The following is a 114654-nucleotide window of genomic DNA, read 5'->3' as shown; positions in this document are numbered from 1 at the left end:
CGTGACGCCGTCGTCTACCAGGTCTACCCGCGCTCGTTCGCCGACGGAGACGGCGACGGCACCGGCGACCTTCCGGGCATCGCGGCGCGTGTGCCGTCACTGGCGGAGCTGGGCGTCGACGCCGTCTGGCTGTCACCGTTCTACCCGTCGCCGCAGCGTGACGGCGGGTACGACGTCAGCGACTACTGCGCCGTCGACCCGATGTTCGGGACGCTCGCCGACTTCGACGCCGTGGTCGAGGCCGCGCACGCCCACGGCGTACGCGTGATCGTCGACCTCGTCCCCAACCACTGCTCGAGCGACCACGCGATGTTCCAGGCGGCGCTGGCCGCCGCGCCCGGCAGCCGCGAGCGCGGGCACTTCCACTTCCGCGACGGCCGCGGCGAGTCCGGCGAGCTGCCGCCGAACGACTGGCAGTCGCACTTCGGCGGGCCGGCGTGGACCCGGGTGACCGAGGCCGACGGCCGCCCCGGCCAGTGGTACCTCCACCTGTTCGACCCGTCGCAGCCCGACTTCAACTGGGACGACGACGGCGTCCGTGCGTACTTCGACGACGTCCTCGACTTCTGGCTCGCCCGTGGTGTCGACGGGTTCCGCGTCGACGTCGCGCACGCGCTCGTCAAGGCGCCCGGGCTGCCCGACTGGGGTGGCCGCGCGGACGGTGCGAGCAGCCCCGGCTTCCCTGGCGAGGACGCACCGATGTTCGACCAGCCCGGGGTGCACGCGGTGTACGAGCGGTGGCGGGAGCGACTCGAGTCCTGGGGCCCCGACCGGATCCTGTGCGCCGAGGCGAACGTCGCACCCCTCGCGCGCGCCGCGAAGTGGGTCCGCCCCCGCGAGATGCACCAGGCCTTCAACTTCGCGTACCTCCACGCGCCGTGGGAGGCGGACCGGCTCCGCAGCGTGATCGACGAGTCCCTCGCGGCGTTCGGCGGCGTCGGCGCCCCCAGCACCTGGGTGCTCTCGAACCACGACGTCACCCGTCACGCGACCCGCTTCGCCCTGCTCGACGGCGTTCACGTCGACCTCGGACACGGCATCCGGGCCGGTACGCCGCTGGATCCCGCACTCGGGGAGCGTCGGGCCCGCGCAGCCGCTGCTCTCATGACGGCCCTGCCCGGCGCGGTCTACGTCTACCAGGGGGAGGAGCTCGGGCTTCCCGAGGTCCTCGACATTCCCGACGACGCACGCCGCGACCCGTACTTCCTGCGCAGCGCGGGCGCGGTCGTCGGCCGGGACGGCTGCCGGGTGCCGATCCCGTGGGAGGCCGACGCGCCGGCGTACGGGTTCAACGACAGCGGCCTGTCGTGGCTCCCACAGCCCGAGACCTGGCGTCGCTACGCCCGTGACGTCCAGCGTGCCGATGCCACGTCGACGCTGTCGCTGTACACGCACGCGCTCGCGACGAGAAAGACCCTCGCGCTCGGCTCGGGTTCGCTAGTTTGGGTCCGCACCGACGAGCCTGCGGTGCTGGCCTTCGTCAACGGAGAGGTGCTCGTGGTCGCCAACCTGTCGGACCACCCGGTCGCCGTCGGCGCCGAGCCGGTGCTGCTCGAGAGCGTCCCGTCCGCGGTGCACGACGGGCAGCTCGCCCCTGACGCGGTCGCGTGGTTCCACGTGCCGTCGCACCCGGCCTGAGGAGGTCCGACGCTCGTGGCCAGCGTGACCATCAAGGACGTCGCCGAGCGCGCGGGGCTGTCGGTCGCGACGGTCTCGCGGGCGCTCAGCGGCCGAGGTCACGTCTCCGACGCGGCACGTACGCAGAGCGAGCAGGCGGCTCGCGACCTGGGCTACGTCGCGTCCTACAACGCCGCGAGCCTGGCGTCGGGGCGCAGCAAGAACATCGGCATGGTCGTCCCGTGGGTCAACCGCTGGTTCTTCAGCACCGTGATCGAGACCGCGTCGACCGTGCTCGCGGCCGAGGGCTACGACCTGACGCTCTACTACCTCGGTGGCGGCAAGCGCGAGCGTGACCTCGTGCTCAGCGACTTCCTGCTCCGCAAGCGCATCGACGGCATGCTCGCGGTCGCGCTCGAGCTCGACGACGCCGAGCGCGCCGACCTGCTCCGGGTCGGCACCCCCATCGTCTGCATCGGCGGTGTGATCCCGGGGGTGTCGACGGTCAGCATCGACGACTTCGCTGCCGCGCGGCTGGCGACCGAGCACCTCGTGGCGCTCGGCCACCGCCGGATCGCGCACATCGGGTGGGAGGGAGCCGGTGACTTCGCACTGGCGACCACGCGCCAGGGCGGCTACGCCGACGCCGTACGCGCCGCCGGCATCGAGATCGTCCCCGCCCTCATCGCCCTCGGCGGTTTCACCACCCAGGACGGGTACGCCGCCGCCAAGCGGCTGCTCGCCGACCCGAGGCTGCGCCCCACCGCGATCTCCGCCGCGTCCGACGAGCTGGCGATCGGCGCGATCACCGCTGCGCGTGACCTCGGCCTCGACGTACCCCGCGACGTGTCCGTGGTCGGGATCGACGGTCACGACCTCGGAGACGTGTTCGGGCTGACCACTGTCGACCAGCACGTCCGCAAGCAGGCGACACGCGCGGCGACGCTCCTGCTGCGCCAGCTCGGCCAGGAGCCCGACACCCGCGAACCCGTCCACGCCGAGGTGACCGTCGAGCTGCTCGTCCGGTCGAGCACCATGGCTCCGCGCCCGCAGCGGTCCGTGACGGGGTAGCCTGCCCGCGTGGCACTGTCCTCTCGGCGGTCGCGCTGGGGCGCTCTGCTCTCCGCGTTGGCGCACCCCGTCCGCATCCTTCCCGCGACGTTCGTCGTGGGAAGCATCGTCGGCACGCTGATCCTGCTGCTGCCGGGGATGCGGTCCGAGGAGGCCGAGGGCGGAGCGGTTCTCCCGGCGGCCTTCACGTCGGTGTCCGCCGTGACCGTCACCGGTCTCTCCGTCGTCGACATCTCCGCCTACTGGACGCCGCTCGGCCAGGTGGTCGTGCTCGTGCTGGTCCAGATCGGCGGCTTCGGGTTCGTGACCCTCGCGACGATCCTCGGCGTCGTCGTCGGCGGCCGCATCGGGCTGCGGTCGCGCCTCGCGACGCAGATGGACCTCCACCTCGTGAACCTCGGCGAGGTCGTGCCGCTGCTCCGCCGCATCCTCATCACCATGCTCGGGTTCGAGGCCGCGCTCGCCGTCGTCCTCATGTTCGGGTTCGAGTCGCGCCACGGCGAGGGGTGGGGCCAGGCCGCGTGGCACGGCATCTTCTACTCGGTGATGGCGTTCAACAACGCCGGTTTCGCGCTCGCCCCCGACAGCCTCGTCCAGTACGCCGGCGACGCCGCGCTGATCATCCCGATCTCGATCGCGGTGTTCGTCGGCGCGATGGGCTTCCCCGTGCTCGCCGAGCTCTCACGCGGCTGGCGGCGTCCCGAGCGCTGGTCGATCCACACCAAGCTGACGGTCTGGGGATCGTTCCTGCTCCTCGGCGTCGGCACCGTGCTCTTCGCGGTCATCGAGTGGTCGAACCCGCTGACCCTCGGACCGCAGTCGGTCGCGGAGAAGCTCGTGACCTCCTTCGAGGGCGGGGTCATGCCCCGGTCCGGCGGGTTCAACTCGGTGGACTACGCGGACGCGCACCCGGAGACGAACCTCATTGCGACGATCATGATGTTCATCGGCGGTGGCTCGGCGAGCACCGCCGGCGGCATCAAGATCACGACCTTCCTCCTCCTCGGCTTCGTGATCCTCGCCGAGGTCCGCGGCGACCCGGACGTGACCATCGGCTCGCGCCGCATCGGGGCGAGCACGCTGCGCCAGGCGCTGACCGTCGCCCTGCTGGCGGTGATGCTGGTGGTCGTGTCGACGTTGACGCTGCTCGTCGTCGCGCCCGTCAGCGTCGAGCAGGCGTTGTTCGAGTGCACGTCGGCGTTCGGCACCACCGGTCTGTCCATGGGCATCACCGGGGACCTCCCGGCCGCCGGGCAGGCGGTGCTCATGATCCTGATGCTGATCGGGCGCGTCGGCACCGTCGCGACCGCGTCTGCGCTCGCCCTGCGGGCCCAGCCCCGCCGTTTCCACCTTCCTGAAGAGCGACCGATCATCGGCTAGGAGCTGACCAGTGCCCAAGAACACCCCGCCGCCGGACGCGCCGGTCCTCATCATCGGCCTGGGCCGATTCGGGTCCGCGGTCGCCGCGTCGCTGACCCGCATGGGACACGAGGTCCTCGCGATCGACGAGAGCATGGAGCTCGTCCAGAAGTGGGCGACCGAGTTCACCCACACCGTGCAGGCCGACTCGACCGACGAGGAGGCGCTGCGCCAGATCGGCGCCGACCAGTTCGACCGCGCCGTCGTCGGCATCGGAACCGACATCGAGGCGAGCGTCCTCACCGTCCTCACGCTCACCGAGCTCGGCGTGCGCGAGGTGTGGGCGAAGGCGATCAACCGCAAGCACGGCCAGATCCTCGAGCGGGTCGGGGCGAGCCACGTCGTGTACCCCGAGTCGGCGATGGGAGAGCGTGTCGCGCACATGGTCTCGGGGTCGATGATCGACTTCATCGAGTTCGACGACGGTTTCGCGATCGCACGCACGGCCGCGCCTGCCAGCGCGATCGGACGCACGCTGGCGGAGTCGGCGCTGCGCAGCCAGTACGGCATCACCGTCGTCGGCGTGAAGCGGCCCGGAGCAGACTTCACCTACGCGCGACCGGAGACGTTCCTCGGTGAGTTCGACGAGCTGATCGTGTCGGGCCCGACGAACAAGGTCGAGAAGTTCGCCGGCCTCGCCTGACCTCGCCGGGTCACGTCCTGGCGCCGGCGGTCACTGCCTGGCGCCGACCCGCGTCCACGCGCCCCACGCGCTCCGGACCATGTCGTCCAGCGAGTGCCGCATCTGCCAGCCGAGGTCGCGCCCGGCGAGCTCGCCGGACGCCACGATGCGGGCCGGGTCACCAGGTCGGCGCGGTCCGATCTCGGCGGTGAAGTCGACGCCGGTGACGTGGGCGATCGTGTCCATGATCTGGCGGACCGACACGCCCTCTCCGCTGCCGAGGTTGTAGACGTCCTCGAGCACGCCGCCGCCGGCCAGCGACCTCGCGGCGACGACGTGGCTGTGCGCCAGGTCGGCGACGTGCACGTAGTCGCGGACGCAGGTGCCGTCCGGCGTCGGGTAGTCGTCGCCGTTGATCTGCGGCACGCCTCCCGACGTCAAGGTCTGGAAGACCTTGGGGAACAGGTTGTGCGGGCTGGAGTCGTACAGGTCGTCGTAGCCGGAGCCCACCACGTTGAAGTAGCGCAGGGACGTCTGCCGGAGCCCGGTCGCTCGCGCCTGCGCCCGCAGGACCCACTCGTCGACGAGCTTGCTCTCGCCGTACGGCGACTCCGGCGCGGTCGGTGTCGTCTCCGTGACCAGGTCGGTGTCGGGGGTCCCGTAGACCGCGGCCGAGGACGAGAACACGACCGACTCCACGCCGGTGTCGGCCATGGCCTCGAGCAGGTGGATCGTCCCGGTGACGTTCTGCTCGTACGTGTGGAGCGGGCGCCGCACGGAGACACCGGCGTACTTGTAGCCGGCCACGTGCACGACCCCGACCACCGCGCGCTCGCGCAGCGTGCGGCGGACGAGGTCGGTGTCGGTGACGTTGCCCTCGACGAAGGGCACCTCTGCGTCGACGAACTCCCGGTGGCCCGACTCCAGCGAGTCGAGGACGACGACGTCCATGCCGGCGTCGGCGAAGGCTCGCACGACGTGGGATCCGATGTAGCCGGCGCCGCCGGTCACGAGCCAGGTCATGCCCGCGAGCCTAGCCGACGGTCACCTGCAGGATCTTGTCGTCACCGCCGCGCGGGTCACCCCGTCCGTCGGTGTTGCTGGTGGTGACCCAGAGCGTGCCGTCGGGCGCTGGCACGACGTTGCGGATGCGTCCGAGGTCCTCGTCCGCGAGCCGTCTCCGGGGGCGTCGGGCAGCGTCGCCCGCCAGCGGCACGGCCCACACGCACTGACCGCGGAGCGCGGCGACGTACGCCGTGCCGTACGCGATGCCCACACCTGCCGGCGACGCGTCGTCGGTGCTCCACCACGCCTTCGGCCCGATGATCCCGCGCGCCTCGGTCGGCCCCTCCGTCTGCGGCCACCCGTAGTTGCCGCCACGCTCGATCAGGTTGAGCTCGTCGGTGCTCTGGTCCCCGAACTCCGACGCCCACAGCCGGCCGTCGCTGTCGAACGCGAGCCCCTCGACGTTGCGGTGGCCGTACGACCACACGCGGTTGTCGAAGGGGTTGCCCCGGGCAGCCTTGCCGTCGAGCGTCATCCGCAGGATCTTGCCGGCGACGGAGTCGACGTCCTGAGCGCGCTCACGGACGCCGGCGTCCCCGGTGCTCGCGTACAGCAGGCCGTCCGGGCCGATCACCAGGCGTCCGCCGTTGTGGTTCATCGCGCGGGGGATCCCGTCGAGCAGGACGCGGGGACGGCCGAGTCGGCGACCGTCGAACGACATCGCGACGATGCGGTTGTCTTCGGCAGACGTGAAGCAGGCGATGACCGTGCGCTCGTCCGGCGTGGTGACGATCCCCATCAGGCCGCCCTCGCCGCTGTCGGTGTCGACGCCCGGCACCTCGCCCACGGTGCGTACGCCCCCGGTGCCGACCGCGAGGACGCGCGCGGTGTCGCGCTCGGTGACCAGTGCGCTGCCGTCGGCGAGGAACGCGATCCCCCACGGGACGGTGAGCCCCTCGGCGACCGTGCCGGTGATGCGGAGGGCGGTCGGGTCGGCAGGTGCGGTCGGCGACGGGGACGGCGTGGTCGCGCTCGGCGACGCGGAGGGCTCCGTCGTGGGCCTGGTCGTCGGGGTGGCGTCAGGGTCGTCGTCGCCGGTGCAGCCGGTCGCCAGGCCGACACCTGCAGCGGTGAGAGCGACGAGGATCTCGCGTCGAGTCAGCGTCATGGCCGCCAGTATCGTCCGTCAGCGGCTGTGGGGCTTCGGGAGTAGTGTGCCGAGCGGGACAGCCGCAGATCGATCGCTGGGGGGCAGATGGACACCACCGTACTGCTGGCGGCCGACGACACGTTTCGTCTGGACACCAACTTCTCCGACTACCTGATCATCGCGATCTACTTCGTCTTCGTGCTGGGCATCGGCGTCATCGCGAAGCGTCAGGTCTCGAGCAGCATCGACTTCTTCCTCTCCGGCAGGTCGCTCCCGGCCTGGGTCACGGGCCTCGCGTTCATCTCCGCGAACCTGGGCGCGGTCGAGATCATGGGCATGTCGGCCAACGGCGCGCAGTACGGCATGCCGACGATGCACTACTTCTGGATCGGCGCCGTCCCCGCGATGCTCTTCCTCGGCATCGTGATGATGCCCTTCTACTACGGCTCCAAGGTCCGGAGCGTGCCCGAGTTCATGCGCATGCGGTTCGGGACCGGCGCGCACCTCGTCAACGCGTTGAGCTTCGCGATCGCGCAGCTGCTGATCGCCGGCGTCAACCTCTACCTGCTCGCGACGATCGTGAACGTGATCCTCGGTTGGCCGCTGTGGGTGTCGCTGATCGCCGCGGCGGTCGTCGTCCTCACGTACACGACCCTCGGTGGTCTGTCCGCGGCGATCTACAACGAGGTCCTCCAGTTCTTCGTGATCGTGGCCGCGCTGCTGCCGCTCACGCTCGTCGCGCTCCACAAGGTGGGCGGCATCGACGGCCTGACCGACAAGATCACGGACTCCCCGGGCGGAGCCGAGCAGCTGTCGTCGTGGCCGGGCACCAACCTCACGGGCATCGAGGACCCGTTCTGGTCGGTGGTCGGCATCGTGTTCGGGCTGGGCTTCGTGCTCTCGTTCGGCTACTGGACGACGAACTTCGTCGAGGTGCAGCGTGCGATGGCCTCGAAGTCGATGTCCGCAGCCCGCAGCGCCCCGATCATCGGCACGTTCCCCAAGATGTTCATCCCCTTCATCGTGGTCGTCCCGGGCATGATCTGCGCGGTCCTGATCCCGGAGATGATCGATCTCAAGGCCGGGGACGACAGCTCAGGCGTCCAGTACAACGACGCGATCCTGCTCCTCATGCGCGACCTCCTGCCCAACGGCATGCTCGGACTCGCGATCGCAGGCCTGATCGCGTCGTTCATGGCAGGCATGGCAGCGAACATCTCGGCGTTCAACACCGTCTTCAGCATCGACCTGTGGCAGCAGTACGTGAAGAAGGACAGGCCGGACGGCTACTACACGCAGGTCGGTCGCTACGCGACCATCGGTGCGACCGTGATCGCCATCTTCACCGCGATCATCGCCTCCGGGTACTCCAACCTCATGGACTACCTCCAGACCCTCTTCGGGTTCTTCAACGCTCCGCTCTTCGCGACCTTCATCCTCGGCATGTTCTGGAAGCGGATGACGTCGACCGCCGGTTGGGTGGGGCTCGTCTCCGGCACCGGGGCGGCCGTCACCGTCGCGCTGCTCAGCGAGGACGCCTTCGGCAGTGCGAGCCTCGGAGTCATCCCGCTGTCCGGCCAGGGCGCGAGCTTCGTGGCGGCGAGCGCGGCGTTCGTGGTCGACATCGCGGTGAGCATCGTGGTGAGCCTGATGACGCAGCCGAAGCCGGCCACGCAGCTGCGCGGGTTCGTCTACTCGCTCACCCCGAAGGACCAGCTGCGCGACCCGCTCGCGCACCTGCTTCCCTGGTACCAGCGGCCCACCGTGCTCGCGTCGATCTCGCTGGTCCTCGTGATCGCCCTGAACATCATCTTCTGGTGAGAGGAGTACGCCCGTGGCTGACGGCAAGCGTCGCTTCCAGATCTCGTCCGCATTCGACATCCGGACGATCATCGGTGCGCTGATGGGGATCTACGGGGTCATCCTGACGCTCCTCGGCATCTTCAACGCCACCGACGAGGAGCTGGCGAAGGCCGACGGGTTCAACGTCAACCTCGTCAACGGGCTGATCCTGCTCGGCGTCTCGATCGCGTTCATCCTCTGGGCCTTCCTCCGCCCGCTCGTGGTGGAGGAGGTCCCGCCGGAGGCGTTCGACGATCACAAGGCCGGGCCGGAGTAGTCCGAGCCGCTCCTGCTCGACCGCTGGGGGGCCAGGCCCTCCATCACGCTCGCGCTAGCATGGGCGCATGTACGGCGAGCACCTTATCGAGCCGCGCTGACCCGTCCGGTCAGCGCGGCAGCCCCTCTGCACGAGGGGCTGTTCTGTGTACGGAGCCGTACGAACGATCTTTCGGAGGAGACCCAGGTGAGCACCCAGCACGCGGAAGCGGCGTCGTACGACGTCCGCGCCATCCAGGACAAGTGGCGCGCAGTGTGGGACGAGCTCCGGCCCTTCGACGCCGACGGCAGCGACCCGAGTCGTGAGCGGCGCTACGCGCTGACGATGTTCCCGTACCCGTCGGGCGACCTTCACATGGGTCACGGCGAGGTCTTCGCGCTGCACGACGTGCTCGCCCGCTACTGGCGTCTGAAGGGCTACGACGTCCTCAACCCGATCGGCTGGGACTCCTTCGGCCTGCCCGCCGAGAACGCCGCGATCAAGCGCAACGAGAACCCGGCGACCTTCACGTACGACAACATCGAGACGCAGGCCGAGTCGATCCGGCGCTACGGCGTGAGCTTCGACTGGACGCGCCGCCTGCACACCTCCGACCCGGAGTACTACCGCTGGACACAGTGGCTGTTCCTCAAGATGTTCGAGCGTGGACTGGCCTACCGGAAGGCGTCGTACGCCAACTGGTGCCCGAACGACCAGACCGTCCTCGCCAACGAGCAGGTGGTGCAGGGCGTGTGCGAGCGTTGCGGCGCCGTGGTCACCAAGCGCGAGCTGACGCAGTGGTACTTCAAGATCACCGACTACGCGCAGCGCCTGCTCGACGACATGGAGCAGCTCGAGGGCGCCTGGCCCGAGCGTGTGCTCACCATGCAGCGCAACTGGATCGGCCGCTCTGAGGGCGCCTGGGTCGACTTCGCCGTCGCCGGCCGCGACGAGCCGATCAGGGTGTTCACCACGCGCCCGGACACGTTGTACGGCGCGACGTTCATGGTCGTCGCCCCGGACGCGAAGCTGGCCGCCGAGCTCGTCAGCGACGAGCAGCGCGGTGACTTCGACGCGTACCTCGAACGCACGAAGCAGGCCACGGAGATCGAGCGCCAGTCGACGGAGCGGCCCAAGACCGGGGTGTTCCTGGGCGTGCACGCGACGAACCCGTTGACGGGCGAGTCGATGCCGGTGTGGGCCGCCGACTACGTGCTGGCCGACTACGGATCCGGCGCTGTCATGGCCGTGCCTGCCCACGACCAGCGCGACCTCGACTTCGCGCGCACGTACGACCTCCCGGTGCGCCGTGTCGTCGACGTGCCGGGGGAGGAGAACCCGGAGGAGACCGGGGTCGCGACCAGCGGGGACGGAGCGTACGTCAACTCGCCCGCGCTCGAGGGCATCGCCGACAAGGTCGAGGGCATCGCGTCGATCATCGAGAAGCTCAGCGCGGACGGCGTCGGCGAGGGGACCATCAACTTCCGGCTGCGCGACTGGCTGTTGAGCCGGCAGCGCTATTGGGGCTGCCCGATCCCGATCGTTCACTGCCCGGACTGCGGCGAGGTCGCGGTGCCGGACGACCAGCTGCCCGTCGAGCTCCCGTACCTGACCGGGGCCGACCTGGCGCCCAAGGGCACGTCACCGCTGGCTGCGGCGACCGACTGGGTGCGTACGACCTGCCCGTCCTGCGGCGGCGACGCGTCGCGCGACACCGACACGATGGACACGTTCGTCGACTCGTCGTGGTACTTCCTCCGGTACTGCTCGCCTGGCTACACGGGCGGCGCGTTCGATCCGGCCGAGGTGAAGCACTGGATGCCGGTCGACATGTACGTCGGCGGTGTGGAGCACGCGATCCTGCACCTCCTCTACAGCCGGTTCTTCACGAAGGCGCTGCACGACATGGGGCTGGTCAGCTTCGTGGAGCCGTTCACCGCGCTGATGAACCAGGGCCAGGTGATCAACCAGGGCAAGGCGATGAGCAAGTCGCTCGGCAACGGCATCGACCTCGGTCAGCAGATCGAGGAGTTCGGTGTCGACTCCGTGCGGCTGACGCTCGTCTTCGCCGGGCCGCCCGAGGACGACATCGACTGGGCGGACGTGTCGCCTGCCGGTGCCTCGAAGTTCCTCCAGCGCGCCTGGCGCATCTCCCACGAGGTCGCGAGCGAGCCCGGCGTCGACGCCGCGTCCGGTGACGTCGCGCTGCGCCGGGTCACGCACAAGACGGTGGCGGAGTGCGAGCACCTGTACGACTCGAAGCGCTTCAACGTCGTCGTGGCCCGCGTCATGGAGCTGGTGAACGCGACCCGCAAGGCGATCGACTCCGGTGCGGGTGCGGCCGACCCGGCGGTCCGGGAGGCGTCCGAGGTGACGGCGATGCTGCTGAGCACGGTTGCTCCGTACGTCGCCGAGGAGATGTGGGCGGAGCTCGGTCACGCGCCGTCGGTCTCTCAGCAGGCGTGGCCGACGGTCGATCCGGCGCTGCTGGTCGACGACACGGTGACCTGCGTCGTCCAGGTCAAGGGCAAGGTCCGCGGCAAGCTCGAGGTCCCGCCGTCGATCTCCGACGAGGAGCTCGAGGCGCTCGCGCTGGCCGAGCCGAACGTCGCCCGGCACCTCGAGGGCGCGGAGATCCGCAAGGTGATCATCCGCGCCCCGAAGCTCGTCAACATCGTCGTCTGATCACGCTGTCGCGCCGGTCACCACCAGGCTGATGCCGGTGGTGGCCAGCCCGGCGGCGAGGAGCACGGCGCCGGCGTAGACGAGCACGATCAGCCTGCCTGGCCGCTGCGGGTCGCTGCCGAGCACGGAGAGGAAGAACCCCGCCGGCATGACGATGGCGGCCACGAGGACTCCGAGCGGGCCGATCATGGCCCACGGCTCGTCGACGCCTGCCGAGCTGGTCAGCAGCAGGGTGACGAGCCCGAGGATGACGAGCACCCCGGCGTGCGCGTGCCCGGCGCGGAAGAACGAGGTCTGGAGAGCGTTCGCCGGCTGGCGACCTCCGACGACGCGGAGCATGAACGCGCCGCCGGTCTCGATCGTGATCACCGTGAGGACGACGACGCCTGCGGTGATGGTGGTTGCTGCGTCCATGGGCGGCCCTTCTGCAATTGGAGAGTGCGACTATCCAATATTAGATAGTGCTACTCTCCAATGGCAAGAGAGGAACAGCTATGCGGATTTCTGAGCTCGCTGCGGCGTCCGGCGTCGCGGTGCCCACGATCAAGTACTACCTGCGCGAGGGCCTGCTCCCGCCCGGCCGCGCGACCAGCGCCACGCAGGCGTCGTACGACGAGAGCCACCTCCAGCGCCTGCGACTCGTGCGCTCGCTCGTCGAGGTCGGCGGGCTCCCGCTCGCGAAGGTCCGCGCGGTCCTCGACGTCCTGGCCGACCCCGCACCCGCCCCCTACACCGCCGTCAGCGATGCGCTCGCCGCGCTGCCGCCGTACGTCGTGGAGACTCCGCCGTTCGTCCGCGCGACGTCGGCCCTCGACGAGATCGGGCTCGCATACGACCCGACCTCGTCCGCGATCGCCCAGCTCGAGGCCGCGCTCGCCGGGCTGGAGGCCGCCGGGCGCCCGCTCGACGCTGCGGCGCTCGGGCGCTATGCCGCGCAGATCATGGTGATCGCTCGGCGGGAGGTCGACGCCGTCGAGGCGCAGCGCGACCCGGAGGTCCCGGCGGAGCTGGCCGACGTCGTCGAGGACATCGTGCTCGGGACGATCCTGGTCGAGCCGGTCATCCTGGCGCTACGCCGCCTCATCCACGCCGCACTGTTCCGTGAGCGTCACCAAGGCGACTCCGCCGCCGGCGATCAGAAGCCCGCGGCGAGCCGGTAGTACGCCTGGTTCCAGCGCAGCTCCTGGCGCAGCGCACGCGTCGTGGTCGACGCGTCGATGTGGACGATCTCGGTGCGCAGCATCTCGGCGAGGTCGTCGAACTCCTCGAACCCGACGGCCGTCGTCAGCACCGTGTGGTGCGGCCCGCCGGTCATCAGCCACGCCTCGGCGGCCGTCGTCAGAGAGGGGTGGGCCTCCCAGACCGCACAGGCCACCGGCAGGCGGGGCAGCGGCTCGTCAGGCTCCACGAGGGTGACGTCGTTGGCGCTCAGCCGGAACCGGTCGCCCTGGTCGGACAGTCCGACGACGATCCCCTCGCCGGGATCGGCGACGAACCGCATGCGCACCGGATCTTCCCTGTTGCCCATCGACAGCGGGTGGACCTCGACGGTGGGCTGGTGCGCGGTGAGGCTCGGGCAGACCTCCAGCATGTGGGCTCCGAGGGACTTCATGTTCCCGGGCGCAAGGTGGTACGTGTAGTCCTCCATGAACGAGGTACCGCCGGGGCGACCGACGGCCATCGTCTTCGTCGCGCGGACGAGCGCCGAGGTCTTCCAGTCGCCCTCGCCGCCGAAGCCGTAGCCGTCGGCCATGAGCCGTTGGACGGCGAGACCGGGAAGCTGCCGAAGCCCCCCGAGGTCCTCGAAGCTCGTCGTGAACGCCCCGAAGCCCCCCTCCTCGAGGAACGCCCGGAGGCCGGCCTCGAGGCGGGCCGCGTACCGAAGTGCGTCGCGCCGGTCCCCGCCCTCGCGCAGGGTGGGGGAGAGGGCGTACAGGTCGTCGTACTCCGCGACGAGCTTCGCGACGTCCTCGTCGGTCACCTCGTCGACCACGGCCACGAGGTCGTTCACGCCGTAGGTGTTGACCGAGACCCCGAAGCGCAGCTCGGCCTCGACCTTGTCGCCCTCGGTGACGGCGACGTCCCGCATGTTGTCGCCGAAGCGTGCCAGCCGCAGCGTACGCAGGTCCGCGTACGCTGACGCGGCACGCGCCCACGTCGCGACCCGGCTCCCGACCGTCGGGTCCGTGACGTGGCCCGCGACGGTCTTGCGCGGTATGCCGAGCCGGGTCTGCAGGAACCCGAACTCGCGGTCGCCGTGGGCGGCCTGGTTGAGGTTCATGAAGTCCATGTCGAGGGTCGCCCACGGGATCTCGACGTGGTGCTGGGTGTGCAGGTGGAGGAGCGGCTTCGCGAGCGCGTCCAGCCCGGAGATCCACATCTTCGCGGGCGAGAACGTGTGCATCCACGCGACGACGCCAGCGCACGAGTCGTCGGCGTTGGCCTCGAGGATCAGCCGGCGGATCGCGTCCGACGAGGTCAGGACGGGCTTCCACACGACCGGCAGCGCCAGGTCCTCGGTGCGGTCGAGGACGCCGGCGATGTCGCGCGACTGCTCAGCGACCTGGCGCAGGGTGTCTTCCCCGTACAGATTCTGGCTCCCGGTCAGGAACCAGAGGACACGGTCGGTCATCGAAGCTCTCTCTCCCCGGCCTGCTGGCCGTAGATGTTTTTGTAGCGCGCGTACAGGCGATCGACGTCCTCGGGTGCGATCGGCACGGGCTCGCCGATCTGGCGGCTGATGTGAACGGTGCGAGCGACGTCCTCGCACATCACCGCGGCCTTCACCGCGGCCTTCGCGCTGGCTCCGACCGCGAAGACGCCGTGGTTGCGCATGAGGACCGCGTCCGAGCGGCTCTGCGCGAGCGTCTCGACGATGCCGCGCCCGATCGAGTCGTCACCGATCAGCGCGAAGGGACCGACGGGGATCTCCCCGCCGAACTCGTCGGCGATCATCGTCAGCGTGCACGGGATCGGCTCGCCGCGGGCCGCCCACGCCGTCGCGTAGGTGGAGTGGGTGTGGACGATGCCGTTGACGTCCGGCCGGTGCCGGTAGACGTAGGCGTGGGCCGCGGTGTCGCTCGACGGCGACAGGTCCCCGTCGAGGAGGTTGCCGTGGAGGTCGGTCACGACGATCGCCGCGGGAGTCAGGGCGTCGTACGCGACTCCGCTCGGCTTGATCACGAGCGCGTCCTCGCCGGGAACACGTGCCGACACGTTCCCGGCCGTCCACACCACGAGCCCGTACCGGGTCAGCTCGGCGTGCAGGTCGCACACCTCGCGTCGCAGGCGCTCGATGGTGCGGCGCACCTCGTCCACCGCGGTCATCGAGCCTCCTCGCGGTTCCGGGACGCCTCGTCGCGCAACGCGCGCAACCGGTGCATCACCTCGTTGCCACCCCGACCGAAGTGGTCGTGCAGCGCCACGTACTCGGCGTACAGCCGGTCGTACGTGAGCGCACGCTCTTCGTCGGGGACGTAGACCGCCTTGCGCACCGACCCCATCGCCTTCGCGGCAGCGCGTATGTCCGCGTACGCGCCGGCCGCGACGGCGGCATGGAGTGCGGCACCCAAGGCGGGGCCTTGTGCCGAACCGACCACGGACAGCGGCAGCCGGGTCACGTCGGAGTAGATCTGCATGAGGAGGTCGTTGCGGGCGAGTCCGCCGGCGACGACGAGCTCGTCGACGGGTACGCCGCTGTCGACGAACGCCTCGATGATCGTGCGGGTCCCGAACGCGGTCGCCTCGATCAACGCGCGGTAGACGTCCTCGGGGCGTGTCGCGAGGGTCTGACCCAGCACGACGCCGGAGAGTCCGTGGTCCACCAGCACCGAGCGGTTGCCGTTGTGCCAGTCGAGTGCGACGAGTCCGTGCTCGCCGACAGCCTGGTCTGCCGCGAGCGTGGTGAGGTGCTCGTGCACGGTACGCCCGGCTGCCGCCGCGTCGGTGTGGACGTACGGGGGTGCGCCGTGCTCGACGAACCAGGCGAAGATGTCGCCGACCCCGCTCTGACCCGCCTCGTACCCCCACCGCCCCGCAACGATGCCGCCGTCGACGACACCGCACATGCCTGGCACCTCCCGCAGCACCGACGAGCTCATCACGTGGCACGTCGAGGTGCCCATGATCGCGACCATCTGCCCGTCGTCGACGGCCTGCGCGGCCGGTGCGGTGACGTGCGCGTCGATGTTGCCGACCGCGACGGGGATGCCCTCCGGGAGACCGGTCCAGGCTGCGGCCTCGGCAGTCAGCGTCCCGGCGCACTCGCCGAGCTGGGCGACCGGCTGTGCGATGTGAGCGTTAACAAAGTCGCCGAACGAGGGATGGAGGGCGGTGAGGAAGTCCGCGTCCGGATAGCGGCCGTCCTGATAGACGGCCTTGTAGCCGGTCGCGCTCGCGTTGCGCACGTACGTCCCGCACAGCTGCCACACGATCCAGTCCGAGGCCTCGACCCACCGGTCCATGGCGGCGTAGAGCTCCGGATCCTCCTCGAACAGCTGCAGTCCCTTGGCGAGCTCCCACTCCGAGGAGAGGAGACCGCCGTAGCGGCGGAGCCAGGGCTCGCCGCGCTCTGCGGCCAGTGCGTTGATGCGGTCAGCCTGGCCCTGGGCTGCGTGGTGCTTCCAGAGCTTCACGTAGGCGTGAGGTCGGTCGGAGTAGGCAGGCAGCTCGCACAGCGGGGTGCCGTCGGCGGTCGTCGGAATCATCGTGCACGCGGTGAAGTCCGTCCCGATCCCGATCACGTCCGACGGGGCGATGCCGGCCCGGCGGATCGCCTCGGGGACCGCGGTGCGCAGGACGTCCACGTAGTCCGACGGCACCTGCAGCGCCCAGTCGGCCGGCAGCCGTCGCCCGGGCTGACCGGGCAGCGTGTCGGTGACGACACCGTGGGCGTACGCCGACTCCGCGCTCGCGATCTCCGTCCCGTCCTCGACGGCGACGACGAGCGCGCGGCCCGACAGCGTCCCGAAGTCGACACCGACGACGTACGACGTGCTGGTCATGCCGTTGCCTCCGGCCGGAAGGGACGCGCCGTGCTGGCGCGCAGGATGACGTCGGGTGAGACGAGGCGCTCGAGGTGCGGCTCGACCCCCTTGATCCCGGCATCGAGGAACGCGATGGCCCTTCTGCCGACCTCGACGAAGTCCTGCCGGACCGTCGTGAGCGGCGGCTGCAGGTACTCGGCCTCCGGCGTGTCGTCGAAGCCCACCACGCTGACGTGGCGCGGCGCTGGCCTGCCGCCCTCGTGGTACGCGCGGAGGAGACCGATCGCCATCTGGTCGTTGGCGACGAAGACGGCTGTGGTGTCGGTGTCCGCGACGAGGGTCCGGCCCGCCGCGTATCCGCTGCGTGCCGACCAGTCGCCGTGCAGGAGCGTGCCGGGCGCCAGACCGGAGTCTGCCAGGGCGTCCCGCCATCCGGTCTCGCGCGCATCGGCCTCGGTCCAGCTGCGTGGTCCACGCACGTGGGCGATCCGCGTGTGGCCGAGCTCGACCAGATGTGCCGTCGCGGCGTACGCACCGGCCTGCTGGTCGACGCCGACGACGTTCGTCGCCTTGGAGAGATCGCCCTCGACCACCACGAACGGCACACCGAAGTCCTGATGGCTCACCAGCTCGAGGGCCTCGACCTGTCCGGCGATCATGACGATGCCCTCGACGGCCTGCCGGAGCAGGTGGTCGATGGCGTCGGTCAAGGTCGAGGCGGTCACGGTCGCCAGGCTCACCGAACCCGCGAACCACCCCGCGCTGCGCGCCGCGTCCTCGATCGTGCGGTGGATGCTGTTGGGGCCGTACAGCCCGCTCCCCGTGCTGATGATCCCGATCGTGGAGGAGCGCCGCGTGACCAGGGCACGCGCGGCGGTGTTCGGCCGGTAGCCGAGCTCACGGATCGCAGACTCGACCCGCTCGCGGGTCGAGGGACGGATGTTCGGCGAGCCGTTGATGACGCGCGAGACGGTCTGGTGAGAGACGCCCGCTGCCCGAGCGACGTCAGCCATCACAGGCGGGGACTGGCGATCGGTGCTCACGAGACCTCCCGGCGGGTGAAGAAGCGTTGCAGGACGACGAAGACGAGCAGCAGCACGCCGATCGAGATCTTCGTCCACCATGAGCTCAGTGTCCCGTCGAACGAGATGAACGTCTGGATGGTGCCGAGCACCAGGACACCGAGGAGCGACCCGATCACGAGCCCGTACCCGCCGGTCAGAAGCGTGCCCCCGATCACCACCGCGGCGATCGCGTCGAGCTCCATGCCGACCGCGTGGAGGCTGTAGCCGGACAGCATGTAGAGGGCGAACAGGAGGCCACCGAGCGACGAGCAGAACCCGCTGATCGCGTAGACGCCCACCTTGACGCGGGCGACCGCGAGGCCCATGAGCATCGCCGAGCTCTCGCTGCCGCCGACCGCGTAGACCGTACGGCCGAAGCGGGTCATGTGCAGGACCCACGCCGCGATCGCCACGACGAGGAGGGAGATCAGCACGGTCGGCGTCACGTACAGCTCTCCAGGAAGCGTGATCGACGCCGCCGAGAGCGACTGGAAGGTCTCGTCCTTGATCGGGATCGACTCGACACTGATCAGGTAGCAGAGCCCGCGCGCGAGGAACATCCCGGCCAGCGTCGCGATGAACGGCTGCACCTCGAAGTAGTGGATGACGAGCCCCATCGCGAGACCGAGCGTCGTCCCCGTGACCAGCACCGCCAGGACCGCCATGGTCGGCGGCCACCCGGCCCGCAGCGTCGAGGCCGCGATCATCGTCGAGAGGGCGACGACTGATCCGACCGAGAGGTCGATGCCTCCGGTGAGGATGACGAACGTCATGCCGACGGCGAGCACGATCAGGAACGCGTTGTCGACGAAGAGGTTGAGGACGACCTGCGGCGAGGCGAACCCCTCGTACCGGATCGACCCGACCCCGAACATCCCGACGAGCAGGGCGAACGTCGCCAGCACGGGAAGCACCTGCGACGGCGGGGAGTAGCCCTTCAGGCGGTCGACGAAGGAGCGTCCCGACACGTCGGACGCGGTGGCGGTGGTCATGCTCGACCTGCCTTCACGAGGGAGGAACGGTTGCTGCGGCGCCAGACGGCGGCACGCGCCTTGGGCGACTGGAGGAGACACACGGCGATGACGACGACGGCCTTGAAGAGGTAGTTCGTCTCCGAGGGGATCCCGATCGTCGGGATGGTCGTCGACAGCGTCTGGATGAACAGTGCGGCGACCAGTGTCCCCATCAGCGAGAACCGCCCGCCGGCAAGAGAGGTGCCGCCGATCACGACGGCGAGGATCGCGTCCAGCTCGATCCAGAGCCCGGCGTTGTTCGCATCCGCGGCGCTCGTGTTCGCTGCGATCATCAGGCCGGCCAGCCCGGCGCAGAACGCCGAGAACACGTACACGGTCCAGATGATCGTCCGCGATCGGACACCGGCGAGCCGGCTCGCCTCGGGGTTGATCCCCACCGCCTCGACCAGCATGCCGAGCGCGGTACGGCGTGTGATGAGCCCGGTGATCGCGAGCACGGCCAGCGAGACGAGGATCGCGATCGGCAGGGTGAGGAAGTAGCCGGCGCCGAGAGCCTTGAAGAACGCGTTGTTCACGGTCGTGATCTGGCCCCCGGTCACCAGCATGGCGAGGCCTCGCCCGGCCGTCATGAGGACGAGCGTCGCGATGATCGGCTGGATGCCGAGCACGGACACGAGGAATCCGTTCCACAGCCCGAGGAGGATGCAGACCGCGAGGGCGAGCGTGATCGCCGTGATCGCGGTCCCCGCCGACGCCGGGTCGGGGGAACCGGCGATGTGGACGCACGCGACCGCGCCCGCGATCGCCGCGATCGCTCCGACGGAGAGGTCGATGCCCCGGGTGGCGATCACCAGCGTCATGCCGAGCGCGACGAGGAGGACGGGGGCACCGTTGCGGGCGATGTCGACGAGACTCCCGTAGAGGTGACCGTCCTGCATCCGGACCTGGAGGAACGTCGGGGTGGCGATCGCGTTGACGGCCAGCAGCAGGACGAGCGCGAGCACCGGCCAGAAGAGCCGGTGTCGGGTGAGGTCACGCACGAGCCACCTCCTCGTCGCGGGCGATGATCGCCATCAGGTCGGCCGTGGTCGTCTGGACGTTGGGGATCTCGTCGACCTTGTGACGGTCGCGCATCACCACCAGCCGGTCGCTCAGCCGCAGCACCTCCTCCAGCTCGGCGGAGATGAACACGACCCCCATCCCGTCTCGGGCGAGGTCGTCGACGACCTGCTGGATCTGTGCTTTCGCGCCCACGTCGATGCCTCGGGTCGGCTCGTCGAGGATGAGGAGGTCCGGCTGCATGATCAGCCAACGGGCCAGCAGAACCTTCTGCTGGTTGCCGCCGCTGAGGTTGCGCATCAGCGCGTCGGGGTTGGCGGGTCGGATGTCGAGCGCCTCGACGTACTTCGTGACGAGCTGGTCGCGCGTACGAGGCGGCACCGGCCGCAGCCACCCACGGGCCGCCTGCAGCCCCAGGAGCATGTTCTCGGCCACGGTGAGGTCGCCGATCACCCCCTCGGACCGCCTGTTCTCGCTGGAGAAACCGATCCGCTGGTCGACCGCCTTGCGCGGCGACCGTAGGTGGACGCGGCGCCCGCGCAGCTCGACCGTCCCGCTGTCCGACGCGTCCGCGCCGAAGAGCAGCCGTGCCAGCTCCGTCCGGCCGGAGCCGAGCAGGCCGGCGATGCCGATCACCTCGCCGTCGTACACGTCGAGGTCGACAGGCGCGAGGGCACCCTTGCGGCCCAGCCCGACCGCTCGCAGGACCGGCGTACGACGCTCGTCCGGCTGACGCGACGGCTCACGATCCAGTCGCTCCAGGACCTCCAGCTCACGACCGAGCATCTCCTCCACGAGCTCGAGGCGCGTCACGTCACGTGTGAGGTGCTCGCCCACGAGACGACCGTTGCGCAGGACCGTCATCCGGTCGGAGATCGCGAAGACCTGGTCGAGGAAGTGTGAGACGAAGAGGATCGCGACGCCCTGGGAGCGCAACGAGCGGACAACCTCGAAGAGCTTGTCCACCTCCTCGCTGTCGAGGCTCGCTGTTGGCTCGTCGAGAACGAGCACCCGGGCCTCGATGTCGACCGCGCGGCCGATCGCGACGAGCTGCTGGACAGCGATCGGGTGGTCGCCCAGGCGTGAGCGCGGGGCGATGTCGAGTCCGAGCCGGGCGAGGACCTCGCGCGTGCGCCGGTTCATGCGCCGGTGGTCGATACGTCCCAGCCGACGCGGCTCCCGTCCCAGCATCATGTTCTCGGCCACGCTGAGGTTCGTGCAGAGGTTGACCTCCTGGTAGACCGTGCTGACCCCGGCAGCCTGGGCCGTCGCGGTGCCGGCGAACTGCTGCTCCGTGCCACCGACGCGGATCGTTCCGGCGTCGATGGTGTAGACCCCCGTCAAGGCCTTGATCAAGGTCGACTTCCCTGCGCCGTTCTCGCCCATGAGTGCGTGGACCTCGCCCGGGAACATCCGAAAGCTCACGTCGTCGAGCGCAGTGACGCCTGGAAACGTGATCGTGATCCCGGTCATCTCGACGACCGGCTCGATATCGCTCGGGGCATCGCCGGGTCGCGGCCCCGAGGAGGGGTGCGCGTCGGCTGACATGTGGGTCATCTCGAGTCCTCTGGTCTCGTGGGTCGATGGCGGCGGTCGAGGTGCGGTGGTGACGGGACCTGGTCCAGGTCAGCTCCCGTCACCACACCGCGGGTCGGCCCGTCGGGGGCGGGCTGTCAGTACTGGCGGTCGGGAAGAGCAGCCTTGGCCTGCTCCTGGTCGAAGGTCGTCTCCTCGGTGACGACGCGCTCGGGCACCTCTTCACCGGCGACGACCTTCTCGGCGAGGTCCATCAGCTGCGGGCCGAGCAAGGGGTTGCACTCGACGATGAAGTTGATCTTGCCCTCCGCCAGTGCCGTCATCCCGTCCTTCACGGCGTCGACGGTGATGATCTTGATGTCTGTCCCCGGCTTCTTCCCGGCGGCCTCGATGGCCTCGATGGCGCCGAGTCCCATGTCGTCGTTGTGGGCGTAGACGACGTCGATGTCGGGCTGGGACTTCAGGAAGGACTCCATGACCTTCTTCCCGCCGTCGCGCGTGAAGTCACCGGTCTGCGACGCCGTGACCTCGATCCTCGGGTCGGCCGCGATCTTCTCCTTGAAGCCCTCGGCCCGGTCGATCGCCGGCGCGGCGCCGGTCGTGCCCTCGAGCTGGACGACGTTGATCGTCCCGTTCTTGTCGGTGTCGGCATCGTCGGCGTTCTCGACGAGCCAGTCGCCGGCCTTCTCGCCCTCGAGGACGAAGTCCGAGCCGAGGAACGTCTCGTAGAGCGACGTGTCGTCGGAGTCGACCGAGCGGTCAGTGAGGATCACGGGGATCTTCGCCCGCTTGGCCTCCTGCAGGACAGTGTCCCAGCCTGTCTCCACCACCGGGCTGAAGGCGATCACGTCGACCTTCTGCTGGATGTAGGAGCGGATGGCCTTGATCTGGTTCTCCTGCTTCTGCTGGGCGTCGGAGAACTTGAGGGTCACGCCCTCCTCCTCAGCCGTCTCCTTGATGGACTGGGTATTGGCTGTCCGCCAACCGCTCTCTGCACCCACCTGGGCGAAGCCCATGGTGATGCTGTCGTCGTCAGACGCGTCGCTGCTGCCGCCGCTCCCGCACGCGGCGAGGCTCCCGACGAGCACGGCGCCGACGGCGGCTGCGCTCACTCTCCTGATCATGAGGTTCCTCCGTCTACGGAGCCCGGCACCGGCTCTGGTGCGGGCTGAGGGGCACAGGCGGACAACTGCTCCCCGGTCGTTCTCGCTGTGACGGGCGCCACAGTGATTGGTCAGATTGTTAACGCTCACAATTGGCGCGTCAAGATGCCTGGCACATTTTCTCGTCGGCTGCGCGAGGTGAGAGACACGGTCTTGCAGGTCGTCAAGCTGCGGGGTCTGTAGCGGTCGATCACCAGCATCTCTGCAGGTCAGAGGGGTGAGGAGCGGGACACGCCCGGATGTCGGGGCGCAGTCGACGGCCGATCGTACGGGTGAGCGGCCGCTCTCTCGACGCCGAATCGTGATCTGGCGGTCCCGTCGAAAGCCTGACCGTTTTCGGCCATTTCTGTGAGCGATCACATCCGCTTGCGATCATTGGACGCCCCCGCTGATCCTGCGGAGGCGATCGAGCGGAGCGCCAGCATCGCCGGCGCCGGTGCACGAGGTCAGCCCGCCGAGTCGACTCCGACTACTCTCGCCCCATGACGATCGCCATCGTGACCGACTCCACGGCGTCGCTGCCTCCGGAGCTGGCAGCGTCCCGGGACATCACCGTCGTGCCGCTCGAGGTCGTCATCAACAACCGCTCGTACACCGAGGGCGTCGACGTCACCTCCGCAGACCTCGCTCGCGCACTGCGGAGCGGCCGAGCCGTCAGCACGTCGCGACCGGCCCCTGAGCGGTTCTCGCGCGTGTACGCGGACCTCGCCGACCGTGGCGCCGACGCCATCGTCTCCGTCCACCTGAGCTCACGCGTCTCGGCGACGTTCGAGTCCGCGCAGATGGCGGCCCAGGAGGCCCCGGTGCCGGTGCTCTGCATCGACAGCCGCCAGGTCGGGATGGCCACCGGGTACGCCGCCCTGAGCGCCGCCGACCACCGTGACGCCGGCGCGTCGGCGGAGGACGCCGCGAAGGCCGCCCAGGTCCGGGCGGAACGGGCGACAACCTACTTCTACGTGGCGACGCTCGACCACCTGCGGCGCGGCGGCCGCATCGGCACGGCGTCGGCCCTCCTCGGCTCGGCGCTGTCGGTGAAGCCGATCCTCGGCGTCGAGGACGGGAGGGTCGTCCCGGTCGAGAAGGTACGCACCTCGGCGCGCGCCATCGGTCGCCTGGAGGAGCTGACGGCCCAGGCCGTGTCGGCCCACCCGGACGGCGTCGACGTCGCCGTCCAGCACCTCGATGCCGAGGACCAGGCTCGCGCGCTCGCCGAGCGGCTGCGCGACACCCTCGGCCTCGGTGTCGTCGACGTGATGGAGGTCGGCGCCGTCATCGGGGCCCACGTCGGCCCGGGCCTCCTCGCGGCCACGGTGTCCGGGCGCCTTCCCGCCGCCCCCTGACGACGACCGGGTCGCTGTCCCCAGGGCGACCCGTCGCGAGCTTGTCCACAGGCAGGTCGGCGAGGCGAGCGGGGCTGCGCCCGCTCGCCGTAGCGTTCCGGCGTGGACAGACGCGGAGCCGAACGGACCAGCGAGGCAGCCCTGCGACGTCTCGACCTGCTCGCCCGCGAGATCGAGCGCGAGAGGGCGATGGCCGCAGACCGCGTCCTCGCAGGCAGGCCGCGCCCTGACCACCCGTACGACGAGTCGGCCGACGACCTGGACCTGGCTGACGACGACCTGGCGGACTTGGAACTGGCTGGCCATGACCCGGCTGGCCAAGACCCGGCTGGCCAAGACCCGGCGGAGCAGGACACGGCGGAGCTCGACGAGGACGATCCTCGTGCGCTGCTCTGGCCCGAGGGTCTCCTGCCTCCGTCGGCCCTGCCCGATCGTGGTGGCTTGCAACGACGACGTACGCCGCGGCAGCCGCAGGCAGTCGAGCCTGACGCGTCGGGCGGTGTCGGCCGGTGGGGCCGTCACCGGTCGGGCTCGGCGGGTGGCGCGCCGCCTCCGCCCGGTGGTGCTCTCCCGCGTCGGCTGGCCGTCCTCGGTGAGGGCGTCACGTCGCGTCATGTCGTCGCCGTCCTGGTGATCGTTCTGGCAGCGTCGGTCGGTGTGGGGTGGTGGACCCTTCGTGCGCAACCTCGATCGGTCGTCGCCGAGCCGATGCCCTCGGCGGCGGTCGCCGGCGAGGGGACCGTCGAGAGCCCGGGCCAGCATGCGGCAACGGCCACGGCCGCTCCGGGCGCCCCGGGTGCTCCGGCGACGCAGGTGGTCGTCGACGTCGCCGGCAAGGTCCGCCGCCCGGGCATCGTCGCCCTTCCTCACGGCTCCCGGGTCGTCGACGCGCTCGACGCGGCGGGCGGTGCAAGGCGGGGCGTCGACCTCACGCCACTGAATCTCGCGCGGGTGCTCGTCGACGGTGAGCAGATCGTCGTCGGGCTCCCCGCGGTCAGCGGACTCCCCGCAGCCTCGCAGCCATCGGCCGGCGGCGGCGCCAGCGCGGCGCCGGCTGCAGCAGTCTCGCTCAACACCGCGACGATGGAGCAGCTCGACACCCTTCCCGGAGTGGGGCCGGTCACCGCGCAGGCGATCCTGGACTGGCGCACGGAGCACGGCCGGTTCACCTCCGTCGACGAGCTGCTCGAGGTCCGCGGCATCGGCGACGCGACGCTCGCTCGGCTGCGTGACCTCGTCACGCTCTGACCCGCTCGCGCGGCTGCGGCCAGCGGTGTCACGCACTGCGGCTTCTCCGGAGACGCGTCGGCAGCGCACCCACGACGGGCAGCAGAGCGACGGCGGACGGCAGAGCGACGACGGACGGCAGAGCGACGACGGACGGCAGAGCGACGGCGGGCGGCAGACCGCTGACCGCCGATCGAGCGAGCGTCCCGCCGACCTGCGGATGATCGGGCCGGCGGTCGCGGCGTGGACAGGTGCGGTCGTCGCGACCCGCTGGCAGACGTCCGCCGCACTCCTGCTCACGGCCGGTCTCGTCGTCGCAGGGATCATCGGCCACCGCGTCGTCCCCCCACTGCGCCGCCGTACCCCCTGGACGGTGCTGGTCCTCGTCCTGCTCGTCGCTGCTGTCGTGCTCGGGACGGTGAGGGCGTCGTCGCACCGGCACGGCCTCGTGGCCGACCTCGCGGCCGACGGGGCGACCGTCCACGCCCGAGCCGTCCTCACGAGTGACCCCCGCGAGATCGACGGCACGTTCGGGAGCGCGACGGTCTTCACGGCCACGCTCCGCTCGGTGGAGGCACGTGGAGCGCTCGCGACGGTTCGCGCCCCCGTCCTCGTGTGGCTGCGCGGGGAACATCCCGCGGGCGCCGTGGGCGAGACCGTCGACATCGTCGGCCGGTTGTCTCCGTCCGAGGACTCCGCGCACGCGGCGACGGTGTCGGCGTCGTCGGTCCGGGCGCGCGACGGCGGTGATCCCGCGTGGTGGTGGGACGGTGCGAGCCACGTGCGCGCAGCGGTGTCGGCATCGGTGGCGGAGAGGTCCGCCGACGTCGCCGCGCTGGTCCCCGCTCTGGTGCACGGCGACGACCACGATCTGAGCGACGAGCTCACCGAGGCGTTTCGGACGAGTGGTCTCACCCACCTCCTGGCGGTCTCCGGCACGAACCTGACCCTGCTCGTCGGCGCCCTGCTCGCGCTCGCACGACCCCTGGGCGCCGGTCCGCGCGCACGGGTCGCCCTGGCCGTGCTGGCGACAGCCGGCTTCGTCCTGCTCGCGCGGCCGGAGCCGTCGGTCGTCCGCGCTGCGGTGATGGGGCTCGTCGGTGTCGCCGGGCTGAGCACGGGTGGGCGGGCCCGAGGGGCTCGATGCCTCGCCTGGGCTGTCGTCGCCGTCGTCCTCGTCGACCCGTGGCTCGCGACGTCGGCGGGATTCCTCCTGTCGACGGTGGCGACGGGAGGGATCCTGCTGCTCGCACCGGTGTGGCGCGACGCCCTCGCGCGGTGGATGCCGCGGTGGGCGGCGGAGGCGGTCGCCGTCCCCGCCGCCGCCCAGCTCGCGTGCACTGCTCCGGTCGTGGCTCTGTCCGGCGAGGTGTCGCTCGTCGCCGTGGTCGCCAACCTGCTGGTCGCCCCCGCGGTCGGCCCCGCCACCGTGCTCGGGCTGGCCGGAGGGCTGCTCGGACTTGCCTGGCCACCGCTGGGTTCGGTCACCGGTCTCGCGACCTCCGTGCCCGCAGGGTGGATCGTGCTCGTCGGACGCCGCGCGGCGGATCTTCCGGGCGCGGCCGCCACTGTGGGCGACAGTACGGCGGTCGTCGCCGCTGCCGTCGTGGTGACCGTCGTCGTCGCGGTGACGGGGCACCGCCTGCTCCGTAGACCGGTCGCGACGTGCGTGCTCGCGGGTGCAGCCGTCGTACTGGTCGTCGCGCCGCTCAGCCCAGGTTGGCCACCGACAGGTTGGGTCATGGTGGCCTGCGACGTCGGTCAGGGCGATGCGACCGTGCTGCGGGCGGGGCCCGGGGCAGCGGTGGTGGTCGACGCAGGGCCGAATCCGGGCGCCGTGGACCGGTGCCTGCGCGACCTCGGGATCCGTGCGGTCCCCGTCCTCGTGCTGACCCACGCGCACGCCGACCACGTCGACGGCATCGGGGGAGTGGTCCGTGGCCGCGAGGTGTCGTGGATCGGTGCAGGCCCCAGCCGGCCGGCGCTCACGGGCAGGTCCGTGCGCGGCCTGACCGCCGGAGACCGGTGGGAGGTCGGTGATGTCACGCTCACCGTTCTCGCGCCGCTCGGTCCAGCGCCCGCCGTCCCCCCGAGCGACGAGTCCGCCAACGACGCCAGCGTCGTCCTCCTGGCCGAGGTGCGCGGCCGCCGCATCCTCCTCACCGGAGACGTCGAGCCGCCGGCGCAGCGGGCGCTGCACGCGGCGTACCCGTCGTTGCGTGTCGACGTGCTCAAGGTCCCGCACCACGGCAGTGCACACCAGGACGCCGCCTGGCTGACCGGGCTCGGGGCACGGTGGGCGACGGTGAGTGCGGGCGCGGACAACACGTACGGGCATCCTGCGGCGCGGACCCTCGAGCTCCTGGAGGCGGCAGGAGCGACCGTCCTTCGGACGGACCCGGGGCGTGACGTGGCCGTCGTGGTGCGCGACGGCCGGCTCGGCGGGGTGGTTCGGTGACCTGTCGCCGCGGCGTGGGATGCTGACCGCGATGGCGTCCTTGTTCAGCACCGTGCTCCTGATCACCGGTGGGGTCGAGTTCCTCACCGATCGCGCGATGCGTCGTGCCCTGGCCCAGATCCGTGACGAGGATCCCGAGGTCGCGGTCTCCGACGTCGAGGCGGCTTCGGTCGGTGCCGGCGAGCTGACGGCGCTCACGAGCCCGTCCCTCTTCTCGTCGCACAGTGCCGTCGTGGTGCGCGGCATCGAGGGTCTCGACCCGACCGCGGCCGACGAGCTCCTCTCCTACGCTGCCGCGCCGGCTGCCGACGTCGCCCTGGTGCTCACCCACGGGGGCGGGCAGAAGGGGAAGGGCGTCCTCGACAAGCTGCGCAAGCTCGCCGCTGTCCAGGAGGTCACCAGCACCGCGCCCAAGCCGTGGGAGGTCTCACGCTGGGTCGCCACCGAGGTGCGTCAGCTCGGCGCCTCGATCTCCGAGGAGGGCGCCGGCTACCTCGTCTCAGCGGTCGGCCACGACCTCCGCTCCCTCGCCGCGGCCGCGGACCAGCTCGTCGACGCGGCGACCGGCGCCGACGGCTCGCGTGCCCCGATCTCGCTCGATCTCGTCCGCCAGTACTTCGGCGGTCGCGCCGAGGTGAAGGGGTTCGACATCGCCGACGCGGCGATCGACGGTCACACCGCGCTCGCGCTCGAGCAGCTGCGGTGGGCGCTCAACAACAACGTCGCGCCGGTCCTCATCACGTCCGCGTTCGCCTCCGGGCTGCGGTCGTTGGCCCGTTACGGAGTCGCGTCGAGCAAGGGTCTGCGTGAGGCGGAGCTCGCCCGGGAGGTCGGCGCTCCGCCGTTCCGGCTCAAGCGGCTGCGGGCTCAGCTCCGGGGCTGGGACAGTACCGGCATCTCGGTCGCGATCGGCGCCGTCGCGCGTGCCGACCTCGACGTCAAGGGCGCGGCCGACCCCGAGTACGCCCTCGAGCGCATGGTGCTGACCGTCACTGGCGCCCGCACCGAGTAGCCGCTCACGACGCAACAACGGCACCTCCCGTCGGGAGGTGCCGTTGTGATGCGGAAGTCAGGCGCTCAGAGAGCGGCAGCCTTCTTCGCGATGGACGACTTGCGGTTCGCTGCCTGGTTCTTGTGGATGACGCCCTTGGACGCCGCCTTGTCCAGCTTGCGGTTCGCTGCCTTCGCGAACTCCTTGGCGTCGTCGTTGTTGCCGGCGTCGACGGCCTCGGTGAAGCGGCGAACGGCGGTCTTCAGCTCGGAACGCACAGCCTTGTTGCGCTCGCGGGCAATCTCGTTCTGCCGGTTGCGCTTGATCTGCGACTTGATGTTTGCCACGGGGCAAGCCTCGTTGTTCTGTCGAAGTGGATTGGGTGCGCGCGCGGACACGAGCACGCGACCACCCACTGTATCAGCGCCCGCTCAGACAGCCAAAACGGCCTGGAGACGGGGGAAGAGCCTGTGATTGTGCTGCGAGCAGGCGGGGTCAGACCGCGCGGACGGGCACGATCCGGTAGCCGAGCGGGACCAGGGAGATCGGGACCATCTTGAAGTTGGCCAGCCCGAGCGGGATGCCGATGATCGTGATGCAGAGAGCGACGCCGCTGACCAGGTGCGCCAGCGCCAGCCACCACCCGGCGAGCACGATCCAGATCACGTTGCCGATCATCGACATGACACCCGCGGTCGGGTGCGGCTCGATCGTGCGGCCGAACGGCCAGAGCGCGTACGACGCGATCCGGAACGACGCGATGCCCCACGGGATGCCGATGATCGTGATGCACAGAAGGATCCCGGCGAGCGCGTAGCCGATCGCGAGCCAGATCCCGCTGAGCACCAGCCAGATGATGTTGAGGATCACGTTCACGCCGCCATGCTAGGCCCGGCAGGCCGCGGCGGCCTGCGACCGCCGTACGCGTTCGGGATGCTGGGCCCGCCATGGGAGGATGGGAGGCACCATGGCCAAGACCTCACCCGCCTCGTCGGCGCCCGCGCCGGGCACGACCGATCCGGCGATCCTCCGCAACTTCTGCATCATCGCCCACATCGACCACGGCAAGTCGACGCTGGCCGACCGGATGCTGCAGCACACCGGGGTCGTCGACGACCGTTCGATGCGCGCCCAGTACCTCGACCGCATGGACATCGAGCGCGAGCGCGGCATCACGATCAAGAGCCAGGCGGTGCGCCTCCCGTTCACGAAGTCGACCGGCGACGACGCCGGCACGACGTACGTCCTCAACCTCATCGACACGCCCGGCCACGTCGACTTCACCTACGAGGTGAGCCGCAGCCTGGCCGCGTGCGAGGGCGCGATCCTGCTGGTCGACGCCGCGCAGGGCATCGAGGCGCAGACGCTGGCCAACCTCTATCTCGCGCTCGACGCCGAGCTCCACGTGATCCCGGTGCTCAACAAGATCGACCTGCCGAGCGCCCAGGTGGAGAAGTTCGCCGAGGAGCTCGCACACCTGGTCGGCTGCGAGCCCGACGAGGTCCTGCGGGTGTCGGCCAAGACCGGTGTCGGCGTGGAGGACGTGCTCAACGCGGTCGTGGACCAGATCCCGGCCCCCGTCGGCGACCCCGACGTGTCGCCGCGCGCGATGATCTTCGACTCCGTGTACGACACGTACCGCGGCGTCGTCACGTACGTCCGGGTGGTCGACGGCTCGCTCTCGCACCGCGACAAGATCAAGATGCTCTCGACCGGCGCGGTGCACGAGATGCTCGAGGTCGGGGTGATCTCGCCGGAGCCGACGAAGGCCGACCGGATCGGCGTCGGCGAGGTGGGCTACCTCATCACCGGCGTGAAGGAGGTCCGCCAGTCCCGGGTCGGCGACACCGTCACGTCGGCGAACAAGCCCGCGACCCAGCCGCTGGGCGGCTACCGCCACCCGAACCCGATGGTGTTCGCCGGGCTCTTCCCGATGGACGGCGACGACTACCCGACGTTGCGCGACGCGCTCGACAAGCTCCAGCTGAACGACGCCGCGTTGCAGTACGAGCCAGAGACCTCCGACGCTCTCGGTTTCGGGTTCCGCATCGGATTCCTCGGACTCCTGCACATGGAGATCGTGCGCGAGCGCCTCGAGCGCGAGTTCAACCTCGACCTGATCTCGACGACGCCGAACGTCGTCTACCGCGTCCTCATGGAGGACGGCAGCGAGCACCGCGTCACGAACCCCAGCGAGTACCCGACCGGCAAGATCAACGAGGTGTACGAGCCGGTGGTGCGGGCGACGGTGCTCACGCCGACCGACTACATCGGGCCGGTCATGGAGCTGTGCCAGACGCGCCGCGGCACGCTGCTCGGCATGGACTACCTGTCGTCCGACCGGGTGGAGATCCGCTACACGATCCCGCTCGCCGAGATCGTGTTCGACTTCTTCGACAACCTCAAGAGCCGCACCAAGGGCTACGCGTCGCTGGACTACGAGACCACCGGTGAGCAGGCGGCCGACCTCGTCAAGGTCGACATCCTCCTCCAGGGCGACCCCGTCGACGCGTTCAGCGCGATCGTGCACCGTGACAACGCCTACAGCTACGGCGTCGCGCTGGCCCAGAAGCTCAAGGAGCTCATCCCGCGCCAGCAGTTCGAGGTCCCGATCCAGGCCGCGATCGGTGCTCGGGTCATCGCCCGGGAGACCATCCGCGCGATCCGCAAGGACGTGCTCGCCAAGTGCTACGGCGGCGACATCAGCCGTAAGCGCAAGCTGCTCGAGAAGCAGAAGGAAGGCAAGAAGCGGATGAAGATGGTCGGCCGTGTCGAGGTGCCGCAGGAGGCGTTCGTCGCCGCGCTGTCGACCGGCGACTCGGGGGACAAGGGCAAGAAGTAGGGCGGTCCCGTGAGGTCGGCTACGCGTGCAGACGTCGAGGCGATCCGCGAGATCGAGCGCCTGGCGGACGAGCGGTTCCGCGACCTGGGCCTCGGCTTCGTCGCCGACGGCGAGCCGACGTCGTACGAGGTTGTTGCCGCGGCGGTCGATCGCGGTACGGCGTGGGTCGAGGTGGACGGCGTCGGTACGCCGATCGCCTTCGCGACCGTCGACGTCCTGGATGGCTGCGCGCACCTCGAGCAGCTCTCGGTGATCCCGGCGCACGGGCGGCGGGGGGTCGGTACGGCGCTGGTCGGCGCTGTCGAGGAGTGGGCACTCTGCCGGGGACTGGGCGTCGTCACGCTGACGACGTTCGCCGACGTGCCGTGGAATGCGCCGTACTACCGGCGCCTGGGCTTCGAGGTGGTGCCCGAGACGCGCTGGACCCCCGGGGTGCGTGAGCGCATTGCCGAGGAGACGGCGTTCTTCGACCCGTGGCGGCGTGTCGTGATGGCGAAAGCCCTGGTCTGACGCGCTGCGCGCCGGCTGCCGGCCGGCGATTACGCTTCGCGGCATGGGTGCGTACGTCGAGTCGGTCAACACCGGGCGGATCCGTGAGGTCCCGTGGGGCTCGCTGCGACGCAGCGCGATCGACAAGCGCCCCGTCGAGGGCGCGGTCGCGGTGACGCCGTACGGGTTGGCGGGCGACGAGATCGCCGACCTCAGGCACCACGGCGGTCTTGACCAGGCGGTCTACGCCTACGCTGCCGAGGACCTGGAGGCCTGGGCGAGCGAGCTCGGCCGCGAGCTCCGTCACGGGCAGTTCGGCGAGAACCTCACGACGCGCGGCGTCGACGTCACCGGCTCGAGGATCGGTGAGCGCTGGCGGGTCGGTACGACGCTGCTGGAGGTCTGCTCGGTGCGGACCCCGTGCCGGGTGTTCGCCGGCTTCCTCGACGAGCAGCGTTGGGCCAGGCGGTTCACCGAGCGTGGCGTCCCCGGCGCCTACCTCCGCGTCGTCGAGCCGGGGGACCTCTCTGCTGGGGACGCGATCGACGTCGTCGACGTCCCGGCCCACGACGTGACCGTCGGGATGGTGTTCCGCGCGCTGACGACCGAGCGGACGTTGCTCCCGCGTCTGCTGGAGGCGCCCGCAGTCGCTGCGGAGGCCCGTGAGAAGGCCGAGCGGTACGTCGCTGCAGAGGCCTAGGACGTCACTTTCGAGCCCGATCGGGTTGCGTGCTACAACCGTTTCCTGAAGCCCGGAATCTCTAGGGGTACTGATCGGTAACGATTGTCTGCAGGGGTGTGCCGGTGGTCACAACCATCGCGTACGATTCCGCTAATCCGTGATCCCTGTCACGACCAGAAATCCCCCAGCGATGAGGTGCACCACTGATGGCCAACGCCCCGACGCCCGAGCAGCTGCAGACGATCGAGTCTCGTGCCAAGAACGTCGGCGAGATGTTCTTCGCCCGGGTCCGCGAGACCCCCAACCGTGAGGCCTACCGTTACCCCGTCGGCGAGAACTGGCGCTCGCTCACCTGGGGCGAGACCGGTTCGGTCGTCTCCCGCATCGCCGCCGGCCTGATCTCGCTCGGCATAGAGCCCGAGGAGCGGGTCGCGATCGCGTCCGGCACCCGATACGAGTGGATCCTCGCCGACCTCGGCATCATGGCGGCCAGCGGTGCGACCACCACGGTCTACCCGACGACGGTCACCGACGACGTCGCCTACATCCTGGCCGACTCGGCCAGCCGTGTCGTGTTCGCTGAGGACGCCACGCAGCTCGCGAAGCTGCAGGAGAAGCGCAGCGAGCTTCCCGAGGTCATCAAGGTGGTGCTCTTCGACGGCGAGGACGACAGCGACTGGGTCATCACGCTCGCCGAGCTCGAGCAGCTGGGCGAGAAGGTCCTCGCCGAGCAGCCGACCATCATCGAGGACCGCGTCGCCGCGACGCCGCCCGAGCAGCTGGCGACGCTGATCTACACCTCTGGCACGACCGGCCGTCCCAAGGGCGTCCGCCTGACGCACGACTCCTGGACGTACGAGGGCGCCGCCGTCGCCGCCGGCGGCTACATCACGATCGACGACCTCCAGTACCTCTGGCTCCCGATGGCGCACTCGTTCGGCAAGGTGCTGCTCTCGACCCAGCTCCAGGTCGGCTTCGCGACCGCGGTGGACGGCACCATCCCCAAGATCGTCGACAACCTCGCCGTGGTGAAGCCGACCTTCATGGGTGCCGCCCCGCGCATCTTCGAGAAGGCGTACGGCCGCATCGTCGGGATGATGGAGGAGGAGGGCGGCGTCAAGCTCAAGCTCTTCACCTGGGCGACGAAGGTCGCCGGCCAGGTCAAGGCGCTCGAGCGCGAGGGCAAGAAGGTCCCGGCGGGCCTCGCCTTCCAGTACAAGCTCGGCGACAAGATCGTCCTCTCCAAGGTGCGCGAGCGCTTCGGCGGACGCGTGCGCTTCTTCATCTCCGGCGCCTCGGCGCTGTCGCAGGAGGTCGCCGAGTGGTTCGAGGCCGCCGGCATCCTCATCCTCGAGGGCTACGGCCTGACCGAGAGCGCAGCCGGCTCGTTCGTCAACCACCCCGACGAGTACAAGCTGGGCACGGTCGGCCTGCCGATGCCGGGCACCGAGGTCAAGATCGCCGAGGACGGCGAGATCCTGATCAAGGGTCCTGGCGTCATGCAGGGCTACCACAACCTCGAGAGCGAGTCCGCCTCCACGATCACCGAGGACGGGTGGCTCGCCACCGGTGACATCGGTCAGATCGACGAGGACGGCTACCTCAAGATCACCGACCGCAAGAAGGACCTCTTCAAGACGTCCGGCGGCAAGTACGTCGCTCCGTCGCACGTCGAGGGCATCTTCAAGGGCGTCTGCCCGCTGGCGAGCCAGATGATCGTCCACGGCAACAACCGCAACTTCGTGACGGCGCTCATCACGATCGATCCCGACGCTGCTGCGCTGTTCGCCGAGGGCCACGGCCTGAGCGGCAAGTCGTACGCCGAGATCGTCACGTCGCCGGAGATGCAGAAGGCGATCGCCGGCTACGTGGACGAGCTCAACTCCAAGCTCAACCGCTGGGAGACCGTCAAGAAGTGGAAGGTGCTCGACCGCGACCTGTCGGTCGAGGAGGGCGAGATCACCCCGAGCCTCAAGCTCAAGCGCAAGTTCGTCGAAGGCAAGTACGCCGCGATCCTCGACGAGTTCTACGCCGGAGCCTGACCAGCCGTACGCACGAAGGGGTCGCATCCCGTCCGGGATGCGGCCCCTTCGCACGTCTCCGAGGGCCGTGCCCGCGCGGCTGGGCGTGGGTCGACGTTTGCCACGCCCGCACCGCAATGACCCGCCACGCACCGCATATTTGCGGTGCTTGAACCCCATTTGCGGTGCAAGCGTGGCAAACGCGAGGGGCGCCGGGCGCCTGCGTGGCTAGGGCAGGAGGCGGCGTACGACGGCGTCAGCGAGCAGGCGGCCCTGCACGGTGAGGACGACGGCTCCGGCATCGACCGGCGCCGACTCGACGAGCCCTTCCGTGACGAGCCCGGGAACGGCGGCGCGCCCCGCTGCGTCCAGGCGGGTGAGCGGCATCCCGTCCCGCAGCCGTGACTCGAGCAGCACCTGCTCGACCCGGCGCGTCTCGGTGTCGAGGATCTCGCGGCCGTGCCCGGGGGAGCGGCCTTCGGCGAGCCGCGACGCGTACGCCGCGGGGTGCTTCACATTCCACCAGCGCGTCCCGGCGACGTGGCTGTGCGCTCCTGGCCCGAAACCCCACCAGTCGGCTCCGGTCCAGTAGAGCTCGTTGTGGCGGCAGCGCGCGGCGTCGTCGCGGGCCCAGTTCGACAGCTCGTACCAGCCGAGCCCGGCCGCGCCGAGCCGCGCGTCGGCCGCGGCGTACATGTCGGCCATCAGGTCGTCGTCCGGGGCGGCGATCTCGCCGCGTGAGACCCGGCGAGCCAGCGCCGTACCGTCCTCGACGATCAGGGCGTAGGCGCTGACGTGGTCGGGGCCGAGCGCGAGCGCCGTGTCCAGCGAGCGCTCCCAGTCCGCCAGCGACTCGCCCGGCGTCCCGTAGATCAGGTCGACGCTCACCTGCACGAAGCCCGCCTCGCGCGCCCAGCGGACCACGTCCGGCAGCCGGGCGGGATCGTGCGTGCGATCGAGCGTCGCGAGCACCTCCGGCACGGCTGACTGCATGCCGTACGAGATCCGGGTGAACCCGCGCGAGCGAAGGACGGCGAGCGACTCGGGTGTCACGCTGTCCGGGTTGGCCTCGGTCGTGGCCTCGTACCCGGCAGCGAGCCCGAAGGTCTTGCCGATCCCGTCGAGGATGCGGCCGAGGTCGTCGGACGCGAGCAGGGTCGGGGTGCCGCCGCCGACGAACACGGTCTCCACCTGCGGCAGGGGGCGGTCGGCTCGCTCGAGCACGCGAGCTGCCAGCGCGATCTCGGTCAGCACCGTGTCGGCGTACGACTCGTGCGAGGCGCCGGGGCCCAGCTCGGAGGACGTGTAGGTGTTGAAGTCGCAGTAGCCGCACCGGGTGACGCAGAACGGGACGTGGACGTACGCCCCGAAGGGCGCGTCACCGAGTGCGTCCAGGGAGGCGGTGGGGAGCGAGCCGTCGGTGGGCACGGGATCCCCGTCGGGCAGCGTGGACGGCATGCGTCCAGTGTCGCAGGGGCGTTCCAACGGCTCTTGCGAGCAGGGCTGCTCCGTCCTATAGTGCTATTCAAGTAGCACATTAGGAGTATCCATGATCGAGTTCCATCTCGACTCCCGGTCGGGCGTCTCCGCGTACCTGCAGCTGGTGCAGCAGGTACGCCGCGCGCTCCGCCTCGGACTGCTCTCCGAGGGCGACCAGCTCCCGACGGTCAAGGACGTCGCGCGTCAGCTCGCGATCAACCCCAACACCGTGCTGAAGGCCTATCGCGACCTCGAGCGTGACGGCCTCGTCGCCCCGCGCCCGGGAGTCGGCACCTTCGTCACCCGGACCCTCACCGACAACACGCTGGCGGCGCACGGCCCGCTGCGTACCGACCTCCAGCGCTGGCTGTCCAAGGCTCGGCGCGCCGGCCTCGACGACGAGAGCATCGAGGCGCTGTTCATGACCACCTTTCGTGCCGCCTCCGAGGAGGACATCGCATGACCACAGCACTGAGAACGCATGAGCTCGGCAAGCGGTACGGCCGAAGTCGTCACTGGGCCCTGAAGGACTGCACGCTCGACCTCCCGACCGGCCGTGTCGTGGGTCTCGTCGGCCCGAACGGCGCCGGCAAGAGCACGTTGCTCGGCCTCGCCGCCGGCATGCTCGTCCCCACCGCGGGCCGCATCGACGTGCTGGGCGAGGCGCCGAGCTCCGGCAGCGAGCACCTGGCGCGCGTCGGCTTCGTGAGTCAGGACGCGCCGACCTATCGCGGGATGAGCGTCGCCGACCACCTCCGGCTCGGCGCGCACCTCAACCCCCGGTGGGACGACGCGCTGGTCCGCGAGCGGATCGACCGGCTCGGCATCGATCCGAGCCGCCGCACCGGCAGCCTGTCAGGAGGCCAGCGCGCCCAGATCGCGCTCACGATGGCCATCGGCAAGCGGCCGGAGCTGCTGATCCTCGACGAACCGGTCGCCGCGCTCGATCCGCTGGCACGGCGCGAGTTCATGCAGGACCTGATGGAAGCCGTCGCCGAGCAGGACCTCACCGTCGTCCTGTCCTCCCACCTCGTCTCCGACCTCGAGCGGGCCTGCGACTACCTCGTGGTGCTGGTCGACTCGCAGGTCCGGGTCGCGGGCGACCTCGAGGAGCTGCTGGCGTCGCACCGTCGCATGACAGGTGCGCGCCGCCCGTCCGACGTGGGGCCGGCAGGCCACCACGTCGTGACGGCGAGCCACACCGACAGACAGAGCACCTTCGTCGTCCGCACCGGCGGACCCCTGGTCGACCCGTCCTGGGACGCGACCCCGCTCGGGCTCGAGGATCTCGTGCTCGCCTACCTGCGCGGCGACGCCTCGTACGAGCGTCCGCGCCCGACCGTCGAGGTGGTCCGATGATCTGGCTCACGTGGCGCCAGCTGCGCCTTCAGGCAGTCCCGGTCGCGGCGGCCGTCGCCCTGCTGCTCGTGGCGCTGGCCGTCACCGGCCCGTCGCTGGTGGATGCGGCGGAGGACGGCGCGAGATCGTTCCTCACCGGACTGAGCGCCGACACGTTCAAGGTCACGCTCTACTACGCGGGCATCGCGACGGCGTACGCCCTGCCGCTCGTGGTGGGCGCGTTCTGGGGAGCCCCGATGGTGGCGCGCGAGCTCGAGGCGCGGACGCACCGGCTCGTGTGGAGCCAGTCGGTCACTCGGACGCGCTGGCTCGCGTTCAAGCTCCTCGGCGCGGCCGCTGTCACCGCGACGGTGGCGGGCCTGCTGTCGTGGGCGCTGACGTGGTGGGCCGGCCCCATCGAGCGTGCGATCGCGGCCGGCGAGGGGACGGGACCCTTCATGGTGTCGCGTATCGAGCCGGCGCTCTTCGGCGCTCGGGGCACCGTTCCTGTCGCGTACGCGCTGCTGGCGCTCGCGTTCGGCGTGCTGGCCGGTCTCGTGATCCGGCGTACGGTCGCGGCGATGGCGGTGACCCTCGTGCTCGTCGTCGCCACCCAGCTGCTCGTCGTGAGCATGGTGCGCTCCCAGCTCGCCGAGCCCGAGACCATCACGACGCCCATCACCGAGGAGAATCTCGTGGGGCTGATGATCAGCGGCGACGCGGACACCATCGAGAACGTGATGCAGATCCAGGTCGACACGGCCGAGACGGGTGAGTGGGAGCTGTCCAACCTCACGCTCGACGCCGACGGAGAACGGATGCGGACGCTGCCCGCCTGGGTGGCCGACTGCGGTGGGCCGCCGCCGGGGGAGAGAGCTCAGGCAGGGGCGCGGGAGGCGTGCTTCGAGCGGCTGGCGGACGAGGGCTACGAGCAGCAGGTCACCTTCCACCCCACCAGCAGCTTCTGGACGTTGCAGTGGCGGGAGTCGGCGTTGCTCCTCGTGCTGGCGCTCGGGCTCGGAGGCCTCTGCTTCTGGCGGATCCGCGGGGATGCCCCGTAGGTCGTGATCGGCGTCTCGACCAGCGGGCTCAGCGCGTGACGAAGTCGATCAGCTCCTCGACCCGTCCGAGCAGCGCCGGCTCGAGGTCGGCGTACGAGCGGACGGAGCCGAGGATGCGCTTCCACGCGTGGGCGATGTCGGCCTGGTTGCGGTGCGGCCAGCCGAGCGCCTGGCAGATGCCGTGCTTCCACGACATGCTGCGGGGGATCACCGGCCACTCAGCGAGGCCGAGGCGTTCCGGCTTCACGCCCTGCCAGATGTCGACGTACGGGTGTCCGACGACGAGGACGTGCTCCTTGTACGGGCCTCGCAGGACCGATGCCGCGATCCGTGACTCCTTGGAGCCGGGGACGAGGTGGTCCACCAGCACGCCCAGATCGCGCCCCGGACCGGGCTTGAACTGCGCCACCACCGACGGCAGGTCGTCCACGCCTTCGAGGTACTCGACGGCAACCCCCTCGACCCGCAGGTCGTCGCCCCACACCTTCTCGACGAGCTCGGCGTCGTGGCGGCCCTCGACGTAGATCCGGCTGGCTCGGGCGACCCGCGCCGGCGCGTCGGGGACGGCGACCGAACCTGACGCGGTGTGCGTCGGGCGGGCGGGAGCGGCACGGCGTACGGGTGCGTTGAGGACCACCGGCTTGCCCTCCAGGAGGAAGCCGGGGCCGAGCAGGAACGTACGGCGCTTGCCGCGGCGGTCCTCGAGGTCGACCGTCCCGAGATCCCGGTCTGTGCGGATGATCGCGCCGCAGAAGTCGGTCTCGACCTCCTCGACGACCATGCCGATCTCGGCCTCCACCTCGGTGGAGCGCCCGCGCTTCGGCACGCGCCAGTCGCCGGACAGGACGTCGGATCCATATCGGTCATGAGCCACGAGCAGCAAACTAGCGGGTGAGACACCTCGGGGCGGCGGCCACACGCCGCTGGAGCGGCTGGCTAGACTGGCACTCAGGGCGCGTGAGTGCCAGAGGACCACGTTGGCGAGGAGGGACCGTGGCAGAGGTCGTGCTCGACGAGCGCAAGCTGGCCGTGCTGCGCGCCATCGTCGAGGACTACGTCGCGACGCAGGAGCCGGTCGGTTCCCGCGCGCTGGTCGACCGTCACTCGCTCGGCGTCTCGCCGGCGACGGTGCGCAACGACATGGCGATCCTCGAGGAGCACGGGTTCATCGCCCAGCCGCACACCAGCGCCGGCAGGATCCCGACGGACAAGGGCTACCGGCTGTTCGTCGACCGGCTGGCGTCCGTGCGCCGCCTGAGCACGCCCGAGCGTCGCGCCATCGAGTCCTTCCTCGACGGTGCCGTCGACGTCGACGACGTCGTGCAGCGCAGCGTGCGCCTGCTGTCACAGCTCACCCACCAGGTCGCGCTCGTCCAGTACCCCACCCTGACCCGCTCCACGGTCCGCCACGTCGAGCTGGTGCCGATGGAGCGTGGCCGCATCCTCGTGGTGCTCATCACCTCCTCGGGACGCGTCGACCAGCGCATCGTGGAGCTCCCCGAGGAGCCGACCGACCTGCTGCTCGCCGAGCTGCGTGGCAAGGTCATCGGCGCCGCGGTCGGACAACGCCTGCCGGACGCGTCCGCCGGCGTCGCCGATCTCATCACCACGTTCCGCCCCGAGGAGCAGCCGATCGCCACCGCGGTCGTCGCCACCTTGACCCGGGCATTCTCCGACGAGCGCGCGGACGAGCGCGTCGCCGTCGGTGGCGCTGCCAACCTCGCACGCTTCGGTGCCGACTTCGACACGTCGATCAAGCCGGTTCTCGAGGCGCTCGAGGAGCACGTGGTGCTGCTCAAGCTCCTCGGCGAGGCGACCTCGCCGAGCATGCTGACCGTCCGCATCGGCGCGGAGGTCCCGTACGAGGAGCTCTCGGCGACCTCGCTCGTCGCCACCCCCTACGGCAGCAGCGCCGAGCCGCTCGCCACCCTCGGGGTCGTCGGCCCCACCCGCATGGACTACCCCGGCACGATGGCGGCGGTTCGCGCCGTCGCCCGTTACGTCGGCCAGACCCTCAGCGACTGAGAGACAGACAAGGACGCATGAGTACGAGGAACCGCAGCGGAGGTACGCCGAAGTACGAGGTGTGCCGCAGCGAGGTCCCGCAGTGCGCATGCAAAGGAAGCGGAGAATGAGCCAGGACTACTACGAGATTCTCGGTGTCAGCCGTGACGCGAGCCCCGAGGAGATCAAGAAGGCGTACCGCAAGCTGGCGCGCGCGCTGCACCCGGACGTCAACCCCGATCCCGAGGCGCAGGAGCGGTTCAAGACCGTCACCGTCGCGTACGAGGTGCTCTCGGACCCCGAGAAGCGATCGTTCTACGACCGTGGCGGCGACCCGCTGAGCAACGCGGGCGGCGGTGGGTTCGGTGCCGGCTTCTCGTTCAGCGACATCATGGACGCGTTCTTCGGCCAGCAGACGCAGCGCGGCCCCCGCGGCCGTACGCGCCGGGGCAACGACGCGCTCATCCGCATCAGCGTCACGCTCGCCGAGGCGGCGTTCGGCACGACGCGCGAGCTCAAGGTCGACACCGCGGTCGTCTGCGCGACGTGCCACGGCAACGGGTCCGCCGACGGCGCCGAGCCGGTGACCTGCCAGACGTGCCGCGGCCGCGGTGAGGTCCAGCACGTCCAGCGCTCGTTCCTCGGTGACATCCGCACGGCACGCCAGTGCCCGACCTGCCAGGGCTTCGGCAGCGTCATCGTCAACCCGTGCGAGGAGTGTGCGGGTGACGGCCGCGTCCGCAGTCGCCGCACGCTGACCATCAAGGTCCCCGGCGGCGTCGACACCGGCACCCGCATCCAGCTCACGGGCGAGGGCGAGGTCGGCCCTGGCGGTGGCCCGGCCGCCGACCTGTACGTCGAGGTCGAGGTCGAGCCCCACGACGTCTACACCCGCTCGGACGACGACCTGTACTGCGACGTGCGGGTCCCGATGACCGCCGCGGCGCTCGGCACCCAGATCGACCTGCCGACGCTCGAGGCCGACACCGGTGTCGACGCGGCCGACGCGACGATCGCCTTCGACATCGCACCGGGCACGCAGTCCGGCGAGACGGTCACGATCCGTGGTCGCGGCGTCCCGCACCTGCGCGGCGTCGGTCGTGGAGACCTCCTCGTACGCGTCGTCGTGGAGACTCCGACCAAGCTCGACGAGCGCCAGCGCGAGCTGCTCGGCCAGCTGGCGACCGAGCGCGGTGAGGAACGGGTCGAGGCGGAGTTCGCGGCCCCGCACCGCGGGGTCTTCGGCCGTATCCGGGACGCTTTCCGCTGATCGTGGCGACCGAGGGACGCGTACGACGGGGGTGGGCGCTGAATCACGCTCGCACCGTGTCCCTGGTCCCGCCTACGATGGAGGGGTCCGTACGACGTGAAGGAGAACTGCCTCCTCGGGGGCGCCGATGAGTACACCTGAACCGCTGCAGCACACCGTGACGATCCCGGCGAGCATCCCGATGGTCTCGTTGCTCGGTCCCGCGGACGAGTTCCTCCGCCTGGTCGAGTCGAGTTTCGACGCCGACATCCATGTCCGGGGCAACCAGGTCACGATCCGCGCGACGGCCGCAGAGTCGGCCCTGGTCGAGCGTCTCCTCGAGGAGCTCGTCACGATGATCCGCACGGGTCAAGGTCTGACGACCGAGACCATCGAGCGGAGCATCACCATCCTGCGGACCGAGACCGAGGAGCGCCCGGCCGATGTGCTGAGCCTCAACATCCTGTCCAACCGCGGCCGGACGATCCGCCCGAAGACGCTGAACCAGAAGCGCTACGTCGACGCGATCGACAAGCACACCATCGTCTTCGGCATCGGTCCCGCCGGCACCGGCAAGACGTACCTCGCGATGGCCAAGGCCGTGCAGGCCCTGCAGGCCAAGGACGTCACCCGGATCATCCTGACGCGTCCGGCGGTCGAGGCCGGCGAGAACCTCGGCTTCCTGCCCGGCACGCTGAGCGAGAAGATCGACCCCTACCTGCGCCCGCTGTACGACGCGCTGCACGACATGCTCGACCCCGAGACGATCCCCAAGCTGCTCGCGGCGGGGACGATCGAGGTCGCGCCGCTGGCCTACATGCGTGGCCGCACGCTCAACGACGCGTTCATCATCCTCGACGAGGCCCAGAACACCTCGCCCGAGCAGATGAAGATGTTCCTCACCCGGCTCGGGTTCGGCTCCAAGATGGTCGTCACGGGCGACATCACCCAGATCGACCTCCCGGGCGGTCAACGCAGCGGCCTCCGCGTCGTACGCGAGATCCTCGACGGGGTGCGCGACATCTCGTTCCCGCAGCTGACGTCGGCCGACGTCGTCCGGCACAAGCTGGTCGGGCGGATCGTGGCCGCGTACGACGAGTACGAGGGCGAGGGCGAGGGGCATGAACGTCGACGTTCTCGATGAGTCGAGCTACCTCGACCCCGACGGGGCCGCCGTCGACGTGGCGCGGTTGACCCGCCTGGCCCAGTTCGTCATGGAGGAGATGCGGCTGGCTCCGGCGACGGAGATGACGATGATCGTCGTCGACCCGCCCACGATGACCGAGTACAACGAGAAGTGGATGGACAAGAAGGGCCCCACCGACGTCCTGTCCTTCCCGATGGACGAGCTCCGTCCCGGCACCGACGAGCTCGAGGCCGAGGAGGGCTACCTCGGCGACATGGTGCTCTGCCCGGAGGTCGCGCAGAAGGACGCCGAGTCCGAGGGTCTGGTCCTGCGTGACCACCTCGAGCTGCTGACGACGCACGGCATCCTCCACCTGCTCGGCTACGACCACGCCGAGCCGGAGGAGCACCAGGAGATGTTCGCCCTGCAGGACGAGCTGCTGCGCCGGTGGCGCGACGGCGGCTCCGACCGACACGCCTCGGCGGGGGCTGGGTCCCGATGACCGTCGACGTGTGGCTCACCGGGACGGCGATCGTCCTGGTCTTCCTCGCGGGTCTGCTCGCCAGTGCTGACGCCGCACTCTCGACGTTCTCGAAGGCGCGCGCCGACGAGCTGGTCGCCGAGGGGCGCTCGGGTGCGACGAAGGTGGCGGCGATCGTCCGCGATCCCGCCCCGTACATCAACACCGCTCTCCTGCTGCGCATCCTGTCCGAGACCGGCGCGGTCGTGATGGTCGCCGTGGTCTTCGTGCACGCCTTCGCCGGACAGTGGCTGCAGGTCGTGCTCGCGACGCTCGTCATGACCGTCGTCTCGTTCGTCGCGATCGGCGTCGGCCCTCGCACGCTCGGCCGCCAGAACTCCGAGCGCGTCGCGCTGGTGTCCGCAGCACCGCTGGCGGCGATCACCCGCATCCTCGGCCCGGTGCCGCGCCTGCTCATCCTCATCGGCAACGCGCTGACTCCGGGCAGAGGCTTCCGCGAGGGGCCGTTCTCGTCGGAGGCCGAGCTGCGCGAGATGGTGGACCTCGCTGAGCAGAGCGCTCTGATCGAGTCGGGCGAGCGCCAGATGATCCACTCCGTGTTCGAGCTCGGCGACACCGTCGTGCGCGAGGTGATGGTCCCGCGCACCGACGTCGTGTTCGTCGAGCGCACCAAAAAGCTGCGGCAGGCGATGTCTCTTGCGCTGCGCAGCGGCTACTCCCGCATTCCTGTGACGGGCGACAGCCTCGACGACGTCGTCGGCATGGCGTACCTCAAGGACATCACCAAGCGCGTCTTCGACAACCGGGAGTCCGAGGCGACCGAGCGGGTCGAGTCCGTCATGCGTCCCTGCCTCTACGTTCCCGACTCGAAGCCCGCAGCGGACCTGCTCCGTGAGATGCAGGCCCACCGCACCCACGTCGCGATCGTCGTCGACGAGTACGGCGGCACCGCCGGCATGGTCACGATCGAGGACATCCTCGAGGAGATCGTCGGCGAGATCACCGACGAGTACGACGCCCCGCCGGACGACGTCGAGCACCTGGCCAACGGCTCCGTGCGCATCAGCGCCCGCTACGACGTCGACGACCTGCAGGAGCTCTTCGGGGTTCCGATCGAGGACGACGACGTCGACTCCGTCGGCGGGCTGATGGCCAAGCACCTCGGCAAGGTCCCGATCGCGGGGAGCGAGCTGTCGCTCGACGGCCTGCGCTTCGTCGCGGAGGCGCCGATCGGCCGTCGCAACCGCATCGGCAGCGTGCTGGTCAGCCGCGAGCACCTCGACGGCGGCTCGGAGCACTCGGTCGGCGCGTCGGCGTCGCACTGATGACCGCCGATACCCTGGACCGCATGGCACCCGAACCCATCAGCGTCGACGACCCCGAGGACCGCAAGATCCTGACCCTGGCCCGCGCCACGCGCGCCCGCACCCGTGCGGCCGAAGGCGCCTCGGTCCGCGACCGCGACGGCCGGACCTACGCCGCGGCGACGGTGGAGCTCCCGACGCTGCGGCTGTCCGCACTGAGCCTGGCGGTCGCGATGGCGGTGTCGTCGGGTGCGACCGGGCTCGAGGCGGCTGCCGTGAGCACCGAGGCCGACGCCGTCAGCGAGGACGACCGGCAGGTCATCCGTGACTTCTCCGGCGCCGGAGTTCCGGTGCTCCTCGCCGACACGCACGGCGTCGCGGTTGCGCGGGTGGAGGCGTGAGCGGCTTCAGGTCGGGCTTCGCCTGCTTCGTCGGTCGGCCGAACGCCGGCAAGTCGACGCTGACGAACGCCCTGGTCGGGGAGAAGGTCGCGATCACGTCGTCGCGGCCCCAGACCACGCGCCACGCGATCCGTGGCCTCGTGCACACCCCCGACGCCCAGCTGATCCTGATCGACACGCCTGGGCTCCACCGTCCGCGGACGTTGCTCGGTGAGCGTCTGAACGACCTCGTCCGCAGCACGTGGGCGGAGGTCGACGTCGTCGGCGTGTGCCTCCCGGCGGACCAGAAGATCGGCCCCGGCGACCGCTATCTCATCGGCGAGCTCGCGAAGATCCGGCGGATGCCGATGATCGCGCTCGCCACGAAGACCGACAAGGTCGCTCCAGACCGGCTCGTCGAGCATCTCGCCGAGATCGCGGCCACCGGCGACGAGCTCGGGGTCGAGTGGAAGCACGTCGTCCCGGTGTCGGCGAAGTCCGGTTATCAGGTCGAGCACCTGCGCGACCTGCTGATCGCCGAGCTGCCGGAGGGGGTCGCGCTCTACCCCGACGGCCAGCTGACCGACGAGCCGGAGGAGACGCTGGTCGCCGAGGTGATCCGCGAGGCGTCGCTCGAGGGCGTGCGCGACGAGCTGCCGCACTCGATCGCCGTGGTGATCGAGGAGATGGTTCCTCGCGAGGACCGCCCCGAGGACAAGCCGCTCGTCGATGTCCGCGCGGTGATCTTCGTGGAGCGCGACAGCCAGAAGGGCATCGTGATCGGCAAGGGCGGGTCACGGCTCCGTCAGATCGGGTCGGACTCGCGCGGCCAGATCGAGCGGATCCTCGGCACGCCGGTCTTCCTCGACCTGCGGGTCAAGGTGGCCAAGGACTGGCAGCGCGATCCCAAGCAGCTGCGCCGCCTCGGCTTCTAGCGGGCCACTCGCCAGGAAGCGACGCGGGGCTACTTCTTGGTCTTGGCGAAGCACACGCCCCAGCGCTCGCCGCGCTGCCAGGACGCCTTGCTCGGCGAGATGTAGCCGTACTCGAAGGATCCACGGGTGTCGAGATAGCGGCGGACGCTGGTGGTGCAGCGGTCGCGCATCGTCGACTGAGCGCGCTTCGTGCCGGGGTACTTCGCGGTGACGGCGCCGAGGCGGACGCTGTCGACCCCGCGCCACCGGTGCTTCGTCGAGCAGACGACGGTGCCGACCGCGACGCGGATGTCGCCGCGGACGCACTGCATGTAGCGCCCGGACTGCTTGCTCGAGAGCGCGCCCTTCGTCTTGCCGGGAAGCGCAGCGAGGTTGCTGGCGTTCGCCGAGAGCACGAGGTCGCAACGCATCCACGCGGCTCCGGCCGCGGTCTGCGCGGCGCTCGGGACGCCGACGATGAAGCCGAACTGCGAGCGCTCGTAGGTGGGCCGGTCCTTGCCGAGGTAGCCGATCGCGGCCTTCTCGCAGATCGGGCGAGCGGTCCTGAGGATGCGGGTCGTGTTGTAGTCGGCGACCGCCGCCTTCAACGGCCCCGGCATCGTGCGTACGAGGTAGGTCAGCGCGGTCGCCCCCGCGCAGGCGACGGGAGCGGTGTCGTCGTCGCTGACGCGCAGCGTGGCGTCGACCGTGCCGGGCTTGCGGCACTCCCCGACCTTGGGGAGCGTGACGACCGGCGTCGGTGTCGCAGACGGCGTCGGCGCGGACTCGCTCGGTGGGAGCGTACGGATCGGGGGCGTCGCCTCGGTCGGGGAGGGGTCTGCGACGCCGACGAGGTCGGACGCGGACCCGCAGGCTGCGACGAGGACCAGCGCTCCGGCACCGAGCGAGGCGAGCACGAGGTTGCGAGCGCGGGTGCGAAGGCGACGCGGAGCCGTCACTGGGCGTCCTCCCGGGGTTCGGTGGCACAGACGGCTGCCAGTGTACGGGGCAGCCTGGTCGTCGCGAGCGGCGTGCGTCACTCGCGCGTACGGGTCCAGCAGAGGCCGAAGCGGTCGCCCGCCGCCCAGCCGGCACGGCTCGGCGGGAGCCAGCCGACGGCGATGTCGCCGGTGCTGTTGCCGGTGAAGGCTCGCGCAGGTTGCTCGCAGCGGCCGAGGACGTCTCGGCGTACGGCGGCTCCCGGGTAGGCGTCACCCGCAGTGCCCAGGCGGCGCGCCGCCACAGCCCGCCAGGTGTGGGGGAGCGAGCAGACGCGACCGCCCTCGCCGGCCGCGATGCCGGCCTGGTCGGTGCGAGCGCAGCGGCCGTACCGGTCGAGCGAGGCATCGTTCTTGAGCAGCCCGCGCGCCTGCTCCGGCAGGTTGAGCAACGCGGTGTCTCTGCGTGTGACCGCGACGTCGCACCGGAGCCAGCGTGCGCCCGCCGCGAGGTCGTCCTCGTCGGGGACGAACCACGCGTGCCGGGCTCGCGACAGCGCGAGGCGTGCCGGTGTCGCCCGCAGCCACGGTGCCAGGCCGGTGCGACAGCGGCGGTCCGCGGCTGCCGCGACGGCGGACCCGTCGAGCGGGTCGAGGTCGGCAGGCAGGGTTGCCATCAGGTACGTCTGGGTGGTGTGCGGTTGGGTGCACGGCACGGCCGCGACGTCGAGCTGAGCCTCGTCGAGCTGCTGCAGCGTGAGGCGGTAGCAGGCGTCGACGACGGGACGCGGCGCTGGCGTGGGGGTGGGGGAGGGCGTCGTCTCGGCGCTCGTCTCGCCCGTGGAGTCCGCGTCCTCAGACGCTCCGTCACCGGTGCAGGCGGCAAGGCTCATCGTCAGGACTGCCGTGAGCGCGCCGACGGTGCGGCCGAGGACGTGGTGCCGAGTCTCCACGCCTCCACCCTAGGAGTCGTGGGGACCTGCGCAATCAGACCTGGGTGGTCAGGCCGAGAGGAGCGCCGCGAGCGTCGCTCCGAGCTCGTACGCGGCAGCGCGCTGGGGTTCCTCGACGTCGCCGAGGATCTCCAGGACGGGTGCTGCCTGTGCCCATCCGAGGGCGCCGACGATGGACTGCACAGCGCGTACGGCGCCGGCCGTGTCGTAACGGCCGTGGACCCACAGCGCGTACGGCTTGCGTCGTGCGGGTCCGTCGGCCCCCGATGCTGCCGAGCCGTCGTCGCTGAGTGCACCCCCCGCCTCGAGGAAGATCGTGTCGAAGAAGTGCTTGAGCGCGCCCGACATGTAGCCGAAGTTGGCCGGCGTGCCCAAGACGTAGCCGTCCGCTGCCAGCACGTCAGCCGCCGTCGCCTCGAGCGCGGGGCGCACGACGACGTCGACACCGTCGATCTCAGGATCGCGGGCCCCAGCGGTCACGGCATCGGCGAGAGCCCGGACCGACGGGGTCGGCGCGTGGTGGACGAGGAGCAACGTGGACACCTGGTGAGACTAGCGGGGTCGTGGGTTATGCTCGTCGCAACCATGTACTACGCGCGCCTCCTCCTTCGGTGCCGCGGCGAGGGTTCGCTCTAGGTCGGACCCCCTCGTCGCGGCGTTCGTCATGGCCGGCCGTCCGCCGCACAGCGGCGCACCTCTTGAGCGACGAGCCCTTCACCGAGCGAGGACCCACCATGGCCACCTTCTTCCACACGCCCAGCCCTCAGCAGCCCAGCGGCATGCCGTACGAGCGCTACCCCGCCTTCCCGCCGATCGACCTGCCTGACCGCACCTGGCCGTCGAAGACGATCACCGAGGCCCCGCGCTGGCTGTCGACCGATCTCCGCGACGGCAACCAGGCACTGATCGACCCGATGACCCCGGCCCGCAAACGCCGCATGTTCGACATGCTCGTCCGGATGGGCTACAAGGAGATCGAGGTCGGCTTCCCGAGCGCGAGCGAGACCGACTTCGCGTTCGTCCGCCACCTGATCGAGGATGACCTGATCCCCGACGACGTCACGATCTCGGTCCTGACGCAGGCCCGCGAGGATCTCATCGACCGCACCGCGCAGTCGCTGGTCGGCGCGAAGACCGCCACCATCCACCTCTACAACGCCGTCGCACCGCTGTTCCGCCGCGTCGTCTTCGGGGTCGACCGTGACGAGTGCCGCGCGATCGCCGTACGCGGCACCGAGCTGGTCATGAAGTACGCCGACGAGTACCTGCAGGACACCGACTTCGGCTACCAGTACTCGCCGGAGATCTTCACCGGCGCCGAGCTCGAGTTCTCGGTCGACGTCTGCGAGGCCGTCATGGACGTCTGGCAGCCGCAGGCCGGTCGGGAGATCATCCTCAACCTGCCGGCGACCGTCGAGATGGCGACGCCCAACACCTACGCCGACCAGATCGAGTGGTTCAGCCGCACCATCTCACGTCGCGAGCACGTCGCGATCTCGCTGCACCCGCACAACGACCGTGGCACCGCCGTCGCCGCGACCGAGCTGGCGATGATGGCCGGTGCTGACCGCGTCGAGGGCTGCCTGTTCGGGCACGGCGAGCGCACCGGCAACGTCGACCTGGTGACGCTGGGCATGAACCTGTTCAGCCAGGGCATCGACCCGCAGATCGACTTCTCCGACATCGACGAGGTCCGTCGCACCGTCGAGTACTGCACCGGCCTGCCCGTCCACCCGCGCCACCCGTACGCCGGCGACCTGGTCTACACCGCCTTCTCGGGGTCGCACCAGGACGCGATCAAGAAGGGCCTGGAGGACCTCGACCGGCAGGCCGTCGAGCGCGGGATCCCCGTGTCGGAGATGCCGTGGGAGGCGCCGTACCTGCCGATCGACCCGCACGACGTCGGTCGTTCGTACGAGGCCGTGATCCGCGTGAACAGCCAGTCCGGCAAGGGCGGCGTCGCGTACATCATGAAGTCCGAGCACAAGCTGGACCTGCCCCGTCGGCTCCAGATCGAGTTCAGCCGGGTCGTCCAGTCGATGACCGAGGGCGAGGCCGGCGAGATGTCGGTCGACCAGATCTGGTCGGCGTTCTCCGCCGAGTACCTCGAGCGGACCACCCCGTACGCCCTGGAGGCGTTCCGGTCGTCGACCGACCACGACGGACTCGACGAGCTCGTGGTCGACGTCCGGGTCGGTGACACCGTCCAGTCGATCAAGGGCGAGGGCAACGGTCCGGTGGCGGCCTTCGTGGATGCGATCGGGTCGGTCAACGGGGACATCCGTGTCCTCGACTACGCCGAGCACGCGCTGTCGTCCGGTGGCGACGCCGTCGCCGCGGCGTACGTCGAGTGCGAGATCGGCGACCAGATCGTCTGGGGCGTCGGTGTCGATCCGAGCATCGTCACCGCGTCGCTGAAGGCGGTCGTCTCCGCCGCGAACCGCGCGGCGGCCGCGGGCGCCTGACGCCCCGCGCCGGTCGTACGCCCGCCCGCGCCTACGAACGCGCTGGTCGGCGAGATCGACCGGGCGTACGGCCGGTGTCACGACTCTGCCTCGTGCCTGCGGGACCCACAGGCAACGTGGGCAGTGCGAGCGTCGCCGCGAGTCCTCCCACAAGGATGACCGCGGCGACGCCGGTCGTGATCTTGCTGGCGGTGACCATCGAGTCCTGGGCTGCTGCAGCGGCCTCGGCGGTCTCTGGCTCGCTCGCGAGCTCGGGGATCACCGCGCCGGCGCTGTCCCGCACGAGCGACACGATCTGCTCCTGCTCCTGTGCCGGCAGGTCAGTCGCTGCGAGCTCGTCCGCGGTACGGGTGGCGAGCGTCGAGATGAGCAATCCGCCGAGGACGGCGATGCCGAGGGCCGAGCCGAGCTGACGCACGGTCGTGAGGATCCCCGACGCCTGGCCGCTCGCGGCGACCGGGATCTCGGCGAGGATCACGCTGGTCAGCTGTGCGGTCGCCATGCCGACCCCGGCGCCGTACACGAACAGCAGGGCGGCGATCGCGGTACCGCTGACCGTGAGGCTGATGACCAGGGCGACGCCCGCGACGGCGACGACCTCGAGCAGCAGACCGATCCGGACGACGGCCCGCTGGCCGATCCGCGCGGTCAGCTGGGGGGTGGCGCCGGAGACGAGGAATGTGCCGACGGCGAGCCAGAGGACGAGGAAGCCGGTGCCGAGCGGGGTGTAGCCCAGGGCGCCCTGGAGCAGCAGGGGGAGCGTGAAGATGAGGCCGATCTCGCCCAGAGCGACGATCAGGGCTGCCACCGACCCGTAGCGCAGCGAGCGGAACCGCATGAGGGTGAGATCGATCAGCGTGACCTTGCCTGCGCGCCCCCGACGGGCTTCGACGACGACGAAGGCGACGACGAGCACGGTGCCGATGCCGATCGCGAACGGGACGGGGGAGAGGGCACCGGACTCCTGACGCCACCATCCGTAGTACTGGCCCTCGATCAGGCCGAACACGACCCCGCCGAGCCCGAGGGTGGAGAGCGCGAGTCCAAGCAGGTCAGTGCCGCGCTGGAGGTCCGGATCCTTCGTCTCGTCGAGCACCTTGACGATGCCGAGGAGTGCGAGGAGGCCGAACGGGAGGTTGATCCAGAACGCCCAGCGCCAGCTTGCGTCGGTCGCGAGCCAGCCGCCCACGAGCGGCCCGACGGCGACCATGCCGCCGACGGTCGAGCCCCAGACGGCGAACGCGATCCCGCGGGCACGGCCCTGGAACGTCGCGTTGAGAGTGGAGAGGGTGCTGGGGACGATCATCGCGGCACCGAGCCCCTGCACGAATCGGGCGGCGATGAGCATCTCCTGGCTCTGCGCCGCACCGGCGGCGAGACTCGCGACCATGAAGAGGACGAGGCCGAGCGCGTACACCCGGCGGCGGCCGTACTGGTCGCCGAAGCGACCCGCGGCGAGGAGCACCGACGCCAGCATCAGAAGGTAGATCGCGTTCATCCACTGCGCGCCGGCGGCGGTCAGGCCGAGATCGTCGATGATCACGGGGATGGCGACGTTGACGATCGTCATGTCCATGACGACCAGCGAGACGCCGACCGAGACGGTCAGCATCGCGAGCCACTGGCGTCGGGTGATCGGCGCGTCCGCGGTCGCGGCGTCTGTGGTCGCGGGGTCGCCCGGTGCGGGGGTCTCGCTCATCGTGCTCCTCGGCTCCACCGTGGCGGTGGAGCCGCCCGGCACCGCAGAGCGTAACAGTGTTCCGGAGAGCGGGAAGCGAGCCCTGTCAGCCCGCTATGCGCGTACGGCGGCGATCTCGGCGACGTCGTCCGGAGTCGTCCGGCAGCACCCGCCGACGAGGACTGCGCCGGCGTCGCGCCAGCGCCGTACCCACGTCGCCCACGACCCGCGTGCCGACGAGCCGGTCCAGCGGCGCTGCTCGGCGTCCCAGACCTCGCCGGAGTTCGGGTAGACGACGACCGGGAGGTCGGTGACGGCGGCGATGTCGTCGACCAGCGGGGCGACGTGCTCGAGGGGTGTGCAGTTGATGCCGATCGCGGCGACGTCATGGTCCGCCACCATCCGCGCCACCTCGGCGACCGGCGTGCCGTCGCTGATGTGGTGGTCGTCGCGTCCGGTGAACGTGATCCACCCGGGCACGTCAGCACCGGCGAGGAGCTCGGCGAGCGCCCGCGCCTCGACCGCCGACGGCACGGTCTCGCAGGCGAGCAGGTCCGGGCCGGCCCCGACGAGCAGGCGCATCCGGTCCGCGTGGAAGGCACGCAGCGCCGCCACGTCGAGACCGTAGTCGCCGCGGTACTCCGAGCCGTCGGCCAGCGCGGCGCCGTACGGGCCGACCGACGCGGCGACCAGCGGGCGGCGCCCCGGGTGCTCCGCGACGAAGGCGTCGCGCACGTCACGGGCCAGCGTGACCGAGGAGGTGATGAGACGTTCTGCGTCCGCGACCGGGATGCCGAGCCGGCCGAACCCCCCGACCGTGGCCTGGTAGCTCGCCGTGATGAGCACGTCGGCCCCGGCGTCGAGGTAGTCGCGGTGCACGCGGGCGATCATGCCCGGGTCGTCCCGAAGCAGGGCTGCCGACCAGAGCGCACTCGTGATGTCGGCGCCATGGCGTTCGAGCTCGGTGGCGAGCGCCCCGTCGACGACCACGAGGTCGTCGAGGGGGAGCGGGAGCTGGTGAGTCACGCTCCCAGCGTAGGTCGCCCTCGCTCAGCCGAGGAGTGCTGCCATCTCGTCGATCTCGGACTGCTGTGCGTCGACCACGGCCTCTGCCAGCGCGACCGCCTCGGGGTTCGCGCCGTCGGCGATCTGGTTCTTCGCCATCGTGACCGCCCCTTCGTGGTGGACGATCATCTGGCGGAGGAACTCCTCGTCGAACGACGCGCCGCTCAGACCCTCGAGGCGCTCGAGGTCCTCGGGCGACATCATCCCCTCCATGTCGCCGTGGTCGGCGTGCGCGTCGTCCGCGGGAACCTCCTCGCCCCACTCCTCGAGCCATCCGGTCATGGTCGCGATCTCGGGATCCTGGGCTGCGGCGATGCGCGCCGCGAGGTCCTCGACCTCGGCTCCGGCACGGGTCGGCGCGAGCGCTGCCATCTCGAGCGCCTGCCGGTGGTGGGGGATCATCTGCTGCGCGAACGTCACGTCTGCGGCGTTGTGGTCGCCGGCCGCGTCCGGGCTCTGCGTCTGGTCGGAGCTCTGCGACGCCCCGTGGCCGTCGTGGCCGCCGCCAGCGGACCCGGACCCGGAGTCGTCAGCCCCGCAGGCGGAGACACCGAGGCCGAAGGCGACGGCAGTGACGAGGGCTGCGGCACGTCGTCGTGCGGTGTGGTTGAAGCTGCTCGCGGTAATCATCCTCGCACCATACCCATAGGGGGTATAGGTATCAAGACCCGTACGTGTACGGCGCGGCCCGCACCCCGTACGACGAACGGCACGGCAGAATGGTGCCCGTGGCGCTCTACCGCGACGAGGCCGTCGTCCTCCGGACCCAGAAGCTGGGCGAGGCGGACCGCATCGTCACGCTCCTGACCCGCCACCACGGCCGCGTCCGTGCAGTCGCCAAGGGCGTACGCCGTACGAGCTCCCGCTTCGGGTCGCGCGTCGAGCCCTTCATGCACGTCGACCTCCAGCTCGCCGAGGGCCGCACGCTCGACGTGATCACCCAGGTCGAGACCCTCGACGCGTACGCCGGCCGGCTCGGCAACGACTACGGCGCCTACACCTGCGGCACGTCGATGCTCGAGTCCGCCGATCGGCTCGTCGGCGAGGACGGTCACCCGGCCGCCCAGCAGTACCTGCTGCTCGTCGGCGCGCTGCGTGCCCTCGCCGACCGCAGGCACCCGAGCGGCCTCATCCTCGACTCGTTCCTGCTCCGGTCGCTGGCCATCGCCGGGTACGCCCCCAGCTTCGACACGTGCGCCCGGTGCGGGCTTGCCGGCCCGCACCGCGCCTTCAACCCCGGCGCGGGCGGGATGCTGTGCGCCGACTGCAGGCTGCCCGGCTCCGACAACCCCGCGCCCGAGACCGTACGCCTCCTTGCCGCGCTGCTCAGCGGGCTCTGGCCGCAGGCGGAGGCGTCCGGCGACCGCGCGCGGCGCGAGGCGAGCGGGCTCGTCGCCGCCTACCTCCAGTGGCACCTCGAGCGCGGTCTGCGGTCGCTGGACTACGTCGACCGCTGACGCGCGCTCAGACCAGGCCGTCGGTGAGGTCGTACGGGATCCCGAACCGGTGCGCCGTGACGCTCACGGCCTGCTCGTGCAGGAACGGCAGCAGCTCGATGCGCCCTGACTCGGTGACCGGCTGGGACCACACCGCGACGTCCGGCCGTCCGCCGAGCGCCGATGCGAGCGCGCTCGCCTCCGCTGCGGGGTCCGCCGCGACGAGGCGGACCCGACCGCCGGCCGACGCGTCGACGTGTCCGAGCCATGCCGCGTCGTCGTCGACGTGCACGCTGATGCCGAGTCCCGTGATCGCGCGGGTCAGCTCGGCCGGCAGCGGCTCCTCCGAGGAGACCACGACCGTGCCGCCGGCGACCGCTCCCGCCGCCACGACGCGCACGAGGTCGGTCAAGGACGCGCCGGCGGCGTGCCGGATCGTCACCGTGGTCGGGAGGTGGCGCAGCACGTTCCGCTCGACACCGAGCGCGCTCGGATCGGCGCCCTCGGCGTACCGGTCGCGCCATGCCTGGGCGTCGCTGCGGAAGGCGCGGTCGAGACGCTCCAGGTCCTCGGCCGGCAGCCCGGCAGCGCTGGCGGCCTCACGGAGCGCTCCGACCGCCGGGAGCGGCGTCGCGGTCGCGGTCGCCGGTCGCGGTCGCCAGCCGGTCAGGCCGAGCAGATAGCTCGGGCCGCCCGCCTTCGTGCCGGCGCCGACCGCCGAACGCTTCCAGCCGCCGAACGGCTGGCGGCGCACGATCGCACCGGTGATGCCGCGGTTCACGTAGAGGTTGCCGGCCTGGACCCGCGACAACCAGGTGTCGATCTCGGTGCGGTCGAGTGAGTGGAGCCCGGCGGTGAGGCCGTAGTCCACCTGGTTCTGGAGGTCGATCGCCTCCTCGAGGGTCTCGGCGGTCATCACCGAGAGGACCGGACCGAAGAACTCGGTGAGGTGGGCGACCGCCCCGGGCGCGACGCCGACGCGGACGCCGGGGGACCACAGCTGGCCCTCGTCGTCGAGGCGGCGGGGCTCGACGAGCCAGGACTCTCCGGCACCCAACGTCGTGAGCGCGCCGAGGAGCTTGCCACGAGCGGGCTCGATCAGCGGTCCGACCTGGGTTGTCGCGACCTCGGGGCGCCCGACCTCGAGCGAGGTGACGGCGTCGACCAGCTGCTGCCGGAAACGACGTGAACGGGCCACGGAACCGACGAGGATCACCAGCGACGCCGCCGAGCACTTCTGGCCCGCGTGACCGAACGCCGACGCCGCGACGTCGCGCGCCGCGAGGTCGAGGTCGGCGCTCGGGGTCACCACGATGGCGTTCTTGCCGCTCGTCTCCGCGAGCAGCGGGAGGTCCGCGCGGAAGGAGCGGAACAGCTCGGCCGTCTCGTACGCCCCGGTGAGGACCACGCGGTCCACCCGCGGGTCGCCGATGAGACGGCTGCCGAGGTCGCCCTCGTCGACGTGCGCGAGCTGCAGGACGTCGCGGGGGACCCCCGCGCGCCACAGCGTCTCGACCATCACCGAGCCGCAGCGCGCAGCCTGGGGCGCTGGCTTCACGACGACCGAGGAGCCTGCAGCCAGGGCCGCGAGGGTCGACCCGGCAGGGATCGCGACAGGGAAGTTCCACGGCGGCGTGACGACCGTGAGCCGTGCCGGAACCGCCTCGGCGCCGTCGACGTCGTCGAGCTCGCGGGCGAGCGTCGCGTAGTAGCGGGCGAAGTCGATCGCCTCCGACACCTCCGGGTCGCCCTCGCCGAGCGTCTTGCCGGCCTCCGACGCCATCACCTCGACGAGATCTCCGCGACGTCGCTCGAGCTCGTCTGCGACCTCCTCCAGCACAGCGGCGCGTCCGGCGCCGCCCAGCGCCGCCCATCCGGGTGCCGCCTCGACAGCCCGGTCGAGGAGGTCGTCGAGCTGCTCCGCCGACCGCACCGTGTGCTCGGCCACGAGGGCGGTGCCCGCATCGGACGCCGGCACCCGGGCGAGGATCTCGCGGGCCCAGTGCCGGTTCGGCGCGAGCGAGGGGTCGGTGTCCTGGGTGTTGCGGAACGGGGCTGCGCGCGGCGTGGCGGCCGGAGCGACCGTACGGTCCTGGTGCCGGTTGGGAAGGGGGACGGTGGTGTCCAGCTCGGCGAGCGACGCCGCGAACCGCTGCCGCTCCCGCTCGAACAGCGCGTCCTCGTCGAGCCGCAGCACGGCGCTCATGAAGTTGTCCTGGCTCGCCCCCTCCTCGAGGCGCCGGACGAGATAGGCGATGGCGACGTCGAACTCGCTCGGGTGCACGACCGGCGTGTAGAAGAGCAGGCTGCCGACCTCGGCGCGTACGACCTCCGCCTGCGCCTGCGCCATCCCGAGGAGCATCTCGACGTCCATCGCGTCCCGGGTGCCGCGGCGCCCGGCGAGCAGCCACGCGAACGCGAGGTCGAACAGGTTGTGCCCGGCGACACCGACCCGGACGTTGCGCGCGTGCTCGGGTCGCAGCGCGTACTCGAGCACGCGCTTGTAGTGGGTGTCGGTCTCCTGCTTGCTTCCCCAGGTCGCCAGCGGCCAGTCGTGGAGCGCGGCCTCGACGCGTTCCATCGGGAGGTTCGCGCCCTTGACCACGCGGACCTTGATCGGCGCGCCACCGCGTGCGGTCCGCTCGGCGGCCCAGGTCTGCAGCCGGATCATCGCGCCGAGCGCGTCGGGGAGGTACGCCTGAAGGACGATGCCGGCCTGGAGGTCGTGGAGCTCGGGGCGGGAGAGGAGCCGCGTGAAGACCGCGATCGTCACGTCCAGGTCGCGGTACTCCTCCATGTCGAGGTTGACGAACTTCTTCGGCGACGATCCTGCGGCCTGGAGGAACAGCGGTGCGAGCTGCTCCACGATGTCGGCGACGGCTTCGTCGAAGGCCCACGGCGCGTGCGGGGCGACGGTCGACGACACCTTGATCGAGACGTAGTCGACGTCGTCGCGAGCCAGCACGCGCTGCGTCCCGGTGAGCCGGCGGGCGGCCTCGCGGCGGCCGAGGACGGCCTCGCCGAGCAGGTTGACGTTGAGCCTCACTCCCGGCTTGCGCAGGTGGGCGATCGCCTTCCCGAGGGAGCGGTCGCTGGCGTCGACGAGCAGGTGCCCGACCATCGACCGGAGCGTCCGGCGCACGATCGGGATGACGACACGGGGGAGGTGCGGCGCGACGGCGCCCCCGAGTCGTACGGCGCTGCGGAGGTGCCAGGGGAGGAAGCGCGGCGTCTGGCGCGCGAGCTCGGCGAAGTTCTGCGCGGCGACCGCCGGGTCCTCGGGGCGGATGACGCCGTCCACGAAACCGGTGGTGAACGCGAGCCCGGCGGGGTCCTCCAGGACGGCACCGAGCCGTGCGGCGGCCTTGTCGGGCTTGATCGCCTGGGAGGCCGCGCTCCAGCGCCGTACGAGGTCGACCGCCTCGTCGGCGAGCCCGTCGAGGTCGGCCGGGAGGGCCGCCTTCGCGGGAGCGGACGCGGGCGCGGGGTGCGAGTGGGTATCCATCGCTTTCAGTATCGATCGGCCCGTTGGTAAGGTAAAGCGATGATTCGTGATGGATATCCATCACAAGATCTGATCGATGGGAGACGGCCATGCTCGAGGTCCGACGTCTGCGTCTGCTGCGTGAGCTCCAGGTCCGCGGTTCCCTCGCGGCAGTGGCCGCAGCCCTCCACCAGTCGCCGTCGTCGGTGTCGCAGCAGCTCGCACTGCTCGAGCACGAGGTCGGTGTCCCGCTCCTCGCCAAGGCCGGGCGCGGGGTCCGCCTGACCCCGCAGGCGGAGATCCTCGCGGATCACGCAGCGGAGGTGATCGCCCTTCTCGAGCTCGCCGAGGCGGACCTTGCTGCCTCGTTGGAGGAGGCGACCGGCCTCGTGCGGCTCGCGGTGTTCCAGTCGGCAGCGCTCGCCCTGATGCCGCAGACGCTGTCCGACCTCGCTGCCACGCACCCGCGGCTGCGCGTGACGATGACGCAGGCCGAGCCCGAGCACGCGCTGCGCGAGACGTGGGCGCGCGGCTTCGACCTCGTGGTGGCTGAGCAGTACCCGCACCACGCCGCGCCGTGGCACCCCGACCTCGACCGGGTCGAGCTCACGTCGGACGAGATCCGCCTCGCCGTCCCGCCGGCCGGTCCGTACGCGCAGATCGAGACGATCGCTGACGCCGCCGAGGTGCCGTGGGTGATGGAGCCCGACGGTGTCGCGTCGCGACACTTCGCCGAGCAGGCCTGCCGTCGTGCGGGGTTCGAGCCCGACGTCCGGTTCGAGACCGCCGACCTCCAGGCGCAGATCCGGCTGATCGAGTCGGGCAACGCTGTGGCGCTGCTGCCGGACCTCCTCTGGTTGGGCCGTCGCCCCACCGTCCTGCTGCGCGATCTCGACGGCGCGCCACGCCGTACGGTCTTCACGTCGGCGCGCCGGTTCTCGGCGAGCCAGCCCGGCGTCCGTGCCGTCCGCGAGAGCCTCGCCGCGGCGGCGTCCGACGCCGTTTCCGGTGCGGCCGCGCGACCGGCGACAATGGGCGGGTGACCCACCCCGTACGCCGCCCCACGCCGCATCCGTCCGGCGCTCGGCCGCCGTCGCTGCCGACCGACCAGGTTCCCAAGCACGTCGCGATCGTGATGGACGGCAACGGACGGTGGGCCAAGCAGCGTGGGCTTCCCCGGACGGCGGGCCACGAGGCGGGCGAGTCATCGCTGTTCGACGTCGTCGAAGGCGGCATCGAGGTCGGCGTGAAGTGGATCTCCGCATACGCGTTCTCCACGGAGAACTGGAAGCGCTCGCCCGACGAGGTCCGGTTCCTGATGGGCTTCAACCGCGACGTGATCCGGCGGCGCCGCGACGAGATGCACGAGCTCGGCGTCCGCGTGCGGTGGGCCGGTCGGCGCCCACGCCTGTGGGGCAGCGTCATCAAGGAGCTCGAGATCGCCGAGGAGCTCACCAAGGACAACGACGTCCTCACCCTCACGATGTGTGTGAACTACGGCGGTCGGGCCGAGATCGCCGACGCCGCCGCGGCGCTGGCGCGCGACGTCGCCGCCGGCAAGGTGAAGGCGGGCAAGATCGACGAGGAGGTCTTCGCGCGCTACCTCGACGAGCCCGACATGCCCGACGTCGACCTGTTCTGGCGCACCTCGGGCGAGCAGCGGACGAGCAACTTCCTCCAGTGGCAGGCGGCGTACGCGGAGATGGTGTTCTCCGACATCGCGTGGCCGGACGTCGACCGTCGCGCGCTGTGGGAGGCCATCGAGGAGTACGCCCGCCGCAACCGCCGCTACGGCTCGGCATGAGCGCGTTCGCGCACCCGTGCCCGTGCGGGTCGGCCACCTCGTACGACGCGTGCTGCGGCCGTCTGCACCGTCAGGAAGCGCAGGCCGCGACGCCCGAGGAGCTGATGCGGTCCCGCTACGCGGCGTACGCCGTCGGTGACCTCGACCACGTCTTCCGCACGTGGCACCCTCGCACGCGGCCGCACGACGTCGCGCCTGACGCCGGGATCACGTGGGAGCGGCTCGAGATCGTCGCCGCGTCGGACGACGAGGTCGAGTTCCGGGCTCACTACCGCACCGCCGAAGGCGCGGGCGTGATGCACGAGCGCAGCCGCTTCGAGCAGCGCGCAGGCCGTTGGTTCTACGTCGACGGCGACGTCCGCGACGCGTAGCCGGCGACGAAGCCACCGCTGCCAGCACGAAGCGCGGGTTGTAGGCGTGGCTTCGTGCTGGCAGCGGTGGCTTCGTGCGTTCAGACGGGCTTCAGCGACCCGCGACCGCGGCCGGCTGCTGCTGCGTGATGCAGTGGATCCCGCCGCCGCGCGCGAACAGCGGCCGCGCGTCGACCGCGACGACCTCGCGGCCCGGGTACTCGTCGCGCAGCACGGCGGCCGCCTCCACGTCCTGCGGGTCGCCGAAGGCGCACGCGATCACGCCGCCGTTCACGACGAGGTGGTTGACGTACGACCAGTCGACCCAGCCCTCGTCGTCGCGAAGCGTCTGCGGCGCCGGGAGCGGGACCTGCTCGAGCGCGAGCCCTCGCGCATCGACCGCCTCCTCCAGCGCCGTACGGATCTCCGCCGATACCGGGTGGTCGGGGTGCGCCGCGTCACGCTGGTCGTGCACGAGCACCCGGCCCGGCGACGGGAAGGTCGCGACGATGTCGACGTGACCGCGCGTGCCGTACCGCTCGCTGTCGCGGGTCAGCCCTCGCGGCAGCCAGACCACGTGGGTGGCGCCGATCGTGCGCGCGAGCTCGTCCTCGACCGCCGACCGCGACCAGCCGGGGTTGCGCTGCGGGTCGCGCTGGACTGTCTCCGTCACCAGCACCGTGCCGAGGCCGTCGACGTGGATGCCGCCGCCCTCGTTGACCATCGACGACCCGACGCGTACGACGCCGGCCTCGCGCACCACCACCGCGGCGATCCGTGCGTCGTGGTCCCAGCGGGCCCAGTCCTGCTGGCCCCAGCCGTTGAACACCCAGTCGACCGCGGTCACCGCGCCGTGCTCGTCGTGGACGAACGTCGGCCCGATGTCGCGCATCCACGCGTCGTTCAGCGGCGCCTCGACGACCTCGATGCCGACCGACAGCCAGCGGCGGGCGTCTCGGACGTCCTCGGGGTCGACGACCATCGTCACCGGCGCGAAGTCGGAGACCGCGTGGGCCACCGCGCTCCACGTCGCGCGTGCCTCCTCGGCGTCGTCTGCAGTCTCGCCGAGCGAGTAACCCGCGGTCGGGAACGCCATCCAGACGCGGTCCTGGGGCGCGGTCTCCGACGGCATCAGCAGACCGGTCACTCCATGCCGCCGAACGGACGCTCGGGGTCGACGGGACGGGTCAGCGCCGCGTACGTGTCCGGTCGTCGCGTCCGCAGGAACGGGAACAGCGTCAGCCAGTCCCGCCGCTGCTCGAGCGCGAGGTCGGTGACGAGCACGGCCTCCTCGTCCCGGGGTGCCTCGACCAGCACCCGGCCGTACGGGTCGGAGACGAACGAGCTCCCGTAGAACCGGATCGCCCCCTCGTCGCCCGTCCGGTTCGGGACGACCATGAACGTGCCGGCCGTGATGCCGTGCCCGGTCACGACCGTCCGCAGCAGCGGCTGCGTGTCGAAGTCAGGGTGGTCCGGCTCGGACCCGATCGCGGTCGGGTAGACCAGCACCTCCGCCCCGCCGAGGGCGTACGCGCGCGCGACCTCGGGGAACCACTCGTCCCAGCAGGTCGGCATCCCGAGGCGGAGGCCGTCGAGCGCGGGCAGCTCGTGGACCGGGTACGGGGCGGCGGGCGTGCCCGGCCGGAACCACGTGTCCTCGTAGTAGCCCGCCGTGACCGGGATGTGCAGCTTGTCGGTCTGGGCGACCAGCTCACCAGCGGGGGACACGAGGATCGCGGTGTTGAGGCCGCGCCGGTCCTCCGGAGCGGCGGCATCCCGCGACCGACGGAAGAGGGAGGCGTGGACATGCAGCCCGTACGCCGTCGCGACCCGCGCAGCGAACGTGAACGTCGGCCCGTCGGCCAGGTCCTCGGCGAGCGCGTCGGGCTCGTCTCCGGCGCGGACGTCTGCCGGGTAGCGGCTGAGGGTGAGCTCGGGGAGGAACACCACCTGCGCGCCCGCGCCAGCCGCGGCGGCGACCGCACCGTCCAGAACCGCGGCGAGCTCGTCGGGGTCCTCGCGCCAGCGGTGCTGGACGACGCCGACGCGCAGCGCGGCACGCGGTGCCGCGGAGGAGGCAGAGTCGGTGCGCGCCAGCGACGGGAGCGCGGGGGCTGTGACGAGCTGCATCGCGGCGACTCCTCGGATGTGGGTGAGGACCACACCGTATCCCGGCGCGGATAGGCTGATCCTCGTGCGTATCGCGAGATTCACGACCGACGAGGACCCACGCTTCGGCGTCGTAGGCGAGGCCGACGGAGTCACGGTGATCGCCGCGATCACCGGCGACCCGTTGTACGCGGGCGTCCAGCTGACCGGCGAGAAGCTCGCCCTCGACGACGTCCGGCTGCTCGCGCCGGTCCTCCCACGGAGCAAGGTGATCGGCATCGGGCGCAACTACGCGGCCCACGCCGCCGAGCTCGGCAACGAGGTCCCCGCGGAGCCGCTGGTCTTCCTCAAGCCGAACACGAGCGTCACCGGGCCCGGTGACCCCATCCTCTACCCGGACTTCACGGAGGACCTCCACTACGAGGGCGAGCTCGCCGTCGTCATCAGCCGCATCTGCAAGGACGTCCCCGCCGAGTCCGCCGCCCAGGTGATCCACGGCTACACCGTCGCCAACGACGTCACAGCCCGCGACCGCCAGAAGAGCGACGGGCAGTGGAGCCGGGCCAAGGGCGCCGACGGGTTCTGCCCGCTGGGTCCGTGGATCGAGACCGACCTCGACGTGTCGGACCTGCGGCTCACGACGACGGTCGGCGACCGGGTCGTCCAGGACGGCCGGACCTCCGACATGGTCCACAAGGTCCCCGACCTCATCGCGTACGTCTCCAGCTTCATGACGCTGCTCCCGGGCGACGTCATCCTCACCGGCACCCCCGAGGGTGTCGGTCCCATGAACCCTGGTGACGAGGTCAGCGTCACCGTCGAGGGCATCGGCACCCTGACCAACAAGGTGGTTTCGAAGTGACTGAGTCCAGCCGCGCCGTCCGTGTGCGCTTCTGCCCGTCCCCGACGGGCAACCTGCACGTCGGCAACGTCCGGACGGCCCTGTTCAACTGGGCGTTCGCCCGCCACCACGGCGGCACGTTCGTCTTCCGCGTCGAGGACACTGACGCCGCGCGCGACTCGGAGGAGTCCTACCAGGGGCTCCTCGACGCACTGCGCTGGCTCGGCCTCGACTGGGACGAGGGTCCGGAGGTCGGCGGAGACCTCGGCCCGTACCGCCAGTCCGAGCGCATGCCTCTCTACGCGGAGGTCGCCAAGAAGCTGATCGACGCCGGCTACGCCTACTACGCGTACGACACTCCCGAGGAGCTCGAGGAGCGTCGCGAGACGGCACGCGCCGAGGGACGCTCGAGCGGCTACGACGGTCTGCACCGTGACCTCACCGACGAGCAGCGTGCCGCGTACGAGGCCGAGGGCCGCAAGCCGGTCGTCCGGTTCCGGATGCCCGACGAGGCGATCGTGTTCGAGGACCTGGTCCGGGGCGAGGTGACGTTCGAGCCGGAGCACGTGTCGGACTACGTCATCCTGCGCGCGAACGGCCAGCCGCTCTACACGCTGACCAACCCCGTCGACGACGCGACGATGGGCATCACCCACGTGCTCCGCGGCGAGGACCTGCTGAGCTCGACGCCGCGCCAGATCCCCCTGCACCGCGCGCTCGTCGAGCTCGGCATCGGCGAGGGGGTCGTCCCCGAGTACGGCCACCTGCCGTTCGTGATGGGTCCCGGCAACCGCAAGCTCTCCAAGCGCGACCCCGGCGGCGGCCTCGCCGACTACCGCGATCGTGGGTTCCTGCCCGAGGGGCTGCTCAACTACCTGGCGCTGCTCGGCTGGTCCATCGGCGGCGACCGCGAGATCTTCTCGCTGCAGGAGATGGCCGAGGCGTTCGACATCGGTCGCGTCAACCCGAACCCGGCCCAGTTCGACCCGAAGAAGTGCGAGGCGGTCAACGCTCAGCACATCCGCGACCTGCCGGTCGAGGACCTCGCCACGCGCCTTCTCCCGTACCTCGCGGATGCCGGTCTCGTCGGCTCCGAGCCGTCCGAGGCCGAGCTGGCGCTGCTCGCCGCGGCGACACCGCTCGTCAACGAGCGCATCACCGTGCTGAGCGAGGCCGTGGAGATGCTGGCGTTCCTCTTCGTGTCGGAGGACGGTTTCGCCGTCGATCCGGACGACGGCGCGAAGACCCTGACCGACGACGGGCTCACGGTCGTCCGCGCCGCCCGTGACGCGCTCGCTGGACTCGACCCGTTCGACACTGCGTCGATCGAGGCCGCACTGCGCGCTGCGCTCGTCGACGGGTTGGGGCTCAAGCCGCGCAACGCGTTCGGCCCGGTGCGGGTGGCGGTGTCCGGTCGCCGCATCTCCCCACCGCTGTTCGAGTCGATCGAGCTGCTGGGCAAGGAGCGCACGCTGAGCCGCCTGGACAGCGCGCTGGCCCGCTGACCTCCGCCTCCTGTCCGCTGGTTGAGCGAGCGCAGCGAGTCGAAACCCCCGCCCGCTGGTTGAGCGAGCGCAGCGAGTCGAAACCCCCGCCCGCTGGTTGAGCGAGCGCAGCGAGTCGAAACCCCCGGCCCCGACGTGAGAATCCTCACGTCGGGGCCGTTCTCGTCGCCTCAGACCACGCCGTACGGCGGCGCCGCGGCGTGATTGCTGGGCATGCGCGGGGCGGCCGAGGGGCCGCCGCCCGACGGCCGTACCGCGGCTTCCTGGCCGGCAACCCGCCTGTGACCTGCGAGGATGTCGCAACGGGCACCCCCGGATTTGGGTCGTACGAAAGCGTCCGGTAATGTTCTTCTCGGTTCGGGGACGCAAGGATCCGGACCAAAGCCATGGGGTATGGGGTAATTGGCAGCCCGTCGGTTTCTGGCACCGTTAGTCTAGGTTCGAGTCCTAGTACCCCAGCGAGAGGGACCTCCGGCCCGTCCGGTAGGCTTCTTTCACCACCAGGCCCCGTTGTGTAGCGGCCTAGCACGCCGCCCTCTCAAGGCGGTAGCGCGGGTTCGAATCCCGTCGGGGCTACAACAGGCGCCCGAGTCCACAGGACTCGGGCGCCTTGGTGTTTACCGGGCGGGAGGTCTTCGTTAGCGTGGCCCGTGTCCGACGTCCGACGGCGTCCAGGGGGTCGTGTGCCCGCGATCGTGATGACGGGCGGCTCCTCCGGTCTCGGGGCAGTCGCGGCCGAGAGCCTTGCCCGATCCGACGACGTACGCCTGCTGGTGGGCGCCCGCGGCGCAGCGCCGTACGGTGAGGCGCTCGCCCTCGATCTCACCAGGCTGGACGCGACGCGCTCCTTCGCCTCGGACGTGGTGGACCGGCTCGACGGCGAGCCGATCGGAGCGCTCCTGCTCAACGCGGGAGGGATCCGGTCGGACGTCGACGGCAGGACCGGCGACGGCTTCGAGACGACCTTCGGAGTGAACTACCTGGCGCACTACCTCCTCCTCAGGGAGCTGGTGCCGAGGCTCGCGCGCGATGCCGTCGTGGTGCTGACCACGAGCGGGACGCACGACCCGGACACTGGGGCGGGGCTGGTGCCGCCCCGGCATGCTGACGCCAAGCGGCTCGCCTACCCCGATCGCGATCCCGACATCGAGCGCCGGCCGCGCAAGGCGGCGCAGCACGCGTACACGGCGTCCAAGCTCTGCGCGGTGCTCACCGTCCGACGGCTTGCCGCGCTCCCGGAGGTTCGCGAGCGCGACGTCACGGCGGTTGCGCTCTGTCCGGGACAGGTCTTCGGGACGGGCCTGGCCCGGAGCTTGCCACGACCGATGCGGGCGGCATGGTCCGTGCTGGGCGGGCCGGTGGGACGTCCGGTGCGCGCACTGAGCGCGACCCACAACACGCGTACGGCCGCGGGCGCCGCGCTGGCCGACCTGGCGCTCGGCCGGACGAGGCCGCCGGCGGGACGGACGTACGCCGCGGTCCGTCGCGGTCGGATCACGTGGCCGGACCCGTCGGAGCGGGCGCAGGACGACGCGGCAGCCGAGGCGCTGTGGCGCGACAGCGCGCAGCTGGTGGGCCTCGCGTCGTGAGCCTCGGGCTCTCGAGCCGTGACGTCCGATTCCCGCTAGTTCCTGTCGGTCGCGCGCGGCATGCTGGAGGCATGAAGCTTGATGAGGACCGCTGCTACAGGGCGGTGGACGCGAAGGACGCCCGGTTTGACGGGGTGTTCTACACCGCGGTCACGAGCACCGGCATCTACTGCCGGCCCTCGTGCCCCGCGCGGACGCCGAAGCGCGAGAACGTCCGCTTCTACACCACGGCTGCCGCGGCCCACGACGCCGGATTCCGTGCCTGTCGGCGCTGCCGTCCCGATGCTGCGCCGGGCTCGCCGGAGTGGGACGTCCGGGCCGACACCGTCGGGCGGGCGATGCGGCTCATCCGCGACGGCGTCGTCGAGAGCGACGGGGTGCCCGGACTGGCAGACCGTCTCGGCTACAGCACGCGGCACGTCCACCGGATCCTCGTCGACGAGGTCGGCGCGGGCCCGCTCGCGATCGCCCGCAGCGACCGCGCGCACCACGCCCGGATCCTGCTGGAGACGACCGACGTCGCGGTGACCGACGTGGCGTTCGCCGCCGGCTTCTCGTCGGTCCGGCAGTTCAACGACACGCTCCGCACCGTCTACGCCTCGACGCCGAGCGAGCTGCGCGAGTCGGCGCGGCGGCGCACCCGCCGTACGACCCGCCCGTCGTCGTCCGGGCGCATCGAGCTGCGGCTCGCCGTGCGCCGCCCCTTCGCGTACGAGCAGCTGCTGGGCTGGCTCGCGGCGCGTGCGGTGCCTGGTCTCGAGACGGTCCGCGAGGGGACGTACGCTCGCACGCTCCGGCTTCCGCACGGTCCGGGCGTGGTCGCGCTCACGCCGGCCGAGGACCACGTGCGGTGCGTGCTGGAGCTGACGGACCTGCGCGACACGATGTCGGCGGTGACCCGCTGCCGCAGCATGCTCGACCTCGACGCCGACCCCGTCGCGATCGACGAGGTCCTGGGCACGGACCCTCTCCTCGGGGCGGCGGTCCGCGCGACTCCCGGGATGCGGGTGCCCGGGCACGTCGACGGGTACGAGCTGGCGATCCGCGCCGTCGTCGGGCAGCAGGTGTCGGTCGCTGGCGCGCGCACGACCCTCGCTCGCATCGTTGCAGCGCACGGCGCGGTCCTGGACGCGGAGTCGCACCCGCTCGCGGCGGCGTACGCCCTGACGCACGTCTTCCCTGAGCCTGACGCGCTCGCCGCGGTCGAGCCGACCGGCCTCGGGATGCCGCGTGCACGGGCATCGACCGTGATCGGGTTGTCGGACGCGGTCGCCGTCGGCAAGCTCGACATCGGCCCGAGTGCCGATCGGAGCGCGCTGCGCGAACAGCTGCTCGAGCTGCGGGGGATCGGGCCGTGGACCGCCGACTACGTGCTGATGCGTGCCGCGCGCGACCCCGACGTCATGCTCGCCACCGACCTCGTGATCCGACGCAGGCTCGACGCGCTCGCCGTACCCTCCGGGACCGACCCGACGACCTCCTGGAGCCCGTGGCGCTCGTACGCCGCGATGCACCTGTGGAACCTTCCCGACCTGACCGAGAGGCAGTCATGAACGAGACGACAGACCGTTACGCATACCTCGACTCCCCGATCGGGGGGCTGCGCGTCCACAGCGACGGCGTCGGCGTCACCGAGATCGACTTCGACGCGCACCGTGACGGCGGCGAGACGCGGGACGTCGTCCTGGACGCGGCGGTGTCCCAGCTGCGCGAGTACTTCGCCGGTGAGCGGACGACGTTCGACGTCCCGCTCGGCCCGCAGAAGGGTTCGGCGTTCCAGCGCTCGGTCTGGAAGGCGCTGTGCGACATCCCGTACGGGCAGACCGCCACGTACGGCGAGCTGGCCGCCGAGCTCGAGCTCGGCCCGTTCGGCGCCCGTGCCGTCGGGTCCGCCAACGCGTCCAACCCGATCCCGATCATCGTCCCGTGCCACCGGGTGATCGGCGCCAACGGCACGTTGACCGGTTATGCGGGTGGGCTCGAGCGCAAGCAGACCCTGCTCGACCTCGAGCAGGGGCCGGCGCTCTTCTGAACAGCGGCGGCGGTGAGCTGGGTCCCACCGTGATGCCTGCGGGTGGGACCACACTCACCGCGGTGCCTGCGGGTGGGACCACGCTCACCGCGAGGCGGGTGGGACCTACTCCCCGTTGCGGCGCAGGGACTGCGAGAGCCGTTCGGCCGCGGCGACGACCGCAGGGGCGTGCATCCGGCCGGGCTGGCGGGTGAGGCGCTCGAGAGGGCCCGACACGGACACCGCGGCGATGACCTTGCCGGAGGGGGAGCGGACGCTGGCCGACACCGATGCGATGCCGGTCTCGCGCTCGCCGACGCTCTGCGCCCAGCCGCGGCGGCGCACCTGGGACAAGGCGGCAGCGGTGAACGCGGCGTTCTGGAGGCCCCGGTTCATGCGCTCCGGGTCCTCCCACGCGAGCAGGATCTGCGCGGCGGACCCGGCGCGCATCGTGAGCTGGCTGCCGACCGGGACGGTGTCGCGCAGGCCGGTCGGTCGCTCGGCCGCGGCGACGCAGATCCGGTAGTCGCCCTGGCGCCGGAACAGCTGGGCGGACTCGCCGGTGATGTCACGCAGCCGCGCGAGCACCGGACCAGCCGCCGCGAGGAGGCGGTCCTCGCCTGCCGCTGCGGACAGCTCGGCGAGGCGGGGTCCGAGGACGAAACGGCCCTGCATGTCGCGTGCGACGAGCCGGTGGTGCTCGAGGGCGACGGCCAGCCGGTGGGCCGTCGGACGGGCCAGACCGGTGCTGGAGACGAGGCCGGCGAGCGTTGCTGGGCCGGCTTCGAGGGCCGACAAGACCAGTGCGGCTTTATCAAGTACGCCGACTCCGCTAGAGTTGTCCATGCCTTGATATTGCCGTCTCGCATTGTGAAATGCAAGCAACGAGGTCGAGCGAGAGAGAGCTCGTCGAGATCGGTCCGACGACGGACCACGTGGAACAGGAGAATGCAATGGGCAAGACCCTTGCGCAGAAGGTGTGGGACGAGCATGTCGTACGACGTGCCGACGGAGAGCCGGACCTGCTCTTCATCGACCTTCATCTCATCCACGAGGTGACCAGTCCGCAGGCGTTCGACGGGCTCCGCCTCGCCGGCCGCCAGGTCCGTCGCCCCGACCTCACGCTGGCCACCGAGGACCACAACATCCCGACGACCGACCTCGACAAGCCGATCGCCGACCCGGTCTCTCGCACGCAGGTCGAGACGTTGCGCCGCAACTGCGAGGAGTTCGGGGTTCGTCTGCACCCGATGGGCGACATCGAGCAGGGAATCGTCCACGTCGTCGGCCCGCAGCTCGGTCTGACGCAGCCTGGTACGACCGTGGTGTGCGGCGACTCGCACACCGCGACGCACGGCGCGTTCGGCGCGCTCGCCTTCGGTATCGGCACCAGCGAGGTCGAGCATGTGCTCGCGACCCAGACGCTGCCGCAGGCGACCCCGAAGACGATGGCCGTCGAGGTCGTCGGCGAGCTGCCGGACGGCGCGTCGGCCAAGGACCTCGTCCTCGCCCTGATCACGCAGGAGACGACCGGCGGAGGGCAGGGCTACATCGTCGAGTACCGCGGCGAGGCGATCCGCAAGCTGTCGATGGAAGCGCGGATGACCGTCTGCAACATGTCGATCGAGTGGGGCGCGAAGGCTGGCATGATCGCGCCGGACGAGACGACGTTCGCCTTCCTCGAGGGCCGCCCGCACGCACCGAAGGGCGCCGACTGGGACGCCGCCGTCGAGCACTGGCGCACGCTCGTCACCGACGACGACGCCGAGTTCGACAAGATCGTCACGCTGGACGCGTCGGCCGTGACTCCGTTCGTCACCTGGGGGACCAACCCCGGGCAGGGAGCCCCGCTGTCCGCGACCGTCCCGTCGCCGGAGGACTTCGCCGACCCGAGCGAGCGTGTCGCCGCCGAGCGCGCCCTCGAGTACATGGGCCTGACCGCCGGCATGCCGATGCGCGACATCGCCGTCGACACCGTCTTCGTCGGCTCCTGCACCAACGGGCGCATGGAGGACCTCCGCGCGGCCGCCAAGATCGTCGAGGGCCGCAAGGTCGCCGAGTCCACGCGCATGCTGGTCGTGCCCGGCTCCGTACGCGTCCGGCTGGAGGCCGAGCAGGAGGGGCTCGACGTCATCTTCAAGGAGGCGGGCGCGGAGTGGCGCGGTGCCGGGTGCTCGATGTGCCTCGGCATGAACCCCGACCAGCTCACGCCGGGGGAGCGCAGCGCCTCGACCTCGAACCGCAACTTCGAGGGACGTCAGGGCAAGGGCGGTCGCACCCACCTCGTGTCGCCGGAGGTCGCCGCCGCGACGGCCGTCCTCGGGCACCTCGCCTCGCCTGCCGACCTCGTCAACGCCTGACCCCCGCACGGACGGAAACGCTCATGGAGAAGTTCAGCACCCACACCGGTGTCGCCGCGCCGCTGCGTCGCAGCAACGTCGACACCGACCAGATCATCCCCGCCGAGTACCTCAAGCGCGTCACTCGCACGGGCTTCGAGGACGGCCTCTTCGCCGGCTGGCGCAAGGACCCGGCGTTCGTCCTCAACCAGCCCGCGTACCAGCACGCGACCGTGCTCCTCGCCGGCCCCGACTTCGGCACCGGGTCGTCGCGCGAGCACGCCGTGTGGGCGCTCCAGAACTACGGCTTCGCGGTCGTCGTCTCGCCGCGCTTCGGCGACATCTTCCGAGGCAACTCGGGCAAGGCCGGACTGCTCGCCGCGCAGGTCGACGAGAAGACGGTCAACGCGCTCTGGGAGCTCGTCGAGGCGAAGCCGGGGACCGAGGTGACCGTCGATCTCGTCGCGCGCACGGTCAGCGCCGGTGAGGGTGTCGATCGCGTCGAGGACTCGTTCGACATCGACGACTACACGCGGTGGCGACTGCTCGAGGGACTCGACGACATCGGCCTCACGCTGTCGCACGAAGACGCGATCAGTGCGTACGAGGCGACGCGTCCGTCGTTCAAGCCTGCAACGTTGTGACGACGTCCGCCGTCGTCCGTACGCGCTGACGGCGGCGAGCAGCCCGATCGACCGAAGCCCGGAAACCACGTAGCCATGGTGGTTTCCGGGCTTCGGCGTTCTGGCGGACGTGCGCGCGCGACGACGCGTTCCTCGTCGTTGCACCCCTCACGCGTGCACGCACGAAACAAACACGTTCCGACATTTGCCTCTACGGTGATTGAGACGGACAAGTCGATTGCTTACCGTCAAACACGAAGAACCGGACCGTTCACGGGGGGAAGCCGTTGAACAAGAGCGAGTTCGTCGAAGCACTCGCGATCTCCTTCGGAGGAAATCGCGCACAGGCTCGTCGCGCACTCGACGCTGTGATCGCGACGCTCACGCTCCACCTCTCGCGAGGAGATCGTGTCGTGCTCAGTGGGTTCGGAGTGTTCCAACAATCGATCCGCACCGGCCGACAGGTCCGGAACCCGCGGACGGGGGAGATCCACGTGATCGCGGATCGGACCATCCCGAAGTTCAAACCCGGAGGGGAGCTGAAGAACGTGGTGGCAGGTGTGACGGCGAAGAAGGCGCCGGCGAAGAAGACGGCAGCCAAGAAGGCGACCGCCAAGAAGTCGACAGCGAAGAAGGCGACCGCCAAGAAGGCCGCCGCGAAGAAGACGGTCGCTGCCAAGAAGGCGACCGTCAAGAAGGCCGCCGCGAAGAAGACGGTCGCGAAGAAGTCGGCCGCCAAGAAGGCGACGGCGAAGAAGACCGTGGCGAAGAAGGCACCTGCCAAGAAGGCCACGGCGAAGAAGACGGTCGCGAAGAAGGCGACGGCGAAGAAGACCGTGGCGAAGAAGGCACCTGCCAAGAAGGCCACGGCCAAGAAGGCGACCGCGAAGAAGACGGTCGCGAAGAAGTCGGCCGCCAAGAAGGCCACAGCGAAGAAGACGGTCGCGAAGAAGTCCGCCGCCAAGAAGGCGACGGCGAAGAAGACCGTGGCGAAGAAGGCACCTGCCAAGAAGGCCACGGCCAAGAAGGCCACGGCCAAGAAGGCGACAGCCAAGAAGGCGACCGCGAAGAAGACGGTCGCGAAGAAGTCGGCCGCCAAGAAGGCAACAGCCAAGCGGGCGGCGGCCAACAAGGTCACCGCCGGCGTCTGACCGGCACGGACGCGGCCCCGGTGCGCACCGGGGCCGCGCCCACGCTCACGGGCGAGTCGCCGCCTAGTGGATCCGCAGCGCGCGTACGGCGGGGGGTGCCGCGTCGGTCAGCTCGACGATGACGCGCTGGCCAGGACGCAGGTGACGCACAGGCGACGCAGCGACCGCATCCGCGTCGTACAGCAGCGTGACTCCGTCGTCCAGGACGAGTGTGCCGCCGGTCTCGGCGTCGTACGTGGCGATCGTGGCCTGCATGCGGCTTACGGTACCGCGCGCCGGGCGACGATCGACGCCGTACGGACGCCGAGCGCCGCACCCAGCTCCACGAGGTGAGCGGGCACGTCGACGTCGCGCCGCAGCGTCGGGGCCGCGTCGAGCAGCACGGCACCCTGGGCGCGGTGCGCGGCCAGCGAGCGTTCGCCGAACTGCGGGTCGAGCGCGGCGGGCTCGGTCGCCGTCAGCAGGGTCGTGCCGGTGCCGTCCGCGTCAGCGACCACGCCCAGACGGTGCTGCTCGGCGACGCCGAGGACGTCGTCGACGTCGTCCGCGCGCAGGCCCGGGAGGTCGGCGGTCAGGGCTGCGACGTACGACGTCGTCCGGCTCGCCAGCGCGATCCCGGAACGGAGCGCGCCGTCGAGCCCGGTGCCTCCGTCCGGGAGGACCTGCACGCGCGCCACACCGGAACCTTCTCGCGCGAGAGCGCCGAGCGCCGCCACGAGCGACCGGTCGGACGACACCACGATGACGTCGCTGACCCGCGCCGATCCGACCACCGCGTCGATCGTGTCGAGCGCCATCGCCAGCGCGAGCGACGGACGGTCGGCACCGAACGCGGAGAGGCGGGACTTGCCCACCGCCGTCTCCTTCACCGGAACCACGATCGTCCAACGCGCTGCCACGGGTCGATCTTGCCTCACGAAACCCAGGACCCAGGCCGGACCCCACCCCTCATGAACTAGGCTCGTGCGGATGAGGACCCCTGCCGACGCCGCTCCGGACCGCGATCCGGGGACGGTGCTCCGGTCCATCGTCGCCGTGCTGCGAGGCCCGGTGACCGCGATGGTCCGTCGTGACTGGTCGGGGGCGGAGCACCTGCCCCGCCACGAGGGCTTCGTCGTCGCAGCCAACCACGTGTCGCACTCCGACCCGGTGATGCTCGCGCACTTCCTCTACGACAACGGTGTGCCGCCGCGATACCTCGCGAAGGCCGCCATCCTCGACCTCCCGGTCGCCGGCAGGATCCTGCGCGCGACCGGGCAGATCCCCGTCTACCGCGGCACCGCCAACGCTGCCGACGCGTACGCCGCCGCGAAGCAGGCCGTCCTCGACGGCGAGGGTGTCATCTTCTACCCCGAGGGCACGATCACACGAGATCCCGACGAGTGGCCGATGTCGGGCAAGACCGGCGTGGCGCGCGTGTCGCTGGAGACCGGGTGTCCGGTCATCCCGGTCGCGCAGTGGGGCCCCAACCTGTTCCTCGAGCCGTACGGCCATCGCCCGCGGTTCCGTCCGCGGCAGACGATGCACATCTCGGCAGGCCCGCCCGTCGATCTGGACGACCTTCGTGGTCGGGAGATCACTGCCGGTATCCTCGCCGAGGCCACGGACCGGATCATGGATGCCGTGACCCAGCAGCTCGCCCTGGTGCGCGGCGTGCCCGCGCCGTCGCACCGGATGTCCCGCGACGACCCGCGGGTCAAGGAGCGCCCCCACCCACGACGCCAGTCGGCCACGAAGGAGTAGTACGCATGGCGAAGACCGCTGTCCTCGGTGCAGGTTCCTGGGGGACCGCCTTCTCGTTGGTCCTGGCCGACGCCGGCAACGACGTCCACCTGTGGGGCCGCCGCAAGGAGGTCTGCGACGCGATCAACCAGACCCGCGAGAACCCCGAGTACCTCCCGGGCATCCTGCTCCCGGAGACGATCAAGGCGAGCCACGACCCCGCCGTCGTGCTCGCGGACGCGGAGTTCGTGGTCCTCGCCGTGCCGTCGCAGCAGCTTCGCGCGAACCTTCGCGACTGGGCGCGCCACATCCCGCACGACGCGGTCGTGGTCAGCCTCATGAAGGGTGTCGAGCTCGGCACCCACCTGCGGATGAGCGAGGTCATCGCCGAGCTGACCGGCGCGGGTCCCGAGCGGGTGGCGGTCGTCACCGGCCCGAACCTCGCCCGTGAGATCGCCCAGCGCGAGCCTGCCGCCGCGGTCGTCGCGTGCGTCGACGAGGGCGTGGCGCAGCGCCTGCAGGCGTGGTGCCACACGCCCGCGTTCCGTCCGTACACGAACACCGACGTCGTCGGCTGCGAGCTCGCGGGCACGACCAAGAACGTCATCGCGCTCGCGGTCGGTGTAGCCGACGGCCTCGGGTACGGCGACAACGCCAAGGCGTCGGTCATCACGCGCGGTCTCGCGGAGACGGCGCGGCTCGGGCTCGCCATGGGCGCCGACCCGATGACGATGATGGGCCTGGCCGGCATGGGTGACCTGGTCGCCACGTGCAGCTCGCCCCTGTCGCGCAACCGCACCTTCGGCGAGAAGCTCGGACGTGGCATGACGGTCGACGAGATCGTGGCCTCGACGCGTCAGGTCGCCGAGGGCGTCAAGTCCAGCGACTCGGTCTCCGAGCTCGCGCGCCTGCACGGCGTGGACATGCCGATCGTCGAGCAGGTCGCGGCGCTCATCCGCGGCGAGGCGACGCCGAAGGAGCTCGTGAGCATGCTGGTCTCGCGGTCCCCGAAGCCGGAGATCCGCTAGCCCTCAAGCGCTGCCGAGCGCGGCTTCGACGTCGGCCCAGAGGTCGTCGTACCCCTCGATGCCGACCGACATCCGGATGAGGGCCTCGGGGATGGTCTCGGGCTCGCCGGCCCAGCGGCGCCGCCGCTCCCAGGTCGACTCGACCCCGCCGAGGCTGGTCGTGGGCACGACGAGCCGGCTGGAGGTGGCGACGCGATGGGCTGCGGCGGCCCCACCGGTCGGCTCGAAGGTGACGATCGTCCCGAAGCCGGGGTAGCCGACGGCGCCGACAGCGGGGTGCGCGTTGAGCGCGTCGACGAGGCGGCGGGCGTTGTCCTGCGCCTTCTCGAACCTCACCGCGAGGGTGCGCAGACCGCGGGTGGCCAGGTACGCCTCGAGGGAACCGGGTACGGCGCCGTGCATCCGCCGGTACGACTCGAGGAGGCCGTACGTGGCGTCGTCGGCGACGACCACCACACCCGCGAGCGCGTCGCTGTGCCCGGCGAGCAGCTTGGTCGCGGAGTGGACGACGACGTCGGCGCCGAGCGCGAGCGGCTGCTGCACCAAGGGGGTCGCGAACGTGTTGTCGACAACCACGAGCGCGCCGCGCGTGCGAGCCGCGGCGGCGACCTGCGCGATGTCGACGACCTCGAGCGCCGGGTTCGTCGGAGACTCGATCCACACCATCGCCGCACCCTCCGCAGCGGCGGCGAGGGCGTCCGGCTGCGTGACGTCGACCGCGCGCACGCTGATCCGGCCACGCCGCTCGGCCTCGGCCAGCAGCCCCAGCGTGCCGTTGTAGGAGTGCCGGGGGACGACCACGGCGCCGCCGTCAGCGACGAGCGAGAGCGCTGCGCTGGCCGCCGCCATCCCCGAGGAGTACATGACGGCCCGGCCGCCCTCCAGCGCCCCGACGGCGTCCTCGAACGCCGCCCAGGTCGGGTTGCCGAACCTGCCGTACTCCAGCTCGCCTCCCGCGACGAAGGTGCTCGCGGGGGTGATCGGCACGCTCAGCGGGGCGTCCGGTTTGCGTTCGGGCCGCCCGGCGGCGACGACGAGGGTCTCGGGGGAGAGTGCACGTGAACGAGCCATGCCGACCATTGTCGCGGCTCACGGTAAGGTCGCCCCGATGAGTGCCATGCCTACTGACCCGACCGTGAGCCCGGCCACACGAGGCAGGCTGTGCGTCCTGCTGGTCTTCGGTGGACGCTCGAGCGAGCACGCCGTGTCGTGCATGACGGCGCGCGAGGTCCTCGCAGTGATCGACCGTGACCGCTACGACGTGGTCGCCGTCGGGATCACCCGCGACGGACGCTGGGTCCTCCACGAGGGAGACCTGGCGATCGACGCCGAAGGGCTGCCGGAGGTCGATCCGGACGGTACGCCGGTGGCGCTGGCCGGAGACCGGCTGCTGGCCCTCGACGTCGAGGGTGGCAGCAGGCAACTCGCTGCGGTCGACGTCGCGTTCCCGCTGCTGCACGGTCCTTGGGGCGAGGACGGGACCCTCCAAGGACTGTTCGAGATGGCGGACCTCCGCTACGTCGGCTCCGGTGTCCTCGCGAGCGCGGTGGCGATGGACAAGGCGGTCGCCAAGCAGCTGTTCGCGGCCGCGGGGCTTCCTCAGCTCCCGTACGCCGTCGTCGCCGCTGACGAGTGGTCCCGCGACGCTGCCGCGGTCCGCGAGACCGTCGCCTCGCTGCACTACCCGGTGTTCGTGAAGCCGGCGCGCGCCGGCTCGAGCATGGGCGGGACGCTCGTCGCCGACGAGCACGCGCTCGCCGCCGCGATCGAGGTCGCGCAGGAGCACGACCCGAAGGTGATCGTCGAGGCCGCTGTCGAGGCCCGCGAGGTCGAGTGCGGGGTCCTGCAGAACCCCGACGGCTCGCTGCGCGTCAGCACCCCCGGCGAGATCGCCGTCGACCATGGTGCGGGCCACGACTTCTACGACTTCAGCGCCAAGTACGTCGACGGCACCTCCAAGAACCTCATCCCCGCACCGATCGAGGAGGTGCTCGTCGACAGGGTCCGTGACAAGGCGGCGCGCGCGTTCACGGCTCTGGGGTGCGAAGGCATCGCCCGGGTTGACTTCTTCCTCGTCGACGGCACCTTCTTCATCAACGAGGTCAACACGATGCCGGGGTTCACCCCGTACTCGATGTATCCGCAGGTCTGGGAGGCGACCGGTCTCGGCTATGCCGAGCTGGTCGAGTGCCTCATCGCGCACGCGCTGGCACGCCCGACCGGCCTGCGCTGACCCTCGCCACCGCCGTACGACGCCACGGCGCGCCCTAGACGCAGGGTTTCTCGACCGGGTCGTGCTCGTCGATCGTCGCCGCGAGATCGGTGAGGGCGTCGGCCGGAGGGTCGTACCGGCGCGGCACGCTCACCTCGACGTACGCGGTGCGTCCGATCGTCGTGAAGACGTAGTAGTCGTCGTCCTCCTGCGTGAACCACCCGATCCCGTCGACCATGTCGCAGCGCGAGGCCGCGCCGAGGTCGGCCGGGCGCTCCACGCCGCAGCGCATCACGATCGCCGGGCTGCCCCACGCGCGACCGGCACCCTCGGGCGCCACGCGGACGGCGTCCTGGCCGGCGACTGCGCCGGGAGCGTCGTCGAGCAGGTCGGAGCACAGCGTGGCGACGTCGGCTGCCGGCTCGGGCGGGTCGACGGCCACGGTGTCGGCGCAGCCCGCGAGCGCGACGAGGAGCCCGATCGCGCAGGCCGTGCGGATCGTGCGTGTCAGAGGTGCACGACCGGGCACGTCAGCGTCCGGGTGATGCCGTCGATGCGCTGGATCCTGGCGACGACCATCTCGCCGAGCTCGTCGACGTGCTTGGCCTCCGCCCGCACGATGACGTCATAGGGGCCGGTGACGTCCTCGGCGAGCGTCACACCGCTCACCTCGGCGATGGCGGCGGCGACGTCAGCAGCCTTGCCGACCTCGGTCTGGACCAGGATGTAGGCCTGCACCACCATCTTGCGCTTCCTCCGTGCTCGTCGGTCATCGCCTCCGACACGCTACAGGATGATGTCGCTTGTGTGACACCGCAGCGGAGCGGCGCGGTCGGGATCCGGGGCTGGCCGGTGTCAGGATGGCTGCATGGACACCACTTCCCGCGGGGCCGAGGGCCGCCCGACGATCGGCGATCTCGGCGAGTTCGGCCTCATCGCCCAGGTCGCCCGTGAGCCTCGCTCGGACCGGGTCCAGGTCGGACCCGGGGACGACTGCGCGTACGTGCGCGTCCCCACCGGGTCGGTGCTCGTCTCGACCGATCTCCTGGTCGAGGGGCGCCACTTCCGGCGGGACTGGGCCGAGGCGTACGACGTCGGCCGCCGCGCCGCCGCCGCGAACCTCTCGGACGTGATGGCGATGGGCGGCGTCGCGACGGCGCTGACGGTCGGCTTCGCTGCGCCGGCCGACCTGGAGGTCCAGTGGGCGGAGGACCTGACGCGCGGCATCGTCGACGAGGCCGCGCTCGTCGGTGCCGAGGTCGTCGGTGGCGACGTGACGGCCGCCGACGCGGTGACGATCGCGATCACGGTGCTGGGGGAGTCCGCCCAGTCGCCGGTCCTTCGCTCGGGTGCACGCCCGGGCGACGTCGTCGCGTTCACCGGCCGCATCGGGTGGGCCGGTGCTGGCCTGCACGTGCTCGCGCGGGGATTCCGGTCTCCGCGGGTCCTCGTCGACGCGTTCCGACGCCCCGAGCCGCCGTACGAGGCGGGCCCCGTGGCAGCGGCGCACGGTGCCACCGCGATGATCGACGTCAGCGACGGGCTGCTGGCCGACCTCGGGCACGTGGCCGAGGCGAGCGGCGTCGCCATCGCGCTCGACGCAGCGGCGTTCGAGGTGGCGCCACCGATCGCCGACGTGGCCGCGGCGACGAACGTCGACGCGCTGAGCTTCCTCCTCACCGGAGGGGACGACCACACGCTCGCGGCGACGTTCCCGGCGTCGACCGGCGTGCCCGACGGCTGGACGGTCGTCGGCACGGTGGTCGAGGGCGAGGGAGTGACCGTCGACGGGGCGCCGTGGGAGGGCGCCGGAGGTCACGAGCACTACCGCTGAGGTCGACGCGCTGCACGTCCGTGGGAGCGGGTCGTGCAGCGACCGTCGACGCTCACGTCGCCGAGTCCTTGCGCCGCCACGCGCCCGGCGCCACGCCGACCTGCCGCTTGAACGCCCGGTTGAACGCGGACTCCGACTGGTAGCCGACGGCGGACGCAGCCTGGGCCACCGTGCACGTCCCGCCCTGCAGGAGACGCGAAGCGAGCTGCAGGCGCCAACGAGCGAGGTACGTCATGGGCGGGATGCCGATGTAGGCGCTGAACCGCTCGGCGAGGGACGAGCGTGAGATCCCGACCTCGCGGGCCAGGTGCTCGAGCGTCCACGGCTCCGCGAACCGGCCGTGCATGAGCCGCAGCGCCGCGCCGACCTCGCGATCGCGCAGGCCGGCGACCCAGTTCCGCGTGCCGGGCGGCAGGTCGTCGAGGTGGGACCGCAGCGCCTCGAGGAACATCAGCTCGGACAGCTTCGCGAGCATCGCCTCCTGCCCCGCGTCACGCTCGTCGCTCGCGGCGACCGCGGCGTCGAGCAGGCTCGTCATCCATCCCCAGCTGCGATCGGACACGGGGGCGTGCACCATCCGGGGCAACGACTCCAGCAGCGGGTTGAACGGGCCCTTGTCGCACGCGAGGTAGCCGCACACGATCCGGCACCGGTCACCCGAGCTGTCGCCGTTGAAGTCGATGACGAACGGCAGCGCCTCGCTGACCGGACGGTAGTAGCGCGTCAGGTCCGGCTGCCCGCGCATCCCAGGCGCCGACGACAGGATGTTCGCCTCGCCTGAGGAGAAGATGACCATCTCCCCGGCGCGGAGCAGCTCGGCGGGCTCGGGTTCGTCGACCGCCTCGACCCAGCAGGAACCGGACGTGAGGACGTGGAACCCGATCAGGTGCTCGGCGTCGGCGGCGACCCGGTCGGCGATCACCTGGGTCGGCGGGCTCTCGGCGACGAAGGGCGAGCGTGCCTCGATGTCGAAGTAGACCGCCCCCGTCAGGCGCACGGCGAGCAGGACGTCGGACAGAACGTCCATGGGCACCTCCTGGACGCTCGGGCAGCGGGCCTGGACCCCCGGCGTCGTTCGAGCCTCCCGTCGGACGGACGGACAAGACCTCCGGGGTCTCGGGCCTTCAGCGCGGCTGCGCGGCTCCCTAGCGTCGAAGACACATTCTCCCACCAGGGAAGCGTCAGAGGAGATCATCATGTCTGCAGCCACCACCACCACACCGGACGCCGTCCTCGAGGACCTGCGCCAGCTCGTCCGCGGGCCGCTGGTCGGTCCGGGCGATCCGGGGTACGACGAGGCGAGGAAGGTCTACAACGCTGCCGTGGACCGCCGCCCCGCGGCCGTCGTCCGCGTCGCCGACGTCGCCGACGTGATCGCCTGCGTCGACTTCGCCCGACGTCACAGCATCCCTCTCGCCGTACGAGGAGGAGGCCATCACGGGGCCGGCTTCGGCGTCCAGGACGGCGCCCTCGTCATCGACTTCCGCGACCGGCGCTCGACCACCGTCGACCCCGCTGCCGGCACGGTCCGCGCCGACGCCGGCTGCACCTGGGGCGACGTGGACCACGCCACGGGCGCGTTCGGGATGGCCACCCCGTCCGGCTTCGTCTCGACGACCGGCGTGGCCGGGCTGACGCTCGGGGGCGGCACCGGCTACCTGACCCGGCACTTCGGGATGACGGTCGACAACCTCCTCGCGGCGGACGTGGTCCTCGCCGACGGCACGTTCGTCACCGCGAACGCGGACAGCCACCCGGACCTGTTCTGGGCGCTGCGGGGCGGCGGCGGCAACTTCGGGGTCGTCACGTCGTTCAGCTTCCGGTGCCACCCCGTCGGTGAGGCCGGCGAGATCGTCGGCGGACCGGTGCTCTACGACCTCGGAGACACCGAGGAGGTGTTCCGCTGGTACCGCGACCTGCTGCCCGCGCTCCCGGACGAGCTCAACGGATGGATCGGCGTCATGGAGATCCCGTCGTCAGCACCGTTCCCCGAGGAGCTGTGGGCACGGAAGGCGTGCGCGATCGTCTGGTGCTACTCGGGGCCGCGTGACCGCGGTGACGAGGTGCTCGCACCCGTCCTCGAGTTCGGGGATCCGCTGCTGACCGGCGTCCAGCCGATGCCGTACGCCATGCTCCAGTCCGCGTTCGACGGACTGCTGCCCGCGGGCATGCAGTGGTACTGGAAGGCCGACGTCTACGAGGAGATCCCCGACGAGGCGATCGCGCTGCACAGGCGGTACGGCGAGACCATCCCGTCGCCGCTGTCGACCATGCACCTGTATCCGATCAGCGGTGCCGCGGCCCGGGTGCGGGAAGACGCGACGGCTTTCGCCTTCCGGGGCGGCGGGTGGAACGGTGTGATCGCCGGCATCGATCCCGACCCGGCCAACCTGGCGGCGGTCACCGCGTGGGCGACCGACTACTGGGCTGACCTGCATCCGACGTCGGTCGGTGGGGGCTACGTCAACATGATGATGGACGAGGGCGAGGACCGGGTCCGGGCCGCCTACCGGGGCAACTACGACCGTCTCGTCGAGGTGAAGCGGGCCTACGACCCGTACAACCTGTTCCGGTTCAACCAGAACATCTCGCCGGTCTGACGGCGACCGTCCCAGGGACGAGCAGATGCCGGTGAGCACGCCCGTGGTCGCGGGAGCCGTGTCGACGGTCATCTTCGCGATCAGCACGCTGCCGATGCTCGTGAAGGCGGGCCGGACGAAGGACCTCAGCTCGTACAGCCTGGGAAACCTCGGCCTGAGCAACGTCGGCAACGCGGTGCACTCGGTCTACGTGCTCAGCCTGCCGGCGGGTCCGCTCTGGGTGCTCCACGGGTTCTACGTGGGTGTGGCGCTGCTGATGCTCGTCTGGTACCTGCGGTACGAGACCAGGTCGGGGCGTCACGGGACGCAAGAGAGGCGGGCCGCACCCTGGGGTGCTGCCCGCCTCGACGTGCGTGGGACCGCCGCGGTGTCGCCGCGTCAGCAGCGACGGACCGGGGATCCGGTCAGCGGCTGACCTTGCCGGCCTTGAGGCACGACGTGCACACGTTCATGCGCTTCGGCGTCGCGCCGACGACCGCACGGACCCGCTGGATGTTGGGGTCGAACCGACGGCGCGTGCGCTTACGCGACCACGGCTTGTTGTTGCCGAAACCCGGCTTCTTGCCGCACACGTCGCAGACTGCAGCCACAGCGAACACTCCCGATTGAAATCGAAGGGGGATTACCAAAAGTCAAGATTATCTGATGGGGCAAGGCGGAATCCAATCGGCCTCGTCGCTCACGGTCGGAGCGCGCCCGGGGATAGTCTCTCAGATCATGACAACACGCCTGTCCCCGGACTCCTTCGCCGCCTGGGCACAGGCGTGCACCGAGGCGCTGGGGCAGGCTCGTGTCGAGATCGACGCGCTCAACGTCTTCCCGGTCCCCGACGGCGACACCGGCACCAACGTGTACGTGACGTTCGAGGCGGCGAGCGAGGCGATGGCAGCGGTCGAGCCGGGCGCGTCGTTGTCCGCGCTGGTCCGTGCGTACGTCGACGGCGCGCTGCTGGGAGCGCGCGGCAACTCGGGCGTGATCATGGCCCAGCTCCTGCGGGCGTCGCTCCCGGCGATCGCCGAGTACGAAGGCGGTACGGCGGGTCCCGCCGCGGTCGCCGAGGCCATGAGCACCGCCGCCGCTGCCGCGTACGCCGCCGTCGGCCACCCGGTCGAGGGCACGATCCTGACTGTCGCCTGCCGTGCGGCGGAGGCGGCGCACGAGGCTGTCGCGGCAGGTGCCGGGATCGACGAGATGTTCGGCGCGGCGGCAGCGGCAGCCCGTGAGGCGCTCCGGCGCACCCCCGAGCAGCTCGAACGGCTGGCCCGCTCCGGCGTGGTGGACGCGGGAGGCCGCGCGCTGGTGGTGGTCCTCGACACCACGGACCACCTGCTGACCGGGCGGTTCGTCCCGGACCCTGCGCCGTTCGTGGCCGCCCCGCGCCTGCTCGACGACGATGCCGATCACGACCTCGACCCCGACGGCCCGGCGTACGAGGTGATGTATCTCCTGGACGCGCCCGACGACGCGATCGGTCGCCTCCGGACACGGCTGGACGGGCTCGGCGACTGCCTCGTCGTGGTCGGCGGCGACCGGCTGTGGAACGTCCACGTGCACGTCGACGACGTGGGTGCGGCGATCGAGGCCGGCATCGAGGCGGGTCGCCCGTACCGGATCGCCGTCACGCACTTCGCCGAGCAGCGCGGGCGGACGAGCGCGACCGGCTCGCGAGCCGTCGTGGCGATCGCCGCCGGGCCGGGCCTCGCGTCGCTGTTCAGCGACGCCGGCGCGGTCGTGGTCACGACGACGGTCGGCGCTCACGTCGGCGTGAGCACCGTGCTGGACACGATCCTCGACTGCGGCGCCGACGACGTCGTCGTGCTCCCGAACAGCCGTGACTTCCGCACGGTCTGCGACGCGGCCGCCGCCCAGGCACGTGAGGCGGGCGTGCACGCGACGGTCATCCCGTCGTGGACGCAGGTCCAGGGGCTCTCCGCCATCGCGGTCCACGACCCGGGGCAGGCGTTCGACGACGACGTCGTCGCGATGACGAGTGCCGCGCGCGGCACGCAGCACGGCGCCATCACCGTCGCCACCGAGACGGGCATGACGATGGCAGGTCCGTGCCTCGTCGGTGACGTGCTCGGTGTGGTCGACGCCGAGTTCTCGATGATCGGCGACGAGCAGGCCGAGGTCGCCCGGCTGGTCCTCGACCGGCTGATGTCGGGGAGCGCCGAGCTCGTCACCCTCGTCACGGGAGCTGGCCTCGACCCCGACGTCGTCCCGCGGCTGGAGCGCTGGTTGCGTGCGCGCCGACCCGATGTCGAGCTGGTCGTGTACGACGGGGGTCAGGAGCGATACCCCCTCCTGGTGGCGGTCGAGTAGTGGGAGGGTGACAAGCGTGGGCGTCTCGCCGCAGACCAAGCTCTCGTCGGTCGTCGGTGCGAAGACGGCGAACGCGTTCGACCGCAGCTTCGGCATCGTGACGGTCGAGGACCTGCTGCGCCACTACCCGCGCCGCTACGCCGAGCGCGGCTCGCTCACCGACCTGTCCGCGCTGCGTCTCGACGAGCACGTGACGGTGCTCGCGCGGGTGGTGCACGCGAAGGACTACCCCTTCCGGCCCAAGGGCGGCGGGAGGCCCGGAGGCAAGAACGTACGCACGGAGGTCGTCGTCACCGACGGCACCGGCGAGCTCGTGCTCACGTTCTTCCGTCAGCCGTGGATCGCCCAACGGCTGAAGCCGGGCACGCTCGGCATGTTCGCCGGCAAGGTGAACTCCTTCCGTGGCCGCAAGCAGCTGCTGCACCCGGAGGTCAGGCCGGCCGCGGACGAGGAGGAGGCGCGCGGCCAGGCGGAGGAGTACGCCGGCTCGATCGTGCCGATCTACCCGGCGACCCAGGCGGTCTCGTCGTGGACCGTCGAGAAGACGGTCGCGTTCGCTCTCGACTCCCTCGACGAGATCGCCGACCCCCTGCCCGAGCCCGTACGCCGTCGGCGCGGGCTGGTCGACCTGCGCACCGCGTACGAGCAGATCCACCGCCCTCGCGAGGCCGAGGACCACTGGCGGGCGAGGCACCGGCTGAAGTACGAGGAGGCGTTCGTCCTCCAGACGACGCTCGCCGTACGCCGCCACGCCGTCGTGTCCGCGGGCGCGACTCCGCGGCCGCACGTCGACGACGGGCTGCGCGACCGCTTCGAGGCGCAGCTGCCGTTCTCGCTGACCGCGGGGCAGCACGGCGTCATCACCCAGATCGAGGCCGATCTCGCGCGCAACCAGCCGATGCAGCGGCTCCTGCAAGGTGAGGTCGGCTCCGGCAAGACCGTCGTCGCCCTGCTGGCGATGCTCCAGGTCGTCGACACCGGGGGACAGGCGGTCCTCCTCGCGCCGACCGAGGTGCTCGCTCAACAGCACTACCGCTCGATGGTTGCGATGCTCGGCCCGCTCGCCCAGGCAGGGATGCTCGGCAGTGCGGAGACGGCGACGCGGGTGCGCCTCCTCACGGGGTCGATGGGGCAGAAGGCCCGTCGCGAGGCGTTGCTCGACGCCGCCTCGGGCGAGGCAGGAATCCTCGTCGGGACCCACGCGCTGCTCGAGGACCGCGTCCAGCTCGCCGAGCTCGGTCTGGTGGTCGTCGACGAGCAGCACCGCTTCGGGGTCGAGCAGCGTGCCGCACTGACGGCCAAGGGCGCCGACGCCCCGCACCTGCTCGTGATGACCGCGACGCCGATCCCGCGGACGGTGGCCATGACCGTGTTCGGCGACCTCGACACGTCGACGCTGACCGAGCTGCCCCGGGGACGCCAGCCGATCCAGTCCACCGTCGTGCCGGCAGCAGAGAAGCCCGCGTGGGTCGACCGGACCTGGGAGCGCCTGCGTGAAGAGGTCGGGAAGGGACGGCAGGCGTACGTCGTGTGCCCCCGGATCGGCGACGACGACGGCGACCGCGGCGAGGACGGGGTGCAGCTCGAGCCGGACGAGGACGGGTCGAGCCGCCCGTTGACGTCCGTCCTCGCCCTGCACGAGCTGCTGCGCGACGGTCCGCTGGACGGCCTTCGTACGGCGGTCCTCCACGGGCGGATGCCACCGGAGGAGAAGGACGCGGTCATGCGCGCCTTCACGGCGGGCGACGTGGACGTGCTCGTCGCCACCACGGTGATCGAGGTCGGTGTCGACGTCCCGAACGCCACCGCCATGGTGATCATGGACGCGGACCGCTTCGGCGTCTCGCAGCTGCACCAGCTGCGCGGTCGGGTCGGGCGTGGGGCTCATGCGGGGCTGTGCCTGCTGGTCACCGGGGCCGCGGCGGACACCCTTGCGAGGGAGCGGCTCGACGCGGTCGCGGCGACGGCCGATGGGTTCGCACTGTCACGGCTCGACATCGAGCTCCGGCGGGAGGGTGACGTCCTCGGTGCTCGCCAGTCCGGCGTGCGCTCCAGCCTGCGGCTGCTCTCGGTCGTGCGCGACGAGCAGGTCATCGCCGACGCGCGCGGGGACGCCGGCGAGACCGTCGCCGACGACCCGGTGCTCGACGGCGTGCCGGCGCTCGCCGCCGCCGTACGCGCTCTCGAGGACAGCACGCAGGCCGACTACCTGGAGAAGACATGACGGGCACCGGCAGGGAGTTCATCGAGGAGGACCTCGCCGGCGCGCGGTTCGTCCGTTCGGACCTCGCCGGCGCGGTCATGCGCGGGGTGTACGTCTCGGGGCTGGACATCGACACCCCGGACCTCACCGACGGCCCGCTGCTGGTCAACGGCGTCGACGTCGCGCCCTTTGTCGAGGACAGGCTCAACGGTCGGTTCCCGGGCCGCGACCTCAAGTGGTCCGACGACCCCGCCGGCCTGCAGGCAGCGTGGTCGGCCGTCGAGGCCGCGTGGTCCGACGCGCTGGTCGCAGCGCGGGGGAGGGAGGACGTCTCGGTCGACGGAGAGTGGACCTTCGCCGAGACCGTGCACCACCTGGTCATGGCCACCGACATCTGGCTGAGCGGCGCGATCCGCGGCGAGGAGCAGCCACTCCACCCGATCGGTCAGCCGTTCACCGAGTACGCCGCGGACGGCGGCGACGTGACGCTCTTCCGCGAGCCGACGTCGTACGACGAGGTCCTGGCGGTGCGCGCCGAGCACCAGGGGATGGTGCGCGACTATCTCTCCGGCGTGACCCCCGAGATCCTGCAGGAGGAGCGCGCCAACCCGTGGGCGCCGCACGTGCGCGTGACCGTGCTGCACTGCCTGCACGTCATCCTCAACGAGGAGTGGGAGCACCTCCGGTTCGCGCTGCGTGACCTCGCGGCGGACGGGCGGACCGAGTCGTGACGCGCATCATCGCAGGGCGCCTCGGCGGGCGCCGGCTCGCGACGCCGCCCGGATCAGGCACCCGGCCGACCTCCGACCGGGTCCGCGAGGCGCTGTTCTCGGCGCTGGAGTCGAGGATGGGCGGGCTGGCCGACGCGCGGGTCCTCGACCTGTACGCGGGGTCGGGCGCGCTGGGGCTCGAGGCGATCTCCCGGGGCGCCGCGCACGCCACGCTGGTCGAGGCCGACCGCCGTACGGCGGTGCTGATCCGCCGCAACGCCCACGAGCTGGGCGTCGCCGACGCCGTGACGGTCGCCGCCGTGAAGGTCCGGACGTTCACCGCTCGACCCCCGGCCACGCCGTACGACGTGATCATCGCGGACCCCCCGTACGACCTCTCGGACGCCGACCTCGCCGTCGTGCTCCAGGCGGTCGCCACGCCGGTCTGGTTGGACCCCGACGGCATCCTCGTCGTCGAGCGGTCGACGCGCGGACCCGCTCTCTCGTGGCCCGCGACCATCGACGGCGAGTCCCACCGGGCCTACGGCGAGACGGCCCTTTGGTACGGTCGGCCGCATGACTAGGGCCGCTTGCCCGGGATCGTTCGATCCCGTGACCCTCGGACACGTCGACATCATCTCCCGCACCTCGCACCTCTTCGACGAGGTCGTGGTCGCGGTCGGCGTGAACGACTCGAAGCGTGTGATGTTCAACACCGCCGAGCGGGTCGCGCTGCTCGAGGAGGTCCTCGGTGACCTCCCGAACGTCCGGGTGCTGACGTTCTCCGGCCTGCTCGTCGACTTCTGCACCGAGCACGACGTGTCGGCCGTCGTGAAGGGCCTGCGGGCTGTCTCCGACTTCGACTACGAGCTCCAGATGGCGCAGATGAACTCGACGCTGGCACACGTGGACACGCTGTTCATGCCGACCAGCCCGGAGTTCTCCTTCCTGGCGTCGAGCCTGGTCAAGGAGGTCGCACGGCACGGCGGCGACGTCTCCGGACACGTCCCGGCGGTCGTGCTCGACGCGTTGAAGGCCAAGCTCGCCGCGGAGTGACGCCTCGGTTAGCGTCCGCGTGGGGTCGTTCGGTATCCTGGTCCTTGGCCTGCAGACGGGCCACACCCCGCTATGCCTGAAGGAGTACGCGTGAGCACGCTCGACTCCCGGGCGCCGTTCGTTCTCGACACCCATGAGATCGCACGTCGACCCGGAACCCAGCGTGAGCTCGAGTTCACCGAGAAGGCACCGGCGGGGATGCGTGTCGACATGCTCGGCGTGCCCGAAGGAAGTGACGTCGACCTCGAGCTCCGGCTCGAGTCGGTCATGGAAGGAGTCCTCGTCACGGGGACCGCTTCGGTGCACACCTCCGGCGAGTGCGTACGCTGCTTGAAGGACATCGACGGTGAGATGACCGTCGACCTGCAAGAGCTGTACGTCTACGACGGGGACGAGGACGACGACACGGCCCGGCTCGAAGGAGACCTGTTCGATCTCGAGCCTGTCCTGCGGGACGCGGTGGTGCTCGCACTCCCGCACAACCCGTTGTGTGTTCCGGATTGCCCGGGACTGTGCCCCGAGTGCGGAGCGCGGCTCGCGGACGACCCAGAGCACACACACGGCGACGCCGTCGACCCCCGTTGGTCGGCGCTCAGCCAGATGTTCGAAGGCAACGACCGTCCTGCGGGCGGTTCGGAAGAGACCGGGCGCGAGCCCGGCCCAGACGAGGAGTAGAAGTGGCAGTCCCGAAGCGCAAGATGTCGCGCAGCAACACCCGCCACCGTCGTTCGCAGTGGAAGGCCACCGCGCCGCAGCTCGTCACGTGCGCCAACCCGGCGTGCCGTGCCAAGCACCTGCCGCACCGTGCCTGCCCGGACTGTGGCCAGTACGGCCCCCGCGGCGAGCAGCGCCAGGTCATCTGAGCTGCCGGCCCGTGTCCGACGTCGAAGACGGCGCTGACGCGGCCTCGAACGCCGAGCTTCTCGAGCAGCTCGGCGTCCCCGGCCTCGAGCCGGGGTTGCTGACCCAGGCGCTGACCCACCGGTCGTTCGCGTACGAGAACGGCGGCCTCCCCAACAACGAGCGACTCGAGTTCCTCGGGGACGCCGTTCTCGGTCTGGTCGTCACCGACACGCTCTACAACGCGCACCCCGACCTCCCCGAAGGCCGCCTCGCCAAGCTGCGGGCCGCGGTCGTCAACGCGCGCGCCCTGGCGGACGTGGCGCGTGAGCTCGGCCTGGGTGCCTATCTGCGTCTCGGCCGCGGCGAGGAAGCCACCGGTGGACGCAACAAGTCGTCGATCCTCTCCGACACCGTCGAGGCGCTGATCGGCGCGATCTACCTCCAGGACGGGTTCCCCGGTGCGGCCGAGGTCGTGCACCGGCTGTTCGACCCGGTGATGGCGCGGGCCGCCGAGCTCGGCGCCGGTCTCGACTGGAAGACCAGCCTCCAGGAGCTCTCGTCCGACCGCGGTCTCGGCGTCCCCGAGTACCGCCTCTCCGAAGAGGGCCCGGACCACGACAAGACCTTCACCGCGCACGTCCGTGTCGGCGGCGAGGTGTACGGCCAGGGCGTCGGCCACTCCAAGAAGGAGGCCGAGCAGCAGGTCGCCGAGACGGCCTGGCGCGCCATCAAGGCCTCTGCCGACGCGCTCGACGCCGAGGACGGCACGGTTGCTCCCGCAGCCGAGGTGATCGCGGCCGTCGAGCAGGCCAGCCAGTCGACCACCGAGTCCTGACGGCCCGACCGCACGATGCCCGAGCTGCCCGAGGTCGAGGTGGTGCGGCGTGGCCTGCAGGAGCACGTCGCAGGCCGGCGGATCGAGACGGTCGAGGTCCTGCACCCACGGCCCGTGCGTCGCCACCTCGCAGGGCCTGCTGACTTCGCGCTGCGCCTGACCGGCGACCGGCTGCTCGCCCCCGCACGCCGCGGCAAGTACCTCTGGCTCCCGCTGGAGTCCGGCGACGCGGTCCTCGCGCACCTCGGGATGAGCGGACAGTTCCTCGTCCAGCCGCCGGACGCCCCACCCGAGCGGCACCTGCGGGTCGTCCTCGGTCTGGACGACGGCGCCGTCCAGCTGCGCTTCGTCGACCAGCGCATGTTCGGTGGTCTGTCGATCAGTGACGACGGGGCGGTCCTCCCGCCCGAGATCGCCCACATCGCTCGCGATCCGCTCGACCCCGCCTTCGACGACGGCGACTTCGTCGATCGCCTCCGCCGACGGCGTACGGGGGTCAAGCGGGCGCTCCTCGACCAGACGCTGGTCTCGGGGATCGGCAACATCTACGCGGACGAGGCACTGTGGCGCGCCCGCCTCCACTACGCCCGGCCGACGGACACGATGCGGCGGGCCGAGGCCCAGCGTGTCCTCGACGCGGCGCGCGAGGTGATGTCGGCCGCGCTCGCTCAGGGCGGCACCTCGTTCGATGCGCTGTACGTGGCGGTCAACGGTGAGAGCGGATACTTCTCGCGGTCCCTCGAGGTCTACGGACAGGCTGGGGAGCCGTGCTCACGGTGCGGCACCCCGATCCGGCGCGACCCGTTCATGAACCGCTCCTCGTACACGTGTCCCCGCTGCCAACCCCGTCCGCGCAACGCGCGGTGGTGAGGCCGGCAGCGGGGATCACGTCACCTCATCGGATCGGTGCGGCCAGCGGCAGCGAACGATCGACCAGGTCCTTGACGGCGGAGCCGCAGGTGGCGACGTTCGTGTCGTCCGTGCAGTAGTGCGACGCCGTGTGCGACCCCGTGGCGAGATCCTTCGCCCAGGTCTTGGCGAAGTCCCGCAGGCGCGCGGTCTGCGTCGCGTTCGGGCTGCACAGTGCACCGGCGATGCCGATGAAGTCGGTGTTCTCACCCTCGCTGTCGATGTGACAGCTGCCGCCGGTCGGCGATCCGAGGACGAACTTGGTCCACACGAGCTGGATGCCCGCGAAGCCGGTGTTCAGGTCGTTGAGCGCGCCGAACGAGTTGTTGAAGAGGTTGATGACGCTCGGGCGTGCGGCGACGGTCAGGACAGGACGGGTGCCGCCTGCGGAGATCGCCGAGACCGCGGAGGAGAAGCCCTCGGCCGCGACCGGGTCGAACAGGATGGCGCCCTTCAGGTTCGCGTACCCACGGGCAGCGAGCTGCTGTCCGACGAGGGCGGCGAACTGCCCGCCGGCGGAGTGTCCGCCGACGATGTACTTCGCGGGCAGAGCCTTGCCGTTCGGCGGGACGACGGTGCGGTCGGCGAGCGCGTTGCCGATCGTGGTGGCGAGCCCGGGGTTGCCGGCCGTCATGTCCTCGTCGACGCAGAAGACCATGACGCCCTGCTCGGCGAGGGCCTTGCTGGTGCCGCGCAGGTGCTTGCAGCTGCGGCTGAAGCCGTGCTCGACGAGCATCAGCCCGCTGGCGGTGCCGTTGGGCAGGTACCAGTCGGCGGCGTACGACGTGCCGCCGACGGTGATCGGCGAGCTGACGCAGACGGTGGACGAGGAGGAGTAGCCCGAGCAGCTGGTCGCTGCGGTCGCCGGCGGCGGGCCTGCGACGAGGGCGGTGGCGATGACGGCGACGGTGCCGGCGATCGAGGCGAGAAGTCGCGGCATGCGCCGCGAGGGGGAGTGAGTCACGTGGTTCTCCTGAGTCGTGTGACAGATGGCACGTACTCCGACCAGGCGGCGTCCCCGAGATTAATCATTGCTAACGCAATCTGGAACGGCGTTCCGCAGCCTAGGGGTGCTACAGACGAAGCGCAACAGGTCGAGCGCGATCGCTAGGCTCTGGATCGTGACCGCCCCCGACGAACCTGCCCCGTCCTCCTCCGCGTATCCGCCTGCGGCGCGGGCCAGGATCGTCGCCGAGCCGCCCAAGCGCGCCGCCCGGACCCCGTTCGAGCGTGACCGCGCCCGCATCCTGCACTCCTCGGCGCTGCGACGGCTGGCGGCGAAGACGCAGGTCGTCGGCCCGGGCACCGACGACTTCGTCCGCAATCGGCTCACCCACTCGCTCGAGGTCGCGCAGGTCGCGCGCGAGCTCGGCAAGTCGCTCGGGTGCGACCCCGACGTCGTCGACTCCGCCGCGCTGGCGCACGACCTCGGCCATCCGCCGTTCGGGCACAACGGAGAGCGTGCACTGGACGAGGCGGCGGCATCCTGCGGAGGCTTCGAGGGCAATGCCCAGACGCTGCGGCTCCTGAGCAGGCTCGAGGCCAAGACGTTCGACGCCGAGGGACGCTCCGTCGGCCTCAACCTGACGCGGGCGACGCTCGACGCCTGTACCAAGTACCCGTGGACACGCGACGCAGCGCCGGTCCCGGAGGGCGCGCACGGCGACGGCTCGCCGCGGCTGATCCGCAAGTTCGGGGTCTACGACGACGACCTCCCGGTCTTCTCCTGGGTCCGCGACGGGGCACCCGGGGCACGACGATGCATCGAGGCCCAGGTCATGGACCTGTCCGACGACATCGCGTACTGCGTGCACGACGTCGAGGACGGCGTCGTGTCGGACGTCATCGACCTGCGGAGCGTCCGCGACGACTTCCCCGCGATCTGCGCGACCGTCCGCGAGTGGTACGTCCGCGACGCCCGCGACGACGACCTCGACGCCGCGTACGGGCGCCTGGTGGACGTGCCCGGGTGGCCGACCGCGCCGTACGACGGAAGCCGGCGCGCGCAGGCCTCCCTCAAGAGTCTGACGAGCGCGCTCGTCGGGCGGTTCGTCGCAGCCGCCCACGACGCCACGCTCGCTGCGTTCGGCCCGCGTCCGTTCGTCCGCTACGAGGCCGACCTCGTCGTGCCCGACGCCACGCGGGACGAGATCGCGGTGCTCAAGGCGGTCGCCGCGCACTACGTGATGCGTGCCGACGACCGGGTCGCGCTCCTCGCCGAGCAGCGTGCCCTGCTGCGCGGCCTCGTCGACGCTCTGGTCGCCGCTGGACCCGATCGTCTCGAGCCGCCGTTCGCGACGGACGCCCGTGCGGCTGAGACCGATGCGGCGCGCCTGCGGGTCGTGGTCGACCAGGTCGCGTCGCTGACCGACGAGTCCGCTCGGGCGTGGGGGCGGCGGCTGCTCTGAGGGCAGGTGTGCACGACGGCTGCGTCCTGCGCCGGGCACCGTAGACTTCCCAGCGTGGCAGGCCGGATCCGCGAGGACGACATCGCAGCAGTGCGTGAACGCGCGCGGATCGACGAGGTCATCGAGCAGTACGTGACCCTCCGCAACGCCGGCGGCGGTTCACGCAAGGGCCTGTGCCCGTTCCACGACGAGAAGTCGCCGTCGTTCAACGTCACCCCGGCGCGCGGCATGTACTACTGCTTCGGCTGCGGCGAGGGCGGCGACGTCTTCACCTTCCTCCAGAAGATCGACCAGATCAGCTTCTCCGAAGCGGTCGAGCGGCTCGCCGCGAAGTACTCGATCACGCTCAACTACGTCGACGGACCGGCCGGCCCTCAGCGCGACTTCGCCCAGCGCGGGCGGCTCGTGTCGGCCAACGCCGCGGCTGCCGAGTTCTACCTCGAGCAGCTCGCCACGGACCGGGTCGCGGTGGCGGGGCGCCAGTTCCTCGCCGAGCGCGGCTTCGACCGGGACTCCGCCGAGAAGTTCGGCGTCGGCTTCGCGCCGCGTGACGGTGAGGCACTCTTCCGGCACCTGTCCGGCCGCGGCTTCGCCGAGGACGACCTGGTCGCCGCCGGCCTGGTGGCCCGCAACAGCCGAGGCGCGTACGACCGGTTCCGCGGACGCCTCCTGTGGCCGATCCGCGACGCCTCGGGAGACGTCGTCGGCTTCGGTGCGCGGCGGTTGTTCGACGACGACCGGATCGAAGCCAAGTACCTCAACACGCCCGAGACCCCGCTCTACAAGAAGAGCCAGGTCCTCTACGGGGTCGACCTCGCACGCAAGGCGATCTCGCAGGCGAGCCAGGCGGTCATCGTCGAGGGCTACACCGACGTCATGGCGTGCCACGAGGCCGGCATCAGCACCGCCGTCGCCACCTGCGGCACGGCGTTCGGCGAGGATCACGGCCGCATCCTGCGTCGGCTGCTGCTCGACCACGAGGCCATGCGGGGCGAGGTGATCTTCACGTTCGACGGCGACGAGGCTGGCCAGAAGGCCGCGATGCGCGCCTTCGAGGGCGACGCCCAGTTCGTCGCTCAGACGTACGTCGCCGTCCAGCCCGACGGACTCGACCCGTGCGACCTGCGGCTCCAGAAGGGCGATGCCGCCGTGCGGGAGCTCGTGGGCTCGCGCATCCCGCTGTACCGCTTCGTCCTCAAGAACGTCGTCGCCCGGTACGACCTCGACCACGCCGACCAACGGGTCGACGCACTGCGTGCTGCGGTGGCGCTCGTGTCGTCCGTGCGCGACCAGGGCAAGGTCGAGCAGTTCGTCCGCGAGATCGCGTCGACCGTGGGGATGGAGCTCGACGAGGTCCGTCGCGAGCTCACCGCTGCGCGTCGGCGACCTGCCCCCCGCGGCAACGGGGCGCGGCAGACCCGCACGGAGCGGACTCCCGCGGCGGCGGGGCCGCCCGTGGACGCGCCCCCTGCCGAGCCGGTGCCGAGTCTCGGTGAGCAGCGGTTCACCGACGAGCGGGAGCTGCTGAAGGTGCTCGTCCAGCACCCGCACCTGGTGGCGCCGTACGCCGACGTCCTCGACGCCGACGACTTCACCCACCCCTACGCCGCGGCCGTGTGGGAGGCAGCGACGGAGGTCGGGCTGCCGTCGAAGCCCGACGAGACGTGGGCCACCAGCGTCCGCGACCGCCTCGGCGACCCGCAGGTCCAGCGCACCCTCGCACAGCTGTCGGTCGACCCGCTGCGCGTCTCCGGCGTGCCCGACGGCACGCTGGTCGGTGCGCTCGCGGCACGGGTCGAGGAGCTGACGATCCTGCGGCGCATCGCTGCGGTGAAGTCCAAGCTCCAGCGCACGGACCCGGCCGAGTCCGCCACCGAGTACAACGAGATGTTCGGCGACCTCGTCGCCCTCGAGCAGCAGCGACGTCAGCTTCGCGAGAAGGCCATCGGCGGCTCGCTGGCCTGAGGGCGGCGCGCGATCTCGTCCACGCCGCCGGCAGGTCGTTCCTTCTCCACAGCCCGGGGCCGACGGGTCCGCATGGGGCAGGGGACTCTCCCGAGACTGGCGGCATGCTCGCTCCGACTGCTCCTTCCTCGTCCCGGACCGCCGATGCAACGCCGACCCCGCAGCACGACGCCGGCGGGCGCGGCGCGATCCTCTCCGCCGCCGAGGAGCGCGCACTCGCTGCGGCGTGCGTCGAAGGGCGACGTGCGGCGGCGCTCCTCGGCGACGTCCACGCCGTCGGCACGACCAGCGAGGCTGCGCTGCTCCGCGCAGTCGAGTCCGGCGAGGTCGCTCGCGAGCGGCTGATCCTCGCGCACGTCCCGCTGGTGGCGGCGATCGCCAGGCGACATGTCGGCAGAGGTGTCGACGAAGCCGATCTTGTGCAGGAGGGGATCGTCGGGCTGGTCACCGCCGTGGACGGGTTCGACCCGAGCCACGGTGCACGGTTCGCGAGCTACGCGATCGCCTTCGTCCGCCGCCACGTGAGCGATGCCGTCAGCACGCGGCGTACGGTGCGGATCCCGCCCAAGGCCGAGCGTGACGTCGTCGCCTGCCGGCAGGCGTACGACGCGCTCCACCGTGGATCGGGTCGGCAGCCCTCGGCAACAGCGGTCGCGCGGCGCGTCGGGCTCGCTCCGAGCCTCGTCGCGCGTCTGCTCGCCGCAGACGCCCCGACGGTCTCGCTCGACACGGCAGCCGCGCTCGTCGTGGCCGGAGCTGCGCTCGCTCCTGGCGCCACGGCGCCCGCGGACGTGGTCGCTGTCCTCCGCGACGCTGTCACGACGATGCCGGCGGACCAGCGCGACGTCATCGAGCGCCGGTTCGGGCTGGACGGCGGTGGCGTCCGACCTGTGCCGGCGGTCGCACGCGAGCTCGGCACGACAACCGCGTGGGTGCGACGGACGGAGCGGCACGCGTTGCTCTACCTCCGTCGCCATCCGGCCGTGCTGGAGCTGCAGCCCGATGGTCGATGATGGGGGCATGGGTCCTTCCTTGCCACGCCAGGTCCGACGCGACATCTCCCGCGAGCACGGGGAGCGGGTGCTCGCCGCGCAGCGGGACACGCAGGGCCGCTGGCAGGTCGGCACCGACGCCGCGCTGCACCTCGACACGGGCGACCCGCAGGTGCAGCACGTGCGCTGGGAGACCGTCGAGACCCTGTCCTGGGACGCCGACGCCTCCACGATCACGGTGATGGTCGCCGACGGCGTCGAGGTCCGGCGCACCGTCGTCGCGTTCGACGGGCCGGGGCGCCTCGTCGAGCTGGCGCGTGAGCGGGTCGATGCGAGCTTCGTCGCGCGAGCCCACGAGAAGCTCGACGGTGCGCGAGGCACAGTCACCGTGGTCGCCCGGCGGTCACCCACCCGCAGCGGCCCTGTGACGTTCTCGTACGTCCTCGACCGCGGTCTGTCGTCGGACGATCCGGAGGTCCGCGACGCCACGGCGAGGGCGCTCGCGGTGGTGCGAGCAGACCTCGGCCTCGACGGCGACGCGGGCTGACCCCCGGTTTGGGGAGCCTGGGCCTGACTTGCTAGGCTAGCGACCGCGCCTTCGAGGCCGATCCCCTGTAGCTCAATTGGCAGAGCAGCCGGCTGTTAACCGGCAGGTTACTGGTTCGAGTCCAGTCGGGGGAGCGCAACGAGCGGCCTGACCTGCGGAAACACTCCGCGAGTCAGGCCGCTTTCTCGTGGTCGGCAGCCTCGTTCTGGTCAGCCTCGTTCTGGTCAGTCGTCGGAGAAGCCGAGAGAGAACACCTCGAAGCTGGTCGCGTAGCGCACTCCCATGCTCGCGCCGGTCGGCTCGGCCATGCTCCCGAGGAAGGCGGCCGGGTCGAAGTCCACCCAGCCGAGACCGTCGAGGTACGCCTCGTGGGCGCGCAGCGAGTCGACGCCGGCGTCGAACGTCTCGCTGATGTCGACGGCGTGCCGTGCGTCCGGCGACCCGCTCACCCACACCGCGCGCACGCCGCCCCACGGCTCGAGGTCGGGCTCGGGGAACACCCAGCGGTTGCCGGCGTCACGGACGGCGTCGAGCGTCGCCCGCCCGACGGCGATGTGGTCGGCCTGGTTGAGGATCCCGTTGGGGAAGTACTGGTGGAAGTTGCCGGTGATCACGATGTCGGGTCGGTGCACCCGCACCGATCGTGCGATCGCCTGCCTCAGCGGCAGGCCGTACTCGAGGATGCCGTCGGGGAAGCCGAGGAACTCGACCGTGTCGACTCCCACGATGCGCGCGGACTCGACCTCCTCGGCGGTCCGTACGGTGCGGGTCGTCTCCGGGTCCATGCCGTCGATGCCGGCCTCGCCGCTGGTGACCATGCAGTAGACCACCCGCTTGCCCTGACCGGTCCAGCGGGCGACGGCGGCTGCGGCGCCGAACTCCATGTCGTCGGGATGGGCGACCACCGCAAGCGCGGTCTCCCAGTCCTCGTCCAGCGGGATCAGGGCCTGCGGCGTCGAATCGCTCATCTCGCGATCGTAGGAGCATCCTGGCTGGTTGTCGCCCGCGGCGCGCCACTAGGCTGTGCTCGCCAGGGGCGGTAGCTCAGCCGGTCAGAGCAGCGGACTCATAATCCGTCAGGTCGTGGGTTCGAGCCCCACCCGCCCCACGGGAGCGCGCCGGACCGACGGTGTGCGAGCGTCAACGCAAGCGGTTGCGGAAGCGCTTTCATGGGCGTACGTTGAGCGGATCCTCCGACCCAAGGAGCCCTCTGTGGAACGACGCCGTTTCCTCCAGACCGCCGCTGCGACCGCCGCCGTCGCTGCGGGCACCGCCGCCGCACCCGGTGGCCCCGTCCATGCGACTCCGGCACACCGTCCGCGCCCGCGGAACCCGCACATCACGTGGACGATCTTCTCCCGCCACCTCCAATGGCTGACGTCGCAGGCCTACGCCCAGGAGCACCCGTACGAGACCGGGGTCCTCATCGGCGAGAAGGCTGCTGAGCTCGGCTACAAGGCGGTCAACCTCACGGTCCGGCGGACCGGTCACGTCGATCCGAGCCTCGTCGACGTCCGGACCAACCTCCCAGCGATGCTCGCGGGTGTGCGGAGCACCGGCACGTCGTGCTCGTTCATCACCACCGACATCGTCGACGACGTGACCCCTGTCGCGGAACGTGGCGGACAGCCCGTCTACGTCGCCGACGTGCTCCGCGTCGCGCGCGACGAGGGCATCGACCTCTACCGCTGGGGCGGCTTCGCCTACCAGGTGCAGTCGGGGCCCGACGCGACCGATCCGCAGCCCTTCGGGGACGAGGTCCTCGCCCAGCTCGACGCCTTCCGCCGGCGGGTGAAGGGGCTCGCTCGACTCAACCGCCGGTACGGCACCACCGCCGCGTACCACACCCACACGACGAACGGCACCAACGCTCGATCGGTGTGGGACCTGATGTACATCCTCCGCGACGCCGACCCCGACGAGCTCGGGATCAACCTCGACATCGGCCACATGACCAACGAGGGCACTCTCACCGCCTGGCGCACCAACGTCCGCTACGCGATGTCGCACATCAGGAGCGTCGGCCTCAAGGACACGCTCGTCGAGCGGACCCCGTCGGGCACCGTGCGATCGGTGTGGAAGCCCGCCGGCACCGGGATGGTGCAGTGGCGGGAGTTCTTCCAGCTCCTCCTCGAAGGCGGGTTCGCTGGCCCGGGGGAGACCCACTACGAGTACGACGTCGTCGGGCTCAACGGCCAGACCGCCGTCCTCAACACCACGTTCTGGGCCGACCACGCGCAGTTCGCGTCCGGCAACCTGACCCCTGCGTTCATGACGGAGGAGCTGAAGAAGGACCTCGTCACCTACCGGACGCACGCGGCAGCGGCGGGCTGGAGGGCAGACCAGCTCACCTGAGTGCGGTGGCGTGGGGTGCGCGCGGGGACGTGGGATGCTGACCTCGGAACTGCAGCCGCACCACGAAGCCAGGAGGAGTCGCGTGACGATGCCCCAGGATCCGTTCGAGGCGGCGCCGGGGACCGCGGTGGTCTACGCGGTCTCCGTCGCCAACGCGAGCATCGCGGCGGCGATGTCCGAGGTCGCCCACCGCCTGCAGGAGATCGCGGCGAACGAGGGCGGGGCGTCGATCCTGGCCGTCAGTCACCAGGTGACGGTCGTCAGCGCCGGCGACGACGACGCGAGCATGAAGGTGGCGTTCACGGGCAAGTCCCGCACACGCGAGTACGTGGTTTCGGCGATGGCGACGATCAGCGTGTGACCGCCACGGGCCGTCAGGCCAGGGGCCCCGGCTCCACCGAGCGTACGGCGGCGGCCACCGGCACGTCGCCGCTGATCAGCTCGACCGTGGTGCGCACGGTGAGCGGCTCGGACAGCACGGCCGCGACCACGGCTGCGACGTCCGCGCGCGGGACGGACCCGCGGCCGACGTCCTCGCCCAGCTCCACCTTGCCGGTCCCAGGCTCGTCGGTGAGCGCCCCGGGTCGGACGATCGTCCAGTCGAGCCCGCTCTCGCGGACCGCGTCGTCGGCCTCGCCCTTCGCCGCCAGGTAGACCTGGAAGACGTCGTCGCTGTCGACGTCGCCACGTCCGGCACCCATCGACGAGATCATGACGTAACGGAACGCCCCGGCGAGCTGGGCCCCGGCGGCCAGCAGGATCGCGCCGTCGCGATCGACCGTGAGCTTGCGGGCGGCACCCGAGCCAGGACCGGCGCCGGCGGCGAACACGGCGGCGTCGCACCCGGACAGGGCCTCGGCCACCTGGGTCGCGGTCGCGGACTCGAGGTCGAGCAGGACGGGTACGGCCCCGGTCGCCCGGATGTCGTCTGCATGCTCGGGTCGTCGGATCAGGCTCACCACCTCATGACCCTCGGAGGTGAGCAGGGACGAGAGGAGCAGGGCGATCTTGCCGTGCCCCCCGGCGATGGCGACCTTCACGAGATCGGACCTCCTTGGTTGACGTCTGGTGTCGATCCTTCCACGCGAGCCACGTCGGGCCACCCGACCCATGGTGCGAAGAGCCGTCGGTGTTGCACAATGGACTCAGTGCCTGCGTTCGAGGACGTTGGGGAAGGCGGATCTCGATCCAGGAGGCACTGATGAGCATCGCCACCCGGGGCGTCCTGTACGTCCACTCCGCACCGTCGGCGCTCTGCCCGCACGTCGAGTGGGCGGTCACCGGCGTTCTCGGCATGCCTGCGTCCCTGCCGTGGTCTCCGCAACCCGCCGAGCCCGGCACGTACCGGGCCGAGGTCGCGTGGCAGGGCTCGGTCGGCCTGGGGGCCACGCTGGCCTCGGCCGTACGCGGGTGGGACCGGCTGCGGTTCGAGGTGACCGAGGAGCCGACCGCGCGCTCGGAGGGCGCACGCTACTCGTCGACCCCCTCGCTCGGTGTCTTCCACGCGAGCATCGGCACCAACGGCGACATCATGGTCAGCGAGGAGCGCCTCAAGGCGGCGATGGCGAAGGCGGCGCTCGGCGGCGCGAAGCTCGAGGACGAGATCGCGCTGCTGCTCGGACGCCCGTGGGACGACGAGCTGGAGGCGTTCCGCTACGCCGGCGACGGCGCTCCGGTGCGCTGGCTCAACCAGGTGGGCTGATCGCGGTCAGCTGATCTCGACGGTGGCGACCGGCGAGGAGAAGCCTTCGCCGACCGCCCGGAAGTCCCAGCGGCCCGTCCGTCCCGTGACGATCCAGGTGGAGAACTTGCCGCCCTTGCGCGTCTGAGCGGTGACCGGGAAGTCGCTCCAGCCTCCGCCCTCGTCCTTGCGCTGGATCTGGAGCGTCGCCCCGGAGCCGAGCTCCGGTGCCCTGCCGGTGAACTCGATGCGCTCACCGGCGGACACGCTGGCCTGGGCGGCCTTGAAGGTCGCGGACTTCTTCGGGGTCGCCGACGGCGTCGTCGGTGTCGGCGCAGTCGTCGGCTCGTCGGTCGCCGGCTCCTCGGTCGGCTCCGTCGTCGGCGCGCTGGTCGCCGGGACCGGCATCGCGTCCGAGTCGAACCCGAGCGAGCGCATCGCGGAGGCCCCGGCAAACCCCATCAGGAGGCCGATAGCGGCGCCTGCGGCCACGAGACCGAGCACGATCTTGGCGGCGAGGCGGTTGCGTGAGCCCTCGGCCGTCTCTTTGCTCAGGTCCAGCAAGTCCCCTCCTCGGTCGTCGGCCTCCATCATGACAAACAGTCCCTGACGGGACAGATGTGGTGGGAGCCGGCGGTCAGAGCACACCAGGCCGGGGTGCGTCGGCCGCTCCCGTGGGAGCGGCCGACGCAGTTCGCAAGGGCGACCCCCGAACGCCCCTGCGAGGGCTGTGCCCGGGCCGTCCCGATCGTCTCCGACGGTACTGCTCCGATCCGCGTAGGTCGGATGCCCGGCCGGTGCGGCGGGAGGTGGTCCGTCGGTGACGATCGCGATGGCACATCGCGAGCACGAACCAAGGGTGCCTGTCGCAGGGGCCGAACCACGAAGCGGACTCGACCCAAAATCGCGAGCCGGGATTGTGGGGTTCCTACAAAGGGGGGTACTTACTGAGAGGCGGCGTGACGGGCCTCCGTCACGTCCGTCGTCGTGGCGAGCAGCTCGCCGAGCGTCAGGCCGACGTGCAGCGTGTAGGCGCCCCGGGGCTGCAGGGCGTCGAGTCCGGTCGCTTCTCGCACCTTCCGCAACCGGTATCGCACGGTGTTCGGATGCACGAAGAGCCTTCGCGCCGTGGCCTCGACCGACGCGCCGAGCTCGAAGAACGTCGTGAGGGTCGTCCGGAGCGTCGGGTCGGCCGCGACGACGCGCGTGTGGACGGTCTCCACGAGCGTACGGCGAGCGTTGCCGTCCCCGGAGAGCGCGCGCTCGACGAGGAGGTCGTCGGCCATGACCGGACGTGGCGCGGCAGGCCAGCCGCGGGCCGCTCGCAGGCCGGCGAGCGCCGCGCGAGCCGAGCCGTGTGCTTGCGCGATGTTCGGGACCGCCGGTCCGACCACCACGGCGCCGTCGCCGAACGCGCCCACCACCGCCGTACCAGCCCCTGCTGCGTCGGTGACCTCGCCGAGCACGACCACCAGCCGCTCGATCTGGACCGACGTCAACGCGGGGAGGCCTGCGGCCCGCGCCCGGCGGCGTACGCCTTCGACGACACCGTCGCCTCCCGGCGCCTCGACGGGCGGCGCCGCACCGACCAGGACCACGACCCTCCCGTCACCCTCCCAGCCGAGTGCGGCCGCGCGTGACCGGATGACCTCCTCGGGCTCGCCGCGGACGACGGCGTCGACGACCAGCGCCTCCATCCGCGCGTCCCACTGGCCCCGGGACTCGGCGGCCCGCGCGTAGACGTCGGCGGTCGCGAAGGCGACCTCTCGCGCGTATGCGGAGACCTGTCGCCGGACCTCGACCGCCTCGTCCGGGTCGAAGAGCACGTCGATGTGGCGCTCGATCACCTCGATCGTCGTCTTCACCATCGCGACCGTCTGCTGCAAGGTGACGTGGCGAGCCAGATCGCGCGGGGCGGCACCGAAGACCGACGACGTCACATCGACGGGCGTGGTGCCCGTCCGCAGCCACTGTGCGCACTGCCCGATGCCGGCGTGAGCGATCAGCGAGATCCAGGACCGGTGCTCCGCGTCCATCTGGCTGAACCAGGCGAGCTCGCGCTCCATCGTCGCGATCGCCGCGGTCGTGAGGTCGCCGGACGCCTTGTCCAGCACCTGCGCGTACCGATCGTGCGTGGTGAGGGTCACATCGACCAGGGTAGGTGCAGCGCGGTCCGGTGGCCGGTATCCTGTTCCGGATTTCGAGGAGGCCCGCGTGACCCAGACCGTCGACGGGCTCGAGACGCGGTTCGTGACGCTCCACGGCCATCGTCGCGCGTACCGCATGCTCGGGAGCGGCCCGGCGGTCCTCCTCCTGCACGGACTGGGGTGCGACTCGACGACCTGGCTCGGCGTCGCCCGTCAGCTCGCCGAGCGGTTCACCGTCGTCGCGCCTGACTTCCTCGGGCACGGCGAGTCGGACAAGCCGCGCGCGGACTACTCGCTGGGCGCGTACGCCAATGCGATGCGCGACCTCCTGACCTACCTCGAGATCGAGCGCGTCACGGTCGTCGGGCACAGTCTCGGCGGGGGAGTGGCGATGCAGTTCGCCTACCAGTACCCCGAGCGCACCGAGCGGATCTGCCTCGTGGCCCCCGGCGGCCTCGGTGGCGACGTGTCCCCGCTGGTCCGCCTGCTCACCGTGCCGGGAGCCGGGCTCGGTCTCGCCGCGGCCACGGCCCCGCCGCTGCGGCTGCCTGTCCGCACGGCGCTGCGTGCCCTCGCTCGGTCGGGTCTCCCGCACACCCGCGACCTCGGCGAGGCCGCCGACGTGTACGCGCTGCTGTGCGACCGTGAGGCGCGGTCCGCCGTCCTCGCGGTCACCAGCCACGCGGTCGACTGGCGCGGTCAGCGGATCACCATGAAGGACCGCGCCTATCTCGCCGAGGTCATCCCGTTGTGCCTCGTGTGGGGCGTGGCCGACAGCGTGATCCCCGCCCGCCACGCGCTCGCGGCACAGCGCCGGTCCCCGCACACCGTGGTCGAGCTCTTCCCGGACTGCGGCCACTTCCCCCACAAGGACGCTCCCGACCTGTTCGTCGAGGTGTTCACGCGGTTCGTGGACTCGGCGCCGCCGGCGACCTTCCGGCCGCGGCGCTGGCGCTCGGTGCTCAGGAACGGAGCGCGCGTCGACGGCGCCCAGGACTCCATCGAGGCGGCGGCTGCCGTCGTGGACCTCACGAGCGGTGACCTCGGCGCAGCGGCCGGGTGACAGACGGCAGGTGACCGCGGCGGCGCGGTGAACGCCGGGCCTGTCGTCAGCTCGCGCGAGCGGCCTCTGCGGCCTCGGCGGCCTCGGCGAGCGCGGCCTTGCGCTTCTTGCGGTAGCCGAGGTTGCCCGTGACGGCAGCGCCGATCAGGATCGACAGCACGGCGATGAGCGCCCCGCCGAGGTCGTCGGCGACGTAGTGCCAGCCGAAGTAGACCGTCGCGAGCACGGTGCCGAGGAAGTAGACCCACAGGGTCCGCATCAGCCACTTGTTGAGGCCGACGATCGCGAAGAAGAGGCACGCGGTCAGGACCACCGACACGTGCAGTGAGGCGAAGCCCGCGATGCCGTAGATGCTGTCGCTGCTCCAGGGGTCGAAGCGCACGTCGTAGCCGTTGTGCGCGAGCGAGCGCTGCAGTGCCGCGACACCGCTGTCCGACGGGAGGTCCGCGAACAACGACTGGTTGGCGAAGACCGGCCCGAGCGTCGGGATCAGGTAGTAGCTCGCGACACCGAGGATCCAGTTGAGGCTCAGCGCGGTGGCGTACCAGGCGCCCAGCGAGAGGTCGCGGTTGAGCACCAGGAGCGCGGCCAGCGAGACCGGCACCAGCATGAGGTACGAGACGTAGATCGTCGACAGGATGAGCGCGATGAATCCCGTGCCGAGGACGTCGTGGAGCACCAGCGCCGGGTAGTGGCCGAAGAACATCCAACGGTCGAGCTGCATCAGGTCGGCGTCGTGGAGGACGTCCTCGCGGACGACCGGCAGGAAGCTCTTGAGGTTGCGGTAGCTGACGTAGGTGACGTAGAAGCAGATCAGCCCGATCGCGGCGTGCGCGAGGCGACCCCAGCTCCACTCGGTCCTGACGATCGTCACTCCTCGCGACCAGAGGCCACGGACGCTCTTGGTCTGCAGGAACGACTGCGCGGCGAGCCCGCCGGCGATGAAGAGCAGGCCGAGCGCGGGGAGGCGGACGTACGCGGGGCCGAGGAAGCCCTCGGGGTCGCGCAGCGGGAGATCGAGGTAGTAGGACGCCCAGATCGTGAACCCGCCGACGGCGACGGAGAACGTGACGAGGAACGTGTAGGGCCAGCGCAGTACGCGCAGCCACGCCGGCCGCTGGGCGACCGGCGCGCTCTCCTGCTCCTCGAGGACGGTTGTCGCAGAGGTTGTCCCGGATCCGCTCGAGGCAGCGTTCAGTGTCACGTCGTCACGGGGATCCATAACGCACATTCTAGAGGACGAGGGGTGAACGCCTGGGAAACGTTTCTTCCCGTGGGCGCTCACCCCTCGTCTCAAGGCGTCAGGCGTCCCCGCCCTCCTGCGGGACACCGGCGACCGCCGTCGGGTCGTCGACCTGGAACCGGGCGTACGCCTCGGCTGCGGTCTCCGGCTTCACCTCGCCCGCTGCGGCGAGCGACTCGAGCACTCCGACGACGATCGACGCCGTGTCGATCTGGAAGAAGCGCCTGGCTGCGGCGCGGGTGTCGGCGAACCCGAACCCGTCCGCGCCCAGCGACGTCCAGGCCTGCGGAACCCAGCGAGCAATCTGGTCGGGCACGGCGCGCATGTAGTCGCTGACAGCCACGACCGGGCCGCGGGCATCGGCCAGGGCACGGGTGACGTACGGCTGGACGACCTCGCTGCCGGGGGCGTTGAACGTGGCACGCTCGGCGGCCTCGGCGTCGCGGGCGAGCTCGTTCCACGACGTGACCGACCACACGTGGGCGCGTACGTCGTACTCCTCGGCGAGGATCCGCTGTGCCTCGACGGCCCACGGCACGGCGACACCGGAGGCGAGGATCTGAGCCTGCGGCGAGTCACCGCTTCCTTCGGGTGCCTCGCTGTAGCGGTACATGCCCTTGAGGAGGGCGTCGACGTCCAGGCCCTCGGGCTCGACCGGCTGGACGACCGGCTCGTTGTAGACCGTCAGGTAGTAGAACACCGGCTCGCCGTGCGGGTGCTCCTCCGTCGAGCCGTACATCCGCCGCATGCCGTCCTGGACGATGTGGCTGATCTCGAACCCGTACGCAGGGTCGTAGTGGATCGCTGCGGGATTGGTACGGGCGAGCAGCGGGGAGTGGCCGTCGGCGTGCTGGAGCCCCTCTCCGGTGAGCGTCGTCCGGCCGGCGGTGGCGCCGACGAGGAAGCCCTTGGACAGCTGGTCGGCCATCGCCCACAGCGAGTCGCCCGTCCGCTGGAACCCGAACATCGAGTAGAAGATGTAGACCGGGATCATCGGCTCGCCGTGCGTCGAGTACGCCGAGCCCGCCGCCGTCATCGACGCGACCGCCCCGGCCTCGCTGATGCCCTCGTGCAGGAGCTGACCAGCGGTCGACTCCTTGTAGGCGAGCAGGATCTTGCGGTCGACCGACTCGTACGACTGGCCGTGCGGGTTGTAGACCTTGGCCGTCGGGAACATCGAGTCCATGCCGAAGGTCCGGAACTCGTCCGGCGCGATCGGCACGATGCGCGAGCCGACGCCCTTGTCACGCATGAGGTTGCGCAGCAGCCGCACGAACGCCATCGTCGTGGCGATCGCCTGGCTGCCGGAGCCTCCGCGCAGCTCGGCGTACGTCTCGTCCGCGGGCAGGTCGAGCGGCTTCGCGCGGACGACGCGCTTGGGCAGCGAGCCGCCCAGCAGGCGCCGGCGCTCGCGCATGTAGTGCATCTCGTCCGAGTCCTCGCCGGGGTGGTAGAACGGCGCGAGCTCGTTGTCGTCGATCTCGGCGTCGCTGATCGGCAGGTGCAGCCGGTCGCGGAACTTCTTGAGGTCGGCCTTGGTGAGCTTCTTCATCTGGTGGGTCGCGTTGCGGCCCTCCAGCGCGTCGATCGTCCAGCCCTTGATGGTCTGCGCGAGGATCACGGTCGGCTGACCGGTGTGGTTCATCGCGGCCTCGAACGCCGAGTAGACCTTGCGGTAGTCGTGGCCACCGCGGGGGAGCTTGGAGATCTGGTCGTCGGTCAGGTGCTCGACCATCTTGAGCAGGCGCGGGTCGGCGCCGAAGAAGTGGTCGCGCGTGTAGGCGCCGTCCTCGATCGAGTACGTCTGGAACTGACCGTCGGGCGTGCGATTCATCTGGTTGACGAGGACGCCGTCGACGTCACGGGCGAGGAGGTCGTCCCACTCGCGCCCCCAGATCACCTTGACGACGTTCCAGCCGGCGCCGCGGAAGGTCGACTCCAGCTCCTGGATGATCTTGCCGTTGCCGCGGACCGGCCCGTCGAGCTGCTGCAGGTTGCAGTTGATGACGAACGTGAGGTTGTCGAGCTCCTCGCGTGCGGCGAGGCCGATCGCGCCGAGAGACTCGGGCTCGCCCATCTCGCCGTCGCCGAGGAACGCCCACACGCGCTGCTCGCTCGTGTCCTTGATGCCGCGGTTCTGCAGGTAGCGGTTGAACCGCGCCTGGTAGATCGAGTGGAGCGCCGCGAGTCCCATCGAGACCGTCGGGAACTCCCAGAAGTCCGGCATCAGGCGCGGGTGCGGGTACGAGGAGAGGCCCTGGCCCGGGCCGTGGCTGACCTCCTGGCGGAAGCGGTCGAGCTGCTCCTCGGTGAGTCGGCCCTCGAGGTACGCGCGGGCGTAGATGCCGGGGGAGGCGTGGCCCTGGATGAAGATCTGGTCGCCGCCGCCGGGGTGGTCCTTGCCGCGGAAGAAGTGGTTGAAACCGACCTCGTACAGGCTCGCTGCGGACTGGTACGTCGCGATGTGACCGCCGACGCCGAGCCCGGGGCGGTTCGCCCGCGAGACCATCACGGCAGCGTTCCAGCGGATGTAGGCGCGGATCCGGCGCTCGACGTCCTCGTCGCCGGGGAACCAGGGCTCGCGCTCGGGCGGGATCGAGTTGATGTAGTCGGTGCTGGTGAGCGCGGGGACTCCGACCTGCTTCTCCCGGGCGCGCTCGAGCAGACGGAGCATCACGTAGCGTGCGCGGCCGCGCCCGCGTTCGTCGACCATCTCGTCGAACGAGTCCAACCACTCGGTGGTCTCGTCGGGGTCGATGTCGGGGAGCTGAGACGGGAGGCCCTCGTGGATGACGGGGGGCCGCTCGGGTGACTGGGCCACTTCTCGAATCCTTCTCTCGCACAGATCGCCACCGCGACGGGTGTGCGCGGCAGCGGCGTTCGACGGCGTCGGGGTTACGTTGCCGTCCGTCCGTTGCCAGTCTCCCACTGCGACTTGGTACTTGCGAGTAGCCAAACCTCAGCCACGGCCGCAGGTGTCCGGCACGAGCGCTTGCTGCCCCCCACGCGCCGGGAGCCGCTAGTGTGTGGCGCCTAGGCACAAAGGCGCCTGGGCACGCACAATCGAGGAGGCATCGGTGAGCGCCACCGCGCACGACGCGGACCGTCCGGGGCAGGGCGACCGTCTGGGTTTCAAGCCCGACATGGTGGTCCAGGAGCTCGGATGGGACGAGGACGTCGATGACGTGCTCCGCGAGGCGATCGAGGATCGCATCGGCAGCGAGATGGTCGACGGCGACTACGGCGAGGTCGTGGACGGCGTCGTCCTCTGGTGGCGGGAGGACGACGGCGATCTCGCCGACGGCCTGATGGACTCGCTCCAGGATCTCGTCGAGGGCGGCACGGTCTGGTTGATGACCCCGAAGGTGGGTCGGCCGGGATACGTGGACAACGCAGACATCGCCGAGGCAGCGCTCATCGCTGGCCTGTCGACCACGACGACGGCGTCGGCGGGGTCGGACTGGGCGGCGACGAGGTTGTCCACCCACAAGCGCTGACCCGCAGGCAGGGCCGCGCAGCCCGATGTAACTCATGGTTACAATGCTGGGCACGTGTCGCCCACCTCTGAGGTCTGCCATGAATCACGCACTCCGCGGCCCTGGCCACCACCGCGCCGGCGTCGCCGTGCTGTCCCTCGCGACGCTGGCCACGTCGGGTGTCGTACGCCCGTACGGCCCGCGCGCCCTCGGCGGCGTCGGCCGAGCCCTGCTCCGCTGGGGCACAGGTCTCGCCGGCGGTTACGCGTCCCTCGCGGCGCGGAGCCCGAGCGGCATCGCGATCGACGACGAGCTCGGGTCGATCACGTTCGCCGAGCTCGGCTCCCAGGCCAACGCCTTCGCGCGGGCGCTCGCCGACCTCGGCGTCGGTGAGGGGGACGCGGTCGCGCTGATGGCGCGCAACCACCGCTGGTTCATCCTCACGGCGATCGCCGTCGGCCGGCTCGGCGCGGACGTGCTCTACCTCAACACGGCGTTCTCCGGGCCCCAGACCCGCGAGCTGCTCGAGCGCGAGAAGCCGCGCGTCCTCGTGCACGACGACGAGTTCGCCGACGTCGTCGCTGGTGCACCCGACGACATCACGCGGGTCGTCGCGTGGGAGGACGCACCCAGCGGACGTACGGTCGCCTCCCTCGCCGCGACGCAGTCCGGCGAGGAGCTCCGGCCCCCGTCCCGGGAGGGCCACTCGGTGATCCTGACCTCGGGCACGACCGGCACCCCGAAGGGTGCGAGCCGCGGTTCCGGTTCGCTGGCGGCGGGGGCCGCGCTCCTGTCCCGGATCCCGCTGCGCGCAGGGATGCGGGTGCACATCGCCGCGCCGCTGTTCCACACGTGGGGCTGGGGACACCTCAACCTCGCGATGCTGCTCGGCTCCACGCTCGTCCTGCGTCGCCGATTCGAGCCACGCGACTTCCTCGGCACGCTCGCGCGTCAGCGCTGCCACGCGGCTGTCGTCATCCCGGTCATGCTGCAGCGCGCGCTCCAGCTCCCGCAGTCCGAGCTCGACGCGTACGACCTGAGTGCCCTGACGATCGTGGCGGCGAGCGGCTCGGCCCTGCCGGGCGACCTGGCGACGGCGTGGATGGACCAGTTCGGCGACAACCTCTACAACACCTACGGGTCGACCGAGTGCGCCTGGGTGACGATCGCGCGGCCGGCCGACATGCGGGCCCACCCGGGGACCGCGGGCGCGCCGCCGATCGGCACCGTCGTCGCGCTGTACGACGCCGAGGGCCGCCCGTCCACGACGGGGCAGGGCAGGGTCTTCGTCCGCAACGGGCTCCCGTTCGAGGGCTACACGAACGGCACCGGCAAGGAGGTCCTCGACGGCCTGATGTCGACCGGCGACGTGGGCTCGATCCGTGACGGGCTCCTGTTCGTCGACGGGCGCGACGACGACATGATCGTCTCCGGCGGCGAGAACGTCTATCCGCAGGAGGTCGAGGACTGCCTCGCCCGGCACCCGGCCGTCCTCGAGGTCGCCGTCGTGGGCGTCGACGACGCGGCCTACGGGCAGCGGCTCGTCGCGTGGGTCGCGCTGCGTGAGCACGCGACAGCGTCGGAGGACGAGCTGAAGGAGCACGTCAAGGCTCACCTCGCTCGGTACAAGGTGCCGCGCGAAGTACGCTTCGTTCACGAGCTGCCGCGCAATGCGACCGGCAAGGTCCTGAAGCGCCGGCTGAACCCCACCGACGAGAGCGAGTGACTCCCTCCATGACGATCGAGATCGGCACCGCAGCACCCGACTTCACGCTCAAGAACCAGCACGGCGAGGACGTCACGCTGTCCGGGCTCCGCGGCAAGAAGGCGCTGCTCGTCTTCTACCCGTTCGCCTTCAGCGGCATCTGCACCGGCGAGCTGTGCGAGATCCGCGACAACCTCGCCGCGTTCAACGACCTCGGAGCCGAGGTCCTGGCGATCTCCTGCGACCCGATGTTCTCGCTGCGCGCCTTCGCGGAGCAGGACGGACTGACCTTCTCGCTGCTCGCGGACTTCTGGCCGCACGGCGCGGTCGCGTCGGCGTACGGAGTCTTCGACGAGGCCCGCGGCTGCGCCCTTCGCGGGAGCTTCCTGGTGGACGAGGAGGGCGTCGTCCGCTGGAAGGTCGAGAACGGTCTGCCGGACGCGCGCGACCTCAAGTCGTACCTCGGTGCGCTCGAGGAAATCTCTGCATGAGACTCCCGCGCAGACGGGGATCTGTGCAAGACTGAACACGCGTGGCCGCTGGTGACCCGAGACGCCAGCGGCCACGTCTTTGTCTCCAGCCGTCCCGCTCGATCCAGCCCCTGGCGGCTGATCGCGCAGGCGCCATCCGGTAGGGTGAGGCGCCGAATGCCGTCCTCCGGGACGTTTCCGGGCGCATAGCTCAGCGGTAGAGCTCCTCGCTTACAACGAGGCGGTCGGGGGTTCGATCCCCTCTGCGCCCACGCTCGAATCCTCTCGCTCGTCACGGACGGTTCGCCCGACGGTCACTGCGTCGGCCCCGCTCCGCGACTAGGCTCGAGATGTGCCGCGACAACCGGGGGAGTCGATGTCCGACGCGATGCGGGTCACGTGCCTCGATGACGTCCAGCACGGACCGGGCCAGCACGGACCAGGCCAGCACGGAAGGGTCGACGAACACGTCGTGATCGAGCCCTGAGTGCTGATCAGGAGCTGAGCAGCGGTCTCGTGCAGGCGACGCGACGGCGCGGTGCCGTCGCGCCGCGGGTCGTCCTGCGCTGGCTCGAGTCCGGGCGATGGTCGGTGCTCGCCGCGGTGCTCGCGCTGGCCACGCTGTTCCGGCTGCCGTACGCGTGGGCGCCGCTGTCCTCCGACGAGGGAGGGTTCCTGCTGGTCGCGCACCAGTGGGTGACGACCGAGGGGTCGCTGTACGGCAACCAGTGGGTCGACCGGCCGCCAGGTCTCCTGATCGTCTTCCGTGCCGCCGACGTCCTGTCGGAGGCGCTCGGCGACCGGCTCGCGCTGCGCCTGGTCGCGCTCGCGCTCGTGGTGGTCGCGGTCGTCGCGGCGTGGTTCGCGGGCGGTGTGGTGGCAGGGTCCCGAGGTGCGGTGGCGGCGGCCCTGACGCTGACCGCGCTGACCTCCACGCCCGTCTTCAGCGGTCCTCGCCTGACGACGGGGCTGCCGGGGGTCGCGCTCGTGGCCGTCGGAGTCGCGTGCGCGCTCTCCGCGACGTACGACGCGCGCGGCCGCCGCGGTCGTGCACTCCTGGCGGCTGCGGCCGGCGCGGCCGGGGCGTCGGCGCTCTTGATGAAGCAGAACTACGCCGACGGGCTGGTCTTCGCCCTCGTGCTGTGGACCGTCGCCGGGGCTCGCGGCCGCAGGCTGATCCTCCCGGGGGCCGCGGGTGCGGCCGTCCCGCTCCTGGCCACGCTGTGGTGGGCAGCGACCGGGCCTGGCGTCGGCGCGGTGTGGGAGGCGTTGTACGGCTTCCGCGAGCAGGCCCTCTCCGTCATCCTCAGCTCGAGCACGGTGGCCCCTGCGGAGCGGGCGCTGACCTTCGCCCTCGCGGTTGTCGCGAGCGGCGCCGCGCTGCTGGCAGGCGTCACCGTGTGGACGATCGTCCGCGAGCGACGGCACGCGGTCGCGATCGCGACGCTCGCCCTGCTGGGCTGGGCGGTGTTCGGCATCGTCGGCGGCGGGTCATGGTGGCGCCACTACGCGCTGCAGCTGGCCGTGCCTCTCGCGCTCGGCGCCGCGCTCGCCGTACGGTCGGGTCTGCTCCGTACGGTGCGGGTCGCCATCGCGCTCTCGCTGGTGTCGACCCTCGTCGCGGTCGCGTGGCTCACGCCGGCACTGGTGCGGGGGTGGCCGTCGAGCGGAACCGCGGCCGGTGAGTGGATCCACGACCACGCCTCTCCCGGGGACTCGGGACTCGTCGCGTACGGGTCGCCCCAGGTACTGCGGGTCGGCGGACTCGCCGCGCCGTACGAGTACTCGTGGAGCCTGCCGACCCGTGTCCGCGACCCTGACCTCGTCGAGATGACGGCCGTGCTGTCCGGGGCGGACGCCCCCGAGTGGCTCGTCGAGATGGGGTCGTTCACCTGGTGGGGCATCGACACCGACGCCTTCCGCTCCGTCGTCGCCAGCCGCTACCGCGAGGTCGCCGACGTGTGCGGCCACCGCATCTACCTCCGCATCGACGTCCGGCGCGACATCGCGGGACCGACGCGGTGGTGCCCGGATCTCTTCGGGCGCACGACGGGCTCGTCGTAGGGTGTCGCTCGTGAGCGACCTGCGCGTGCGTGACGTCATCGAACTCCTGGACTCCTGGTACCCGCCGCACCACGCCGACTCGTGGGACGCCGTCGGCACGTCGGTCGGCGACCCCAGCGCGCCGCTGCGGCGGATCCTGCTCGCGGTCGACCCGGTGCAGGCGGTCGTGGACGAGGCGGTCGCGTCCGACGCCGACCTCGTCGTCACGCACCACCCGCTGATGCTGAAGGGCGTCCACTCGGTCGCCACGACGACCCCCAAGGGGCGCGTGGTCACCGACCTCGTCCGCCACGGCATCACGCTCCACACCTGCCACACCAACGCCGACTCGCCGGCGCTCGGCGTCTCCGACTCGATGGCTCGCGCCCTGGGACTCACCGACCTCGCACCGCTCGACCCGGACGTGGTCGATCCGCTGGACGCCTGGGTCGTGTACGCCCCGCGCGAGGCCGCGGACGCCGTCGCCGCCGCGATGCACGACGTCGGTGCCGGGGCCGTCGGTGACTACGACCGCTGTCAGTTCGTGAGCGACGGGACCGGCTCGTTCCGCCCTGGCGGCGGCGCGTCGCCGGCCATCGGCAGCGTCGGGGAGGTGGAGCGGGTCGACGAGACCCGGATCGAGATGGTCGCCGCACGCCACCTGCGTACGGCGGTGCTGGCGGCCGTGCGCTCGGCCCACCCGTACGAGGAGGTGGCGTACACCGTCGCCGAGATGGCCGGTGTGCCGGAGGGCGACCGCGGCAGCGGACGGCTGGGGCTGCTCCCGGAGCCGATGACGCTCGCGGACTTCGCCGCGCACGTCGTACGCGCGCTGCCGCGACACCACAGCGCGACGCGGGTCGCCGGCGACCCCGACTCCGTGATCAGCCGGGTCGCGGTGTGCGGGGGATCGGGCGACTTCCTGCTCGACCGCGCGCGGTCCGCGGGCGTGGACGCCTACGTCACGTCCGACCTGCGGCACCACCCCGTCTCGGAGCTGCGTGAGCAGCCTGACGCCCCTGCGGTGGTCGACGTCCCGCACTGGGCGGCGGAGTGGACCTGGCTCCCAGTGCTCGCCGACCGGCTGCGCGGCTGGCTCGCCGAGCAGGGGAGTACGGTTCAGGTCCAGGTGTCCGGCCTCGTCACCGACCCGTGGACGTCGCACCTCGGGTCGCCGAAGTAATACGGTGGAGCCGGTCATGTCCAGCGGTACGCACGCACGCGTCCGTACCCGTCAGAGGAGCCCACGCTGAAAGCCGACCCGTTCGACCAGCTCGCCCTGCTCGAGGTGCAGGCCATCGACTCGCAGCTCGCCCAACTCGCGCACCGTCGTAAGAACCTCCCGCAGGTCGCCGTGCTCGCCGAGCTGCGAGCGGAGCGCGAGACGGTGCACGCGCGCAGCGTCCAGGCGCAGACGAAGGTCGCCGACCTGACCGCCGACCAGACGAGGGCCGACCGCGAGGTCGCCGCCGTCCGCGCGCGCCGCGACCGGGACCAGACCCGGCTCGACTCGGGCCAGGTGACGAACCCGAAGGACCTCCAGAGCATCCAGCACGAGATCGTCGCGCTCGACCGGCGCATCGCCTCGCTCGAGGACGACGAGCTCGAGGTGATGGAGGAGCTCGAAGCCGCCCAGAGCGAGCTGGCCGCCGCCACCGACGCGCTCGCGTCGCTGGACGCGCGCATCGCCGAGGAGCTCGGCGGTCTCGAGGTGTCGACCGCTGAGCTCGATGCATCCGCCGAAGCCCTGCGCGCCGAGCGCGGGCCGACGGTCGAGCGGGTCTCGGAGCCGCTGCTCCAGCTCTACGCGAAGGTCCGCGAGAGCCACGGCGGCGTCGGAGCCGCCGCGCTGCGACACAAGCGCTGCGAGGGCTGCCGGCTCGAGATCAACGGAGCCGACCTGCGCGAGATCGGTGCCACGCCGTCGGACCAGGTGCTCCGGTGCCCCGAGTGCAACCGCATCCTCGTCCGGACCGGCGAGTCAGGTCTGTGAGCACGCCACGGCGAGTGATCGTCGAGGCGGACGGCGGCTCTCGGGGCAACCCGGGACCCGCGGCGTACGGTGCCGTGCTGCGCGACGCCGACAGCGGCACGGTCCTCGCCCAGCGAG

The 114654-nt window shown here is 71.0% G+C and carries 108 protein-coding genes and 5 tRNA genes (2 of these 113 running past the window's edge); 74 read left to right on the top strand and 39 right to left on the bottom strand.

The window, feature by feature from the left end; genetic code table 11:
• The 4 genes in view from GH747_RS08880 to GH747_RS08865 are tightly spaced (at most 15 nt apart) and all read left to right on the top strand, a layout consistent with a single transcriptional unit that may run on beyond the window.
• On the top strand, positions 1-1638 hold the 3' portion of the coding sequence (locus tag GH747_RS08880; RefSeq protein ID WP_149769201.1) for a glycoside hydrolase family 13 protein. Its footprint begins 72 nt before the window's first position; 1638 of the gene's 1710 nt are visible here — the last part of the coding sequence; its start codon lies off the left edge, out of view; it ends in the stop codon at positions 1636-1638.
• Between the two features lie 15 nt (positions 1639-1653).
• Entirely contained in the window at positions 1654-2688 is a 1035-nt protein-coding gene (locus GH747_RS08875) for a LacI family DNA-binding transcriptional regulator (protein WP_205602851.1), read from the top strand.
• A gap of 9 nt (positions 2689-2697) precedes the next feature.
• Positions 2698-4068: a TrkH family potassium uptake protein gene (locus GH747_RS08870; RefSeq protein WP_228552851.1), complete on the top strand. Its 1371-nt coding sequence runs from the start codon at positions 2698-2700 to the stop codon at positions 4066-4068.
• A 10-nt stretch (positions 4069-4078) separates the two neighbouring features.
• The gene (locus tag GH747_RS08865) at positions 4079-4750 is read left to right on the top strand and encodes a potassium channel family protein (protein WP_228552850.1); all 672 of its coding nucleotides are present in this window, start codon (positions 4079-4081) and stop codon (positions 4748-4750) included.
• Positions 4751-4780: 30 nt separating this feature from the next.
• Here the strand turns inward: GH747_RS08865 and galE are convergent, their stop codons facing one another.
• Positions 4781-5752, bottom strand: coding sequence for a UDP-glucose 4-epimerase GalE (gene galE, locus GH747_RS08860; protein ID WP_149769200.1), 972 nt, complete (start codon positions 5750-5752; stop codon positions 4781-4783).
• Between the two features lie 10 nt (positions 5753-5762).
• On the bottom strand, positions 5763-6902 hold the full coding sequence (locus GH747_RS08855; protein WP_149769199.1) for a PQQ-dependent sugar dehydrogenase: 1140 nt from the start codon (positions 6900-6902) through the stop codon (positions 5763-5765).
• A gap of 87 nt (positions 6903-6989) precedes the next feature.
• On the opposite strand from GH747_RS08855, the gene GH747_RS08850 reads away from it, so the two are divergent.
• The 3 genes from GH747_RS08850 to leuS all read left to right on the top strand — a co-directional run bounded on the left by GH747_RS08850 (position 6990) and on the right by leuS (position 11667).
• Positions 6990-8705 carry a sodium:solute symporter family protein gene (locus GH747_RS08850; protein ID WP_149769198.1) on the top strand — a complete coding sequence of 572 codons (1716 nt, stop codon included), beginning with the start codon at positions 6990-6992 and terminating at the stop codon, positions 8703-8705.
• 13 nt (positions 8706-8718) lie between these two features.
• Positions 8719-9003: a hypothetical protein gene (locus GH747_RS08845; protein WP_149769197.1), complete on the top strand. Its 285-nt coding sequence runs from the start codon at positions 8719-8721 to the stop codon at positions 9001-9003.
• A gap of 186 nt (positions 9004-9189) precedes the next feature.
• Positions 9190-11667 (top strand): leucine--tRNA ligase, encoded by a 2478-nt coding sequence (gene leuS, locus GH747_RS08840; protein ID WP_149769196.1) that lies wholly within the window; start codon positions 9190-9192, stop codon positions 11665-11667.
• On the opposite strand, the gene GH747_RS08835 is transcribed toward leuS, so the two are convergent.
• On the bottom strand, positions 11668-12081 hold the full coding sequence (locus GH747_RS08835) for a hypothetical protein (RefSeq protein ID WP_149769195.1): 414 nt from the start codon (positions 12079-12081) through the stop codon (positions 11668-11670).
• 80 nt (positions 12082-12161) lie between these two features.
• Here GH747_RS08835 and GH747_RS08830 point away from each other — a divergent pair, with 80 nt between their 5' ends.
• Positions 12162-12827, top strand: coding sequence for a MerR family transcriptional regulator (locus GH747_RS08830; protein WP_149769194.1), 666 nt, complete (start codon positions 12162-12164; stop codon positions 12825-12827).
• Here GH747_RS08830 and araA read toward each other — a convergent pair.
• The 8 genes from araA to GH747_RS08790 all read right to left on the bottom strand — a co-directional run bounded on the left by araA (position 12803) and on the right by GH747_RS08790 (position 22397).
• Positions 12803-14299, bottom strand: a complete 1497-nt coding sequence (gene araA / locus GH747_RS08825; RefSeq protein WP_149769193.1) for an L-arabinose isomerase — start codon at positions 14297-14299, stop codon at positions 12803-12805. The two genes, GH747_RS08830 and araA, sit on opposite strands and share 25 nt — an antisense overlap.
• The gene (locus tag GH747_RS08820) at positions 14296-14994 is read right to left on the bottom strand and encodes an L-ribulose-5-phosphate 4-epimerase (protein WP_149769192.1); all 699 of its coding nucleotides are present in this window, start codon (positions 14992-14994) and stop codon (positions 14296-14298) included. The genes araA and GH747_RS08820 overlap by 4 nt, the downstream gene beginning before the upstream one ends.
• Entirely contained in the window at positions 14991-16670 is a 1680-nt protein-coding gene (gene araB / locus GH747_RS08815) for a ribulokinase (RefSeq protein WP_149769191.1), read from the bottom strand. The genes GH747_RS08820 and araB overlap by 4 nt, the downstream gene beginning before the upstream one ends.
• Positions 16667-17695 carry a LacI family DNA-binding transcriptional regulator gene (locus GH747_RS08810; protein WP_228552849.1) on the bottom strand — a complete coding sequence of 343 codons (1029 nt, stop codon included), beginning with the start codon at positions 17693-17695 and terminating at the stop codon, positions 16667-16669. Before GH747_RS08810 ends, araB begins: the two co-directional genes overlap by 4 nt.
• Positions 17692-18708 (bottom strand): galactofuranose ABC transporter, permease protein YjfF, encoded by a 1017-nt coding sequence (gene yjfF, locus GH747_RS08805; protein WP_149769190.1) that lies wholly within the window; start codon positions 18706-18708, stop codon positions 17692-17694. The genes GH747_RS08810 and yjfF overlap by 4 nt, the downstream gene beginning before the upstream one ends.
• Positions 18705-19730, bottom strand: a complete 1026-nt coding sequence (locus GH747_RS08800; protein ID WP_228552848.1) for an ABC transporter permease — start codon at positions 19728-19730, stop codon at positions 18705-18707. Before GH747_RS08800 ends, yjfF begins: the two co-directional genes overlap by 4 nt.
• A complete protein-coding gene (locus GH747_RS08795) occupies positions 19723-21306 on the bottom strand; it encodes a sugar ABC transporter ATP-binding protein (protein WP_228552847.1) in 1584 nt (527 codons plus the stop codon). The genes GH747_RS08800 and GH747_RS08795 overlap by 8 nt, the downstream gene beginning before the upstream one ends.
• Before the next feature lie 116 nt (positions 21307-21422).
• Entirely contained in the window at positions 21423-22397 is a 975-nt protein-coding gene (locus GH747_RS08790; protein WP_228552846.1) for an ABC transporter substrate-binding protein, read from the bottom strand.
• 533 nt (positions 22398-22930) lie between these two features.
• Here GH747_RS08790 and GH747_RS08785 point away from each other — a divergent pair.
• The 4 genes from GH747_RS08785 to holA all read left to right on the top strand — a co-directional run bounded on the left by GH747_RS08785 (position 22931) and on the right by holA (position 28485).
• The gene (locus tag GH747_RS08785; RefSeq protein ID WP_149769188.1) at positions 22931-23788 is read left to right on the top strand and encodes a DegV family protein; all 858 of its coding nucleotides are present in this window, start codon (positions 22931-22933) and stop codon (positions 23786-23788) included.
• 102 nt (positions 23789-23890) lie between these two features.
• A complete protein-coding gene (locus GH747_RS22240; protein WP_228552845.1) occupies positions 23891-25036 on the top strand; it encodes a ComEA family DNA-binding protein in 1146 nt (381 codons plus the stop codon).
• Complete coding sequence (locus tag GH747_RS08775) at positions 25017-27473, top strand: ComEC/Rec2 family competence protein (RefSeq protein WP_149769187.1); 2457 nt, start codon at positions 25017-25019, stop codon at positions 27471-27473. The genes GH747_RS22240 and GH747_RS08775 overlap by 20 nt, the downstream gene beginning before the upstream one ends.
• Positions 27421-28485: a DNA polymerase III subunit delta gene (gene holA / locus GH747_RS08770; protein WP_228552844.1), complete on the top strand. Its 1065-nt coding sequence runs from the start codon at positions 27421-27423 to the stop codon at positions 28483-28485. The genes GH747_RS08775 and holA overlap by 53 nt, the downstream gene beginning before the upstream one ends.
• Positions 28486-28550: 65 nt before the next feature.
• On the opposite strand, the gene rpsT is transcribed toward holA, so the two are convergent.
• Both rpsT and GH747_RS08760 read right to left on the bottom strand, forming a co-directional pair.
• The gene (gene rpsT, locus GH747_RS08765) at positions 28551-28811 is read right to left on the bottom strand and encodes a 30S ribosomal protein S20 (RefSeq protein WP_149769186.1); all 261 of its coding nucleotides are present in this window, start codon (positions 28809-28811) and stop codon (positions 28551-28553) included.
• A 148-nt stretch (positions 28812-28959) separates the two neighbouring features.
• On the bottom strand, positions 28960-29340 hold the full coding sequence (locus tag GH747_RS08760; protein ID WP_149769185.1) for a YccF domain-containing protein: 381 nt from the start codon (positions 29338-29340) through the stop codon (positions 28960-28962).
• A gap of 91 nt (positions 29341-29431) precedes the next feature.
• On the opposite strand from GH747_RS08760, the gene lepA reads away from it, so the two are divergent.
• The 4 genes from lepA to GH747_RS08740 all read left to right on the top strand — a co-directional run bounded on the left by lepA (position 29432) and on the right by GH747_RS08740 (position 34519).
• Positions 29432-31306, top strand: a complete 1875-nt coding sequence (lepA, locus tag GH747_RS08755; protein WP_149769184.1) for a translation elongation factor 4 — start codon at positions 29432-29434, stop codon at positions 31304-31306.
• Positions 31307-31315: 9 nt separating this feature from the next.
• Positions 31316-31816 (top strand): GNAT family N-acetyltransferase, encoded by a 501-nt coding sequence (locus tag GH747_RS08750; RefSeq protein WP_149769183.1) that lies wholly within the window; start codon positions 31316-31318, stop codon positions 31814-31816.
• 43 nt (positions 31817-31859) lie between these two features.
• Positions 31860-32495: an MOSC domain-containing protein gene (locus tag GH747_RS08745; RefSeq protein WP_149769182.1), complete on the top strand. Its 636-nt coding sequence runs from the start codon at positions 31860-31862 to the stop codon at positions 32493-32495.
• A 188-nt stretch (positions 32496-32683) separates the two neighbouring features.
• The gene (locus GH747_RS08740; RefSeq protein WP_149769181.1) at positions 32684-34519 is read left to right on the top strand and encodes an AMP-dependent synthetase/ligase; all 1836 of its coding nucleotides are present in this window, start codon (positions 32684-32686) and stop codon (positions 34517-34519) included.
• A gap of 207 nt (positions 34520-34726) precedes the next feature.
• Here the strand turns inward: GH747_RS08740 and hemW are convergent, their stop codons facing one another.
• Entirely contained in the window at positions 34727-35956 is a 1230-nt protein-coding gene (gene hemW, locus GH747_RS08735) for a radical SAM family heme chaperone HemW (protein ID WP_149769180.1), read from the bottom strand.
• A 91-nt stretch (positions 35957-36047) separates the two neighbouring features.
• Here hemW and GH747_RS08730 point away from each other — a divergent pair, with 91 nt between their 5' ends.
• The 3 genes from GH747_RS08730 to GH747_RS08720 are packed head-to-tail and all read left to right on the top strand — an operon-like array spanning position 36048 to position 38376.
• Positions 36048-36440, top strand: a complete 393-nt coding sequence (locus tag GH747_RS08730; RefSeq protein WP_149769179.1) for a GntR family transcriptional regulator — start codon at positions 36048-36050, stop codon at positions 36438-36440.
• Entirely contained in the window at positions 36437-37336 is a 900-nt protein-coding gene (locus GH747_RS08725) for an ABC transporter ATP-binding protein (protein ID WP_149769178.1), read from the top strand. The genes GH747_RS08730 and GH747_RS08725 overlap by 4 nt, the downstream gene beginning before the upstream one ends.
• Entirely contained in the window at positions 37333-38376 is a 1044-nt protein-coding gene (locus GH747_RS08720) for an ABC transporter permease subunit (RefSeq protein WP_149769177.1), read from the top strand. Before GH747_RS08725 ends, GH747_RS08720 begins: the two co-directional genes overlap by 4 nt.
• 28 nt (positions 38377-38404) lie before the next feature.
• Here GH747_RS08720 and GH747_RS08715 read toward each other — a convergent pair whose 3' ends face one another.
• Positions 38405-39256: a DUF3097 domain-containing protein gene (locus tag GH747_RS08715; protein WP_205602881.1), complete on the bottom strand. Its 852-nt coding sequence runs from the start codon at positions 39254-39256 to the stop codon at positions 38405-38407.
• 125 nt (positions 39257-39381) lie between these two features.
• Here GH747_RS08715 and hrcA point away from each other — a divergent pair, with 125 nt between their 5' ends.
• The 7 genes from hrcA (at position 39382) to era (ending at position 45855) form a co-directional block, all read left to right on the top strand.
• Positions 39382-40401 (top strand): heat-inducible transcriptional repressor HrcA, encoded by a 1020-nt coding sequence (gene hrcA / locus GH747_RS08710; RefSeq protein ID WP_149769506.1) that lies wholly within the window; start codon positions 39382-39384, stop codon positions 40399-40401.
• 106 nt (positions 40402-40507) lie between these two features.
• Positions 40508-41650 carry a molecular chaperone DnaJ gene (gene dnaJ, locus GH747_RS08705; RefSeq protein WP_149769175.1) on the top strand — a complete coding sequence of 381 codons (1143 nt, stop codon included), beginning with the start codon at positions 40508-40510 and terminating at the stop codon, positions 41648-41650.
• Positions 41651-41777: 127 nt separating this feature from the next.
• A complete protein-coding gene (locus tag GH747_RS08700) occupies positions 41778-42773 on the top strand; it encodes a PhoH family protein (RefSeq protein ID WP_149769174.1) in 996 nt (331 codons plus the stop codon).
• Positions 42751-43257, top strand: coding sequence for an rRNA maturation RNase YbeY (gene ybeY, locus GH747_RS08695; RefSeq protein WP_149769173.1), 507 nt, complete (start codon positions 42751-42753; stop codon positions 43255-43257). The genes GH747_RS08700 and ybeY overlap by 23 nt, the downstream gene beginning before the upstream one ends.
• On the top strand, positions 43254-44561 hold the full coding sequence (locus tag GH747_RS08690) for a hemolysin family protein (protein WP_149769172.1): 1308 nt from the start codon (positions 43254-43256) through the stop codon (positions 44559-44561). The genes ybeY and GH747_RS08690 overlap by 4 nt, the downstream gene beginning before the upstream one ends.
• 23 nt (positions 44562-44584) lie before the next feature.
• A complete protein-coding gene (locus GH747_RS08685; protein WP_149769171.1) occupies positions 44585-44941 on the top strand; it encodes a cytidine deaminase in 357 nt (118 codons plus the stop codon).
• Entirely contained in the window at positions 44938-45855 is a 918-nt protein-coding gene (gene era / locus GH747_RS08680) for a GTPase Era (RefSeq protein ID WP_149769170.1), read from the top strand. Before GH747_RS08685 ends, era begins: the two co-directional genes overlap by 4 nt.
• A gap of 29 nt (positions 45856-45884) precedes the next feature.
• Here the strand turns inward: era and GH747_RS08675 are convergent, their stop codons facing one another.
• The 3 genes from GH747_RS08675 to GH747_RS08665 all read right to left on the bottom strand — a co-directional run bounded on the left by GH747_RS08675 (position 45885) and on the right by GH747_RS08665 (position 48268).
• On the bottom strand, positions 45885-46793 hold the full coding sequence (locus tag GH747_RS08675; protein ID WP_163695419.1) for a septum formation family protein: 909 nt from the start codon (positions 46791-46793) through the stop codon (positions 45885-45887).
• 77 nt (positions 46794-46870) lie between these two features.
• Positions 46871-47725 carry a septum formation family protein gene (locus GH747_RS08670; RefSeq protein ID WP_149769168.1) on the bottom strand — a complete coding sequence of 285 codons (855 nt, stop codon included), beginning with the start codon at positions 47723-47725 and terminating at the stop codon, positions 46871-46873.
• Between the two features lie 48 nt (positions 47726-47773).
• Positions 47774-48268 carry a flavodoxin family protein gene (locus GH747_RS08665; RefSeq protein ID WP_149769167.1) on the bottom strand — a complete coding sequence of 165 codons (495 nt, stop codon included), beginning with the start codon at positions 48266-48268 and terminating at the stop codon, positions 47774-47776.
• Positions 48269-48459: 191 nt separating this feature from the next.
• Here GH747_RS08665 and leuA point away from each other — a divergent pair, with 191 nt between their 5' ends.
• Positions 48460-50190 (top strand): 2-isopropylmalate synthase, encoded by a 1731-nt coding sequence (leuA, locus tag GH747_RS08660; protein WP_228552843.1) that lies wholly within the window; start codon positions 48460-48462, stop codon positions 50188-50190.
• Between the two features lie 31 nt (positions 50191-50221).
• Here the strand turns inward: leuA and GH747_RS08655 are convergent, their stop codons facing one another.
• From GH747_RS08655 to GH747_RS08645, 3 genes are all read right to left on the bottom strand, one after another.
• Positions 50222-51889 carry an MFS transporter gene (locus tag GH747_RS08655; protein WP_149769166.1) on the bottom strand — a complete coding sequence of 556 codons (1668 nt, stop codon included), beginning with the start codon at positions 51887-51889 and terminating at the stop codon, positions 50222-50224.
• A gap of 93 nt (positions 51890-51982) precedes the next feature.
• Positions 51983-52894 (bottom strand): homocysteine S-methyltransferase, encoded by a 912-nt coding sequence (mmuM, locus tag GH747_RS08650; RefSeq protein WP_149769165.1) that lies wholly within the window; start codon positions 52892-52894, stop codon positions 51983-51985.
• Between the two features lie 24 nt (positions 52895-52918).
• Positions 52919-53563 (bottom strand): DUF305 domain-containing protein, encoded by a 645-nt coding sequence (locus GH747_RS08645; protein ID WP_149769164.1) that lies wholly within the window; start codon positions 53561-53563, stop codon positions 52919-52921.
• Between the two features lie 98 nt (positions 53564-53661).
• On the opposite strand from GH747_RS08645, the gene recO reads away from it, so the two are divergent.
• Positions 53662-54390, top strand: coding sequence for a DNA repair protein RecO (recO, locus tag GH747_RS08640; RefSeq protein WP_149769163.1), 729 nt, complete (start codon positions 53662-53664; stop codon positions 54388-54390).
• Positions 54391-54397: 7 nt separating this feature from the next.
• Here the strand turns inward: recO and GH747_RS08635 are convergent, their stop codons facing one another.
• On the bottom strand, positions 54398-57874 hold the full coding sequence (locus GH747_RS08635) for a proline dehydrogenase family protein (RefSeq protein WP_149769162.1): 3477 nt from the start codon (positions 57872-57874) through the stop codon (positions 54398-54400).
• An 89-nt stretch (positions 57875-57963) separates the two neighbouring features.
• On the opposite strand from GH747_RS08635, the gene GH747_RS08630 reads away from it, so the two are divergent.
• The 3 genes from GH747_RS08630 to GH747_RS08620 are packed head-to-tail and all read left to right on the top strand — an operon-like array spanning position 57964 to position 60028.
• Positions 57964-58896, top strand: a complete 933-nt coding sequence (locus GH747_RS08630) for a LysR family transcriptional regulator (RefSeq protein WP_149769161.1) — start codon at positions 57964-57966, stop codon at positions 58894-58896.
• A complete protein-coding gene (locus GH747_RS08625) occupies positions 58893-59657 on the top strand; it encodes an isoprenyl transferase (protein WP_149769160.1) in 765 nt (254 codons plus the stop codon). Before GH747_RS08630 ends, GH747_RS08625 begins: the two co-directional genes overlap by 4 nt.
• Positions 59654-60028: a YchJ family protein gene (locus tag GH747_RS08620; RefSeq protein WP_149769159.1), complete on the top strand. Its 375-nt coding sequence runs from the start codon at positions 59654-59656 to the stop codon at positions 60026-60028. The genes GH747_RS08625 and GH747_RS08620 overlap by 4 nt, the downstream gene beginning before the upstream one ends.
• A 91-nt stretch (positions 60029-60119) precedes the next feature.
• Here the strand turns inward: GH747_RS08620 and GH747_RS08615 are convergent, their stop codons facing one another.
• Entirely contained in the window at positions 60120-61154 is a 1035-nt protein-coding gene (locus tag GH747_RS08615) for an agmatine deiminase family protein (protein ID WP_163695416.1), read from the bottom strand.
• Positions 61151-62137, bottom strand: coding sequence for a nitrilase-related carbon-nitrogen hydrolase (locus GH747_RS08610; RefSeq protein ID WP_149769158.1), 987 nt, complete (start codon positions 62135-62137; stop codon positions 61151-61153). Before GH747_RS08610 ends, GH747_RS08615 begins: the two co-directional genes overlap by 4 nt.
• A gap of 64 nt (positions 62138-62201) precedes the next feature.
• On the opposite strand from GH747_RS08610, the gene GH747_RS08605 reads away from it, so the two are divergent.
• The 7 genes from GH747_RS08605 to GH747_RS08575 all read left to right on the top strand — a co-directional run bounded on the left by GH747_RS08605 (position 62202) and on the right by GH747_RS08575 (position 68083).
• The gene (locus GH747_RS08605; RefSeq protein ID WP_149769157.1) at positions 62202-62978 is read left to right on the top strand and encodes a fumarylacetoacetate hydrolase family protein; all 777 of its coding nucleotides are present in this window, start codon (positions 62202-62204) and stop codon (positions 62976-62978) included.
• Complete coding sequence (gene gltX / locus GH747_RS08600; protein ID WP_149769156.1) at positions 62975-64462, top strand: glutamate--tRNA ligase; 1488 nt, start codon at positions 62975-62977, stop codon at positions 64460-64462. Before GH747_RS08605 ends, gltX begins: the two co-directional genes overlap by 4 nt.
• A 387-nt stretch (positions 64463-64849) precedes the next feature.
• Positions 64850-64921, top strand: a tRNA-Gln gene (locus GH747_RS08595).
• Between the two features lie 44 nt (positions 64922-64965).
• Positions 64966-65038 (top strand) — tRNA-Glu (locus GH747_RS08590).
• A gap of 107 nt (positions 65039-65145) precedes the next feature.
• Positions 65146-66051 carry an SDR family NAD(P)-dependent oxidoreductase gene (locus tag GH747_RS08585; protein WP_149769155.1) on the top strand — a complete coding sequence of 302 codons (906 nt, stop codon included), beginning with the start codon at positions 65146-65148 and terminating at the stop codon, positions 66049-66051.
• A gap of 71 nt (positions 66052-66122) precedes the next feature.
• Entirely contained in the window at positions 66123-67604 is a 1482-nt protein-coding gene (locus tag GH747_RS08580; protein WP_149769154.1) for a DNA-3-methyladenine glycosylase 2 family protein, read from the top strand.
• A complete protein-coding gene (locus GH747_RS08575; protein WP_149769153.1) occupies positions 67601-68083 on the top strand; it encodes a methylated-DNA--[protein]-cysteine S-methyltransferase in 483 nt (160 codons plus the stop codon). Before GH747_RS08580 ends, GH747_RS08575 begins: the two co-directional genes overlap by 4 nt.
• A gap of 105 nt (positions 68084-68188) precedes the next feature.
• Here GH747_RS08575 and GH747_RS08570 read toward each other — a convergent pair whose 3' ends face one another.
• Positions 68189-68908 (bottom strand): IclR family transcriptional regulator, encoded by a 720-nt coding sequence (locus GH747_RS08570; RefSeq protein WP_149769152.1) that lies wholly within the window; start codon positions 68906-68908, stop codon positions 68189-68191.
• Between the two features lie 107 nt (positions 68909-69015).
• Here GH747_RS08570 and leuC point away from each other — a divergent pair, with 107 nt between their 5' ends.
• The 3 genes from leuC (at position 69016) to GH747_RS08555 (ending at position 72175) form a co-directional block, all read left to right on the top strand.
• The gene (gene leuC / locus GH747_RS08565) at positions 69016-70422 is read left to right on the top strand and encodes a 3-isopropylmalate dehydratase large subunit (protein WP_149769151.1); all 1407 of its coding nucleotides are present in this window, start codon (positions 69016-69018) and stop codon (positions 70420-70422) included.
• Between the two features lie 23 nt (positions 70423-70445).
• A complete protein-coding gene (gene leuD / locus GH747_RS08560) occupies positions 70446-71045 on the top strand; it encodes a 3-isopropylmalate dehydratase small subunit (protein WP_149769150.1) in 600 nt (199 codons plus the stop codon).
• Between the two features lie 266 nt (positions 71046-71311).
• The gene (locus GH747_RS08555) at positions 71312-72175 is read left to right on the top strand and encodes an HU family DNA-binding protein (RefSeq protein WP_149769149.1); all 864 of its coding nucleotides are present in this window, start codon (positions 71312-71314) and stop codon (positions 72173-72175) included.
• Positions 72176-72238: 63 nt separating this feature from the next.
• Here the strand turns inward: GH747_RS08555 and GH747_RS08550 are convergent, their stop codons facing one another.
• Entirely contained in the window at positions 72239-72430 is a 192-nt protein-coding gene (locus tag GH747_RS08550; protein ID WP_149769148.1) for a hypothetical protein, read from the bottom strand.
• A 5-nt stretch (positions 72431-72435) separates the two neighbouring features.
• On the bottom strand, positions 72436-73074 hold the full coding sequence (gene cofC, locus GH747_RS08545) for a 2-phospho-L-lactate guanylyltransferase (RefSeq protein WP_228552842.1): 639 nt from the start codon (positions 73072-73074) through the stop codon (positions 72436-72438).
• A gap of 70 nt (positions 73075-73144) precedes the next feature.
• Between cofC and GH747_RS08540 the strand changes: the two genes are divergently transcribed.
• Together GH747_RS08540 and GH747_RS08535 are read left to right on the top strand one after the other, a co-directional pair.
• A complete protein-coding gene (locus tag GH747_RS08540; protein WP_149769146.1) occupies positions 73145-73918 on the top strand; it encodes a lysophospholipid acyltransferase family protein in 774 nt (257 codons plus the stop codon).
• A gap of 5 nt (positions 73919-73923) precedes the next feature.
• On the top strand, positions 73924-74925 hold the full coding sequence (locus GH747_RS08535) for an NAD(P)H-dependent glycerol-3-phosphate dehydrogenase (protein ID WP_149769145.1): 1002 nt from the start codon (positions 73924-73926) through the stop codon (positions 74923-74925).
• 3 nt (positions 74926-74928) lie between these two features.
• On the opposite strand, the gene GH747_RS08530 is transcribed toward GH747_RS08535, so the two are convergent.
• Entirely contained in the window at positions 74929-75996 is a 1068-nt protein-coding gene (locus tag GH747_RS08530; protein ID WP_149769144.1) for a trans-sulfuration enzyme family protein, read from the bottom strand.
• Between the two features lie 46 nt (positions 75997-76042).
• On the opposite strand from GH747_RS08530, the gene GH747_RS08525 reads away from it, so the two are divergent.
• Positions 76043-77158: a D-alanine--D-alanine ligase family protein gene (locus GH747_RS08525; protein WP_205602879.1), complete on the top strand. Its 1116-nt coding sequence runs from the start codon at positions 76043-76045 to the stop codon at positions 77156-77158.
• A gap of 34 nt (positions 77159-77192) precedes the next feature.
• On the opposite strand, the gene GH747_RS08520 is transcribed toward GH747_RS08525, so the two are convergent.
• A complete protein-coding gene (locus GH747_RS08520) occupies positions 77193-77666 on the bottom strand; it encodes a DUF3515 domain-containing protein (protein WP_228552841.1) in 474 nt (157 codons plus the stop codon).
• Entirely contained in the window at positions 77645-77881 is a 237-nt protein-coding gene (locus tag GH747_RS08515; protein WP_149769142.1) for an Lrp/AsnC ligand binding domain-containing protein, read from the bottom strand. Before GH747_RS08515 ends, GH747_RS08520 begins: the two co-directional genes overlap by 22 nt.
• Positions 77882-78005: 124 nt before the next feature.
• Between GH747_RS08515 and GH747_RS08510 the strand changes: the two genes are divergently transcribed.
• On the top strand, positions 78006-78971 hold the full coding sequence (locus tag GH747_RS08510; protein WP_149769141.1) for a thiamine-phosphate kinase: 966 nt from the start codon (positions 78006-78008) through the stop codon (positions 78969-78971).
• A gap of 52 nt (positions 78972-79023) precedes the next feature.
• Here the strand turns inward: GH747_RS08510 and GH747_RS08505 are convergent, their stop codons facing one another.
• Positions 79024-79998 carry an AraC family transcriptional regulator gene (locus tag GH747_RS08505; protein ID WP_149769140.1) on the bottom strand — a complete coding sequence of 325 codons (975 nt, stop codon included), beginning with the start codon at positions 79996-79998 and terminating at the stop codon, positions 79024-79026.
• A 169-nt stretch (positions 79999-80167) separates the two neighbouring features.
• Between GH747_RS08505 and GH747_RS08500 the strand changes: the two genes are divergently transcribed.
• A complete protein-coding gene (locus GH747_RS08500; RefSeq protein ID WP_149769139.1) occupies positions 80168-81571 on the top strand; it encodes an FAD-binding oxidoreductase in 1404 nt (467 codons plus the stop codon).
• Between the two features lie 31 nt (positions 81572-81602).
• Positions 81603-81986 carry a hypothetical protein gene (locus GH747_RS08495; RefSeq protein WP_205602849.1) on the top strand — a complete coding sequence of 128 codons (384 nt, stop codon included), beginning with the start codon at positions 81603-81605 and terminating at the stop codon, positions 81984-81986.
• Here GH747_RS08495 and rpmB read toward each other — a convergent pair.
• Positions 81976-82161: a 50S ribosomal protein L28 gene (gene rpmB / locus GH747_RS08490; protein ID WP_139087903.1), complete on the bottom strand. Its 186-nt coding sequence runs from the start codon at positions 82159-82161 to the stop codon at positions 81976-81978. The genes GH747_RS08495 and rpmB overlap by 11 nt on opposite strands.
• A gap of 127 nt (positions 82162-82288) precedes the next feature.
• Here rpmB and GH747_RS08485 point away from each other — a divergent pair, with 127 nt between their 5' ends.
• From GH747_RS08485 to mutM, 9 genes are all read left to right on the top strand, one after another.
• Entirely contained in the window at positions 82289-83893 is a 1605-nt protein-coding gene (locus GH747_RS08485) for a DAK2 domain-containing protein (protein WP_149769138.1), read from the top strand.
• 16 nt (positions 83894-83909) lie between these two features.
• On the top strand, positions 83910-86117 hold the full coding sequence (recG, locus tag GH747_RS08480; protein WP_228552840.1) for an ATP-dependent DNA helicase RecG: 2208 nt from the start codon (positions 83910-83912) through the stop codon (positions 86115-86117).
• A complete protein-coding gene (locus tag GH747_RS08475) occupies positions 86114-86827 on the top strand; it encodes a DinB family protein (protein WP_149769136.1) in 714 nt (237 codons plus the stop codon). The genes recG and GH747_RS08475 overlap by 4 nt, the downstream gene beginning before the upstream one ends.
• The gene (gene rsmD, locus GH747_RS08470; protein WP_149769135.1) at positions 86824-87390 is read left to right on the top strand and encodes a 16S rRNA (guanine(966)-N(2))-methyltransferase RsmD; all 567 of its coding nucleotides are present in this window, start codon (positions 86824-86826) and stop codon (positions 87388-87390) included. The genes GH747_RS08475 and rsmD overlap by 4 nt, the downstream gene beginning before the upstream one ends.
• Positions 87383-87862 carry a pantetheine-phosphate adenylyltransferase gene (gene coaD / locus GH747_RS08465; RefSeq protein ID WP_149769134.1) on the top strand — a complete coding sequence of 160 codons (480 nt, stop codon included), beginning with the start codon at positions 87383-87385 and terminating at the stop codon, positions 87860-87862. The genes rsmD and coaD overlap by 8 nt, the downstream gene beginning before the upstream one ends.
• A 90-nt stretch (positions 87863-87952) precedes the next feature.
• On the top strand, positions 87953-88537 hold the full coding sequence (locus tag GH747_RS08460) for a YceD family protein (protein WP_228552839.1): 585 nt from the start codon (positions 87953-87955) through the stop codon (positions 88535-88537).
• A gap of 2 nt (positions 88538-88539) precedes the next feature.
• Positions 88540-88725, top strand: a complete 186-nt coding sequence (gene rpmF, locus GH747_RS08455; protein ID WP_149769132.1) for a 50S ribosomal protein L32 — start codon at positions 88540-88542, stop codon at positions 88723-88725.
• A gap of 11 nt (positions 88726-88736) precedes the next feature.
• On the top strand, positions 88737-89540 hold the full coding sequence (gene rnc, locus GH747_RS08450; protein WP_228552838.1) for a ribonuclease III: 804 nt from the start codon (positions 88737-88739) through the stop codon (positions 89538-89540).
• A gap of 15 nt (positions 89541-89555) precedes the next feature.
• Complete coding sequence (gene mutM / locus GH747_RS08445; protein WP_149769131.1) at positions 89556-90410, top strand: bifunctional DNA-formamidopyrimidine glycosylase/DNA-(apurinic or apyrimidinic site) lyase; 855 nt, start codon at positions 89556-89558, stop codon at positions 90408-90410.
• 25 nt (positions 90411-90435) lie between these two features.
• On the opposite strand, the gene GH747_RS08440 is transcribed toward mutM, so the two are convergent.
• Positions 90436-91413, bottom strand: a complete 978-nt coding sequence (locus tag GH747_RS08440) for an alpha/beta fold hydrolase (protein WP_149769130.1) — start codon at positions 91411-91413, stop codon at positions 90436-90438.
• Between the two features lie 157 nt (positions 91414-91570).
• Here GH747_RS08440 and GH747_RS08435 point away from each other — a divergent pair, with 157 nt between their 5' ends.
• The 5 genes from GH747_RS08435 (at position 91571) to GH747_RS08415 (ending at position 96495) form a co-directional block, all read left to right on the top strand.
• Positions 91571-92857, top strand: a complete 1287-nt coding sequence (locus GH747_RS08435) for a deoxyguanosinetriphosphate triphosphohydrolase (RefSeq protein ID WP_149769129.1) — start codon at positions 91571-91573, stop codon at positions 92855-92857.
• 54 nt (positions 92858-92911) lie between these two features.
• Complete coding sequence (gene dnaG, locus GH747_RS08430; protein ID WP_149769128.1) at positions 92912-94822, top strand: DNA primase; 1911 nt, start codon at positions 92912-92914, stop codon at positions 94820-94822.
• Between the two features lie 104 nt (positions 94823-94926).
• On the top strand, positions 94927-95835 hold the full coding sequence (locus GH747_RS08425; protein WP_149769127.1) for a sigma-70 family RNA polymerase sigma factor: 909 nt from the start codon (positions 94927-94929) through the stop codon (positions 95833-95835).
• Between the two features lie 7 nt (positions 95836-95842).
• A complete protein-coding gene (locus GH747_RS08420; RefSeq protein ID WP_149769126.1) occupies positions 95843-96361 on the top strand; it encodes a hypothetical protein in 519 nt (172 codons plus the stop codon).
• A gap of 61 nt (positions 96362-96422) precedes the next feature.
• Positions 96423-96495 (top strand) — tRNA-Asn (locus tag GH747_RS08415).
• Positions 96496-96585: 90 nt separating this feature from the next.
• Here the strand turns inward: GH747_RS08415 and GH747_RS08410 are convergent.
• The gene (locus tag GH747_RS08410) at positions 96586-97329 is read right to left on the bottom strand and encodes a PIG-L deacetylase family protein (protein WP_149769125.1); all 744 of its coding nucleotides are present in this window, start codon (positions 97327-97329) and stop codon (positions 96586-96588) included.
• A gap of 65 nt (positions 97330-97394) precedes the next feature.
• Here GH747_RS08410 and GH747_RS08405 point away from each other — a divergent pair.
• From GH747_RS08405 to GH747_RS08395, 3 genes are all read left to right on the top strand, one after another.
• Positions 97395-97469, top strand: a tRNA-Ile gene (locus GH747_RS08405).
• Positions 97470-97573: 104 nt separating this feature from the next.
• A complete protein-coding gene (locus GH747_RS08400; protein WP_163695413.1) occupies positions 97574-98716 on the top strand; it encodes a sugar phosphate isomerase/epimerase family protein in 1143 nt (380 codons plus the stop codon).
• 82 nt (positions 98717-98798) lie between these two features.
• Positions 98799-99077, top strand: a complete 279-nt coding sequence (locus tag GH747_RS08395; RefSeq protein ID WP_149769124.1) for a hypothetical protein — start codon at positions 98799-98801, stop codon at positions 99075-99077.
• Positions 99078-99090: 13 nt separating this feature from the next.
• On the opposite strand, the gene GH747_RS08390 is transcribed toward GH747_RS08395, so the two are convergent.
• Positions 99091-99756 carry an NAD(P)H-binding protein gene (locus GH747_RS08390; RefSeq protein WP_149769123.1) on the bottom strand — a complete coding sequence of 222 codons (666 nt, stop codon included), beginning with the start codon at positions 99754-99756 and terminating at the stop codon, positions 99091-99093.
• 161 nt (positions 99757-99917) lie between these two features.
• Here GH747_RS08390 and GH747_RS08385 point away from each other — a divergent pair, with 161 nt between their 5' ends.
• Positions 99918-100418, top strand: a complete 501-nt coding sequence (locus tag GH747_RS08385; RefSeq protein ID WP_149769122.1) for a DUF3145 domain-containing protein — start codon at positions 99918-99920, stop codon at positions 100416-100418.
• Positions 100419-100424: 6 nt separating this feature from the next.
• Here GH747_RS08385 and GH747_RS08380 read toward each other — a convergent pair whose 3' ends face one another.
• Complete coding sequence (locus GH747_RS08380; RefSeq protein ID WP_149769121.1) at positions 100425-100961, bottom strand: hypothetical protein; 537 nt, start codon at positions 100959-100961, stop codon at positions 100425-100427.
• Positions 100962-101341: 380 nt separating this feature from the next.
• Positions 101342-102544 (bottom strand): PucR family transcriptional regulator, encoded by a 1203-nt coding sequence (locus GH747_RS08375; protein WP_228552837.1) that lies wholly within the window; start codon positions 102542-102544, stop codon positions 101342-101344.
• 67 nt (positions 102545-102611) lie between these two features.
• On the opposite strand from GH747_RS08375, the gene GH747_RS08370 reads away from it, so the two are divergent.
• A complete protein-coding gene (locus tag GH747_RS08370; protein WP_228552836.1) occupies positions 102612-103607 on the top strand; it encodes an alpha/beta fold hydrolase in 996 nt (331 codons plus the stop codon).
• A 46-nt stretch (positions 103608-103653) separates the two neighbouring features.
• On the opposite strand, the gene GH747_RS08365 is transcribed toward GH747_RS08370, so the two are convergent.
• Positions 103654-104829 carry a phosphatase PAP2 family protein gene (locus GH747_RS08365; RefSeq protein WP_163695410.1) on the bottom strand — a complete coding sequence of 392 codons (1176 nt, stop codon included), beginning with the start codon at positions 104827-104829 and terminating at the stop codon, positions 103654-103656.
• Between the two features lie 79 nt (positions 104830-104908).
• Entirely contained in the window at positions 104909-107671 is a 2763-nt protein-coding gene (gene aceE, locus GH747_RS08360; RefSeq protein WP_149769118.1) for a pyruvate dehydrogenase (acetyl-transferring), homodimeric type, read from the bottom strand.
• A 256-nt stretch (positions 107672-107927) separates the two neighbouring features.
• Between aceE and GH747_RS08355 the strand changes: the two genes are divergently transcribed.
• The 8 genes from GH747_RS08355 to GH747_RS08320 all read left to right on the top strand — a co-directional run.
• Positions 107928-108347: a DUF3052 domain-containing protein gene (locus GH747_RS08355; protein ID WP_149769117.1), complete on the top strand. Its 420-nt coding sequence runs from the start codon at positions 107928-107930 to the stop codon at positions 108345-108347.
• A gap of 79 nt (positions 108348-108426) precedes the next feature.
• A complete protein-coding gene (locus tag GH747_RS08350) occupies positions 108427-110052 on the top strand; it encodes an AMP-binding protein (RefSeq protein WP_149769116.1) in 1626 nt (541 codons plus the stop codon).
• A gap of 8 nt (positions 110053-110060) precedes the next feature.
• The gene (locus GH747_RS08345) at positions 110061-110522 is read left to right on the top strand and encodes a peroxiredoxin (protein WP_149769115.1); all 462 of its coding nucleotides are present in this window, start codon (positions 110061-110063) and stop codon (positions 110520-110522) included.
• A gap of 179 nt (positions 110523-110701) precedes the next feature.
• Positions 110702-110773: transfer RNA gene (locus GH747_RS08340), tRNA-Val, on the top strand.
• Positions 110774-111017: 244 nt separating this feature from the next.
• A complete protein-coding gene (locus tag GH747_RS08335) occupies positions 111018-112565 on the top strand; it encodes a DUF2339 domain-containing protein (RefSeq protein WP_149769114.1) in 1548 nt (515 codons plus the stop codon).
• A 10-nt stretch (positions 112566-112575) separates the two neighbouring features.
• On the top strand, positions 112576-113727 hold the full coding sequence (locus GH747_RS08330) for a Nif3-like dinuclear metal center hexameric protein (RefSeq protein ID WP_149769113.1): 1152 nt from the start codon (positions 112576-112578) through the stop codon (positions 113725-113727).
• A gap of 105 nt (positions 113728-113832) precedes the next feature.
• On the top strand, positions 113833-114537 hold the full coding sequence (locus GH747_RS08325; RefSeq protein ID WP_149769112.1) for a zinc ribbon domain-containing protein: 705 nt from the start codon (positions 113833-113835) through the stop codon (positions 114535-114537).
• A protein-coding gene (locus tag GH747_RS08320) for a bifunctional RNase H/acid phosphatase (protein ID WP_149769111.1) crosses the window boundary here: on the top strand, positions 114534-114654 show its start. The gene runs 1034 nt beyond the window's last position; 121 of the gene's 1155 nt are visible here — the first part of the coding sequence; its start codon is at positions 114534-114536; its stop codon lies off the right edge, out of view. The genes GH747_RS08325 and GH747_RS08320 overlap by 4 nt, the downstream gene beginning before the upstream one ends.

The sequence above is a fragment of the Mumia xiangluensis genome, assembly GCF_010994095.1.
Taxonomy (GTDB): Bacteria; Actinomycetota; Actinomycetes; order Propionibacteriales; family Nocardioidaceae; genus Mumia; species Mumia xiangluensis.
Note: the sequence above shows the minus strand (reverse complement) of the source record. Positions and strands in the feature narration are given on the sequence as shown.

Excerpts from the sequence above, each read along its gene's own strand:
- galE (WP_149769200.1), bottom strand. The coding sequence starts at position 5,752 with ATGACCTGGCTCGTGACCGGCGGCGCCGGCTACATCGGATCCCACGTC.
- GH747_RS08855 (WP_149769199.1), bottom strand. The coding sequence starts at position 6,902 with ATGACGCTGACTCGACGCGAGATCCTCGTCGCTCTCACCGCTGCAGGT.
- GH747_RS08850 (WP_149769198.1), top strand. The coding sequence starts at position 6,990 with ATGGACACCACCGTACTGCTGGCGGCCGACGACACGTTTCGTCTGGAC.
- GH747_RS08835 (WP_149769195.1), bottom strand. The coding sequence starts at position 12,081 with ATGGACGCAGCAACCACCATCACCGCAGGCGTCGTCGTCCTCACGGTG.
- GH747_RS08830 (WP_149769194.1), top strand. The coding sequence starts at position 12,162 with ATGCGGATTTCTGAGCTCGCTGCGGCGTCCGGCGTCGCGGTGCCCACG.
- araA (WP_149769193.1), bottom strand. The coding sequence starts at position 14,299 with ATGACCGACCGTGTCCTCTGGTTCCTGACCGGGAGCCAGAATCTGTAC.
- GH747_RS08820 (WP_149769192.1), bottom strand. The coding sequence starts at position 14,994 with ATGACCGCGGTGGACGAGGTGCGCCGCACCATCGAGCGCCTGCGACGC.
- araB (WP_149769191.1), bottom strand. The coding sequence starts at position 16,670 with ATGACCAGCACGTCGTACGTCGTCGGTGTCGACTTCGGGACGCTGTCG.
- yjfF (WP_149769190.1), bottom strand. The coding sequence starts at position 18,708 with ATGACCACCGCCACCGCGTCCGACGTGTCGGGACGCTCCTTCGTCGAC.
- GH747_RS08795 (WP_228552847.1), bottom strand. The coding sequence starts at position 21,306 with ATGACCCACATGTCAGCCGACGCGCACCCCTCCTCGGGGCCGCGACCC.
- GH747_RS08785 (WP_149769188.1), top strand. The coding sequence starts at position 22,931 with ATGACGATCGCCATCGTGACCGACTCCACGGCGTCGCTGCCTCCGGAG.
- lepA (WP_149769184.1), top strand. The coding sequence starts at position 29,432 with ATGGCCAAGACCTCACCCGCCTCGTCGGCGCCCGCGCCGGGCACGACC.
- GH747_RS08745 (WP_149769182.1), top strand. The coding sequence starts at position 31,860 with ATGGGTGCGTACGTCGAGTCGGTCAACACCGGGCGGATCCGTGAGGTC.
- GH747_RS08740 (WP_149769181.1), top strand. The coding sequence starts at position 32,684 with ATGGCCAACGCCCCGACGCCCGAGCAGCTGCAGACGATCGAGTCTCGT.
- hemW (WP_149769180.1), bottom strand. The coding sequence starts at position 35,956 with ATGCCGTCCACGCTGCCCGACGGGGATCCCGTGCCCACCGACGGCTCG.
- GH747_RS08730 (WP_149769179.1), top strand. The coding sequence starts at position 36,048 with ATGATCGAGTTCCATCTCGACTCCCGGTCGGGCGTCTCCGCGTACCTG.
- GH747_RS08725 (WP_149769178.1), top strand. The coding sequence starts at position 36,437 with ATGACCACAGCACTGAGAACGCATGAGCTCGGCAAGCGGTACGGCCGA.
- GH747_RS08720 (WP_149769177.1), top strand. The coding sequence starts at position 37,333 with ATGATCTGGCTCACGTGGCGCCAGCTGCGCCTTCAGGCAGTCCCGGTC.
- dnaJ (WP_149769175.1), top strand. The coding sequence starts at position 40,508 with ATGAGCCAGGACTACTACGAGATTCTCGGTGTCAGCCGTGACGCGAGC.
- GH747_RS08700 (WP_149769174.1), top strand. The coding sequence starts at position 41,778 with ATGAGTACACCTGAACCGCTGCAGCACACCGTGACGATCCCGGCGAGC.
- ybeY (WP_149769173.1), top strand. The coding sequence starts at position 42,751 with ATGAACGTCGACGTTCTCGATGAGTCGAGCTACCTCGACCCCGACGGG.
- GH747_RS08690 (WP_149769172.1), top strand. The coding sequence starts at position 43,254 with ATGACCGTCGACGTGTGGCTCACCGGGACGGCGATCGTCCTGGTCTTC.
- GH747_RS08685 (WP_149769171.1), top strand. The coding sequence starts at position 44,585 with ATGGCACCCGAACCCATCAGCGTCGACGACCCCGAGGACCGCAAGATC.
- leuA (WP_228552843.1), top strand. The coding sequence starts at position 48,460 with ATGGCCACCTTCTTCCACACGCCCAGCCCTCAGCAGCCCAGCGGCATG.
- GH747_RS08655 (WP_149769166.1), bottom strand. The coding sequence starts at position 51,889 with ATGAGCGAGACCCCCGCACCGGGCGACCCCGCGACCACAGACGCCGCG.
- GH747_RS08645 (WP_149769164.1), bottom strand. The coding sequence starts at position 53,563 with ATGATTACCGCGAGCAGCTTCAACCACACCGCACGACGACGTGCCGCA.
- GH747_RS08635 (WP_149769162.1), bottom strand. The coding sequence starts at position 57,874 with ATGGATACCCACTCGCACCCCGCGCCCGCGTCCGCTCCCGCGAAGGCG.
- GH747_RS08630 (WP_149769161.1), top strand. The coding sequence starts at position 57,964 with ATGCTCGAGGTCCGACGTCTGCGTCTGCTGCGTGAGCTCCAGGTCCGC.
- GH747_RS08620 (WP_149769159.1), top strand. The coding sequence starts at position 59,654 with ATGAGCGCGTTCGCGCACCCGTGCCCGTGCGGGTCGGCCACCTCGTAC.
- GH747_RS08610 (WP_149769158.1), bottom strand. The coding sequence starts at position 62,137 with ATGCAGCTCGTCACAGCCCCCGCGCTCCCGTCGCTGGCGCGCACCGAC.
- GH747_RS08580 (WP_149769154.1), top strand. The coding sequence starts at position 66,123 with ATGAAGCTTGATGAGGACCGCTGCTACAGGGCGGTGGACGCGAAGGAC.
- GH747_RS08575 (WP_149769153.1), top strand. The coding sequence starts at position 67,601 with ATGAACGAGACGACAGACCGTTACGCATACCTCGACTCCCCGATCGGG.
- GH747_RS08570 (WP_149769152.1), bottom strand. The coding sequence starts at position 68,908 with ATGGACAACTCTAGCGGAGTCGGCGTACTTGATAAAGCCGCACTGGTC.
- leuC (WP_149769151.1), top strand. The coding sequence starts at position 69,016 with ATGGGCAAGACCCTTGCGCAGAAGGTGTGGGACGAGCATGTCGTACGA.
- leuD (WP_149769150.1), top strand. The coding sequence starts at position 70,446 with ATGGAGAAGTTCAGCACCCACACCGGTGTCGCCGCGCCGCTGCGTCGC.
- GH747_RS08550 (WP_149769148.1), bottom strand. The coding sequence starts at position 72,430 with ATGCAGGCCACGATCGCCACGTACGACGCCGAGACCGGCGGCACACTC.
- GH747_RS08540 (WP_149769146.1), top strand. The coding sequence starts at position 73,145 with ATGAGGACCCCTGCCGACGCCGCTCCGGACCGCGATCCGGGGACGGTG.
- GH747_RS08535 (WP_149769145.1), top strand. The coding sequence starts at position 73,924 with ATGGCGAAGACCGCTGTCCTCGGTGCAGGTTCCTGGGGGACCGCCTTC.
- GH747_RS08530 (WP_149769144.1), bottom strand. The coding sequence starts at position 75,996 with ATGGCTCGTTCACGTGCACTCTCCCCCGAGACCCTCGTCGTCGCCGCC.
- GH747_RS08525 (WP_205602879.1), top strand. The coding sequence starts at position 76,043 with ATGCCTACTGACCCGACCGTGAGCCCGGCCACACGAGGCAGGCTGTGC.
- GH747_RS08515 (WP_149769142.1), bottom strand. The coding sequence starts at position 77,881 with ATGGTGGTGCAGGCCTACATCCTGGTCCAGACCGAGGTCGGCAAGGCT.
- GH747_RS08510 (WP_149769141.1), top strand. The coding sequence starts at position 78,006 with ATGGACACCACTTCCCGCGGGGCCGAGGGCCGCCCGACGATCGGCGAT.
- GH747_RS08505 (WP_149769140.1), bottom strand. The coding sequence starts at position 79,998 with ATGGACGTTCTGTCCGACGTCCTGCTCGCCGTGCGCCTGACGGGGGCG.
- GH747_RS08500 (WP_149769139.1), top strand. The coding sequence starts at position 80,168 with ATGTCTGCAGCCACCACCACCACACCGGACGCCGTCCTCGAGGACCTG.
- GH747_RS08485 (WP_149769138.1), top strand. The coding sequence starts at position 82,289 with ATGACAACACGCCTGTCCCCGGACTCCTTCGCCGCCTGGGCACAGGCG.
- GH747_RS08475 (WP_149769136.1), top strand. The coding sequence starts at position 86,114 with ATGACGGGCACCGGCAGGGAGTTCATCGAGGAGGACCTCGCCGGCGCG.
- coaD (WP_149769134.1), top strand. The coding sequence starts at position 87,383 with ATGACTAGGGCCGCTTGCCCGGGATCGTTCGATCCCGTGACCCTCGGA.
- mutM (WP_149769131.1), top strand. The coding sequence starts at position 89,556 with ATGCCCGAGCTGCCCGAGGTCGAGGTGGTGCGGCGTGGCCTGCAGGAG.
- GH747_RS08425 (WP_149769127.1), top strand. The coding sequence starts at position 94,927 with ATGCTCGCTCCGACTGCTCCTTCCTCGTCCCGGACCGCCGATGCAACG.
- GH747_RS08420 (WP_149769126.1), top strand. The coding sequence starts at position 95,843 with ATGGGTCCTTCCTTGCCACGCCAGGTCCGACGCGACATCTCCCGCGAG.
- GH747_RS08410 (WP_149769125.1), bottom strand. The coding sequence starts at position 97,329 with ATGAGCGATTCGACGCCGCAGGCCCTGATCCCGCTGGACGAGGACTGG.
- GH747_RS08385 (WP_149769122.1), top strand. The coding sequence starts at position 99,918 with ATGAGCATCGCCACCCGGGGCGTCCTGTACGTCCACTCCGCACCGTCG.
- GH747_RS08365 (WP_163695410.1), bottom strand. The coding sequence starts at position 104,829 with ATGGATCCCCGTGACGACGTGACACTGAACGCTGCCTCGAGCGGATCC.
- GH747_RS08350 (WP_149769116.1), top strand. The coding sequence starts at position 108,427 with ATGAATCACGCACTCCGCGGCCCTGGCCACCACCGCGCCGGCGTCGCC.
- GH747_RS08345 (WP_149769115.1), top strand. The coding sequence starts at position 110,061 with ATGACGATCGAGATCGGCACCGCAGCACCCGACTTCACGCTCAAGAAC.